Source organism: Microbacterium sp. 1.5R (assembly GCF_007667425.1).
In the GTDB taxonomy this organism is placed as follows: Bacteria; Actinomycetota; Actinomycetes; order Actinomycetales; family Microbacteriaceae; genus Microbacterium.
Genome location: NZ_VDRC01000001.1, coordinates 1 through 113,185 on the forward strand (window position 1 = coordinate 1; position 113,185 = coordinate 113,185).

Sequence of the window (113,185 nt, forward strand, 5' to 3'; positions counted from 1 at the left end):
CCACCGTGTCACCCACCACACCGATACCACCCGCACCCAACACCCCCGACTTCACCGCAGACAGCGCGGCTCCGGGAGCGATCGGAACGGTGGCGTTCGCCGTCGCAGGGGCAAGGGTTCCGCGCACAGGCGTACCGGTGACGGTGACGGCGTTCGACACAGCGCCGGCGTCGACGTCGGACTGGAGAAGGGTGTAGGTCGCCGTAGCGGTCGCCGTGCTGCCCGGGGCGAGCACGCCGGGCAGCGCGGGATCCGGCCATGTCACGGTCAGCGGGCCGAGGCCGGTGAGAGTGTCATCGAAGCCGACCTCGCTGACGGTGACGTCTCCGCTGTTCACGACCGAGAGCCGGAAGTCCACCGTGTCTCCCGCACGACCGGTCGAGCCAGGGGCGAGTGCGCCGCTCTTCGTGGCGCTGAGCGCGGGCGAGGCAGCGGCGAGCGGGGTGGTCGCCGAGGCGTCCGCCGACGCGACCGGCTCATCGCCGGGAGCGGTCGCCGCAGCCCGCGCGACGTTGACGACCTCGCCGGCGTCGACGTCGCTCTGGCGCACCGTGTAGCGCGCCGAGGCGGCGACCTCGTCACCCGGGGCCAGCACACCGGTCTCCCCGCTCGGCCAGGTGCCGAAGGCGATCCCGGAGAGGCCGTCGAGGTCATCGGCGATGTCCGCGCCCGACAACGTCGTGTTGCCGGTGTTGCGCAGCGTGAACGTGTACGCGATCGAGTCGCCCAGCACACCGGTGCCGTCGAGCGCCTCCTCCTTGACGAGGACCAGCGCGGGGGCACGTGTTTCGGTGTCGAGGGTCAGCGAATCGGAGGCGGCAACCGCAACGCCCGAGGGCGTCACCCCCGAGACGCTCGCGGTGTTCGTGATACCGCCCGCATCCACGTCTGCCTGGGTGACGGTGTAGGTGGCCGTGGCCGTGACGGACTCGGCGGGGGCGAGAACGCCGGTCGCGCCGGGCCACGCCCCGAAAGTGATCTGCGACAGTCCGGGGAGGGCATCACTGAGGGCGATGGCATCGATCGTCGCCGTGCCGGCGTTGCCGACGGTGAAGGTGTAGGTGATGACCTGACCGACCGCGAGATCGCCGTCAGGCGACGCCGTCTTGACCAGCGTGAGTCCGGCCGTCGATGAGATCGGAACCGTCGCCGGGGCGGTCGCGGATACCACGGCGCCCGACGGCGCCGCTCCCCGGCCGGTGACGACACTGACGATGGATCCCGCGTCGACATCGGCCTGGGTCAGCACGGTGGTCGCGGTGGCGGTGACGAAGGCGCCGGGCGCGAGCTGTCCGACCGGGCCGATCCACTCGTAGGAGGGCGCGGTCGTCCCCGCCAGCGCATCGCTGAGCGCAGCACCGGTGAGCGTGACGTTGCCCGTGTTGCGCAGCGTATAGGTCCAGGTCACGGTCGAGCCCGCCGCGGAGCCGGGCGGCAGTGATCCGCTGTTGGTGACCGCGACCGATGGCGACGCGCTCTCGACCGGAACGACGCTCTGCGGAGACTCCGTCGACACCGGTCCCGCGGGGGCGGAGCCCGATGCCGTGGCGGTGTTGAGCACCCGCCCTGCATCGATGTGCTGCTGCGTGATGGTGAGCGTCGCGCTGGCGGTCGCAGTCTCTCCCGGATCCAGCACGCCGGCGGTTCCCGGCCAGGCCACGTCGACGGCAGACAACCCCGCCAACGGATCGGTGATGGCTATGCCGCTGACCGTCACGTTGCCGGTGTTGCTCACGGTGAAGGAGTAGGTGATCTGATCGCCGAGACCCGCCTCGCCGGGGAGCGTGCTGCCGCTCTTGGTGAGCCGCAGCTCGGCCCTCTGGGCGCCTGTGGCGATCTCGACGGAGTCGGCAGCCTCGGTCTCCTCGCCGGCGAGGGACACGCCGGATGCCGTGACCGTGTTGACCACCGACCCGTCGTTCACGTCCTCCTGCGTGATCTCATAAGTCGCGACAGCGGTGGCCTGTGCGCCCGGTGCGAGCACTCCCGGAGCCGCCGCATCGGGCCAGGTGATGGTCGGAGTCAGTCCGGGGATGCTCTCGGCCAGCTCGACGTCGGTGAGGGTCACGTTCCCTGTGTTCACCACGACGAAGTCGAAGCGGATGTCGTCGCCGGCCTCACCGTCGTCGACGCTGTCGCCGAGCACGGTTCCCGTCTTCGACACCGAGATCGAGGGAGCTGCGGAGAGCGGGATCGTCACGTCGTCGGTCTCCGTGACGGTCGCGCCGCCCGGGGCCGTCGCGGTGCCGCTCACAACGTTGGCCACGCTCCCTGCATCCACGTCAGCCTGCGTCAGCGGATAGCTGGCTGTCGCGGTGACCACCTGGTTCGGCGCGAGCACACCGGGATCGCCAGGCCAGGAGTACACGAGCGGCGACACGGCCGGCTCGAGGTCGGCGAGGACGACTCCTGTGAGCGTGACGTTGCCTGTGTTGCGCACCGAGAACGAGTACGCCACGGAGTCGCCGGCCCGCGGCGTCGCTGCGCCACGGAGCGTTCCGGTCTTCACGACCTCGATGTCGGGGTTCTGCGGGGCGGTCGACGTGACGACCGTGTCCGAGGGGTCGCTCACCGCCGGCCCGCTCGGCGGGGTGCCTGTGGAGCTCGCCGTGTTCGTGACCGATCCGGTGTCGAGGTCGGTCTGGGTGATGCGGTGGGTGGTGGTCGCCGTCACCGATTCCCCGGGCTGCAACGTGCCGTTAGCGCCCGGCCACGGGCCGTAGGCGAGCGGACTGAGACCGGGCGCCGGGTCGGAGACGAGCACACCCGTCAGCGTGACGTTTCCGGTGTTCGTGGCTCGGATCGTGTAGGTGATGAGGTCGCCCAGCTGCCCGGTGCCGCTCACGGTTGCGCTCTTCGTCGTGAGGACGGCGGGAGCCGATGCCGTGGTGGGAAGCACCACGGTCTGCGACGTCGCCGTCACGGCGGCCCCCGTCGGCGGTCGACCCGACACCGTCGCCGTGTCGGAGATCGACCCCGTGTTCACGTCGCTCTGACGCACCTGGTAGGTCGCCGTCGCGGTCACGGTCTGGTTCGGCGCCAGCGTGCCAGGTGTCCCGGAGGGCCAGCCGCCGTAGGAGATGGCGGAGAGACCGCTGTGAGGGTCGGCGACCGTGACGCCCGTCAGAGTGACGTTCCCGGCATTGCGAACCGTGTACGTGTACGTGATGGTGTCGCCGACTGCTCCGGAGCCGGAGGTGTACGCGCCGGTCTTCTGCAGTGTGAGCGCCGGTGCCGAGGAGAGGGGCACGGTTGCCGAGCCGGTCGCCGTCGTCGACTGCCCGCGAGGCGGAGTGCCGGTCGCGGTCGCCGCGTTGGACACCGCACCCGCGTCGACGTCGGTCTGCCGCACGGTCGACGTTGCCGTCGCGACGACGGCCTCACCCGGGGCGAGCACTCCGGCGGTGCCGGACGGCCACGGGCCGTAGGCGAGATCGCTGATGCCCGGGAGCGAGTCGGTCGCGCTGACCCCGGTGAGGGTCACGTTGCCGGCGTTGCGCAGGGTGACCGTCCAGGTGATCGTCTCTCCGGCCACACCGGTCGCGCCGGCGGGGAGTGCTCCGGATTTGACGACCTGCAGACGCGGATCGATCGCGGCGGTCGGGGTCGTGACCGAGCCCGATGCGGCGGACACGCCCGCACCGCTCGGCGCGATGCCGCTGCCCATGGCGACGTTGACGATCGAGCCGGCATCGACGTCTGCCTGGGTGATCGTGTGGCTCGCCCTCGCGACGACCTCTGCGCCCGGGGCGAGGGTGCCTGGCGAACCCGGCCACGTGTAGGCGAACGGCGTCAGTCCGGTGAGAGGATCGCTCACGACGACACTGCTCAGCGTCACGTTGCCGGAGTTGACAACCCGGACTGTGTAGTCGACGGTGTCGCCCACGGCGCCCGTGCCGGAGACCACCGCCGTCTTCGTCGTGGTGAGCGCCGGACCCGCGGGCACCGTCGCCAGCGCGACTGTCGGCGAGTCCGCGCCGATCGTCGGGCCGCTCGGCGGGGTCCCGACGACGCGAGCGGTGTTGCGCACCGTTCCTGCATCGACATCGGCCTGGGTGACGGTGTACGTCGCCGTCCCGACCACCTGCGCGCCCGGCGCAAGGGTGCCCGGAGCGCCGGGCCAGGTGAGGTCGATCGGCCCGAGTCCGGCGTGCGGGTCCGTGAGGGCGACACCGGTCAGCGTGACGTTGCCGGCATTGCGCGCGGTGAACGTGTAGGTGATGACGCTGCCGACGGCACCGCTGCCCTGCGAGTAGACACCCGTCTTACCGAGGGTCAGCTGCGCACCCGGGGTGATCGGCAGAGTCGCTGCGGCAGAGGCCTGCACGTCCGCGCCGTTCGGAGGGGTTCCCGTGGCCGTCGCGGTGTTCGCAACCGATCCCGCGTCGACGTCCGACTGCGTGAGGGCTCGCGTCGCGCTCGCGGTCACGCTCTGACCCGGCTGCAGGGTGCCGACGGCACCTGGCCACGTCCCATAGGAGATCGCCGAGAGGCCCGGCAGCGGATCCGAGACGCCGACACCCGTCAGGGTCACGTTCCCGGCATTGCGCACGGTGAAGCTGTAGGTGACGACGTCCCCCGCTCTGCCGGTGGCTCCGGGAGCCAGGCTCGCGGTCTTGTCGAGAGTCAGGCGGGGTGCAGCCGTCGCCGTCGGGGTCACGAGCTCGTTCGAGGAGCCGTCGACTGCCGCTCCGCCAGGGGCCGTCGCCGTCGCCACGGCGCGGTTGCGCACCGAGCCGGCATTCACATCGCTCTGGGTGATGACGTAGGTCGCTCTGGCCGTCGCCGCCTGGCCAGGGGCGAGCACACCGACCGCGCCGGGCCAGGTGATCGCGAGGGCGGAGAGTCCGGGCAGCGGGTCCGACAGGGTGACGCCCGAGAGTGTCTGATTGCCGGTGTTCTCGGCGCGGATCGTATACGTGATGACGTCGCCGACGCGGTTGCCGGCGGCGGTGGTCGCGCTCTTCGTGACCGCGAGGCGCGGAGCGGCGGCAGACGTCGGGACGACGGCCTCGGCCGAGGTCGAGCTCACCACCGCCCCGGTCGGCGGCCGTCCGCTCACGGTGGCGGTGTTGCGCACCGACCCCGCGTCGACATCGGCCTGGCGGACGGTGTAGCCAGCGGTTCCGGTGGCGGTCTGACCGGGCGCGAGAGTTCCAGCGGCACCCGGCCAGGTGATCACCGGAGCACTGAGACCGGGGAGGGTGTCAGTCAGGGTGATGCCGTTGAGGGTGACGTTGCCGGAGTTGCGGATCGTGAACGAGAACGTGGCGGTGCTGCCGACGCCGCCGTCGCCCGCCGTGATCGCGCCCGTCTTCGCGACGCTGATCGACGGCACTGCGGCGATGCGCACGGTCGAGGGAGCGCTGCCCGTCACCGCGGCTCCTCGCGGAGGCGTCCCGGACGCCGTGGCGGTGTTGGCGACGGCGCCCGCGTCGACGTCCGTCTGCCTCACCGTGTACGTCGCCGTGCCCGACACGCTCTGTCCTGGTTGCAGTGTTCCCGCCGCCCCTGCCCATCCGGTGAGCGTGACCGGCGCAGTGCCGATCAGCGGGTCCGCGAGTGACACGCCCGTGAGCGTCACGTTTCCGGCGTTGCGCACGGTGAACGCGTAGCTGATGGTGTCTCCGGCGACTCCCGTTCCGTTCAGCGTGCCGACCTTGGTCACGGCGATGGCGGGGGCGATCGCGGCGGTCGGCGTCGTCACCGTGCCCGAGGCGGCCGTGGCGGTCGTTCCCCCACCCGTGCCGCGCGCACTCGCGGTGTTCGTGACGGACCCGGCGTTCACGTCCGCCTGCGTCACCGTGTAACTTGCGGTCGCGACGGCGGTCTGGCCTGGCGCGAGGGTGCCCGAAGAGCCAGGCCACTGGTACTGCAGCGCTCCGAGGCCCGGAAGCGGATCATCGATGGCGACGCCTGTGAGCGTGACGTTGCCCGTGTTGCTCGCGCGGAAGGTGTACGTGACGATGCTGCCGACGCCACCGCCACCACCCGCCGCGGTCTTGGTCACGGCGATCGACGGTGCGGCCGCGATCGTGGCAACGGTCACCTCGCCCGAAGAGGCGGTGATCGCTGGACCGGTGGGCGGCGTGCCCGCCACCGAGGCAGTGTTCCTCGCCGATCCGGCGTCCACGTCCGACTGGCGCACGGTGTAGGTGGCCGTCGCCGTGACGGTCTGGTTCGGCTGCAGCGTTCCCGCAGTGCGCGGCCACGTGTAGGTGATGCTCGAGAGTCCCGGATGCGGGTCCGTGATGGCGACACCGGTGAGGGTGACGTTGCCGGTGTTGCGCGCCGAGAACGAGTAGGTGATGGTGCTCCCGACGGATCCGTTGCCCGAGGTCACCGCACCCGTCTTCGAGAGCACGATCCCAGGAGCGGATGCCAGCGAGACGGTGGCTGGTGCAGTGCTCGTCACCGCCGTCCCGCTCGGCGGCGTGCCCGAGCCGGTCGCGGTGTTGCTCACCGCACCCGAATTCACGTCGGTCTGGGAGATGGTCGAGGTCGCTGTCGCCGTGACCGTCTGACCCGGCTGCAGCACGCCTGCCGTGCCACTCGGCCAGCTCCCGTACGTCGGCGCGGAGATACCGGGCAGCGAGTCGGCGACCGAGACCCCCGACAGCGTCACGTTGCCGGAGTTGCGCAGCGTGATCGACCAGATGATGGTGTCTCCGGCCCGCCCCGACGATCCGCTCTGCAGAGCGCCGGACTTCGTCGTCACGATGCTGGACGACGCCGTCACCGTGTTCGTCGTCACCGTCCCGGACGTGCTCGTCACAGGAGTCGCGCCGTACGACGCGGTGGACGACGCGACGTTGCGCACCGACCCGGAGTTCACGTCGGTCTGTCTGATCGTGTAGGTCGCGACGGCGCTCACCGTCTGGCCGGGGGCCAGGGTCCCTGCCGTGCCTGGCCAGGTGTAGGTGAACGCCGAGAGGCCCGGGAGCGTGTCCGACACGTCGACGCCGGTGAGCGTGACGTTGCCGGTGTTCGTCGTGCGGACCGTGTAGGTGATCACGTCGCCGACCGAGGCGGTGCCGGAGACGGTCGCGCTCTTCGACGTCGTGGTGGCGGGCGCGGCCGCGGCCGTCGCGACCCGCGTGGTAGGCGACGATCCCGAGACGGCTGCCCCGCCGGGGGTGCGCGCCGAGGCCGTCGCCGTGTTCGTGACGGCACCGGCATCCACGTCCGCCTGACGGACCGTGTAGGTCGCGCGTCCCTGCACGGTCTGGCCGGGCGCGAGGGTTCCCGCCGTACCCGGCCACGTGTAGCTGACGGCCGACAACCCGGGCAACGGATCCGCGATCGCGACCTGGGTCAGGGTCACGTTGCCGTTGTTGGTCGCGGAGAACGTGTAGGTGACCGTGCTTCCCACGCCGCCGGCGCCCGAGGTGATCGCCCCGGATTTGAGCACGGCGAGTGCGCCGGACGGCGTCACGGGCAGCGTGAACGCCCTGGTCTGAGAGAGCCGCGCGCCGGAGGGAGGCAATGCGGTCGCCGTCGCGGTGTTCGCGACCGACCCCGCGTCCACATCGGACTGCTTCAATGTGTAGGTCGCGGTGGCTGTCACGGCCTGTCCAGGCGCGAGCGTACCCGCCGTGCCGGGCCACGTGTACGTGAGAGCGGACAGCCCGGCCAGCGGATCGCTGATGGCCGCCTCGGTCAGGGTCACGTTGCCGCTGTTCACCAGACGGAACGAGTACGTGACGACGTCGCCGGCTCGTCCGGTGCTGCCAGGCGCGAGCGCGCCGGACTTCGTGAAGGTCACGGCAGGGGCGGATGCCGCCGTGGACACGACCGACTGGCTGCTCGGTGCCGTGAGCGTGGCACCGGCGGGCGTTCGTGCGGATCCCGTGGCCGTGTTCCGCACGGCGCCCGCATCGACGTCGGCCTGGGTCACGGTGTACGTGGCGGTGGCGGTGACCGTCTGCCCCGGGGCGAGGGTTCCGGCCGTGCCCGGCCAGCTGTACACGAGAGTCGAGAGCCCCGCGAGGGGGTCGGCGATGGCGACCGACGTCAGTGTCGTGTTGCCGGTGTTGCGGGCGGTGAAGCTGTAGGTGATCGTGCTGCCGACTCCGCCGCTCCCCTGGGTGACGGACCCCGACTTCGTCGTCGTGAGTCCCGGCGCGGAGGCGACGGTGGCGACCGAGACCTGAGGGGACGAACCCGAGATCGTCGTGCCGCTCGGAGTGCGGGCGCTTGCGGTGGCGGTGTTGCGGACGCTTCCGGCATCCACGTCCGCCTGGGTGATGGTGTAGAAGGCGGTGGCCGTGGCGGCCTGACCGACAGGAAGGCTTCCGGCGGTCGACGTGGGCCAGGTGATCACCGGAGGGGAGAGCCCGGGCAGCGGATCCACCAGAGACGCATTGGCGAGGGTGACGTTGCCGGTGTTCCGGATCGTGAACGAGTAGTTGATCCGGTCGCCGACGCGACCCGTCGCTCCGCTCGCGAGCGCTCCCGTCTTGGTCACCGTGACCGCCCCCGCCGACGCGATGGGGGTGACCCGATTGGCGGATCCGGACGGACGTACGCCGCCGTCGTCGTCCGCGGCACTCACCGTCGCCGTGTTGGCCACGGATCCGGCATCCACGTCGCTCTGCTTGAGCGTGTAGGTGGCGGTCGCCGTGACCGATTGCCCGGCCGTCAGGACACCGGTCGCGCCCGGCCACGTCCCGAACGTGATCGTCGAGAGCCCGACGAGCGGATCCGCGATGACGATGTCGCGCAGGGTCGACTGCCCGGTGTTCGTCACGGTGAAGGTGTAGATGACGACGTCGCCGACGCGACCGGTGCCGCCGGGGGCGAGGGCGCTGGTCTTGGCCAGGCTGATCGCACTGAGCAGCACTGTCGTGCTGTCGCTGTCCTGGGCCAGGAAGTCGCCGACGACCGTTCGGGCAGTCGCCTCCGCGGTCGACACGTATCCGGTCGCCGAGGCCGCCGTAGCCGTACAGGTGTACGTGGTGGTCTGCAGCGGGGCCAGCGTGAGCGTGCCGAGGTTCCGCGCACAGTTCGCCTGATCATCGGTCACGACGATGTTGCGCAGAGTGCCCGCGCCCGTGTTGGTGATGCGGATCGTGAACGTCGCGAGCTCGCCCGCGGTGCGGGACTGCGTGTCCAGGGTGCCGTCGTAGGTCTTCACCAGCTGAAGGCCGGCGGTGGGAACGGAGAGCATCGCATTGCGGAGCAGATACGAGTCGCCCGACGTCCCGAGACGGAGATTCACGGTCGAGTCGCCGGCGACCACGTTCGTCAACGGCGCGGTCGCTACGTCCACGCTCTGATTGGTGAAGGTCGTCCCCGCCGTGCCCGTGTATCTGACCGAGCCGATGGCCCGCGAGATGCCGATGTTGCCCGTGGCGCCCGCAGCGTTGGGGATCTCGGTGTACGCCGATGACCCGCCGCGCGAGTAGGAGGCCGTGTCGCCGGTGATGTTCCGGTCTCCCTCGAAGAGCGTGAATCCGACCCTGGTCCCCGCGGCGACAGCGGTGAAGCCGTTGAAGGCGACGGTCAGGTCGGCATCGTTCGCTCCCTGACGCACGTGACCCTCGTAGTAGATGATGTTGTGCGGCACGGAGGCGGCGTTGTCCGGGATGAACGTGCCGTAATCGTAGACGACGTTGATCGACCAGCCGGCGTAGCAGCCGGCGCCCGTCGGCGTCCAGATGTTGCCGGCGGAGATGGTGATCTCGGAGCCGGTGGTGACGGATGCGAACGCGGACGTCACGTCGGCGCTGGCCGAGTAGTACAGCGCCGTGGCCTGCGAGGCGGGGTCCTGCAGCATGCTCTGCGGCGCGACCTCGATGATCCCCGCCCCTCCGACCTTCAGCTGCACGGCTCTCGTGGTGTACCCGGTGGCGCTGCCCGACGGCATGGTGGCGACACCGCGAGCAGCGGAGTACTGGGAGCAGAGCCGACGCGTGTCGCCGGTGTAGACGCCCGTGTTCGCACTCCAGGTGAGGAAGGCCTTGACCACGGTCGCGCCGGCGGGAACGGTGATCGTGGCGCTGCTCGAATTCGAGGTGAAGCCCGTGACCGAGTTGTTCTGGGTCATCACGAAGTTGTCGTTGACGTTCTGCGCGTTCGTGCTCGAGGCGGCGTGCAGATCGGCGCACGTGCCGTTCGTGGTGGCGGTCGTCGCAGAGCAGGCCAGCACGCCGTTACCGGCCATGATGAAGTCGCCGTTGACGTTGGCCTGGTAGTTCGGCGAGGTGCCGGAGTTCGTGCCCCACTGGACGACGGCTGCCTCGGCCGTCTGCGCGGTGCCGAGAGTGAGTCCGGCTGCGATGACTGCGATCGCGGTCGTCATCGCGACGATCGATCGTCGCAGGCGACGCCGAACACCTCCCCCCTCCATGACCGCGGACCCCCTGCGCATCCCGTCCTCGACCCGTGCAGTCGAGCGACGCGGTAAATACGTTAGGCGAACTCACAGGTGTTGACAATGGGGCGGGTGGGACTGATGAGTCCTGTGAACGCTCCCATGCCGCCCGCTCCCGCACAGGACCAGGCATTTTGGAATATCGACCCGTCCTCTCTCGACGAATGTCCACCTCGCCAGACGAATGTCCATTTCGCTCGACCTCCGTCGAGATGCCTGCCAACGAGACGCGCCTTATCGGACAGATGTCCGATAACATTGGAGCATGGATGCGCGAACACGGCGGACGAGCGTCCGCCTCCGCGCCGCGGCTCTCGAGCTGGCCGAGCACACCCCGATCGACGATGTCACCGTCGCGTCGATCTGCGCGAGAGCCGGCGTGACGCGCGACACGTTCTACCGCCATGCCGCGAATGCGGTCGGCCTTCTGGCCGACGCCCTGGCCTCCGAGATCGCCGAGGCGACGGAAGGGCTCCCTCACGCCGAGCTGATAGGCGATGCCGAGCGCGCGCTGCTCGAGCATGTGCATCGGAGAGCGCGCGTGTACCGCGGCGCCATGCATCCGCTGCTGTCGGCTCCCCTGCGCGACAACCTCGACCGCTCGATCCGCGCCGGTCTGCTCCTTTGGGTCGAACTGCACCCCGAGATCGTGCCGCGCGTCTTCTCGCACGACGACGCCGCCCTGGCCATCGCGATCGCATACGCCGCCTCCGGCACGGTCGGAGCGATCGAGGAATGGCTGCGCCACGGAGACGACGACATCGACCGCGCCGTGAAGCTCGTTCTCGCGGCGTCACCGGAGTGGTGGCTGCGCTGACAGCCACCGGAATGGAGAGAAGGATGAAGGCCGCACTGTTCCACGCGAAGGAAGACCTCCGCGTGGAGGACGTCTCAGAACCGACCCCAGAGCCCGGCCAGGTGAAGCTGCGCAACGCGTTCGCCGGCATCTGCGGGTCCGACCTGCACGTGTATTACAGCCCCGAAGCCGCGGGTCTCGACTTCGATCACCCGCATCCGGTCACCGGGTCGACGCTCCCCCAGATCCTCGGACACGAGTTCTCCGGCACCGTGGTCGAGCTCGGTGCGGGCGTGACCGGTGTGCAGGTCGGCGATCGCGTCGCTGTCTGGCCGATCTACTACTGCGGGGAATGTGCGGCCTGTCGCCGTGGCATGTTCAATGCCTGCCAGAAGATCGGATTCCACGGTCTCAGCTCGCACGGCGGCGGTATGGCCGAGTTCACGACCGTCGACGCCTCGAAGCTGCACTCCCTGCCCGACAACGTCGATCTTCGGATGGGCGCTCTCGTCGAGCCGATGGCGGTCGCCTGGCACGCCGTCTCACGCAGCGGTGTCGAAGCCGGTGGGAGCGCGCTCATCGCCGGCGCCGGCCCGATCGGCATCGGCGTCTGGTTCGCGCTCAAAGCGCGAGGCGTGCGGAACGTGCTCGTGTCGGAGCCGAGCGCCGACCGGCGTGCGATCATCTCCGCCCTCGGCGCGTCCGTCATCGACCCGGTGAACGAAGACCTGGGCCAGGCGGTGGCCGACCTCACCGATGGCGAGGGGGTCGACGTGGCGTTCGACGCGGCAGGCGCGGGCCCCGCCATCACGTCGTCGCTCGCGAACCTCGTTCCCGGTGGCCGCGTCGTGGTGGTGGCGATCCACGAGCGCCCGATGGAGTTCATGCCGACGCAGTTGGTGATGGGCGAGACCGAGATCGCGGGAGCGCTGGCCTACCTGCCGGAGGACTTCGACGCCGTCATCGAGGCGATGTCGCGCGGTGTGTACGACACGACCGGCTGGGTGCAGGAGGTAGCGCTCGAAGAGGTGGTCGACGCGATACACGCACTTCGCGGCGGCGCGGGCGCGAAAATCCTGGTCGAGGCGAGCTGACCGCTCGACGAGGGGTCGGCCGGAGCCTCCGATCGACCCCTCGCCCGCCTGCCCGACGCCGATCACCCGGCGGGTGCGGCGGATGCGGTCAGACCTCGACGGAACGGGCGCTTCGCACCCGGAACCAGAGCGTGAGCTCGGCCAGAGCGCGGCGCGCGGTGTCGTCGTCGGCGTCGGCATCGAGGTCGGAGAACGAATCGCGGTATCCCGTCGGCACGCTCTCGTCGTCACGTCGAAGAGCGCGGTACCCCATGGTCCAGTCGGGGAAACGACGGCGTGCCAGACGCTCTTCGAGCAGCACCCGCATGTCGCGATGACGAGGATCCCGTCTGATGCGCTCCGCGAGGCCCCGCACCACGTCGCCCTCCCCTTCGAGGACCTGAATGAAGCGACCGTCGCGATAGAGCAGCATGCCGGTCACCGCCGCGTCAGCATTGTTCTGACGACACTCGTCGAGGAGCTGCCCGAGCGCGCCCTCGGAGAATGGCTGAGACGCGTTGCTGGTGTAGACGAGCGCCCGCAGTCCCGTGTCCTCCCCCGTCACGAAGCGGTGCCCTGCAGGCCGTCGTCGGCGAGAACGCCGTCGAGGTCGAGCCGCTCCGACCTGGCAGCGACCGCCGCAGTCGCTTCGCCGAGTGTCGAGAAATCGCCCAGCCCCTCGGAGCGAGCGTCGAATGCTCGGAACCGCCCGCTGGGCTGACGGTCGACGTAGCCGAGGAAGTCGCCGGCACGGCTGCCCACATGGAAGCCCTCTTCGACGCACGCCCAGAGGACGTCCGAAGATGACGTGGTCATCCGCTCACCAATCCCAATCGTTGCTCGGGTACGACAGCGGCTCGAACTGAGCCGATGATGCCTGCTGGTCCGTCTCCACCGAGACGACCACCCGTGAAGTCGAGTGGATGAGCACACTCACGAGGTCGTCTCCATCGGAGAGGTCGACGAAAGCAGGCGGCGAGGCCGCCGCCGCTTCGATCTGCGACATGACATGGACGAGATCTCGCTCGCCGCTCAGCACGAAGTCTCGGCCGTCGATCTCGATGTGCGTCAGTTTCATATGCCGTCTCCCCGTCGCTGCGCTGCCACAGTACGTCGTGTTCGGACGATGAGGAGAGGGGCTTGCAGGATGGCGGAGCGCGAGGTAGCGCTACGAGGCGTCGGCAGTCTCCAGCCCGCCCTGGAGCGGAGTCTCCGTGGGCTCGGGGACGAGGCGGAGCCCGCCGGGACTGTTGGCGGTGAATGCGAGCGCTTCGATCCAGGCACGGTTGATCGACGGCTGCCGACTTCCGAAGTACTTGAAGGCGAGGGCGCTGCCGGAGTGCACCCACACCGTCACTCGGCCGCCACCCAGACTGGACTCGTTGGCCCAGCTGAAGGAGAAGGGCTCACCGCGACGGAGCTTCGCCGTGATGACCAGTTGCAGGTGGGTGAGAGCCCGGTCTTCGATGTCGACCTTCTCGTCACCCTCGTAAATGAGACGTCCCACGGAATCGCGATCCTCATAGGCCACGGGAACCTGTTCGACGAGGCGCGACCGAGGTGATCGCAGGGGTGGCGATGACAAGCATTACACATCTTCGACCGAGTTCAGCTATCGCCGAGATGTTCACAGTGAAGGGCGAGACACCATCGCTGCAGCCCCGTGATTCGGCCTCTCGCCCCATTGCGAGAGGCCGAATCGACGACGGACGGATCGCGGATGCGCACTCTCCCCCGGAGTCCCTTCGTGGTCGCACCCGGCGCCGCCCTGCAACGTCACGGCGGCGCGCCGTCATGACGTTTCGAGAACAGTACGCGAGGAGGGCAGCTGCCTCAGAACTCGAAGCCGCTCAGATGACGAATCGTCACCTGACCGATATATCCCGAGCGCGGAGACGGCCCCTCAGCTCTCTGGCTCCGCGAGCCCCTCCGCCGGATCGAGCACAGCGGAGGGCAACAAAAAACCCCCGGAAAACCGGGGGTTCATCTGTGCGCGATACTGGGATCGAACCAGTATCCGGACTACTGGGAACTTCCGCGTGATACCGCCATCTTGCCGCATCCTGGTGCAGATTTCGCCGGATCGTGTTAAGGTCACTGGGAACCGCAAGAAGACACTAGCGGACACGAGATATTGCCCGTTATTGCCCAGGAGGCTCCCAGATGGTGACTAAGAAGAGGAAGCGACGCGAGTCCTTCGGCGCGATCCGCCAGCGCTCCTCAGGCCGCTACCAGGCTTCCTACGTCGGCCCCGATGGCGAGCGGCACAACGCACCGCAGACGTTCGACGGCATCACCGACGCCCGCGGTTGGCTCGCAGTGCAGCAGGCCCGCATCCTCGACGGCACATGGTCGGAGTTCGACACGGCTCGAGCGGAACAGGCGAGCAAGGGCCGCGGGCTGACGTTTGCCGACTATGCCGACGACTGGGTATCCACTCGCACGAATCGTCAAGGCGACCACCTGCGACCCCGGACCATTGCGGAGTACCGGCGCCTGATCGCTGGGCCGCTTCTGCCGTTTGCCGATGCGCGCGTGACCGCGATTACACCAGATCAAGTGCGCGCCTGGTATTCATCAATGATCGAGGCCGGCACGAAGACACAGGCCGCGCGTGCATACGAGCTCCTGAAGTCCATCCTGTCGACAGCAACCCTTGACGGGCGGATCAAGGTCAACCCCTGCCAGATCCGCGGCGGCGCGTCGGCAAGCACGGGTAAGAAGGTCGAGCCTCCTACCGCTGCCGAGTTGCAGGCGATGATCGACTCGATCGCTCCGCGCTTCCAGGCGGCGGTCACACTCGCAGCTTGGGCGGGCCTCCGGTACGGCGAGCTCACGGAGCTGCGCAGGCGAGATCTCGAGTTGGTCGACGCCGGGGATGGCACGCGCTCAATCGTGGTGAATGTTTCTCGCGCTGTGGTCCATGTTCCCAGAACCGGATTCATCGTCGGTCCCACGAAGTCGGAGGCTGGAGTTCGATCCGTCGTCCTCCCGCCTCATGTGAACGGGCTTGTTGAGAAGCACCTCAACGAGAACGTTGGCCGCTCCGCTGACAGCCTCCTCTTCCCCTCCGCGGGCGGAAGCGGCCACCTGGCCCAGTCGGCGTTTTACAAGCACTGGAACCCCGCGCGGCACGCCGCGGGCCGGGGAGATATGCCCTGGCACGCTCTGCGCCACTATGGCGCCACTAGAGCCGCTCTCGCCGGAGCGACCCTCAAGGAGCTGCAGACGCGGCTTGGGCACTCCACGGTCGCAGCAGCGATGCGCTATCAGCACACCGCTGGGCGCGACGAAGAACTCGCGAGGCGCATGAGCGAACTCGCTTAGGAACGTGCCTCTGCGAACGCGGAGGCCAAAAAAGCCCCCATCGAGCGGCAACTCGATGAGGGCGAGGTCACACAACTTGGGAGTCGAAATGACCAGTTCAACTGTATCCGTAATTGCTGACGCACCGCGGTCCTGCACCGTTTACGCATGGTGCCAGCTCGATCACACCGACCCGGAGATCGTGCAGTTCGCGCCCCACTCGCATGAGAAGCGCATCACTCTGAAGGCCGGCGACGTGAGCCAGGGCTTTCTGCTTGAGGTGGTGAAGGGAGTCCCCCGCATCGAGTGCTCTCTAGATGTCGACGAGATCTGGCGCGAGCCGGACGAGGGCACGGATTCTTTCAGGAACCTCAGCGACATCTTCGCCACAGCCTCGAGCCTCTACGAGGCATTCGTCCGGGAGTTGACCCCAACCCTCAAGCGGGCGCACGCCGTCACTCACGAACTCGCAAGTCGAGACATCTGATGGCTGTGCACGAGCGTTTCGCCGCCTTTGAGCGGTCGGGGTTATCGGCCCGCGAGATCGCTCAGCTTTGCGGGGTCTCGAGCCGCACGGTGGTCCGCTGGCGGCATGCGACCGGGCAGAGCCACCGCCCGCCGACAATTCCGATCCCACGCGCACAGTTGGAGCGCGCGCAGCGGTTGCTCGAAGACGGGGCGTCGATAAGCGAGGCCGCTCGGAGCATCGGCTGCTCGAACAAGACTCTCTCGAAGCGTTGGCCACGGTACGCCTGGAGCCAGTCCCAGGCAGGTCGCTTCGCCGCCATGGTCGCCCGTACGCAGCGGGGATGGGCAGAGGAAGGAAGGAGGGATGACTAAGCGCATTTCTGCACCAAGCGCAGTGGAGATGTCCCGCACAGACGACAGTCGATACGATCCGTGGCGCCACGCAGCAACTCTGGGCATCCCGGTTGCGGTGCGGCGCCTGCGCAGTGCGAACGGATACTGGTTCCCCGAATACAGAGAGATCCTGCTCGGCGATCATCTGAGGCCCTGGGCTCAGATGATCGTGCTAGCTCACGAGATCGGTCATGCGTCGTTGGGGCACGTCGAGGATTCAGACCGCAACGAGTGGGAGGCCGATCGATTCGCATGCTCGCACCTTGTACCCCCAGCAGTACTTGATGTGGCGGTTCGCCGTAACGGCTCAAACCTTCGCGCCATACGAAGCGAGCTAGGCGTGACTTCCCGGATTCTGAGGGCGGGCTACACCCCTTTCGCCGACAGCTCCGGCCTGTGATCCAGCGCGGTGAACCTATCATTTCGAGCCGGTCCGACGCGCGGTACTGTTCCACTCGATGCCGACAGAAGGCCTATCGCGTTCGCGCTTGACCACTGAACCTCGGATGCCCCCACCCCTGCCGGTCGGGGGCATCCGTTCGACCTGGGGAGGAGAGCTTGAGAAATCTGAGACGAAGACTGATAGGCTGTCACTTGCCTAGGTGACGTCTGCCCCAAATCGGGAGCGTCACCTTTCCTGTATCACCAGAGAATACTTGCAAAACCTGCAACGTGTTCTGGTAGCATCCAAATGCGGGGTAGCTATCCCCCGCCTACGAAGCCCTAGGTAGATCCTGGGGCTTTTTTACGTTAGCCGTCAGCCCTGACCGTACCAGGTCGGGGCTCTTCTATTTGCCCCTGGTTGTCCTCTCCTGGACCCACCAGGCTCCCATAACTAAACACATCACCCACGCCCCAAGACGGGGCGCTTCCAAAAGAGGAGCTTCCCCGTCTTGGGGAGGACTCTGCCATCTAGGCGTGACTTCAGTCACGCCTTTCGTCGTTAAGGAGCGACTCCGATGAACGAATCCGACTGGGGCACGATGGAGGACGCCGCACGATACCTCGGTGTCAGTTCGAAAACCATTCGACGTCGCATCACTGACGGGAGCATCCGAGCCAAGAAGTTCGGACCTCGCCTCGTGCGCGTCGACATGAAGCAACTCGAGAGCTTCGGCCGCTCTATGAACTGGAACGCGGCATGAAGCACGAAAGCGCCCCTCAGAAGGACGCTCCCGAAGATCTGGCTGGCGGGCTGATCTCTCCTCATCTTAGCGTCGACCGCTTTACGCCGCGACGTATCAGCTCCGCTGCTTCCGCGGTTATCGATGGTTGGATCACGCTCCTCACAGCTGATCAACTCTCCCTCGCTGCACTCCCTCCCTCCCTGTTCTCGCTCTACAACCTGGGGGTCTCCCACGGTCGTCTCGAGATGAGCGAGGAAGTGCGCGCAGCCAAACTCGACGCCGATCGACTGTGGCTGCGCGCGTTCGGTGAAGAGGACAGGAAGGCCTATCTGCTGTCTCGTCTCAACGATGCTGCAGACCTCGCGAACCAACCAGACGTTGATGACGTCCTCGACGAAGCGTGGCGGGTCTACCTCGCGAGCCTCGAGAACGTCCGACACCCGATTCGCCCGACCACAACTGAAGAGAGCTCGCATGAACACGCTGCATGACACCTCATTCACGGCCGCATGGCTGATGGAGCAATACTTCCCACCCGTCCGGTATGTCGTCGACGGCGTGATCCCCGAGGGATTCTGTCTTCTCGTCGCACCACCCAAGTTCGGCAAATCCTGGCTGGTGCTCGGACTGGGTCTTGCTGTTTCCGCCGGCACACCTGCTCTCGGCGTCATCCCCACGGGTAAGCCCCGTCCCGTCCTGTACGCGGCACTAGAGGACGGCCCCCGTCGTCTGCAGTCACGCATGAAAGCGCTCGCGCCTGAACGCATCGAAGACACGCTCACCTTTGTGACCAATCTCGGTCGGAGCGACATCTTCGACACGCTGCAGTCATTCGTCGATCAGTGGAGCGAGCACGAACCTGTGGTCATCCTCGACACGCTCGGGAAGGCCATGCCCCCCGCCGTGAGTGGGGAGTCGTCGTACGAACGTGATTATCGGGTCGGCGGGATGCTCAAGGCGATCGCTGACAGCGCCCCGGGTGCTGCGATCGTCGTTGTCCACCACACGCGCAAAGCAGAGAGCGTCGACTTCCTCGACGCTGTCTCGGGAACGCAGGGTCTGGCAGGCTCTGCGGACACGATCGTCGTCCTCTCTAGAGAGCGCCTCTCGAAGGATGCAACGCTCCGCGTGACATCTCGGGATGCCGCGGAGGGTGAGTACCGGATCTCTCTTGAGCGCGTTGGGTCGTGGGTGCTCGCTGGCGGGAGTCTGAAGGAGGCAGCCGAGGCTGCGCAGACAGCACGCGCAAGTGCAGGCGTGGGTGACCGGATGGGAGAGATCATCGCGATCGTCTCTCGCTATGAAGAAGGCGTCAAGGCGAAAGATGTCAGGACGCTGGCCCCAGACGTCTCGAACGTGGACGAGTACCTACGGCGAGCAGTCGAGGCCGGCCGGATCGAGAAGCGAGCACGAGGTATCTACGGCCCTGTGAGAACTGTGACAACTGTGAGTTTCGGAGATGCCGATTCTCACACAACTCACGATTCTCACACCTCAATCACGGAGAGGTCGGGGCGATGAATGCGGATCCGCACTCCTACAGCTGGATTCGCTCACCAGCATGCGCCGACTGCCACGCAATCCGACGAATCGTAGCGATCAGCCCGGGCATATCGATTCTTCAGATCGTCCATGACGACACATGCCCCTGGCTCAAGCAAAAGGAACACACACCATGAATGACACCGATACCACTCGACTCGTCTTCGACCTGTCGATCGAGCTGATCTCGACCGCACGCGCCAAGGAGTACGGACAACTCCGCGACGACATGACCGAGAGCATCATCATGAAGAAGGTCTATGGCGCCGGGATGACCGACTCAAAGCGCGCCGAAGTGCTCGCCCGCACTCTTCACATGGTGCTCAGCTCATTGTCTCTCGCAGCCGACGAAACGAGCAGCTAATGAAACCCGCTCCCCCGCCGCTGAATCTCGCCTCGATGGCCGACGCGTGGGACAACCCCGACGCCTTCTGCGCGGCCTTGAACTCCTACTACGTGCAGTTGCGAGAGCAGGGGTACGACGTCCCTCCACCCGACATCACGAACGAGAGGACTCCACAGGATGACTGACCCGATCACGCAGAGGGCGCTCGCCGGCATCCGCAACTGCCCCGATCACTCCCATTGGCAGGGGGAACGACTCGACAGCCTGCTCGAGCGTGTCGTCCGCGACATGAAAGAGACCGCTCACCGACCACGACGAAATCTTCCACCGGAAGTCGCAGCTCTCTACGGCCGCGATCCCAACTAAGAAAGGCAAACCAATGACACTCGACAACCTCAACACCAAGATCAACACCCTGCGCGACGAAGCAGCAGCGATCCGACGCGACTTCAGCACCGAGATCGCCGCCCTCAACGCGAACCCCTCCTTGACCATCGCCGGCAAACGAGAACTCCTCGACAAGATCGAACCCGAGCTGCGGACCAAGCTCGCCAACCTCGACGCCGAGGAAAGCAAAGCGCTCGAACAGACCAGGCAGGGCCTGCAGCGGCAGATCACGGGCAACGCGTCGGAAGGGGATGTGGTCGCCTTCCGGGACGCACACGACCGAGCTGGCCGCCTCGAGTCTGAAGTTGGCGCCCGCAACGCGATTACACAGGCGCTCGACGTCGACGACGTCGAACTCGCCAAGGCGATCCTGCACAAGTCGATGGCCAACGGCTGGACCGCGGCGATTGACACCTACACGGCGGCGCGTCCCGACATGTCCGGCACGATTCGCGACCTCACCGCGGTGCACCGATGGAGCAATAGCGACGAAGTCAGCATCGAACGTGCCATGGCTTACCAACTGCCCGAAGCGCGACTGCAGCCCACCGCAAACGCAGCCGTGAACCCGAACGTCCGATACCGCTGACGACTGGCCACGAGCAAGCTGACGGGCCTGCGGCCACCTCCCCCTCCCTCCCCTTTCTGAGGCCCTCCCGCAGGTATAGGGCCGATCTCTCCCCCGCATTTTTTTCCACACGAACCATGGGTGCTGCGAGGGGGCGATCAGAAAAAGTTCCGTGTGTGAAAAGGCCCTATGCCACGGGGAAGGCCGCAGGGCGGGGAGGGAGGGGGTGCCCCCAGGGGGTCTGGGATGACCGAGAGCGCACGACGAAAGGAGTTCAGATGAACGACAAGACATGGATGACTGGCTACTTCGACCAAGTCGAAGCGGTGGCAGAGGAGCTGTTCACCCTCGAGGGTGAGCGACGGATAGCCGACGCCGGCAGCGACGAGGCGACGGCACGGGATCGCGGTCGAGAGATCTTCGCTGTGCTCGATGAGACGAATCCGGAGTACCTGCGAATGCTGATTCGGATGATGCTGATGACCGTCGATCTTGAGGCTGACGAGGTTGAGGGGGTCGAGGAATGAGAGACCCGCTCCGGGGGGTGAAGTCCAAGGTGCGTAGCGTGACGAAACCGCCGCGACTGCCAAAGCCGCCGTCGACCTCGAAGCTGCTTGCGGACGCACGTAGGGCGGTTGTGAAGGGGTTCAAGCCGAGCCCAGGTAGCACGCGAGCGCGGGTGCGGATTAAGTGGCGCCTGGCAGGGTTTCGTGAGCTGCGCCTTGAGCCGGGGGTGCAGAACTACATCGACCAACTCGCGTCGGAGATCGCTGCCCGAGCCGGCGAGGGGTACGAGGCGTCGACCTGGCAAGGAAAGAACAGGGCGCGCGCGTCTGTCTACACAGACACGTACGCGGCCCGCTATGACACTGCCCGCAATCAAACCTTGCTGAGAGCGCTGTATTCGAATTAGGTCAGCCGACCTTAGCGTTACCCGTTCTCGATCCAGATCAGCAACCTGGAGTGATCGGTCAGCAGGACGTGCTGGACGCCAGTCGGGTAGTTGATCCGAACCAGCTGACGGCCGGTTCGAACGAAGTTGTCGATCTGTGACGAGACGCTGTCCCACTCATCTTCGGAGTGAATCTCGTATGTGGTGCCATCCACGGTGATGTGTGCTGCGAAGGACATACCCATATTTTAAACAACAATCGAGGAGAGAGAATGGCAAGAGATCTGTCTGATCCGTTCGCGGAGATTCGCGCACTGAAGGATCGCATTCGGATCCTGGAGACTGCGACACCGCTGCAGAACTCATCGATCACACGCGGCCGTCTACGGGTCGCTGGAGGGCTGCTGTTGATTGATGACGGCGGGACGCTGCAGGTGATCGGCACCGTCGACGGCGAGGGCAACTTCCAGTGGTCTGGGCCGTGGAAGTTTGACTCCGGTGATGGTGAGATCGCGGGGGACGTAGAGCTGACTGGGAACTTCAGCCTGACTGGGGTGTTTGCCGCGGGGAACGTTCGTATCGAGGACGGCAAGATCTACGTCGGCGCTGGCACAACAACGATCGTCATCGACGGCGCGACGGGCAGGATCATCGCTGGGTCGATGACGATCGATCCGTCCCTCAATGGTGGGTCTGTCAAGTTCGCTGGCGGTCCCGAGGTGTACGCGTCGGGCGCTCAGTTGTCGCTGTACAGCGGAACGGGCGCGTTCATCGAGCTCGACGGTGACAAGGCCAAGATCAACGGGCCTGGTGCACGGTGGGTTGAGGTGAACAGTGCGGGCGTCCGCTTCGTGGGGCTTCCCACGGGAGCACCTTCGACGGCAAAGGCTGTTCTCGTCGACCCCGCCACCGGACAGGCCTACCGCGGCGCCTGAGCTAGCGGGCGTGGAAAAGCCGCGGGGAGAGGTCCCCGCAATCGACAACGGACTGAGGAACACATGAGAGATCTAAGTGATCCGTATGAGGCGGATCGTAGACAGGCGGCGGATGTGCGTCGCCAGAAGGCTTCAACGATGTTGCAAAACTCGTCGATTACGCAAGGTGGCCTTCGCGTCGCGTCGCCAAACGGCATCCTTGCGCAATCAGTGGCGGGAGGCGGGCCTGCGGTTCGGGTGACCGGTTTGCGGATCGTCGATGGCGTGCTTCGGATTACGGGCACTATCGACGGAGATGGGGTGTTCGAGTGGTCAGGGTCAATCGACCAGGAGGGAGCAACCAACCTCCGTGGCCCCGTCGCTATCACTGGTCAATCGGGGACACTCACCGTCGATGCGGAGACCCTTCTGCGTGGTGTCACCAAGATGCTCGCTGATCTTCGGGTCGAGAGCGGCGGCAGAATCACTGCGGGGAACGTGATCGTGGAGCCGGACAAGATCACCGTGGGCACAGCACCAACGGCGGCGACGCTGCAGAACGGCGAGCTCGCGCTATCGAACGGGGCAAGGGTCGCCGTGGGGCTAACGGGCGGTACGTCGAGCATCGGCTTGCTGCCCGGCGGCTCGGCCGATATCTCCGCGAACACGTTGACGGCGTGGCTGAGGGCCACCGGAGCCACGGTCTCGGTGACGACGGCCCAAGCACGTATCGCAGCGCCGACGATTATCCTCGACTCACTGCCGACTGGTGCACCATCGGGGGCGAAAGCGGTACTCGTCGACCCCGCCAGTGGCAAGCTCTATCGCACGGCATAGCTCGGGCGGGAGACCCGTGATTTCATGAAGCCACGACGAGGAGGACGCCGGTGTTCAACGAGAAGTATGACGAGATCCGCAAGATCATTTCCAATAGCCAGAGCCAGGTACTTGAGGTGATGCCTCTCATCAACGCCGTGAGCCCATCGGCTGGAGGGTCTGGGTTCTCGCCTGAGCAACTGCATTACATGGTCGGCACGCTGGCCGGCGAGGTTCACAACATCGCTTTCGCGATGGGCAACCTCGTCGACCTGCTTGAGCACGATGGGGTGGGCGCCGACTCAGCAGAAGAGTGATACTTGAGCAGGGATCGGAGCTACTTCGTCTAGTTCCGATCCCTGCTCCGAACTCGCTTGTTCTTTGTTCGGCGCTTGAGCCCCGCCTCGGTGTGGATACACCGGGCGGGGCTTTTCGTCATCTCTGGGCTAGCGCTGGCCGTGGCAGTGAGTCGTGGGAGTGACCTACTGCGGTGTATGCACGCGAGGCCGAGAGCTAAAGAAAGTCCCAGGTTCCAGAGTCGATAGGTATCACTGCGGAAACAGGGCTGTCCGCATCGACAGTCTGCGTCATGACCGTGACCCGACTGCGAGGGCCGATGAGGACGCTCGCGTGCCGCCCGCCCTCCAGCGGGAGGTCCACGAACGATCCTGCGGTCGCTGCGGCCAAAGCGATCAGATCCTTGACATCCTGCGGGGCCGCGCCAGACGCGAGGACGTAAGCGATCCCATCGACGGTCACCTCAGTTTGATCTTCTGTGTGCCCGTTCATCCTGTGGACGGTACGCAGTCAGTTTCGCCCAACAATGGGCATTGCCAAGATCACTCGGCAGCGCTAACGAGGTCGCTTGCCAAAGTGGACCCCTCCACTGGCTCGGGCGTCAGGTAGAGGCCGGACGGGGCATTCGCGGCAAATGCGAGAGCGTCCGCCCAAGCTCTATTCAGGGACGGATGTCGACTCCCGTAGAACTTGAACATCATGGATGCACCCGGGTGGATCCATACGGTGACCCTGCCCCCACCCGTGCTCACATTCTCGGACCACGAGAACACAAACGGCTCGCCGCGACGCAGCTTGGCAGTCACGACGAGCTGCAGGTGTAGGAGCGCTCGGTCCTCGATCTCAACCCTCTGCGAGCCTTCATAAACGAACCTGCCCATAGCAGACGTCCTCTATCCGGTTGCTCCACCGAGAACCTGTGCCAAAAGGCGCAACCCGAAGGATCGCTGTGTGGGGACATCTCCACAATCACAGGGTTACTCGCCGCCCGCTACCCCATGCGCGACGTAGACCCTCTAGCCGGCGCCTGATCCTTCGCGGGACAACACTGCGACACGGCATCTCTCCCGGTCAGCAATGAAGGCTACGCCTCACACTCGCATCACGCCATGGGGTGTGCCAGCGGGTTCGATGAACGTACCGTCGGACGCAGAGTTGATCCCGGGATGCGGACTGGGGTCCCGACCGGGTAGCTCCGACAGAGGGGTTCTCACATTCCAATGGCGGCGTCGTCCGCTTCGTGAGATCCCCTCTCTTGTCGAGGCGCGGGCGATGCGCCGGGCGACGGCCGGGCTGTGAGCGCACACATCTTGGGGGCGTACCGTCAGGAAATGAGTACACAACTGAAGAACGATTCCCCGCTCGGTCTCGGCTCCGTCCTCATCGGTTCGCTACCAGCGACCTTGATGACAGACGACGCTCCCGACCGATACACCATCGAGGCGGTGTTCACCCGCCAAGCAGACCGCGACGAAGTTACCGCAATCCACGATGGCGCCACCCGCGATTATCTGTCGACGAAAGGGTACCCGACCGTCGAGCTGCACGTCTCGGATCGACGTCTCGAAATCCACAACACAAATCTGGAAGAGCTCCGCGACGGCCTCGCACAGATCATCGCCGAACACCTCTCGGAAATGACTGCAACGATTCGCGCCGAGCGCGAGGTCGCGGCCGCGAGGTTCAACGATGCATCCGAGCGGGAGCAGGCACGCGCTGCGTCTGTTGCCGCGTTGGCGGAGTCGGTGAGCTTCTCCTCCATCAATCCGAACGTCGAAGGAGATGCCTCGGCGCCTGCAGATGAATGGATCAGCGAGGGCGGCGGCGCCCGCAGCTAGCGGACACATCCGCCCGGAGGTCATCATGACTGCCATCCGCATTACATCCCCCCGCGACCCATCCACAGCCGGGCCGCGGGGCACGAGCCCGTTCACCGATCTGGCGCAGCAGGTCAGAGATCGAGGCCTCCTACGGCGTCGGTACGGGTATTACTGGACGAAGCTGATCGCAGCGCCGGTGGTCGTCGCAGCGTGCCTCGCAGTTTTCGTCTGGATCGGTGAATCGTGGTGGCAATTGTTCACCGCTGCGGTACTGGCGATTGTGTTCACGCAGATCGCGTTCCTGGGGCATGACGCAGCTCATCGGCAGATCTTCTCTTCGGGAAAGTGGAACGACTGGGTGAGCATCATCCTCGGTGATCTGCTCGTCGGGATGAGCTATGGGTGGTGGCAGCATAAACACACCCGACACCATGCCAACCCGAACAAACTTGACGCGGACCCGGATATCGACCTGCCCGTGATCGCCGTCACACCGGGAACAGTGGCGAAGCACCGCAATCCCGTACTGCGATGGTTACGTGGGCATCAGGGCCTATTCTTCTTCCCGATCCTGCTACTCGAGGGGTTGTCGTTGCATGCGTCGAGCGTGCGGCGCGTTCTCTCGCCCGGCAAGCTTCCGCGACGATGGGCGGAGATCCTCTTCCTGACCGTCCGGATCGGAGGGTACTTACTGCTGGTGTTTCTGGTGCTCTCCCCAGGGATTGCGTTCGTGTTCCTTGCTGTCCAGCTGGGGTTCTTCGGGTTCTACATGGGCATCTCCTTCGCGCCGAATCACAAGGGCATGCCCCTTGTGCCGCGCGACCTGAAACTGGACTTCCTCCGCCGTCAAGTGATGATGAGCCGCAACGTTCACGGGAGCCGTGCCCTCGACGTCGTCATGGGCGGGCTGAACTACCAGATCGAACACCACCTCTTCCCCTCGATGCCCCGCCCGCACCTGCGCCGCGCGGCACCCATCGTCGCTGCGTACTGTCGCGACAACGGAGTGCCATACACACAGGTCGGGCTGCTCACGTCCTACCAAATTGTGGTCCGGTACATCAATCGAGTCGGGCTCGGAGAACGCGACGTGTTCACCTGCCCACTCGTTGAGGCGCGCACCGCCATCGGAGGGTGACAGTACGTACTCCGCAGTGCCGGATCAGGGGCGTCACCAAAGTCGCATTTCAACGGTGACGACTTCGCTCGCCAACCTCGCGCCTCTGTGTGCCTCAGATCGAAATGTTTCTCGGAGCAAGCCGCCTGAACGAACCTGCCCGCAGTGTCACGAAGGTGCACTGCACGCCACGTAGGCCTTGTCAACGGGCAGCGGCCAAGCCTGGCTGCGTGTACGGTCAACCGTATGTGGACCGTACTAATCATTCTGCTCGTAGTATGGGCCGTTCTCTCCGTCGTCGGATTCGCCATCAAGGGACTTCTTTGGCTCGCAGTGATCGGCATCATCCTGTTCGTCGGCACGATCATCTTCGGGATGATTCGCAATCGCGCCCGACGACGCAGCGGCTCTAGTCCCCAGTGACCGCATTACCCCACACCCAGCAACGGAACGTCTGCCCCTCAGTGCGGAACTCGATACCGGCCGCGAGAGCGGTGGAGCGCACGATCTTCGCGTCCACCCTCACCGCCTCGGCGCCGAACCGAACCCACGCTCGTACGCGCCTCTGTGAACCGTGAGGGTAGATTGTGACCGGCTGGTCACGTAGGGCGAGCTCGCGATCCGTGAGTGACTGCAGCGCACCCTTCCGAGCTGCGGCCATGATCTCGCGGTGTTGTGCCTGCATGTCGTAGTACGGCGCCAACCGCTTGCTCGTTCCCATGCCGGCATCCCTTCCTCCGGCCTGATTAGAGGATAGTAAGCTTCGAATCTATGTTCTATGTATCGCGATGCGTTCACCCGGGCGACTGTCACCGCTAGGGTGTGATCATGATCGACGCGATGGCACTGGGGTGAGCGTTTGCGACGGGTCCGAGGTGGTCGTGCGCTTCACGCCGATCTCTCCCGCGGGACTTCTGAAGAACGCCGAAGCCACATACGAAGACGACCTTGAGTTCGGCCACGAGCCAGCCCGCTACGGCGTCTCGGTCATCGCTGGATGGTGCGAGGAGGGAGAATCGTTCGACGACGCCGTCGAACGGATCGTGAACACCTCGAGCCTCAATGGCAAGACGATCGCCGCCACCACAGGGAACAAACTCCGTGAGATCGGCCTTGAAGTTGTAGAGGACGCTAACGAGAGAGAGCCACTCCACCACCTCGTCGGCGAGGATCCGTTCTCAGAACCCCCTAGGGTAGACCTACTAGCCTCGTTGCTAGACAATTGCCGAAGGAAGAACCCGGCGTGGACGAAGGGTGTGGCAGCATGAAGCGAGTCAGGGTAGAGATTGATCTCAACTCGATCCGCCGCGATGGGACGACCCGAGTCCGGCTCTCCGATTTTGACGGCGCGGTGGAGGCCGGACAGATGGTCACCGCGTTCGAAAGCGAAGACGAGGTAGCTGCCTCGGCGATGGTTGATCGAATTGATCCGCGATCCGGGTTTGCCTTCCTCCTGGTCAACCGCGCTTCGATGCGTGATGACGACGGGGTTCTCGATCGGGTCAGCTTCGAGCATGGAAAGAACCGAGCTTTCGCGAAGACTGCCAACGCTCGTGCGGCCGCGATCGCCGAGACCACGACTCACGCTTACCGTGCCGCAGCGGTGACACCCAGGTGATCACGCTCGCGGCCGCCCTTCTCTGCGACTCGGCTAATGTCCGAGAGAACCTCATCAATATTCTGAGCGGCGGAGTCACGATTCTCGGGCGCCCGAACTTCCCTGCGCCGCTTGGGGCTGATCTCGCCCTTTCGCTGTATGTGCGTCCAGATCACGCGAACGATCTCACCCACCCTGTCGTGATTGAAGCAGTCTCGGAGGCGACTGACGAGCAGCTTTTTGCTCTTGAGTCTGGGTTCCTGATTGGCGATCTGAGTGACGAGCAACCGCCGTACGAAGCTCAGTCCGTCTCTGTGGTGTTTCCGCTCTCAGGCATGGGAATCCCCGAGCCTGGGCGTTATCGAATTGAGATCAAGGTCGATGGAGAGCTGATTTCGGCAGTGCCTTTCTCGGCAGTCAATTCATCACCGAAACCGGAGTAGCTCCAGCTTCGACGGCCAACGAAGTATTGCTGCTCTGTAGTCGATGCTCAGCGTACTCACGCGCTGCCAACCCTGGACCCCGGTCATTTCGGCACCGGAATCGGCGTGAATCCTGCCTGAGTAGAGCCGATCTGCAGCTTCACGAGCGCTTCGTGCTCGCGGAAGGCGTTCCACGTGCGGAAGAGGTAGAAGAGCGCCTGCCCGGGCAGAATGCGACGTGCGGCACCCGACTGCAGGTCGCTGGTCACGCGCCGCGACAGAGTCAGGAACGGATCGCCAGGGCCGTTCTGGATGCCGTCTCGGATCCGGTTGAAGAACTCCGCAGTGTCATCGGCGCTGAGCTTCGAGAACTCGAGGAAGGCGACGCCGAGGGCGCTCACGGGAAGACGGAGGTATCGGTACATGCCGCGAGCATGGCGTGCTGCGAACTCGATGTAGGGGATGGTGAGGACCGCTTCTGCGAGCTCAGATTTCGTGAGACCGTAACTTCCCCCAATGTGCGATGCGGCGTGCTTGACGTCGCCCGCTTGGTAGGCGGTTTGCAGGCGGGCGATCGCGCCGACATCCTTCGCATCAGCTCGCTCAGACAGCCCGGTGATGATGAGCATGTCCCCCGTGCTGCGTGCGGCTCCTGAGTCGAGAACGACCAACGCCTCTTCGCTCACCCCTCGAACGACCAGCACCCAAGCGCCCTTGCCCGCTGCAACGATCGCTTGGCAACGGTTCTGTCCGTCGATCAGCCGACCCTCGGTGTCGAACTTGATCGCCTCACCTGTGATTACCCATCGGTCTGACTGGATGTCTCGGACGTAGCCGTTGATGCGGCTCTTGCGAACGTTGCGGTTGTTATCGATGTTCAGCGCGAGCCAAGACACTGCGAGCTCCGGCGTTACGAACACGAACTCAGCCGTCTCCGATGCCGGCCCGTGCGCCACGGTTGGCGCCTGATCCTTCTTCATGGTTACCCCTCAGATGAGCGGGCTTCCCTGTCGATCCCGCTGTCGAGATCCAGTTGTAACCAAGATTTTTTCGGGCCGCACTATTGCCAGATCGTATTGCCCAGATGTTGCCCAACGGTCTGGAGGCACGAAAAAACCCCCGGAAAACCGGGGGTTTCAGTGTGCGCGATACTGGGATCGAACCAGTGACCTCTTCCGTGTCAGGGAAGCGCGCTACCGCTGCGCCAATCGCGCCCGTGTGGGCTATTCAGTTCTGAGAGGTGGCGACGGGATTCGAACCCGTGTAAACGGCTTTGCAGGCCGGTGCCTAGCCGCTCGGCCACGCCACCGTGTGGATTGACCCCACGTGCGTAAGGCCCTCCGAAGAAGGCCCCTGCACTCGAGCGGATGACGAGACTCGAACTCGCGACCCCAACCTTGGCAAGGTTGTGCGCTACCAACTGCGCTACATCCGCGTTGTCCCCGGTTTTCGTCCCGGGCACTTATGAAACATTAGCCGATGATGGGCCCGTGTCAAAACCGGTGCCGATTCTCGCGCGTGTCCCCCGGGGCGGTCATCGCGCACGGTGAGCGTCGGGTAGTATCGGTTGACGTACCCCACGGGTATGGGCGATTGGCGCAGTTGGTAGCGCGCTTCCTTCACACGGAAGAGGTCATCGGTTCGAGTCCGGTATCGCCCACAGATCGAAGCCCCGCAGCCGTCCGGCTGTCGGGGCTTCTTCGCTGTCCTCCGGCCGTCGACGCGATCACTACGATGCCTCGCCCGCGTGCGGCGGCCTCCCTGGGGCGGCCTCTCCTCGGCGCCCTGCGCCGGCTCGTCGCGCGCGCTCGCATTGTCCTCCCGCATTCCCGATCTGTGAAGGCCCTCAGTCGATCGCCGGGCCGGATTTCACGATTGCCGGGTCCGACCGAGGGTGGATCCTGACGGTTCCACCCGTGACCTCAGGGAGCAGAAATGGGTGTGAAGACAGCGGTCTCCGTGGCCGCAGCAGGCGTCGCCGCAGGGCTCGTCGCGCGAAAGCTCGTGCGCGAGCGGAAGGAGTCGGATGGCGACGGTCGCCATCCGGAGGGATGGAAAGCCGTGACCGTCATGGGCGACGCCGACGCCCTGCGCCGCGGGGACTACCCCGAGCCTCTGCGACGGATCGCGCACGTCCTCGACGTACGAGTGGACCCCGCGCCGGCGGACAAGGGGGTCGAGTTGCACGCCAGGGTGCGGCCGGATCTGCAGACGGCGGACGTCTTCGGCGACGAGAGTCCGGACCAGGCGCTCCGAGCGGCCCTGCGCGACGCGAAGCAGCTGATCGAGACGGGCGAGATCCTGCGCGCGACTCCTCGACCGCACGGCCACCGGTCCGTCTCGCTCTTCGGCGCCGCGGTCGACCGGGCAGAAGCCGATGCCAAGGGCCGAGGTGTGCTGTGAAAGCTCTCTGTTGGACCGGCGTGAATAAACTCGAAGTCGAGAGCGTCGACGACCCGAGCATCCTCAACGACCAGGACGTCATCGTCCGGGTGATCCTCACGACCTCGTGCGGCTCTGACCTGCACCTCCTGGGCGGATACGTGCCGACGATGCGCGCCGGCGATGTGCTCGGCCATGAGTTCATCGGCGAGGTGGTCGAGACCGGCTCCGCGGTGAAGAAGCACAAGGTCGGCGACAGGGTCGTGGTCTGCTCCTTCATCAGCTGTGGGAAGTGCTGGTACTGCCGTCACGAGCTGTACTCCCTGTGCGACAACGGCAACCCGAACGCCGGGATCCCCGAGATGCTGTGGGGCCAGGCGCCCGGAGGCTGCTACGGGTACTCCCACGCCCTCGGCGGTTGGGCGGGCAGCCACGCGGAGTTCATCCGGGTGCCCTACGCCGATCAGGGCGCTTTCCCTGTACCGGACGGCGTCAGCGACGAACGAGCCCTGTTCGCGTCCGACGCGGCTCCGACGGGCTGGATGGGGGCCGATCTCGGAGGGGTGAGCCCTGGGGACACCGTCGCGGTCTGGGGAGCGGGAGGGGTCGGCCAGATGGCCGCCCGCGCATCTCTGCTGCTCGGGGCCGAGCGGGTGATCGTGATCGACCGTTACCAGGAGCGCCTCACGCAGGTCGAACAGATCATCGGCGCCGAGACGATGAACTACGAGACCAGCGAGGTGGCGGCCGAGCTGCGTGAGCTCACGGGTGGTCGCGGACCGGACGTGTGCATCGAGGCCGTCGGGATGGAGGCTCACAGCGACCGCGTCGACTTCGCGTACGACCAGATCAAGCAACAGCTGCGACTGCAGACCGATCGACCGACCGCCGTGCGCGAGGCGATCTTCGCGGCACGCAAAGGCGGGAGCGTGTTCGTGCTCGGCGTCTTCGGAGGTGTCGTGGACAAGTTCCCCCTCGGCCCCTTCATGAACAAGGGGCTCACGCTCCGATCGGCTCAGCAGCACGGCCACCGCTACATCCCGATGCTGCTGGAGCGCATGGCCAAGGACGAGCTCACCACCGAGCACCTCGCCACGCACGTCATGCCCTTGACGGAGGCCCCGAACGGCTACGACATGTTCAAGAACAAGACGGACGGGTGCGTCCGCGCAGTCCTCCGCCCTGGTGCCTCCGAGACCGCACCCGCTGCGGAAGCGGGTGATGCCGCACTGCACGACCGCCCTTGAACTCGTCGAGCTCCTCCCCCACTGAAAGGAAAAGAAAATGAGAGCAGTCGTCTACGACGGCCCGCGCACCGTCAGCGTCACCGACGTGCCGGACGCCAGAATCGAACGACCAACGGATGTCCTCGTCCGCATCACCACGACGAACATCTGCGGATCCGATCTGCACATGTATGAAGGCAGAACGAGCTTCGAGACCGGCCGGTGGTTCGGACATGAAAATCTCGGCGAGGTCATCGAGGTCGGCAACGCCGTCGACAAGGTGAAGGTGGGCGATTGGGTCGCGCTCCCCTTCAACGTCGCGTGCGGACACTGCAAGAACTGCGAGAGGGGGCTGACGAACTACTGCCTGACCGCACAACCGGTACCGGAGTGGGCGGGGGCCGCCTACGGATTCGCCGACATGGGACCGTGGGCGGGTGGTCAAGCGGAGCTGCTGCGCGTCCCGTGGGGAGACTTCAACTGTCTGCGGCTCGGAGAGGATGCGCAGGAGAAGCAGAACGACTACGTCATGCTCGCCGACATCTTCCCTACCGGCTACCACGCGACCGAGCTCGCGAACGTCAAGCCGGGCGACCAGACCGTGATCTACGGAGCCGGACCGGTGGGCTTCATGGCCGCGTACTCCGCCATCCTGAAGGGCGCGGGCAAGGTCATGGTCGTCGACAGGCATCCCGATCGCCTGCGCATGATCGAGGAGATCGGCGCGATCCCGATCGACGATTCGGCGGTCGATCCCGTCGAAGCGGTGCTGGAGATGACGATGGGTCTCGGCGCCGACAACGGCTGCGAGGCCGTCGGTTACCAGGCGCACGATCCCTCCGGCGGCGAGGACCCGACGCTGACGCTGAACCGTCTCGTCAAATCGGTGCGGTTCACCGGCGAGATCGGCGTGGTCGGGGTCTTCGTCCCGCAGGACCCCGGCGCGCAGGACGAGCTGGCGAAGCAGGGCAAGATCGCCTTCGACTTCGGCGAGTTCTGGTTCCGTGGGCAGAAGCTGGGCAGCGGACAGTGCCCGGTCAAGCGGTACAACCGCCGGCTGCGCGACCTCATCGCCGGAGGCACTGCGACTCCGTCGCGCATCGTCAGCCATGAGCTCTCCCTCGAGGACGCGCCCGCTGCCTACGAGCACTTCGACAACCGGGACGACGGCTGGACGAAGGTCGTGCTGCACCCCGAGCTCGCGGCGAAGGAGTCCTGACATGGCCGGTGCACTGGACGGCCGACGTGTCGCGATCCTGGCGGCGGAAGGCGTCGAACGCGTCGAGCTCGAGCAGCCGAGGCGAGCTCTCGATGGTGCCGGCGCGACCACCGTCCTCCTGTCTCTCGGGACGGGGACGATCGCCGCTCGCGACCACGACCTGCAGGATGCCGGGGAGTTCACGGTCGACCGCAGCGTTCACGGTGCCACGCCCGAGGAGTTCGACGCCCTGCTGCTCCCCGGCGGAACCGTGAATCCGGACAAGCTGCGGATGGATGCCGAGGCGGTGGCCTTCGTGCGGGACTTCGTCGACTCCGGGAAGCCGGTGGCCTCGATCTGTCACGGACCATGGACGCTGCTGGAAGCTGATCGCGTCCGTGGGCGAAGGCTCACGTCCTGGCCGAGTGTGCGGACAGATCTGCGGAACGCCGGCGCAGAGGTCGTGGACGAGGAGGTCGTCACCGACGGCACCCTCACCACGAGCCGCTCCCCCGACGATCTCCCCGCCTTCTGCGACCGCATCGTGCAGGAGTTCGCGGGAGACCGGCGTCAGGACTGACCGTGAGCGGGGACGAAGAGGGTGGGACGACCGGTGAGAGCGGCGCACGCCGTGCGGCGCAGCGCGCCGGACGCACCGACCCGAGCAGGGCGGTCGGCTTCAGCGACGCGATCATCGCGATCGTCATCACCCTCCTCGTCCTCGACCTGCGTCCGCCGGATGCGGAACCGGGCGAGCTGCTGCCCGCACTCCTCGACGAGTGGCCGACCTATCTCGCGTATGCCGGTTCGTACGTCTACCTCGCCGTGATCTGGCTGAACCACAAGGCCGCCTTCCTGCGGATCCGCGAGATGGACAGGGGTCTGCAGTGGGCGAACCTCGGGCTTCTCGCGACACTCGCCCTGGTGCCGTGGCCGACCGCGGTCATCGCCGAGACGGCGCGAACGGGCAATTTGTCCGACGAACGGGTCGCCGTGGCGCTGTACGCGCTCGTGGGCGCTCTGCTGTGTGCGTCGTGGCTGGTGTTCTTCCATTACCTGGCGCAGCATCCGGAGCTCACGCGTGCAGACGTGGACGATACCTACTTCGCTCGCGAACGACCGCGCGCGCTCGTGGGTGTCGTCCTGTATCTCGTCGCCGGCGGTGTCGGCGTTCTCGTGCATCCGCTGATCGCGTCGGCGATCTTCCTGATACTCCCCGCCTTCTACGGCCTCACCAGTCACGGGCACGACCTCGTCGGACGGGCGCGTGATCGCCGCTGATCCCGCGCAGACCGCGGACGGATGAAGTCATCCTTCGGCCCTGGACGGCCGACAGCGTCATCGAGACAAGGCGGTCCCGCCGAACGGGGGCCGCCTCGCTGCCGACCGCAATGTCAGCGGTCGCGGTTACGGTCGGTCCATGCCGAGACTTTCTCTTCCCACCGCGTGCACGCTCTGCGGCCGCGGAGACGCCGAACGCGTCGACGGCGGACTCGTCTGCGGCTGGTGCGGATGGCGTTACGGCGATGCGCCGGACAGCGACCTCCCGCGGCCGGTGGTCGAGGTCGTGTACTACCTGCGCTACGACCGGCGGGTGAAGATCGGCACGAGCGGGCGTCCACGTCAGCGCCTGGCCGCTATCCGCCACGACGAGCTGCTCGCGTTCGAACCAGGCGGTCGCGCCGTCGAGCAGGCCAGGCACCGAGAATTCGCGGCGATCCGCGAAGGTGGCGAATGGTTCACGTTCACTGCAGAGCTCGAGCATCACGTCTTCGCGCTCCGCACGACCCGCGACCCCTGGCAGCTGTACGCGCGGTGGGTCTCGGCCGCCACGCACAGATGAGGGCCCGCAGGGAACGGACCGATCGTCCCTGCGAGCCCTCGGTCTCTGGGGTCAGGCGCGAGCGGCCTTGACCTTCGCGGGCTGCGGCTGCGAGAACAGCACCACGATGATGACGGCGACGCCGACGACGACGTGCGGGAGCCACACGTTCGGGGCCTCGTTCGCGAATCCGAAGATCCAGGGCGAGAGGGCCAGGAAGAGGCTGGCGACGATGTCGAACACGAGGTGCACCGGCATCGGGATGAAGCCGAAGGGGCCCCACTCGTACTTCGTGAAGAGGCTGTAGACGATCAGGCCGACGCCGAGCACGATCGGGATGATGACCGCGGGGCCGCCGACGCCGGCGAATCCGAACAGCCACGGAGCCGCGATGAGTGCGACGCCGACGACGTAGTCGAGGATCCCGTGGACTTTGGTGGGAATGAAACGCATGATTCCTCCTTGGTGGCGCCGCGTCCTGCGGCTCACTGATGGTTCGCCGCACGCCGAGAAACGGATTGGGAGAGATTTCTCGTACCCTCGTCGGATGACGTCCACCCGTCGTTCCGCGTGCACGGTCGCCGCACTGCGCCTCTCCGTCGGCGCGGGTGCGGTGGCGATCCTCAGCTGGACGTACGTGATCGGCATCCCCCGCAGCGGAGCGAGTCCCTTCGACTACTTCGGATACTTCACGAACCTCACGACGCTCATCACATCGACGCTCCTCATCGCCGTCGGCCTGATCGTCCTGCGCGGTCGGAGCGCCCCCGTGTGGCTCTCGACAGCCCGCGGTGTCGCCGTCGCCTGCATGGTCGTGGTCGGTCTCGTCTACAACCTGCTCGTGCCCGGCACGGGGTCCGCCCCCGCGTGGGTGAGCACGATTCTGCACACGATCCTCCCGGTGCTGCTGGTGCTGGACTGGACGATGGTCGACGATCGTCCGACTCTTCCATGGCAGCGGTTGTGGCTCGTGCTCCCCTACCCGCTGCTGTGGCTCGCCGTCGTGCTGGTGCGAGGTGTCACGGACGGCTGGGTCCCCTACGGCTTCCTGCTCCCTGAGCGCGGGGTGCCCTCGCTCGTCGCGCACGTCGCAGGACTTGTCGTCGCGCTGCTCTGCGCCGGCGCAGCGGTGTGGCTGCTCAGCCGCGTGCGATCGTCAGGTCGTCGAAGCGCGCGAGGCGGACGAGGAACCGCGCGGGTTCACCCGGCCGACCACCCGTAGCGCCGGGACAGGGCGACCGCGACGCGGCTGTATCGCGCCCTGTCGAGCACCGCCGCTTCGCGACGCAGTCCCGTCTCGTGCACGCTGTAGAGCTGCTCGATATCGACCCACGACTCGCGCCCCTGGGAGTCCCAGGACCCCGAGCCGATCGACAGATAGTCGCGATCCCCGTCGTGCGGACGACTCGTCATCCGCACCGCGAAGACCCGCTCAGCGGACTGCCGCCCGATCACGAGGACGGGCCGGTCCTTCCCTCGTCCGTCGTTCTCCTCGTAGGGGACCCAGGTCCAGATGATCTCCCCGGCGTCCGGCGCGCCGTCCCGATCGGGCGCGAAGCCGATGCGCAGGTCGTCGACGCGCGCGGGGTCGACCCGCAGGGTCGCGGCGCCGGCGACCTGCCCCTCTCGTCCGACGCGGCTCGCCGCCTCCGTCTCCGCGGAACTCCGGACACGCGCGACAGGGCCTCTCGGACTCGTCGTCCGAGAGGCCCTGTCCGATCCGAATGCGCGGATGAGGATCTGCGAGAGTGCCTTCAGGATGCCGTTGCCGTTGCCCACACGGTCACCCTATGGCAGGTCACGCGTCAGCGAGCGCGTAGCCCTCCTCGCCGTGGACGACCTGGTCGACACCGGCGATCTCGTCTTCGTTCGTGACCCGGAAGCCGATCGTCTTCTGGATGGCGAAGCCGATGATGAACGCGACGACGAAGGAGTAGATCAGCACACCGGCTGCAGCGATGACCTGGACGGCGAGCTGGCGGGCGTCGCCGCCGACGAAGAGACCGGTGTCGGTGGCGAAGAAGCCGAGGTAGATGGTGCCGATGAGACCGCCGACGAGGTGGATGCCGACCACGTCGAGCGAGTCGTCGAAGCCGAGGCGGAACTTGAGTTCGATGGCCAGGGCGCAGACGATACCGGCGACGGCTCCGAGAAGCAGTGCCCACCCGGGGGTCAGGTTGGCGCAGGCGGGGGTGATCGCGACCAGACCGGCGACCGCTCCGGAGGCCGCGCCGACGGAGGTCGGCTTGCCGTCCTTGATCTTCTCGATGAGGATCCAGCCGAGGATCGCGGCCGCCGTGGCGCCGAGGGTGTTGAGGCCGATGAGTCCGACACCGCCCATGTCCTCGGCGAGCCACTCCGCTCCGGCGTTGAAGCCGAACCAGCCGAACCACAGCAGCGCGGCGCCGAGAAGCGTCAGCGGCACGTTGTGCGGCTTCAGGATGCCCTTCTGGAAGCCGATGCGCTTGCCGAGCACGAGCGCGAGAGCGAGCGCCGCAGCACCCGCGTTGATGTGCACCGCGGTTCCACCGGCGTAGTCGATGACGCCGATCCCGCTGTCCTCGCCGAAGAGCGTGGTGCCGAGGTTCATGATCCAGCCGCCGCCCCAGACCCAGGCAGCCACCGGGAAGTAGCCGACGGTGGCGAACACACCGGCGAAGATCAGCCAGCTGCCGAACTTCGCGCGGTCGGCGATGGCACCGGAGATGAGGGCGACCGTGATGATCGCGAACGTCGCACCGTAGGCGACCCCGAGCAGAGCGACGTTCGAGCCCTCGCCCGACGCGAGGCTCGAGAGGCCGAAGTCGGCGAACGGATTGCCCGCGAATGCCATGGGGTTGTCGACGGCGCTCATCGAGAAGCCGAAGAGGATCCAGAGCACTGCGACGAGACCGATGGAGCCGAAGCTCATCATCATCATGCTGACGACGCTCTTGGCTTTGACGAGGCCGCCGTAGAAGAAGGCGACGCCGGGCGTCATGAGCAGGACGAGGGCGGTCGCGGTGATCGCCCAGGAGATGTTGCCTGGAGCATCCATGAAGAACCTCACATTCGGGTGACTGAGAGCTTCAGTGTGACGACGCCCGATTTCGGGAAGGCGCGAGGCATGTTGCGGGGACGTTACAGCAGCACCCGTTATGTGAACATCGCGTTACGCGCGGCTGCGATCCGCGTGCGTGAGCGCATTCAGCCGCGACACGGCGCGAAGGTACTTCTTGCGATAGCCGCCACCGAGCATCTCGTCGGAGAAGACGCCGTCGAGGCTCGCTCCCGTCGCGACGATCGGGATCTGCGCGTCGTACACGCGGTCGACGAACGCGACGAAGCGCAGCGCCTCCGACTGATCCGTGAGCACCCGCACATCGCGGAGACCGACGAGGTCGAGTCCGGTGATGAGGCGGATGTACCGCGAGGGATGCACGCGCGCGAGATGACGGATCACGTCGTCGAAGGAGTCGTCGGATGCCGTGCCGCCTGCGGCCACCGCCTCGACGGCGGCCGAGTACTCATCCGCTGCACTGACGACGGCGTGGCCGTCGAGCGCCCGCTGTCGGAAGTCGACACCGTCGATGCGGAGCGTCTGGAAGCTGTCGGACATCGCGTGGATCTCGCGCAGGAAGTCCTGCGCGGCGAACCGGCCCTCGCCGAGCGCGTTCGGCGGGGTGTTGGAGGTGGCCGCGAGCCGCGTGCCCGTCGGCACGAGTTCGCCGAGCAGGCGGGTCATGACCATGGTGTCGCCCGGGTCGTCGAGCTCGAACTCGTCGATGCACAACAGGTCGGCGCCCTTGAGCAGATCGACGGTGTTCTTGTAGCCGAGGGCGCCGACGAGCGCGGTGTACTCGATGAAGGATCCGAAGTACTTCCGGCGGGCGGGCATCGCGTGATAGATCGAGGCGAGCAGGTGGGTCTTCCCGACACCGAACCCACCGTCGAGGTAGACGCCCGGCTTCATCGCCGGCTCCTTCTTGGCACGGCTGAACAGACCGCCCCGCTTGACCGCACCGCCTCCGCGACCGGCGAAGCGGATGAGGATGTCCTTGGTCTCCTCCTGCGACGGGTACTCGGGATCCGCCCGATAGCTGTCGAAGGTCGCACCGTCGAACTGCGGCGGCGGCACGAGGCTCGCGAGCATCTCAGGGCCGGTGACTGTCGGCTCGCGGTCGCTGAGGTGCACGATGCCCGTGCGGGTGGGCGTGTCGGTCATCACGGTCCTGGATCGGGTGCGCGCCTGTGTCGAAGTCTTACGAATCGGGTCCGGAGTGCACGGCGTGGATCTATCGTCGAAGTGTCGGCTCCACATTACGCCGTCAGCACCCGCCCCCACGCCGCTCATCGACTGAGGAGATCCCTGTGGCCATCGAGTTCGACACATCATCGTCCAAGTTCGCCGAGTACGCCGAGCCCGGCCGCCTCGTCACCACCGAATGGCTGGCGGAGCGCCTCGGCTCGCCCGGCCTGGTCGTGGTCGAGTCCGATGAGGACGTTCTGCTCTACGAGACCGGACACATCCCCGGTGCGGTCAAGGTCGATTGGCACACCGAACTCAACGACCCCGTCGTGCGCGACTACGTCGACGGCGAGGGCTTCGCCGCGCTGCTCAGCCGCAAGGGCATCTCTCGCGATGACACGGTCGTGATCTACGGCGACAAGAACAACTGGTGGGCCGCCTACGCCCTCTGGGTGTTCTCGCTGTTCGGGCACGAGGACGTCCGGCTGCTCGACGGCGGACGCGATCGCTGGATCGCCGAGGGCCGGGAGATCACCCGGGATGCTCCGTCGATCACCCCCACCGAGTACCCGGTCGTCGAGCGCGACGACTCCGGCATCCGCGCGTACAAGGAGGACGTGCTCGCGCACATCGGCAAGCCGCTGATCGACGTCCGCTCCCCCGAGGAGTACAGCGGAGAGCGCACGACCGCGCCCGCGTACCCCGAGGAGGGCACGCTGCGGGCGGGGCACATCCCCACCGCGCAGAGCGTTCCGTGGGCGAAGGCGGTCGCCGAGGACGGCGGCTTCAAGTCCCGCGCCGAGCTCGACGCGATCTACCGCGAAGGCGCCGGTCTGACGGACGGCGACGAGGTCGTCGCGTACTGCCGCATCGGGGAGCGCTCGAGCCACACGTGGTTCGTGCTGAAGCACCTGCTCGGCTTCGAGGACGTCCGCAACTATGACGGATCCTGGACGGAGTGGGGCAGCGCGGTGCGGGTTCCGATCGTGACGGGTTCGGAGCCGGGCGACGCCTGACGTGTGAGAATCTCAGGGATGAGTACGAACGAAGTCCCTGACGTCCTCGCCGAGATCCGCGACGGCTTCCTCGAGACCCCCGAGGCCGATCGACTGCTGCTCCTGCTGGAGTACGCCGACGAGCTGCCCGAGGTCTCGGAGGAGGTCGCCGATCACCCCGAGATGTGCGAGCGCGTGGCGGAATGCCAGTCACCGGTCTACATCTACGTCGAGGTGGAGGACGATGTCGTCACGATGCACGCCACTGCACCACCCGAAGCTCCGACCACACGGGGTTTCGCCAGCATCCTCGTCCAGGGCATCACCGGCCTGAGCGCCGACGAGGTGCTGGCGATCCCGGACGACTATCCGCAGTCGATCGGGCTGACGAAGGCGGTGTCACCCCTGCGGATCGGGGGCATGACCGGCATGCTCATGCGCGCGAAGAAGCAGGTCAGGCAGAAGCGCTGAATCCCTGCGCCCGCGTCCACTCGGTGATCGCATCGCTCCACCCGACCTGGTCGTAGTTCCAGAGCTTGGTGTGCCTGGCCACGGAGAAGGGCGGCATCGTCACCAGATCGGGCCGCGCCTCGTGCAGCGCGTGCGACGCATCGGCTGGGACGAACCCGTCATCGTCGCTGTGCAGGATCAGGATGGGAACGGCGAGCTCCTCCGCGCGAGCGACCATGTCGAGTCGGTCGAACGGGATCGCATCCTCCGCTCCGCTGAGGCGGGCGGTCAGCGGCACCGACAGCGCCCCCATCGCGAGATCGGGCAGAGGCGCGCGGATGCCGAGCTCCCGCGCCTGGTAGCGCAGGACGGTGCGCCAGTCGATGACGGGGGACTCCAGGATGAGCCCCGCTATACGGTCGCGGTTCCCGGAGCTCACCGCCGTCTGCAGCGCGACGGCTCCACCCATGGACCACCCCATGAGGATGACGCGCTCGGCACCGTGGCGCAGCGCGTAGGACACCGCCGCGTCCACATCGCGCCACTCCGCCGCCCCGAGGGCGTACGCCCCACTGCGGCTGCGCGGAGCCTCGCCGTCGTTCCGATACGAGACCACCAGGTTCGGGAAGCCGGCGGCGTGCAGCACGGGGACGGCTCGGAGGCATTCTGCGCGCGTCACTCCGCGGCCGTGCACCTGGATGACCCAGGTCGACGACGACGCCGGGAACAGCCAGGCCGGACAGGGGCCGGCCGGCGAGCCGATGAGGACGTTCTCCCACGGGAGGTGCAACTCGCTGGGCGCGGAGTAGTACCAGCCGCTGAATCCCGCCTGTCGATCGAGGCGGGCACCCGGTTCGATCTTCGTGAGCAGTTTGCGCCGCACGGTCTTCGCATCGGCGCTGAGCACCGCGCCGAGCTTGACGTACCCCGCCGTACCCGAGGTGAACAGGCCGTAGCGGCCCGGCAGCTCCGTATCGGGGGTGCGCACGAGTTCGATCGTCTGCGCGCCGGTGTCGACGGCGATGATCTCGGTGTCCGACGGACGTCTGCCAGGCATCACCACCCGACGCGCCACGCCCAGGACGAGCAGCGCCGCGGCCGCTCCGAGGGCGGCCACCGCGGGGACAAGGAGCGCAACGGCGTGCCTGAGACTCTTCATCGCTTCCTGACTCTAGCCTGACACCGTGACCGCTCACCCCGATGCCGGGACGATCTTCGACGCCGCCGTAGCCGAACTGCGCGAGACGTCGTTCCGCGGCGACATCACCGTCCGCGAGATCGCCGCGCCTCAGGGCCTGGCTCCATTCGCCATCGCGCTCGCCGCAGACGTGCGCCCGGGCGACGATGGCGACTCGATCTACGGCACCGGTCGGTTCGTGCTGCTGCACGACCCGGAGGCCCCGAGTGCGTGGGGAGGCAGCTGGCGGATCGTGATCTTCGCCCAAGCTCCGCTCGAGACCGAGATCGGCACCGATCCCCTCCTCGCGGACGTGACGTGGTCGTGGCTGGTCGATGCTCTCGACTCCCGGGGCGCGGTCTCGCATTCCGCGTCCGGCACATCGACCAAGACGCTCTCGAAGGGGTTCGGCGGCCTGGCCGCGGAGGGTGACGGCGCACAGATAGAATTGAGGGCGTCCTGGACCCCCGACGGCCCGTTCCGACCGCACGTCGAAGCATGGGCCGAACTGGTCGGGATGCTGGCGGGCCTTCCGCCGGGCTCAGAGGGCATCGCCGTGATCGGCGCTCGAAAGGCAGCACGTGACTGAATACCCCGTGATCTCCGATGTCTCGAAGTTCCAGGCGGCATGCGCCGCGCTCGCGGCGGGCGAAGGTCCCGTCGCCGTCGACGTCGAGCGAGCGTCCGGCTTCCGCTACTCGCAGCGCGCATACCTCGTGCAGGTCTTCCGTCGAGGCGCCGGAGTCTTCCTCTTCGATCCCCCGGCGCTCGGCGACTTCGCGCCGCTGCAGTCGGCGATCGGCGATGTCGAGTGGGTTTTCCACGCGGCGAGTCAGGACCTGCCCTCTCTGCGCGAGCTCCGGCTCGAGCCGCCGTCGATCTTCGACACCGAGTTGGCTGCTCGCCTGCTCGGGCACGAGCGCGTCGGCCTCGGAGCCGTGGTGGAGAGCACGCTGGGGATCACGCTCAAGAAGGAGCATTCCGCCGCCGACTGGTCGACGCGCCCATTGCCTGCCTCGTGGCTCGAATACGCCGCCCTCGACGTGCTGCACCTCATCGATGTCCGCGAGGAGCTGCAGCGGCAGCTCGACGAGCAGGACAAGTCGACTTTCGCCGATGAGGAGTTCGCGGCCACCCTCTCACGCCGTCCCAAGCCGCCGCGCGAGGACCCGTGGCGGCGCCTGAGCGGTCTGCACCAGGTGCGCGGAGCACGCAACCTCGCTGTCGCGAAGTCGCTGTGGCAGGCCCGCGAGGCATACGCGCAGGAGCAGGACGTGTCGCCTGGACGCCTCGTGCCCGATCGCTCTCTGATCGCCGCGGTGCTCGCGAATCCTCAGAGCAAGCAGGCGCTCGCCGGCATCAAGGAATTCCAGGGCCGGGCCAGCCGGACGCAGCTGGATCGCTGGTGGCAGGCCATGGTCGACGGACGGACGACGGAGGAGCTGCCGCGGGAGCGGGTGCCGAGCGATGCCCTTCCTCCGCCCCGGGCCTGGGCAGATCGTAATCCCGAGGCGGATGCCCGCCTGAAGGCGGCTCGCCCCGTGGTCGAGGCGGTTGCCGAGGAGCTCGCGATGCCGACCGAGAACCTGCTCACGCCGGACTATCTGCGCCGCATCTCTTGGGATGTGCCGGGGACGACACCGGATGCCGTCGCTGCGGCTCTGGAGACCCTCGGGGCACGCCCGTGGCAGATTGCACAGACCGCACAGAAGATCGCCGCCGCCTTTGTAGATGCTGGGCAATCGCCCGACGAGGCGTCCGCGCCCGCTTCGTAGGTTCGACCCAACCGATTCCTCCCGGTTTCCGGCCGTTCATAGACTGAGGCCACCGCACAAACTTGGAGGCAGAGTGGCCGAGATCTCGGACGTCTTCTTCGTCGATGGAGTGCGCACCCCCTTCGGGCGCGCCGGCGAAAAGGGCATGTACTGGAACACCCGCGCAGATGACCTCGCCGTGAAGGCGACGATCGGCTTGATGGAGCGCAACGCCGCCGTCCCCGCCGACCGGATCGACGATGTCGCGATCGCGGCGACGAGTCAGACCGGCGATCAGGGCCTCACCCTGGGCCGTTCGGTCGCGATCCTCGCCGGCCTCCCCCAGACGGTGCCCGGTCTTGCCGTCGAGCGCATGTGCGCCGGCGCCATGACGAGCGTCACGACGATGGGCGCCTCCATCGGCGTCGGCATGTACGACCTCGCTCTCGCCGGCGGCGTGGAGCACATGGGACATCACCCCATCGGCGGCAATGCCGACCCGAACCCGCGCTTCGTGGCGGAGAAGATGGTCGACCCCGGCGCGCTCAACATGGGCGTCACCGCGGAGCGCATCTTCGACCGCTTCCCCCACCTGACCAAGGAGCGCTCCGACCGCTTCGGCATGCTCAGCCAGCACAAGGTGCAGGCTGCCTACGACGCCGGAAAGATCCAGCCGGACCTCGTGCCCGTCGCGATCAAGGATGCCGACGGGGCCTGGGGCCTCGCGACGGAGGACGAGGGCCGTCGCCCGCAGACCACCATGGAAGACCTCGCGAGCCTGAAGACGCCGTTCCGTCCGCACGGCCGCGTCACCGCAGGCACCTCGTCTCCGCTCACGGACGGCGCCACGATGTCGCTGCTCGCCGGAGGCGGCGCCGTCAAGGAGCTCGGTCTCGCACCGAAGATGCGCATGGTGTCGTTCGCCTTCGCGGGTGTGCAGCCTGAGATCATGGGCATCGGTCCGATCCCGTCGACCGAGAAGGCCCTGAAGAAGGCCGGTCTCACCATCGCTGATATCGGTCTCTTCGAACTCAACGAGGCGTTCGCCATCCAGGTCATCTCGCTGCTCGACCACTTCGACATCGCCGACGACGACCCTCGGGTGAATCAGTGGGGCGGCGCGATCGCGGTCGGACACCCGCTCGCGGCCTCCGGGGTCCGCCTGATGATTCAGCTCGCGGCGCAGTTCGCGGAGCGCCCGGACGTACGGTACGGCCTGACCGCCATGTGCGTCGGCCTCGGCCAGGGCGGCTCGGTCATCTGGGAGAACCCGCACTACGACGGCAAGAAGAGGAAGTAATCCGCGATGGCCACTACGGTTTCCGACCAGTATGCGAAGATCGACTTCTCCCCCATCCAGGCCCTCACCGAGGGCGAGGTGATCACGCAGTCGCCCGTGCGCGACATCCGCCTCCCCTCCGGCAAGGTGCTGGCGCTCATCACGCTCGACAACGGCCGCGACCACACGCGGCCGAACACCCTCGGCCCGGCGACGCTGACGCAACTCGGCGAGACTCTCGACGGTCTTGCGGCTCGCGCTGCAGCCGGGGAGATTCAGGCGGTGGGCATCACGGGCAAGCAGTACATCCTCGCCGCCGGTGCCGACCTCTCGGACATCAGCAAGGTCGGCTCTCGCGACAACGCGCGGATGATCGCCCAGCTCGGTCACAAGGTCCTGGGCAAGTTCGGTGAGCTCGGCGTGCCCTCGTTCGCTTTCGTGAACGGCCTCGCTCTCGGCGGCGGGCTCGAGATCGCACTGAACTCGACGTATCGCACGGTCGACGCGTCGGCCGCGGCCATCGCGCTGCCCGAGGTGTTCCTCGGCATCATCCCCGGCTGGGGCGGTGCCTACCTGCTGCCGAACCTCATCGGCATCGAGAACGCGCTCGAGGTCGTCATCTCGAACCCGCTCAAGCAGAACCGCATGCTCAAGCCGCAGCAGGCGTTCGACCTCGGGATCATGGACGCGATCTTCCCGGCGGCGAACTACCTCGAGAACTCGCTCCTCTGGGCCGACGCCGTCCTCGGCGGCAAGAAGGTCGAGCGCAAGAACGAGCCGGGCAAGATCGAGCGTCTCACCAAGTGGCCCATCGCGATCAAGATGGCCCGCGGCATGCTCGAGTCGAAGATCGGCACCGTTCCGAAGTCGCCGTACGCCGCACTCGACCTCCTCGACAAGGCGAAGAGCGGCACGAAGGCAGAGGGTTTCGCCCGCGAGGACGAAGCCCTCGCCGAGCTCGTCACCGGCGACCAGTTCGCCGCATCCATGTACGCGTTCGACCTGGTCCAGAAGCGCGCGAAGCGTCCCGTCGGCGCGCCGGACAAGGCGCTCGCGAAGAAGGTCGCGAAGGTCGGCATCATCGGCGCCGGCCTGATGGCCAGCCAGTTCGCCCTGCTCTTCGTGCGCAAGCTGCAGGTGCCCGTCCTCATCACCGACCTCGACCAGGCACGCGTCGACAAGGGCGTCGCCTACATCCATGAGGAGATCGGCAAGCTCGAGGCGAAGGGGCGTCTCGACGGCGACACGGCCAACAAGCTGCGTGCGCTCGTCACGGGCACCACCGACAAGAGCCTGTACGCCGACTGCGACTTCGTGATCGAGGCCGTGTTCGAGGAGGTCGGGGTCAAGCAGCAGGTGTTCGGCGAGATCGAGAAGATCATCGCCGAGGACGCGATCCTCGCCACCAACACCTCGTCGCTGTCGGTGGAGGAGATCGGCGCGAAGCTCGCCCACCCCGAGCGATTGGTCGGCTTCCACTTCTTCAACCCCGTCGCTGTCATGCCACTGGTCGAGATCGTGAAGACGCCGACGACGGCGGAGGCGGCCCTCTCGACGGCCTTCGTCGTGGCAAGGAATCTGGGCAAGAACGCGGTCCTGACCGCCGACGCCCCGGGGTTCGTCGTCAACCGGATCCTGGCGAAGGTCATGGGCGAGGCCGCACGCGCGGTCTACGAGGGCACTCCGGTCACCGACGTCGAGAAGGCGTTCGCGCCGCTCGGGCTCCCCATGGGACCGTTCCAGCTCATCGACCTCGTCGGCTGGAAGGTCGCCGCGCACGTGCAGGACACCATGGCGCACGCGTTCCCCGATCGCTTCTACGCGAACGAGAACTTCCACGCTCTCGCCGAGCTGGACGCGGTGGTGGAGAAGGACAAGGGCGGTCGCGTCACGGGGTGGACCAAGCAGGCGGAGAAGATCCTCAAGCCTGCCGTGGGAAAGACGCCCGCGTCCGCGGCCGAGATCCTGCAGCGAGTGCAGGACGGACTCGCCGATGAGATCAAGCGCATGCTGGACGAGGGCGTCGTGCCCGAGGTCGAGGACATCGACCTGTGCCTCATCCTCGGCGCCGGGTGGCCGTTCATCGACGGAGGCGCCTCGCCGTACCTCGACCGCGAGGGTGCATCGGAGCGCGCCTTCGGCGGATCGTTCCACACGCCGCAGATCCGCGGCATCGAGAACCGCTGAGAGACGCAGCGAGACGCCCCATCCGACGCACGACGTCGGGTGGGGCGTTTCGTCTCGGTCGCTGAGCGAGCGCAGTCCCCCGGTCGCTGAACGAGCGCAGCGAGACGAAACGCGTCTCACCGTTCGGAACGCTGCGCCGGCCGTGCATCCGACTCGCCGTTCCGCGGCCAGTACGACAGCGCACGCTCGGCGAGCGCCGTGATCGTGAGCGAGGGGTTCACGCCGGGATTCGCGGGCACAGCTGCTCCGTCCACGACGTGCAGATCCGGATGGCCCCACACGCGGTGGTACCGGTCCACGACGCCGTCCGCGGGCGAGCCGGAGATCACCGCGCCACCGAGGAAGTGCGCGGTGAGCGGGATGCCGAACACCTCGGGCCACGAGCCGCGCGCTTCGGTGGAGACTCCGCCGTCGCGCTGCATCCGTCGTGCGATCGCCTCCGCCGCGCGGTGCGCCTGCGGCAGGTGGCTGGGATTGGGCTCGCCGTGGCCCTGGGCGCTCGTGAGAACCGACCGGCCGAGACACCGACGCAGCGACAGGGTGAGCGAGTTGTCGGCCGTCTGCATGACGAGCGCGATGATGCCGCGCTCGCTCCAGCGTCGGAGCGAGCCGAGCCGCAGCTGCCGGACGGGCGCACGAACCGCGCGGGCGAGGAGCGTGCCGACCCGCCGCACGAGGGTCACGTCGCCGGGGATCATGATCGACGCGAGCGCGCCCATGAGGTTCGACCCGGGTCCGTAGCGGACGTTCTCGACGTGCGTGCGCTCGTCGACATGGAACGAGGTCGTGATGGCAACGCCACGGGCGAGCTCCAGGCTTTCGGGCACGCGGGTCGCGACGGCTCCGTCGAGCGCCTCCGAGTTCGTGCGGGTCAGCCGTCCGACCGCATCCGAGACGTGCGGCAGCGCGCCGCCCTGCTTCATGCGGTGCAGGAGCTGCTGGGTCCCCCACGTCCCCGCCGCGAGGACGACCTGACGCGCGCGCACGGTGCGTCGTCCGCGACGGATCCAGGCGCCGCTGCGCTGCGTCGTGACGGTGAAGCCGCCCCCGTCGAGCGCGCGCACCTCCACGACCGTGCGGAGCGGCTCGATCACGGCACCGCGCCGCTCGGCCAGCGCGAGGTAGTTCTTCATGAGCGTGTTCTTGGCTCCCACGCGGCATCCGACCATGCAGTTGCCGCACAGCGTGCAGCCTGTGCGCTCGGGCCCCTCGCCCCCGAAGAACGGGTCGGCGATGCGCTCCCCCGGCTTCCCGAACCAGACGCCGACCGGCGCCCTGCGGAACGTGTCGGCCACCCCGAGGTCCTCTGCGGCGCCCGCCATGATCCGCTCCACCGGGCCCGTGTGCGGATACTGCTCGACGACGCCGAGCATCCGCTTCGCTGTGGCGTAGTGCGGCGCCAGCTCCGTCTCCCACTCGGCGAGATCCCGCCACTGCCGATCCGTGAAGAACGGCGTTCCGGGCTGGTACAGCGTGTTGGCGTAGTTGAGCGATCCCCCGCCCACGCCTGCGCCGGCGAGGATCATGACGTGCGGCAGACGGTGGATGCGCTGCACCCCGAAGCATCCAAGCATCGGCGCCCACAGGTATCGGCGCACATCCCAGCTGGTCTTCGCGAAGTCCTCGTCCGCGAAGCGCCGTCCGGCCTCGTACACACGGACGCGGTAGCCCTTCTCGACCAGTCGCAGCGCGGCGACGGAGCCGCCGAACCCCGAGCCGACGATCACGACGTCCTCGTCGAAGCCCCTGTCGTCCGCCCCGGCCCGATCAGTCATCGGCGCGCTCCTTCGACGCGGGAGAATCCGGAGGCGTGAAGATCGTGAGGGCGCGCGGACGCAGCGTGATCGTGCACTCGTGCTCGCCCACACGCTCGCCGTCGGCGTAGACGACGAGGCCCGGCGCTCTGACGGACACGGAGCGCGCGCGGCGGTGACTGACCTCGGGTCGAGCGAGGTGCGTGCCCCGCAGCAGCAGCGGGAAGAGCCGCAGCAGCCGAAGGCGTCCGAGCGGCTCGACCTCGACGAGATCCAGCATGCCGTCCGTCGCGTCCGCGCCGACGCACACCGGCATCCCTCCCCCGTAGCTCGCGGTGTTGCCGACTGCGATGAGCGTGCCGGGTCGCCGTTCGTCCGCGCCCCCGTCGACGGCGACGACGAAACGCAGCGGTCGCAGCCGCACGAGCTCGATCACGAGCGCGAGGTAGTACCGCAGTGCGCCGTGCGGCCAGCGGAGGATGTTGGTGCGCTCGCTGACCCTCGCGTCGAAACCCAATGCGGCGATCGTGAGGAACGGGGCGGTGCCGTTCCCGGAGCGCACCTCGCCGACGTCGATCGTGCGCGGAGTCCCGTCGAACACCAGATCGACGGCCGCGGACGGGTCGTGCCGTGGGAGGTGGAGCGCCCTCGCGAGGTCATTCCCGGTCCCCGCTGGCACCAGCGCCACCGGCAGCGCCGCGGCGACCAGATCGTCGATGATGCCGGAGAGCGTGCCGTCGCCGCCGACCACGACGATCGCGGCCGGTCTCGCAGCGATCGCCCGCGCGACGAGCTCTTTCGTCTCGACCGCAGTGGCGCCCGAGTACACGCGCACCTCGGCCCCGCGCTCCGTAAGGCGATCGAGGGCGGCATCGGCGGCGGCCCGCCCTCGCCCCTTGCCCGCGAAGGGATTCGTCAGCACGGCGATGTGGGCATCCATCAGGGCGTCCGCTCGGCGGGGATCAGGGCTCCGGGGTTCAGGATGCCGGCGGGGTCGAGCTCGCGCTTGATCGCCCGCAGGATGCGGACTCCGGTGGAGCCGATCTCGCTCTCGAGCCACGGCGCGTGGTCGCGACCGACGGCATGATGATGGCTGATCGTCCCGCCGGTCGCGATGATCACGTCGTTCGTCCGGGCCTTGACCGCCGACCATACCGACAGGGGCTCGGCGCGGATGCCGGCGAGCACCGTGAAGTACAGCGAGGCGCCGGTCGGGTAGACGTGCGACACGTGGCACATGACGTAGCTCCGCGCGCCGGACGCGGCGAAGCCGTCGCGCAGGGCGCTGTCGACCGCCGACTTGAGTGCCTCGAGGTTCGACCAGGTCGTCGCGGTCTCGAGGGTCTCGCAGAACACCCCCGCGTCCAGAAGCGCATCGCGCAGGTAGGGGCCGTCGAATCGTCCAGCGATCCAGTCCTCCGCGGCGCTCTCCCCCGCCGATGCGCCGCCGGACGCCCGCAGCAGCTCGCTCACACGCGCGCGTCTCTCAGCGATCCCGTCGCCTTCGTAGACCGTGACCGCGCTCGCACCCTTCGCGAGAGCTCTGCCGATGCGACCGACCTGCGCCAGGCTCACGGCGGTCTCGGACTCATCCGAGAGACGGATCACCGTGGGCCCGCCCCCGCCCTGCGCGACGCGGCGCAGCCCCTCGGCGCCGCGGGCGAAGTCCGGGAACGTCCAGGATTCGACCACCCGCTCGCGAGGGATCGGATGCACGCGCACACGCACCTCCGTGATCACCCCGAACGCGCCCTCGGACCCCAGGAGCACCCGGATGAGATCGGGTCCGGCGGCGGAGCCCGGCGACCGGCCGAGGTCGAGGTCTCCGGTCGGCGTCGCGACGCGGATCCCGGTGACCATGGTGTCGAACCGCCCGTTGCCCGCGGAGTTCTGGCCCGACGACCGCGCTGCTGCGAACCCTCCGATCGTCGCGTACCGGAAGCTCTGCGGGTAGTGGCCGAGTTCGTAGCCGTGAGCGGCGAGCTGCGCCTCGGCATGCGGCCCGGTCGTGCCGGCCGCTATGACGGCCTCCCCGCTGACGTCGTCGACGCGCAGGACGCCGGTGAGGCGACGCATGTCGAGGCTGACGACCGCGTGGTGCTCGCTCCGCTGGGGATCGAGGGCGCCGACGACGCTCGTTCCGCCGCCGAACGGGATCACGGCGATGCCGCGTTCACCGGCCACGCGCAGACACGCGGTGACCTCGTCATGGGATGCCGGATGCACGACGCCGTCGGGTCCGGTCTGCTCCCGCGCGCGCAGGCGCAGGAGGTCCGGCGTGGAACGCCCACCGGAGTGACGCACGCGCGCATCGTGGGACGTCGACACGTGCTCCGCGCCGACGATCGTCGCGAAGGCCTCGATGTCGTCGGCGTCGAGCGCTGACGGGCTGAGGACGACCGCCTCGAGCGGGACAGCGGGCTCAGGCTTGCGGGTCCGACCAAGGAGCAGCGGCAGCAGGGTGCGGACGGCGAGCGGGAGGTCCTTCGCCTTCGCGGGATCTCCCCAGCCGTTCCAGCGCATCGCCGAGTTCTCGGCCGCACTGCCGTTCCCTTGAGTCATGCGTTACAGTGTGACACATCATGGAAGAACGTCAAACGGTCATCGCATCTCCCGACGGCAGCACGCCCTCGGATGAGCTGCCGGTGTGGGACGCGACGCAGACGCGCATCCTCGACGCGGCCGACGAGCTCATCCTGCGACGGGGCGTGCACGGCGTGACGATCGCCGAGCTGGCGCGCCGCGCCGGTCACAGTCGCCCGACGATTTACCGCAGCTGGAGCGACGCCGACGATGTCGTGCGCGGTGCGCTGCTGCGCCGGGTCGCGGGGATCGTCGCGGAGTTCCCGGAGGCCTCGCCCTCCCGCGTCTCCCTCGTCGACGATGTCCTGCGATTCTCGACGCTGTTCCGCAGCGACCCCGTCTTCGGGCGCCTGCTCGACGAGGAGCCGGAGGCGTTCACGCGGTACACGCTGCAGCGAGTGGGCTTGAGCCAGCGCCTCATCCTCGCCTGGCTCGCCCGCGCGATCGGCGCGGCTCAGGACCACGGCGACGTGCGTCGTGACGACCCTGCGGAGATGGCCGTGATGCTGCTCCTCCTCGCCCAGTCTGCCGTGCTCTCGCACGGCACGGTCTCGGACCTCGTCTCGGAGAGCGCCTGGGAGCGGGAGCTGCGCGCCGCGCTGGACGGACTCCTGCGACCATGACCAGCGGCTCTCCCGACCTCAATGCCGCGCGTCGGGCCGTGGATCTCGACCGAGCCGCGGACGAGACCACCGATGTGCTCGTGGTCGGCGGTGGTATCACCGGAGCCGGCGTCGCGCTGGACGCAGCCTCTCGCGGACTCGCCGTCACTCTGATCGAGGCACACGACCTCGCGTTCGGCACGAGCCGCTTCAGCTCCAAACTCGTGCACGGCGGGTTGCGGTACCTGGCGACGGGCGACGTCGCGACCGCGCGGGAGAGCGCGGTCGAGCGACACCTTCTCATGACGAACATCGCCCCGCATCTGATCCGCCCGCTCGGCCAGCTGCTGCCCTTCACACCCGGCGTGACTGCGCGGCAGCGGGGAACCGGGACGGTCGGCATGGCGCTCGGCGATCTGCTGCGGATGCGGGCCGGCACGTCTCGTCGCACCCTGCCCGCGCCGCGTCCCGTCAGCGCGCGCACGGCCAGGGCCCTCGTCCCCGCGCTCGCGACACGGGGTCTGCGCGGGGGCATGCTCTCGTTCGACGGACAGCTCGTCGACGACGCGAGACTCGTCGCGACCGTCGCCCGCACGGCGGCCGCGCACGGGGCCCGTGTGCTCACCCGAGTTCGGGCGCTCGCCCTACGCGCCGACGGAGCCTCGGTCGAGGACGCGCTGACCGGATCCCGCGTCGAGCTGCGGGCCCGTGCGGTGATCAACGCGACCGGCGCCTGGTCGGGCACGCTCGACGACGGCATCACCATCCGACCGAGCCGCGGCACGCACATCGTGCTGGATGCGCGCGACCTCGGCGATCCGTCGACGGCGCTGACGATCCCGCACGAGCGTTCGATCAGCCGGTTCGTGTTCGCGCTGCCGCAGCACGACGGACGCATGATCGTCGGACTCACGGACGAGGACGCCCCCGGCCCCGTCCCGGAGGTCGCCGCACCCACCGAGCCGGAGATCGGCTTCCTTCTCGACACCCTCAATCGCGTGCTCGGGGAGCCGGTCACCCGCGACCGCGTACTCGGGGCGTTCGCCGGACTGCGTCCCCTCGTCGACACCGGAGCCGACTCCACCGCCGACATCTCTCGTCGTCACCTCGTCACGGCATCCGCCGGCGGGTTCGTCGACGTGCTCGGGGGCAAGCTCACGACATACCGACGCATGGCGGAGGACGCCGTCGACCTCGCTCTGGCTCTCCGCGGCCTGCCTGCGAGAGCGAGCCGCACGGCGACGCTGCGCCTCGTCGATCGCACGGTGCCGCGGAGCGACGCCGATCCGGCGGCATCCGCTCCCCTCGTCGACGGTGTCGCGCTCACGCGCGCCGGCGTCGAGTACGCGGTGCGCGTCGAGGGCGCGATGTCGGCGGCGGACGTACTCGACCGCCGGACCCGAGTGGGACTGGTGGATGCTGAGAGGGCTCGCGTTCTCTCCTTCGTCGACCTGGTCGTGGCAGAGACGCTGGCTGCCCTCGACTGACGTCGATGCTCGGCGGCGAGGGGATGTCGGGTCTGTTCATGACCGACACGTCGAGCCTCGCCGACCGCTGATCAGCCCCGTTCGTGCAGTGGGAACTCGATCGCGCCGGTGTCGCCGGACTGACGCGCCATCGGGATGCGGGTGCCGAGCACCTGCGCCACGACGTCCTGCGCGATCTTCGATGCCGTCAGCCCCGCGTCGCCGAGGATCTGGTCGCGCGACGCGTGGTCGATGAATTCATCGGGCAGCCCGAGCTCGTCGACCGCGGTGTCGATGCCGGCCTCGCGCAGCACCTGTCGGACGCGGGTGCCGACGCCGCCGACGCGGATGCCGTCTTCCAGCGTGATCACGAGGCGGTGACGCGCCGCCAGTTCGACGATCGACGGTTGCACGGGGATCGCCCATCGCGGGTCGATGACCGTCGCACCGATGCCCTGCGCGCGAAGCCGCTCTGCGACGTCCACCGCCAGAGCGGCGAAAGGACCGATTCCGACGACCAGGACGTCTTCGGACTCCCCTCGGGCCAGGACGTCGACGCCGTCCTGCAGGCGTTCGATCGCGGGCAGATCCGGTGCGACGTCGCCCTTCGGGAAACGGATCACGGTCGGCGCGTCGTCGACCAGGACGGCCTCGTCGAGCGCCTCCTGCAGACGAGCCGCATCACGAGGCGCCGCGATGCGGATGTGCGGCACGATCTGCAGCATGGCGAGGTCCCACATGCCATGGTGGCTGGGGCCGTCCGGACCGGTGACGCCGGCACGGTCGAGCACGAAGGTGACGCCGGCGCGGTGCAGAGCGACGTCCATCAGCACCTGGTCGAACGCGCGGTTCATGAAGGTCGCGTAGAGCGCGACGACCGGGTGCAGGCCGCCGAAGGCGAGCCCCGCGGCTGACGCGACCGCGTGCTGCTCCGCGATGCCGACGTCGTAGACCCGATCGGGGAACCGCTCCGCGAAGGGCGCGAGCCCCGTCGGGCGCAGCATGGCCGCCGTCATCGCGATGACGTCGGAGCGACGCTCGCCCACCGAGACGAGCGCGTCGGAGAACACGTCGGTCCACCCGCGACCGCCGGAGCCGAGCGTCTCGCCCGTGGCCGGGTCGATGCGCCCGACGGCGTGGAACTGGTCGGCCTCGTCGTCGCGAGCAGGCTGATAGCCGCGGCCCTTCTCAGTGATCGCGTGCACGATGACCGGGGCGCCGTACGACTTCGCGAGTTCGAGGGTCTCGATGAGAACGGGCAGATCGTGCCCGTCGACCGGGCCGAGGTACTTGATGTCGAGATTCGAGTACAGCGCCTCATTGTTGGTGAAGCGTGACAGGAACCCATGGGTTCCGCCCCGCACTCCGCGGAACACCGCGCGCCCCACGGGACCGAAGGCACGGAAGAGCCGGTCTGAGCGCTGATGCAGGTCTTTGTACGCCGCAGCCGTTCGCACGCGGTTGAGGTACCGGGACATCCCGCCGATGGTCGGGGCGTACGACCGGCCGTTGTCGTTGACGACGATGACCAGGTTGCGGTCGTTGTCGTCGGAGATGTTGTTGAGCGCCTCCCAGGTCATACCGCCGGTGAGGGCACCGTCTCCCACCACGGCGACGACGTGGCGGTCCGCGCGTCCGGTGGCGGTGAGCGCACGCGAGATCCCGTCGGCCCAGCTCAGCGAGCTGGAGGCGTGCGACGACTCGACCACATCGTGCGGGCTCTCGCCGCGCTGCGGGTAGCCGGCGAGTCCGCCGCGCAGACGCAGCGATGAGAAGTCCTGGCGGCCTGTGAGCACCTTGTGCACGTACGACTGGTGGCCCGTGTCGAAGATGAACGGATCGTCCGGTGAGGAGAAGACGCGGTGGAGAGCGATCGTGAGCTCGACCACACCGAGGTTGGGGCCGAGATGCCCGCCGGTCTGCGAGACGTTCTCCACGAGGAACTCGCGGATCTCCCCGGCGAGCTCGACGAGCTGGTCCTCGGACAGGGAGTCGAGGTCACGGGGTCCTGAGATGCTCCGGAGAATGGGCATCTGCACCTCCTCACAGGCACCGTCTGGCACCCGATTCCGGTTCGGATACAGGTTCGATCCTACCCCGGGCAGCCGCGGGAGGCCGGGAACGAGAGCACCCTTGACACGCGGAGAGGGGCCCGGTCGCGAACGACCGGGCCCCTCTCCGTGGCGATCAGACCAGCGAACGCAGCACGTACTGCAGGATTCCGCCGTTGCGGTAGTAGTCCGCCTCACCGGGGGTGTCGATGCGGACGACCGCGTCGAACTCGACGGCCTGCTTGCCCTCGGGCGAGTCCTCGCTCGGAGTGGCGGTGACCTTGACGGTCTTCGGCGTGACGCCGTTGTTCAGCTCGTCGAGCCCCGTGATCGAGACGACCTCGGTGCCGTCGAGGCCGAGCGACTCCCAGCTCTCCCCCGCGGGGAACTGCAGCGGCACGACGCCCATGCCGATGAGGTTCGAGCGGTGGATGCGCTCGAAGCTCTCGGTGATGACCGCCTTGACGCCGAGGAGGCTCGTGCCCTTCGCCGCCCAGTCGCGCGACGAACCGGAGCCGTACTCCTTGCCGCCGAAGATGACGAGGGGCGTGCCCTGCTCCTGGTAGTTCATGCTCGCGTCGTAGATGTACGACTGCGGTCCGCCCGGCTGGGTGAAGTCGCGGGTGAAGCCGCCCTCGACGACCTGACCGTCGTTCACGGCCGAGACCATCATGTTCTTGAGGCGGATGTTCGCGAACGTGCCGCGGATCATCACCTCGTGGTTGCCTCGACGCGAGCCGAAGGAGTTGAAGTCCTTACGGTCGACGCCGTGCTCGGTGAGGTACTGCGCGGCGGGCGTGCCCGGCTTGATGTTTCCGGCCGGGGAGATGTGGTCGGTGGTGACCGAGTCGCCGAGCGTCGCCATGACGCGTGCACCCTCGATGTTCGTCACCGGGGTGAGCTCCATCTTCATGCCGTCGAAGTACGGAGCCTTGCGGACGTACGTCGAGTCCTCGTCCCACTGGAAGGTGTCGTCCTCCGGAGTGGGGAGGCTGCGCCAGCGCTCGTCTCCGTCGAAGACCGTCGCGTACTGCTTGATGAACTGCTCGCGCGAGATCGACGCGTCGACGATCTGCTGCACCTCGTCGGGCGACGGCCAGATGTCCTTGAGGAACACGTCCTGACCGTCGGACCCCTTGCCGAGTGCGTCGTTCTCGAAGTCGAAGTGCATCGATCCGGCGAGAGCGTACGCGATGACCAGCGGCGGGCTCGCGAGGTAGTTCATCTTCACGTCGGGGCTGATGCGGCCCTCGAAGTTGCGGTTGCCCGAGAGCACAGCGGTCACGGCGAGGTCGTGCGAGTTGATCGCCTCCGACACCTCTTCGATCAGCGGTCCGGAGTTTCCGATGCAGATCGTGCAGCCGTAGCCGACGGTGTAGAAGCCGAGGCCCTCGAGGTCCTTGTCGAGGCCGGACTTCTCGTAGTAGTCGGTGACGACCTTGGAGCCGGGGCCGAGCGTCGTCTTGACCCACGGCTTCTGCTTCAGGCCCTTCTCGAGCGCCTTGCGGGCGACGAGACCGGCGGCGATCATGACCGACGGGTTCGACGTGTTGGTGCACGAGGTGATCGCGGCGAGGGTCACGGCGCCGTTGTCGAGGATGTACTTCTCCCCCGAGGGCGTGGTGACGGGAACGGGGTTCGATGCGTTGACCGGTGCACCGCTGTTGATGTGGACGGGGCGCGTGGTGCGCGGCTCCTCCTCGCCGGGGACGTTGCCCGGATCGGACGCCGGGAACGAGTGCTTCGACTCGAGGTCGACGACATCGTCCGAAGTCGAGGCCGTGGCGTAGTTCAGGATGTCCTGCTCGAACTGCGACTTGGCCTCCGAGAGGAGGATGCGGTCCTGCGGACGCTTCGGGCCGGCGATCGACGGCACCACGGTGCCGAGGTCGAGCTCGAGGTACTCGCTGAAGACGGGCTCCTTCGAGGCGTCGTGCCAGAGCGTCTGCTCCTTGGCGTACGCCTCGACGAGCGCGACGGCCTCCTCGGAGCGACCGGTGAGGCGCAGGTAGTCGAGCGTGACGTCGTCGATCGGGAACATCGCGGCGGTCGAGCCGAACTCGGGGCTCATGTTGCCGATGGTGGCGCGGTTCGCGAGCGGCACCGAGGCGACGCCCTCGCCGTAGAACTCGACGAACTTGCCGACCACGCCGTGCTTGCGCAGCATGTCGGTGATCGTGAGCACGACGTCGGTCGCCGTCACTCCGGCGGGGATGTCGCCGGAGAGCTTGAAGCCGACGACGCGCGGGATGAGCATCGACACGGGCTGGCCGAGCATGGCCGCCTCTGCTTCGATGCCGCCGACTCCCCAGCCGAGCACGCCGAGGCCGTTGACCATCGTCGTGTGCGAGTCGGTGCCGACGCACGTGTCGGGGTAGGCGCGGAGCACACCGTCGACGGTGCGGTCGTAGATGACCTTGGCCAGGTGCTCGATGTTCACCTGGTGCACGATGCCGGTCCCGGGCGGGACGACCTTGAAGTCGCTGAAGGCCGTCTGACCCCAGCGCAGGAACTGGTAGCGCTCACCGTTGCGCTCGTACTCGATCTCGACGTTGCGCTCGAGAGCGTTCTCCGAGCCGAAGAGGTCGGCGATCACGGAGTGGTCGATCACCATCTCTGCGGGCGAGAGCGGGTTGATCTTGTTCGCGTCGCCGCCGAGCGCAGTGACAGCCTCGCGCATGGTGGCGAGGTCGACGATGCAGGGCACACCGGTGAAGTCCTGCATGACCACGCGCGCCGGCGTGAACTGGATCTCGGTGTTGGGCTCGGCCGCGGCATCCCACGAACCGAGAGCCTCGATCTGCGCCTTCGTGACGTTCGCGCCGTCCTCGGTGCGAAGCAGATTCTCGAGGAGGACCTTGAGGCTGAAGGGGAGCTTGTCGAAACCGGGCACCGTGTCGATGCGGAAGATCTCGTAGTCGGTGCTGCCGACCGTCAGGGTGCTCTGGGCACCGAAGCTGTTCACCGTGGACACGAATCCGTCTCCTTCTATTCGGATGGGAGCGACAGGCGCCTCCATCTTGCTCGCCAGCGAGCCCCTGCGGCTAGCAAGGCAGACCTAACCAGTCTGCTCCGCTCGACCCGTGGGCGAAAGCCCGCAATTTATCTTGATGTCAAGATAAATCTATCACGCCCGAGGGGATGCACCGGCTTCGGGCTCGCGGGGATACATCGCCCGGACCACCAACCAGGTGACCGCGATGAGAGGCGCGAACAACGGCAGACCCATGATGAGCTTGAGGGTTCCGAGGACGGCCACCTCGTTCGCGAGGTAGAGCGGCAGCTGCACGGCGAGGCGCGCGAAGAAGAGCGCGGCCCAGGCTATCCCGAGCCACAGGAACGCGCGGCGCTTGCGGCGGTCCTTCCGCCAGGCGGTGCCCTCTCCCATGAGGAACCCGACGGCGAGGCCGATCAGCGACCAGCCGATGAGCGCAGAGACCAGCATCGCCGTGCCGTACGCCGCGTTCGTGATGAGACCGGGCACGAAGTTGTCGGCTCCGCGACCGGTGAACAGGGCGAGGCCAGCCGCGGCAGCCGCCGCGACGAGCCCCCCGATCGCCGCCGACGGAGGAGACTTCTGCAGCAGACGCACGACCGTGAACACGGCAGCGAGACCGACCGACACCCCGAGCGACAGGATCAGCGGCTCCGAGCGGATGGTGAAGATGATGACGAAGGCCAGGCTCGGGAGGACCGACTCGAGGATGCCGCGCCAGCCGCCGATCGCCGACCACACGACCCGGTGCGTCTTGCCCGTCTCGGTCGGGTCGAGCCCGGCGCGGCGCGCCGCACCACCCAGGGCGGCACCGAGCATCTCAGACGCGCTCTGCTCGCGCTCCGGTTCGGGCGCAGGCGGCGTCAGCGGCGTGCTCACGCGGAACCGGGGGTCGCCGGCATCTTCAACGGGATCAGGTCGCGCGGGGGCATCGGAGCCCCGCCGCGCACGACCACGATCGAGCGGAACAGGTCCTCGACCTTGGCGGCGGCGTCGAGGTCGGATGCCGCCGCTCCCCCGATCACGCCGCGCAGGAACCATCGAGGACCGTCGATGCCGATGAAGCGGGCGAGCCGCAGCTCCGAGCCCTCGTTCGCCGGCGCGGGGACCTCGGCGAGCAGCTCCTTGCCCAGCGACCCCTCGCGCTCCTCGACCCGACCGCCCTGGGCGCGAACCTGGTCGCGCAGCTGCACGCGCGTCTCGTCCCACAGGCCGCCGGAGCGGGGCGCCGCGAAAGGCTGGACCTGCAGCGACGAATCGGCGTAGTCGAGGCCGACGGCCACGATGCGCTTGGACTGCTCCTCGACTTCGAGACGCAGGTTGAGTCCCTCGCGGGGAAGGATCTTGATGCCGCCGAGATCGATGTACGGGCGGACCGGGTTCGCCTCGGAGTCATCGAACGGCCCGTCGGTCGCCCGGTTCGCGGGTGCTGACTTCGAGGGGGTCGCGTTGTTGTCAGTCATTGGCCTGTCCTGCCGGGGTCGAATGGGTTCCTGCCTGATATCCGGTCGAGCCGAAGCCGCCTTCGCCGCGGACGCTCTCCGGCAGCTCCTCGACCGGGATGAACGTGGCTCGGGTCACGGGCATGACGATCAGCTGCGCGATGCGGTCGCCGACGGCCACATCGTACGCGCTGCGGGTGTCGGTGTTGATCAGACTCACCTTGATCTCGCCGCGGTAGCCCGCGTCGACGGTGCCCGGCGAGTTGACGATCGAGATGCCGTGCTTAGCGGCGAGGCCGCTGCGCGGGACCACGAACGCCGCGAAGCCCTCCGGCAGCGCGATGCGCACCCCCGTGGCGACGAGGGCACGCTCCCCCGGACCGAGGTGCACGGCCTCTGCGGCGACCAGATCCGCTCCCGCGTCGCCGGGGTGGGCGTAGCCGGGCACAACAGACGCGATAATGGGGACATCAACGGAATCAGTCACCCCAAGAGGCTAATGCAGAACACCGTCCCCGACGCACGAGACCGCTACCGCGAGCGACTGTCCCCGAGCCTGTGGCTGCTGGTGACGATCGCGCTCGCCGGCCCGATGGTCGCGCTCATCTTCGTACCAGCCGGATCGACGGTCGCGCTCGTCATCGGTGCCGCCGTATCGGCGCTCCTGGTGGTGGCCGCGATCGCGCTCACCCCGGTCGTGGCGGTGCGCGGCGACTCCCTCAGCGTCGGCCGGGCGCACATCGAGGTGCACCACCTCGGCCGCCCTGTCGCGCTGACCGGGGATGACGCGAGGCAGGCCAGGGGCCCGGGTCTCCCGGCGCGAGGCTGGCATCTGATCCGCGGCGGCATCGACGGCGTGGTCGTCGTGCCGAACATCGACCCCGACGATCCCGTCACGACGTGGACCGTCTCGACGCGCACGCCGGACCGGCTCGCCGCCGCCATCGAGGCTGCGCACGCCTGATCCGGGACTCGGCCCAGGCGTCAGGACCCGCTGTACCGACCTCCATAGGGTGGGGTCTCGGCACCGCCACGGGTCTCGGCACCGTCACGGGTCTCGGCATCCGAGCGGCAGGGAAAACGACAACGCGCCCCTGACCGAGGTCGGGGGCGCGCACGTCGTGCTCGGGTGCGCTCAGGCAGCGCACTCCTTGCAGATGGGACCGTCGGGTCCCTCGTGGTCGAGCTGGGAGCGGTGCTTCACCAGGAAGCAGCTCATGCAGGTGAATTCGTCCTGCTGCGCGGGCAGCACGACGACATCGAGCTCGAGGTCGGACAGATCGGCACCGGGGAGGTCGAAGCTGGACGGGTTGTCCGCATCGTCGTCTCCCGTGGAGCCCGAGTTCTTGTCCGGCACACGCTCCTTGAGGGCTTCGATCGACTCGGAGTCGTCTTCACTCTTGCGGGGAGCGTCGTAGTCGGTTGCCATATGGAGAATCTCCACTTTCATGCGAGTGGGTGGTGCGCCGTCGGGGTAAGCGGCGGCCATAGTTTGCACGACCGTGAGTGAATAAGCAAATGCCCCGGCGTGCGACAGACCAAACTCACGGCACGCCCGGAGTATTCCCCGATCAGGGGGGTGCCGCGTGACACCATGAATGCACAGCCACAAGAGGGGCATTCGCATGGAAAACGTCACCATCGTCGGCACCGAAGCAGGAGTCCTGGTACTCGCCACCGAGTCGGGCGAGCGCTTCGCGCTGCCCATCGACGACGTGCTGCACCGGGAGATCCGCCGGGCGACGAAGCAGAGCGAGCCGACGACCCAGAAGCTCGCCGCGAGCCCGCGTGACATCCAGGCGCAGATCCGCGCCGGCCTGACGGCCCCGGAGGTCGCCGAGCTCCTCGGCATCGACGTCGACGACGTCGAGCGCTTCGAGGGTCCTGTGCTCGCTGAGCGCGAGCACGTGATCGGGCAGGCTCTCGCCGTGCCCGTGCTCATCGGCAGCGACGTCGAGCCGGACGCGCAGCCCACGTTCGGCACCGCCATCCGCGCCAAGCTCTCCGACGTGCAGGCGTCGGCCGAACGATGGGCGAGCTGGAAGGAGGACCGCAGCTGGATCATCAAGCTCGAGTTCACAGCGAACGAGGTCGACCACGACGCTCGCTGGTCGTTCGATCCGCGCCGCAGCGCCCTCGCGCCTCTCAACGCCGACGCCACCCAGCTGTCGCGCCAGGGTTCGCTGCCGGAAGGACTCATCCCCCGGCTCCGCGCGGTCGAGTCCGAGCGCACCACCTCGCCGTATAAGGACGACAGCCGTTTCGACTCCGGCGCCTTCGGTCCGCGTCTCGTGCCTGCCACGGCGACGGATGCGGAGGGCGACGAGCTGTCGCAGCCTGAGCGCTCGTCGTCGGCGGTGCAGGATGCCGCGACGAAGCGGGCCCCGGAGTCCACGAACACGAGCCCCGAGACCGCCGATCTGCTGGAGGCGCTCCGTCGCCGCCGCGGCCAGCGCGAAGCCGCTCCGCTTCTGGACGAGCCCGAAGCCGACGAGCCGGACTCGAGCCCCATCGCGTTGTTCGACGCTTTCGAGACGAGCGAGCCCGAGTCCGACGAACCGGAACCTGAGCCCTCTCCTGAGCCGTCGAACGACGGCAGCGGTCGCCGCCGTCGCCGCAACGCCATGCCGTCGTGGGATGAGATCGTCTTCGGCGCCCGCACCGACGAGTGAGCCCCCGCGGGTTCTCCGCTCAGCGCCTCAGCGGGCGAAGGCGCCGAGCCGGATGAGGGGCACCTGGCGCTCCTCCGGAGTCAGTCCGCCATGCTGCCCGACCATGCCCCGGCTGCGCTGATCGGCGGCGGTCCCGTCGTAGACGGCGACGTTGCCTCGCGAGATCACGAGCACGTCGCCGATGCGGGAGACCGCGGCATCCGACACCACGGGGCCGAAGAGCCCTGCGGCCACGGCCTCTTCGCGGGTGCCGACGTCGGCGAACCCGTCGAGATCGCTGCGCCAGCGCGCCACGACCTCTGCGGCATCCGCGTCGGGTTCGAGGTAGGCGTGCAGCATGCGCGGCTCCCCGCCGAGATGACGCACGCCCGCGAGATGCTCTGCCTCGAGAACGACCTGACGGTGGGCCGGTACGTCGACCATCCCGTGGTCGGCGGTGACGAGCACGCCGACTCCCGGCGGCACCCGCACCGCGAGCGCGGCATCGATCTCCTCCAGCGCCGCGATCCAGTGAGCCGAGTCGACCCCGTATCGGTGGCCGGCCTTATCGACCTCCGGCAGATAGCAGTAGACGAGCGCGCCGGGGTGTCGTGCGGCGAGGTCGTATGCCGCGCGCACCCGATCCGCCGGCGTCTCGGCCGCGACGAACTCGGCTCCGCGCAGCGTCGCACGGGTGAAACCGCTCCGAGCGTAGGCGGCGACACCGACGGCGAACGCCGGGCGCCCCTGCGCTGAGGCGCGCTCGAACACCGTGGGAACCGCCTGCCAGGCAAGTGGATCGACACCCTCGCTCTCCCACCCGGACAGCTGGTTGACCAGCAGATCGCGCTCGCGATCGAGCACCCGGTATCCGACGAGACCATGCTGGCCCGGCCAGGCGCCGGTGAGCAGGCTGGTGAGCGCTGCGGCCGTGGTCGACGGGAAGACGGTGTGCGCCACGTCTTTCCTGGCCATGCCGGCGGTCAGCGATCTGGCGTGTCCGGCATGAGCGCGCAGCGTGATCGCACCCAGCCCGTCCACCAGGACGAGCACGACCGACTCGGCCCGCGGAAGCACGTCCGAGTCGCCGCGGAGTGCGGCGAACAGGTCGTCCGCCACCCCGACGACGCTCCGGGCTGTGGCCGACTCGGGCGGTAGCATGAGGGACATCCGAGCCAGTCTGACACAGGCTCCGGTACGCCCTCAGCCCGCATCACCCAGGATGGCCATGCCGAAGACCCCGCCGCCCGAGCTCGCCCCGGAGAGAATCCAGGACATCGATCTCGAGAGTGAGATGCAGGGGTCCTTCCTCGAGTACGCGTACTCCGTCATCTACTCCCGCGCCCTGCCCGATGCCCGCGACGGCCTCAAGCCCGTGCAGCGGCGCATCCTCTACCAGATGGCCGAGATGGGCCTCCGACCCGACCGCGGGCATGTCAAGAGCGCCCGCGTGGTCGGTGAGGTAATGGGAAAGCTGCACCCGCACGGCGATTCGGCGATCTACGACGCGCTCGTCCGGCTCGCGCAGGAGTGGGCCCTTCGCGTGCCGCTCGTCGACGGGCACGGCAACTTCGGGTCGCTCGACGACGGACCCGCAGCCGCGCGGTACACCGAGGCCAGACTGGCAGCGCCCGCGACCGCGCTCACACAGGATCTCGACGAGGACGTCGTCGACTTCATCCCGAACTACGACGGCCAGTTCCAGCAGCCCTCCGTGCTTCCGGCCGCCTTCCCGAACCTCCTCGTCAACGGCGCGAGCGGTATCGCCGTCGGCATGGCGACGAACATGGCGCCGCACAACCTCATCGAGGTCGTCGCGGCGGCCACCCATCTTCTCGAGCACCCCGATGCGACGACCGAGGAGCTCATGGAGTTCGTCCCCGGTCCCGACTTCCCCTCCGGCGGCATCCTCATGGGTCTCGACGGTGTGAAGGACGCGTACACCAACGGGCGCGGCGCGCTCAAGGTGCGCGGCAAGGTCTCGGTCGAGTCGCTCGGCCCGCGGCGCACCGGCATCGTCGTCTCGGAGCTGCCGTACATGGTCGGCCCCGAGCGTCTGATCGAGAAGATCCGCGACGCCGTGCAGTCGAAGAAGTTGCAGGGCATCAGCGACGTCACGGACCTCACCGACCGCAACCACGGACTCCGGGTCGCCATCGGCATCAAGACGGGCTTCGACCCCAACGCCGTGCTGGAGCAGCTCTATCGGCTCACACCGCTCGAGGACTCGTTCAGCATCAACAACGTCGCCCTCGTCGACGGGCAGCCGCGCACGCTCGGGCTCAAGGAGATGCTGCGCGTCTATGTGAGCCACCGCATCGAGGTGATCACACGACGCAGCCGCTACCGGCTCGCTCGACGCGAGGAACGCCTGCACCTCGTCGAGGGTCTGCTCATCGCGATCCTCGACATCGACGAGGTCATCCAGGTCATCCGCTCGTCCGACGACTCCGAGCAGGCTCGCACGCGTCTGCGTACGGTGTTCGACCTCAGCGAGCCGCAGGCCGAGTACATCCTCGAGCTGCGCCTCCGCCGCCTGACGAAGTTCTCGCGCATCGAGCTCGAGAGCGAGCGCGACGCGCTGCAGGCCGAGATCGCCACCTTGAAGGAGCTCCTCGGCAGCGATGCCCTGCTGCGCGCGGCGGTGGCGACGGAGCTGGATGCCGTGGCAGACGCCTACGGCACGCCCCGGCGCACCCTGCTCATGAACGCAGCTCCGCCGAAGCAGCGGGCGGCGAAGGGCACCGTCGATCTGCAGATCGCCGATGCGCCGACCGTGCTCGTCCTCTCCACGACGGGTCGAGCCGTGCGGGTCGACCTCGCCGAGGGCCAGGAGCTCTCCGTCCCGACGCGCCGCAGCAAGCACGACGCGATCCTCACCACCATCGACACGACGGTCCGCGGCGAGATCGGCGCCCTCACCTCCGAGGGCCGCGTGCTGCGCTTCTCCCCCGTCGACCTTCCGTCCGTGCCCTCCTCGTCGGTGCAGCTCGCGGCAGGAACTCCGCTGCGCGACTATCTCGGGATCACGACGCGCGGAGAGCGCGTTCTCGGCTTCGTCCGCTTCGACAGCGACACCCCCATCGCGATCGGCACGGCGCAGGGAACGGTCAAGCGCATCGTCCCCTCGGCGCTGCCCATGCGTCCCGACGTCGAGGTCATCGGCATGAAGCCCGGCGACACGATCGTGGGCGCGGCGGCGGCGTCCGACGACTCCGAGCTCGTCTTCATCACGACCGACGCGCAGCTGCTGCGGTTCTCCGCCTCGACCGTGCGCCCGCAGGGCGCTCCGGCCGGCGGCATGGCCGGTGTGAAGCTCGGCTCCGGCGCCTCCGCCCTCTTCTTCGGCGCGGTGATGCCCGGGGCGGAGACCGTGGTCGCCACGGTCTCGGGCTCCGACAGCGCTCTGCCAGGCACCGACCCGGGCCGCGTGAAGGTCTCCGCCTTCGCCGAGTACCCTGCGAAGGGTCGCGCGACCGGCGGCGTGCGGGCCCACGCCTTCCTCAAGGGCGAGGACCGCCTGACCGTCGCGTGGGTGGGCCCCGCGCCGGCACAGGCTGTCGACCCGACCGGCGCCGTGCGCAAGCTGCCGGACGCGGGGGCGCGCCGTGACGGGTCGGGGCAGCCGGTGGACGGCGTCATCGGCAGCATCGGACGCACCCTGGTCTGAGGGTGCGCCTCCACGGCGCCCGGTGATGCCGGGACCGCGTCGCTCAGAGACGGAGGGCGAGGATGTTCGCCGTGAGCCCCGCGGCCGTGCCGCACAGGATCACGGTGTCACCGCGACCGACCCGACCGGATTCGAGCGACTGCGCGAGCATGAACGGCACCGATGCCGACACCATGTTCCCGAAGTCGCGGACCTCGTCGACCCTGCGATCGGCGGGGATGCCGAGGCGGTCGAGCATGGGCGCGAGTGCCGCGGAAGCCTGGTGCGGCACCCACAGTGCCACGTCGTCGTACGACAACCCGGAGCGGGCGTGGAACGCCGCGAAGAAGTCGGGCAGCACGCGCATCATCGCCAGCAGCGCCCGTCGGCCGTCCATGTCGAACAGATAGTCGGCGGGGTCCGCGTCCGCATACGCCTGTGCAGGCGAGCGCGACAGACCGCCGCGGATCTCGGTGTCGTGGGCGTAAGACGGCCAGGTGCGTTGTGCGCTCGCGATCACACCGCGCTCCGGGTCGGATGATCGGCGGAGGACGACGGCCGCCCCGGCGTCGCTGAAGAGCTCGTAGCTCTCGCGCTGCGCCGGGTTGAGGAACCGCGACCCGACGTCACCCGAGACGATGAGGATGGTCTCCGCGTCGCCCGCCTCGAGATATCGCGAGGCGACGTCGAGCGCCGTGATGAAGCTGGTGCATGTCGAGTTCACGTCGAAAGCCGCCGCGTGACCGGTGAGGGTGAGGCGTTCGAGGATCAGCGCCGCCGTGCACGGGATCGGCTGGATGCCGGCGGCGACCGCCCCGAGCACCAGGTCGACCTCGTCGGCGACGATGCCCGCTCCCGCCAGCGCGCGCCCCGCCGCGTCGACGAGCATGTCGAGATGGGACACGTCGTCGGCGATCCGGTATCGCACCTCGTCGCCGAAGCGCACGGTGCGATCGGGGAGCGACGTCCCCCAGCCGACGATCTCGCAGTTCCTCATGGCGTTGCGCTCCCCCAGTCCCGCACCACGCGGCGCAGCTTCGCAGATCTCTCGTGCTCGTACGGCACGAACACGACCTCGGGCCGCTCGCAACCGACACGGTCGGCCAGTCGAGCGACCTCCTCGGCGACGCTGCGACGCGATCGATCATCCAACACGTCGAGGGCTATCTCGAGACGCGACGCGGCGGTCTGCACGACCCGGTACTCGTCGAACCCCTCGGCGAACAGCAGGGCCCGCGCCATCACGTCCGCGAAGACGGGCACCTCGCCGCCACTCGGGCGGCGGAAGAGGAGGGTGTCGCCCTCGCGTCCCTCGATGCGGTCGATCGCGGCGAGGGCACTTCCGCACGCGCACGGCTCGGTGCGCGCGCGCAGCACGTCGCCGAGTCGATAGCGCACGATCGGCTGGGCTCGGCGCCGCAGATCCGTGACGATCGGGACGAAGCGCTCGGCATCCAGCATCTCCCGCTCGAACAGCACCGTGTCCTCGTTGAGATGGATGACACCTCGTTCGCACGTATGAGCGAGGAAGCCCTCCGTGCACTGGTAGAGCTGGTGCAGGACGGGCTGTCGGAGGGCCCTTCCGATGAGGTCGGCGTCGGCGAGTTCGAGTACTTCCGCGACCGCGTAGACCTTCTTCGGCACGACGTCGAACCGCCCCGCCGCCGCGGCCTTCGCGATCACGCGCAGCACGGAGGGCGGCGCGACGAGGATGGTCGGCCGATAGGCCCGCAGACGCGCCAGGTTCTCGGCCATGTCGGCGTACACGTCGAAGTAACGGAACGAGACCGCGCGCGAGCGCACGGACTCGTAGAGGGTGTTGTCGGCACGGAGGAACAGTGCGATGCGATGCCCGAGCAGGTCACCGCGCGGCAGCGTCCGGGCGAGTACCGCTCCCACCCAGGCATCGCGCTCCGCGGGGCTGACCACGAAGAGCCCGCGATGACCGCTCGTGCCGCTGGAGAGACCGACGGAGTTCTCCCCCAGGTCGGCATCGAACTCGCGAGACCGCTCGTTCGCGATGGCGAGCTCGAGCGCCTCGTCCCTGCGCACGCCCACGGTGTTCATGCGATCGAATTCGGTCATCATGATGCGTTTGTCCATGACCGGCAGTCGCTCGAACGTCGCGTCGGCGAGGAGGTCGCGGAAGTGAGGCGAGCGCCGTCGAAGGAACCGCACGTGGCGGCGCAGCAGGCGACGCTGACGTCTGTCGACCGATCGGCGCGAGCGCAGGGGACGGAGCCACCGCACCACGGCGAACTCCCTCAGGATGCGAAGCGTCGACATCAGCCGGCCAGCTCCCTGCCGAGGAGCGGATCGTGGCTGCAGACGACCCGGACGCCCGCATCGGCGAGGCCCGCGATCGTGTGGGCCGTGCGCACATACGCGTCGGCGTCGAACTGGACGGCGCGGGGCAGCGTCCGCAGCCGCGGCGCGTCGGCGAGCAGGTCGCTCCCCCAGGCCGCGTCGCCGGCGAGGAGCACGCTCCCGCCGACGAGCGCCCCCAGGTGCCCGTCGGCATGACCGGGAAGATCGACCAGCAGATAGCTGCCGTCGCCGAAGAGATCGACTGCCGCGACCTCGACCCCACGGACGACTCGCGGCGCGAACTCGTCGGCGCGGAGAACACGCTTCGCGGCGGAGTCGAACCAGTCCGGCAGCAATCCTGTCAGGACGCCGCTGCGCAGCGTCGGAGCGGCGAGCGTGCGCTGCAGCCCCTCACTCACGACGAACGTCGCGTCAGGGAATCGGCGGACCCCTCCGACGTGGTCCGGGTGCAGGTGCGACAGCACGACGTGTGTGACGGATGCCGGGTCCACATCGTCGTCCTGCAGCCGCCTCGCCACGTCATCGGCGTCCTCGACCCGCGGCGGCAGCAGCCGGCGGTACACCGCGCCGCGCCATCCGGTCGCCCATTCCCCGGTGGCGTAGCCGGTGTCGAAGAGGACGCGCCGTCCGTCTGCGCCGTCGTAGAGGAACACCCCGGACGGGAACCGACGTCTCTCGGGAGGCGCGCCGCGGAACATCGAGGCGAGATCGTGCGATGTGCTCCCGCACGCGTAGTGCCGCAGACGCCCGGTCATGCGGACTCCGACAGATCGGCGGCGACGGCGCTGAGCGCATCGTCCAACGGGACCGTGGGGACGTAGCCCAGATCGCTGATCGCGCGGGAGATGTCGAGAGTCTGCGAGTAGGCGATCGTGCTGAGGGTGTACCGAGTCAACGGCGGCTCCGGCTGCCCCGGCAGCACGCGGCAGATCGCTTCGAGCGTTGCAGCCGCCGCCCACGCCGCCCGCCGGTTCATCACGCGGAACCGCGGCCGCTCGCCCAGGAGCGCCAGGAGTCGCTCGAGCAGGTCGCGGAACGATCGGGGCTCGCCGTTCGTGATGTTGTAGACGCCGCCGAGCGGATCGCCCGAGGTCAACGCGAGCCGCAGGGCCGACGCCACGTTCTGCACGGCGGTGACGTCGATGAGGTTCGCCCCTCCCCCGGAGAGCGGCACGCCGATCCGCGCGTGCACATCCAGCAGCCTGGGCACGAGGCTGGTGTCGCCGACGCCGATGATTCCGCGCGGGCGGATGATCACGAGTTCGTCGATCTCGCCTCGCCGCCGCGAGTCCTGCAGCAGCTTCTCGGCGGCGATCTTCGAGCGGATGTACCCGTTGAGTCGATTGCCGGGATCGACGTCGTCCTCGCGGATGCCCAGTCGGTCCCGCGAGGCGGCGTAGACGCTCGGCGACGACACGTGCACGATGCGACGCACCCCGTTTCGCCTGGCGAACTCCACGACGTGCGCGGTGCCGTCGACGTTCGCCTCTCGGAAGTCCGACCACCGCCCCCACGGGGTCGACAGCGCGGCGCAGTGGATGACGGCATCCACTGCCAGCTCCGCCGCGCGGAGCGACGCCAGGTCGCCGCGCACCCGGTGCGACGCGTCGGCCAGCTCGTCGAGCCGGTCGGCATCCCGCCCTGCCGCGAACACCTCACGGCCGTGCTCTCGCAGATCGCGCACCACGTGGCCGCCGAGGAACCCGGTCGCCCCCGTCACCAGCACACGGGCTCCGAACATGCCCCTCACCCTAGCGGCCCTATTGTGGTCGGGTGCGCATCGCCATGGTGACCGACTACTACCTGCCGACACTCGGCGGTGTGCAGACCGTCATCAAGGCGCACCGCGAGACGCTGGAGCAGTCGGGGCACGAGGTCTTCGTGCTCGCGCCTCTCGCTGCCGAGAGCGAGGACCCGCGGATCATCCGACTCCCCACAGCACGCGGATTCGCACCGGGCGGGTACCCGTTCACCTGGCCTCCCGCGGCCGCGGCGGCATCGGTGCACGACGCGTTGCGCGGGCTCCGCATCGACGTCGTACACGTGCACACCGAGATGTTCGCCGCGCTCGCCGGGTTCGAGGCGGCGCAGACGCTCGGCATCCCCGTCGTGCAGACGATGCACGGCCGCATCGACGTCTACACGCGCTCGGTCCTCCCCCTGCCCTCCGTGACGACGGCGCTGCTCGCACTCCTGCACCGTCGCCGGATGAGCCATGACCGTGCCGCCGTCGATCCGGCCGCGCCGTACGCCCGCACGCGACAGGCACGCCGGATGTGGCGACTCATGGTGAGCCAGGCCAACCACGCCGACCACGTCATCGTCCCGTCATCGCACTTCGCCGAGAAGCTCGTGGCCCAGGGCGTCCGCACCCCGCTGACCGTCCTCTCCAACGGCCTCGAGGACACGGTTCTGGATGCCGTCGGCGCACCGGTCGCGCGCGAGCCCTCCGCCGGAGAGCCGCTGCGGGTGATGTGGTGCGGTCGGTTGTCGCCGGAGAAGCGCCCCGAGGTGTTCGTCGACGCCGTCCGACGGACTCCCGGCGTCGTCGCCGACATGTACGGCGACGGCGTCGCCCGCGCATCCGTGGCGCGTGCGGCGGCTCGGATCGACGACCGACGGCTCACCGTCCACGGTGCGGTGCCGCAATCGCAGGTGCTCGACGCCATGCACGGAGCACACGTGCTCGTCTCGAGTTCACTCGACTTCGACAATCAGCCGATGGTGATCCTCGAGGCCATCGCCTCCGGGCTTCCCGTCATCGTCGCCGATCCCGATCTCGCCGAGACCTTCCCCGCAGGAGCCGGCATCGTCACGGAGACGCCGGATGCCGTCGGTCTGAGCGCCGTGCTCGGAGCGCTGCGCGACGACCCGACCCTGATCGCGCGACTCAGCACCGCCGCCGTCGCCCAGCGCCAGAAGGTGGCGCAGACGACGCACCGAGATGCGCTCGTCGACGTCTACCGGTCCGCGATCAGGCGTCGATCGACTCGCGCGACAGCCGATCCGACGAGTCGATGATGAACTCTCGCCGCGGCGCGACCTCGTTGCCCATGAGCAGCTCGAACACACGGCCGGCGGCCTCGGCGTCCTCCATGCGCACGCGGCGCAGCAGCCGGCCGCCTCGGTCCATCGTCGTCGAGGCCAGCTGCTCGGCATCCATCTCGCCGAGGCCCTTGTAGCGCTGGATCGGCTCGTGCCACCGCTTGCCGGCCTTGCGGAGCTTGGTGAGAAGAGCGTGCATCTCCTGCTCGCTGTAGGTGTAGATCGTCTCGTTCGGCTTGGAGCCGGGATTCATGACGATCACGCGATGCAGCGGCGGGACGGCGGCGAAGACGCGGCCGTCCTCGATGAGCGGTCGCATGTAGCGGTAGAACAACGTCAGCAACAGGGTGCGGATGTGCGCGCCGTCGACGTCGGCGTCGCTCATCAGGATGATCTTGCCGTAGCGGGCGGCGTCGATGTCGAAGCTGCGACCGGACCCGGCGCCGATCACCTGGATGATCGAGGCGCACTCGGTGTTCGACAGCATGTCGCCGACAGAAGCCTTCTGCACGTTGAGGATCTTGCCGCGGATGGGAAGCAGCGCCTGGAACTCGCTGTTGCGTGCGTTCTTGGCCGTACCGAGGGCCGAGTCGCCCTCGACGATGAACAGCTCGCTCCGCCCCACGTCGTTCGTGCGGCAGTCGACGAGCTTGGTCGGCAGCGTCGAGGACTCGAGGGCGTTCTTGCGCCGCTGGGTCTCCTTGTGCGCGCGCGCCGAGACACGGGCCTTCATCTCGGCGACGATCTTGTCGAGCAGCTGTGTGGCCTGGCTCTTGTCGTCGCGCTTCGTCGACGAAAAGCGGGCGGCGAGGTCCTTGCGGATCACCTGCGCCACGATCTGACGGACAGCCGGGGTGCCGAGCACCTCCTTGGTCTGCCCCTCGAACTGCGGCTCGGGGACGTTGACGGTGAGCACTGCGGTGAGCCCGGCCAGGACGTCGTCCTTCTCGAGCTTGTCGTTCGCACCGACCTTGAGTCGCCGTGCGTTCTGCTCGACCTGGGCGCGCAGCGCCTTCAGCAGCTCCTGCTCGAATCCCTGCTGGTGGGTTCCGCCCTTGGGCGTGGAGATGATGTTGACGAACGAGCGGGTGACCGTGTCGTAGCCGGTGCCCCAGCGCATCGCGATGTCGACGGCGCACACGCGCTCGACCTCGGTCGCGACCATGTGTCCGTCCGCCTGCAGCACGGGGACGGTCTCCGTGAAGGTGCCCTCTCCCTGGATGCGCCAGGTGTCGGTCACCGGGGCGTCCGTCGCGAGGTACTCGACGAATTCCGAGATGCCGCCCTCGTACAGATACGAGGTCTCGTCGGTCGTGGACCCGCCCTCTTCCGCGCCGCCCTTCGACCGCGCGTCGCGGACGACGATCTCGAGACCGGGGACGAGGAAAGCGGTCTGCCGCGCACGCGTCTCGAGCTCGCCGAGCTGGAACGCCGCATCCTTGGTGAAGATCTGCCGGTCCGCCCAATAGCGCACCCGGGTTCCCGTGACGCCGCGGGGGGCCTTGCCGATGACCCGCAGCTCGCTCTTCTTCTCGAAGGGCGTGAAGGGGGAATCGGGTCGCTTCTCCCCCTGGTCGGCGAAGATCCCCGGCTCGCCCCGATGGAACGACATCGCGTACGTCTTGCCGCCGCGGTCGACCTCGACGTCGAGGCGCTCAGAGAGCGCGTTCACGACCGAGGCACCCACACCGTGCAGACCACCGGACGCCGCGTACGAGCCGCCACCGAACTTCCCGCCGGCGTGCAGCTTGGTGTAGACGACCTCGACGCCGGTCAGGCCGGTGCGCGGCTCCACATCGACGGGGATGCCACGACCACGGTCGTGCACCTCGACGCTGCCGTCATCGTGCAGGATCACGTCGATCTTCGAGCCGTTGCCTGCGACGGCCTCGTCGACGGAGTTGTCGATGATCTCCCAGAGGCAGTGCATGAGGCCGGGCGAGCCGTTCGAGCCGATGTACATGCCGGGGCGCTTGCGGACAGCCTCGAGGCCTTCGAGCACCTGGAGATGATGGGCGGAATACTCGGCGGTCACAATCTCCGATTCTATTCTCGAGGGCGACAGCGCGCCGCTCGACACTCCCCATACACGACCACTCGGCGTCCAGTCCACGACCCGCGCGTACGCTCCGAGCGAAACACGCCGTCAACCGGGCATGCATGCAGTCATCGCGTGGTTGTATTGATCACGCCCACCAGCGAACCCGACACCTAGGAGGCACCGAAGATGAACGCAACGACCGAACGTGAGACCTCCGCCGTCGAGTTCCGCCTGACCGCCATGGATCGATGCGATTCCTGCGGCGCTCAGGCCTACATCGCGGCCGAGGTCAACGGCTCCGAACTCCTCTTCTGCGCGCACCACGGTCGCAAGTACGAAGAGAAGCTTCGCAGCATCGCCACCAGCTGGCACGACGAGACCGCGCGTCTCGTCGACGCCGTCTGATCCGCCGACCCTCACGAGTCGACACGGAGCCCGTCCTGTGACGGGCTCCTTCTGTATGCGCAGACGCCTCGGGCGTGTGCGCCGACGCCGCGTCAGTCGACGACCACGCGGCGCACGCGTGCGGTGAGCCGGGTGAGGATCTCTTCGCCGACCGTGTCGATGCTCTCCGCCAGGGTGGTCGCGCTCGATTCCCCGTGGTCGCCGGCGCCGAAGATCCATACGCTGTCACCGACAGCCGCACCCGGCCACGAGGCGACGCGCGAGGTCGTCTCGCCGACGCTGAGGAGGCTCCGCCCGCCGGCCGGCGTGCCGACGGTCGACGCGGCGAGCGACGACGGGATGCCGTCGAAGGAGCCGATTCCCACCGCCACCTCGTCGCCGTGCACCGCGGTCACCGTCGCGGACAGTTCCGCGACGGGGGCTATGCCCTCGAGGTCCGGGCCGTCGGCCGAGCGGATGCCGTAGCAGAACGCCCCGATGCGCGACACGGTGCCCCGCAGCTCCGGACGCCACCACGACGCGGCGGATGCCGTCAGATGGAGCGCATCGGGGATCGCCCCCGTCTCACCGCTGACCTCCACCGCGTGGAGGAACTCCCGTCGCGCCTGGTCGTCCTCCTCGTCGCTGGCCTCAGCCAGATGGCTCCAGATGCCGACGAGCGCCACCGCCCCGTCCTCCTCCGCGCGCCGGACGTCGTCGATGGTCTGCTCCCACTCCTCGGGCAGCATCCCGTTGCGGTGCAGCCCCGTGTCGATCTTGAGGTGGATGCGCGCGCGGATGCCGATCGCCGCGGCCCTGTCGATGATCGCCGAGAGGTACTCGGTCGAGCCGACGCCGAGGTCGATGTCATGGCGGAGCGCCTCGTCGATCTCGTGGTCGACGGAGGTCACCCACGAGAAGATCCGTCCGTGTGCGCCGAGGATCTCCCGCGCGCGCACTCCGCTGCGGACGTCGTACGCGCCGAACCACCCCACCCCCGCTGCAAGACCCGCCTCGACCGCCCAGGTCAGGCCGTGCCCGTACGCGTCATCCTTGAGCACCATCATCAGTTCCGATGGTGCGATGCGATCGCGCACCGCGGCGATGTTCAAGGACAGGCGCCTGGTCGACACGCGCAGCTCGGGGCGGGTCACGCCTCCCACCCCCGCACCGCGTGGGCACCCGCGACGGTGATCAGCTCGCCGACGGTCAAACCGGTCACTCGGCTCCATCGGGCGAGGTTGGGGCCCGCAGGTCCGGAGCCTCCGAAGTACGTGACCTCGTCGCCGACCTCAGCATCCGAGTCCTGTCCGACGTCCACGACGCAGACGTCCATGGCGACCCGTCCGATGATGGGCCGCAGGGCGCCGCGCACCTCGACCTGCGCGGCGTTGCCGAGTGCCCGAACGATGCCCTGGGCGTAGCCGCCGGTGACGAGCGCCGCCGTGGTGTCGGCGACCGCGCGATGGGTGTAGCCGTACGACACGGCGTCTCCCGCCTTGAGCGGCTTGGTCGACAGCACCCGCCCGGCGAGGCGCATCACGGGCCGGGTGCGCAGAGCGCCCTCGGCATCCGGCAGCCCGTAGAGCACGGTCGGGTCGACGTCGACAGTGCCGTCCGAGACGCCCTGGATGCCCTCGAGCGCGAGCTCCTCGACCTCAGCCTGCGAGTCGACGAGCACCGCGGCGGCTCCGGCGGCCGTGACCGCCAGGGCGACGCCGACCAGGCCGTGTCCCCATGCATCGCGCCGCAAGTCGGCGATCCGTCCACCAGCGGACACCCCCTCCGCGGCCGCGGCCGCGAGGGCCGACCGGGAGATCAGAGCCTGCGGGAGGGAGCTGGAGGTCGAATCACGCACTCGTCCAGCCTAACTCCGGCCTGCCAGGTTGCCCCGAGGGCCGCCCGTAGACTGGAGGCGACCGAAGAACTTGGAGATCCATGTCGCGCTTTTCCCTCGTGCCCCGTGTCCGCTACCTGGTGGACCGCGCCCGCCGCATCGACGTCGGCTCCGTCCTCGAGCGCGCCAAGGAGGCGTCGGCCCAGCACGGCAAGGCTCTGCCGCTGGTGGTGACCGACATGCTCTGGTCCGCCGGACGCCACAACGTCGGGTTCCAGGACTACATCGACTACGATTTCGCGATCCTCACCAAGGCCGAGCGCGATACCTACATGACGCACCCGGTCTCGAACCAGATCTCCCAGCAGTACGACCACCCCGACTACCGCCACCTGTTCCACGACAAGGCGGAGTTCAATGCGAAGTTCGACGCACTCCTGAAGCGCGAGTGGATGCTGATCACCGAGGGCAACGCCCAGGAGCTCCGTGCCTTCACCGAGCGTCAGGGCACGATCGTGGTCAAGGAGACCCACGGTCAGGCCGGAACCGGCGTCCACCGCTACCACGCCGCCGACGTCACCGACTGGGACGCCTTCCACACCGATCTGCTCGCGAAGAAGCAGGTGCTCGTCGAGGAGGTCATCCGCCAGCACGCCGACCTCGCGGCCGTCTGCCCTGGGACCGTCAACACGACGCGCGTCACCGCATTCTTCGACGGCGAGAAGACGCACATCCTCGCGATCGCGCAGAAGTTCGGGCGCGGGGCGGTCAGCGACCAGATGAGCTTCGGCGGCTTCTACACGATGCTCGACGATGACGGCCACGCCGTCGGCCCCGGCTACGACTCGCACGGCCACGTGCACATCGCGCACCCCGACTCGGGCTTCGTGATCGCCGACTTCCAGTTGCCGATGATGGACGAGGTTCGCGCTTTCGTCGACCAGGCGGCGCGGGTGGTCCCGCAGGTGCAGTACGTCGGATGGGACATCGTCGTCACGCCGGACGGCCCCGTGCTCGTCGAGGGCAACTGGGGCGCAGGCGTCTACGAGAACAAGCCCAGCGTCACCGGCATCCGCACCGGTCACAAGCCGCGCTACCGCGCGGCGATCGGATTCTGACCCCGTCCGAACCCGCGGATACGACGAAGGCCCGGATGCCGAGCATCCGGGCCTTCGTCGTATTCCGTCGCCGCGTCAGGCTGCGCGGACGATACCCATGGGTGTCGACTGTCGGGCCTGCCCGAGCGGGTTGTCGCCGAGGATCTGCACGAGCCGACGCTCTCCGGCCTTGTCGAGGGTGGATCCGAGGATGTTCCCGCCGATGTCGTTGATGTCGACCACTGCGACGTCGACCCCGGTGCCGACGAGCCTCTGCAGTCGATGCGCCACCTCGCGCGGGTTCTTCGGTCCGAGAACGACGGCCTCGTTGTACGGAGGGATCGTGTTCTTCGTCGGGCCGTCGATCGCGCGGGCCTTGTCGCCCGCGATCCGGTAGAAGTCGCCACGACGGCCGAGAGCCTTCGTGACCACCGAGACGCCAGCGGCGAAGAGGATGCGCAGCGTGCCGCATTCGCGCAGCGCCATCTCCATCGTCTCCGGCATGCCGAGGCCGATGCCGTAGGAGGTGCGCACCACGTACCGCGAGAGGAAGCGCGCCAGCGGCCGCGGCGTGATCTCGTCGAGGCGGTAAGAACGGCCCTGCGTGATCGCGACGATCTTCTCGGTCACGAACAGCAGGTCGCCCGGCTGCACCGCCTCCTTGGCGTACTCGGTCACGATGGCGTCGAGATCGTCGTCGGGCATCACCACGCGGGTCTTGAGCGGGATGCGGGCGTACTTCTTCCCGTCGACGCTCGCTTCGAGCGCCTTGCCGTCGTTCGCCTGCATCACTCGAGGTAGTCCCGCAGCGACTGCGAGCGGCTCGGGTGACGCAGCTTCGCCATCGTCTTCGACTCGATCTGACGGATCCGCTCGCGGGTCACGCCGAACGTGTCGCCGATCTGGTCGAGCGTCTTCGGCTGCCCGTCGCCGAGGCCGAAGCGCATGCGGATCACACCGGCCTCGCGCTCCGAGAGCGAATCGAGCAGCTGCTCGAGCTGACGCTGCAGCATCGTGAAGCCCACGGCGTCGGCCGGCACGACCGCCTCGGTGTCCTCGATCAGATCGCCGAACTCGCTGTCGCCGTCCTCACCGAGCGGGGTGTGCAGCGAGATCGGCTCGCGGCCGTACTTCTGCACCTCGATGACCTTCTCGGGGGTCATGTCGAGCTCACGGCTGAGCTCTTCCGGCGTGGGCTCGCGGCCGAGGTCCTGCAGCATCTGACGCTGGACGCGGGCGAGCTTGTTGATGACCTCGACCATGTGCACCGGGATGCGGATCGTGCGAGCCTGGTCGGCCATGGCGCGCGTGATCGCCTGACGGATCCACCACGTCGCGTAGGTCGAGAACTTGAAGCCCTTGGTGTAGTCGAACTTCTCGACGGCACGGATCAGGCCCAGGTTGCCCTCCTGGATCAGGTCGAGGAACTGCATGCCGCGACCCGTGTAGCGCTTGGCGAGCGAGACGACCAGACGCAGGTTGGCACCCAGCAGGTGGCTCTTGGCGCGCTGGCCGTCACGAGCGACCCACTGCAGGTCGAGTCCGAGCTGCCCGGCCTTCTCGGCGGCGGACATCGCGGAGAGCTTCTCTTCGGCGAACAGGCCCGCCTCGATGCGCATCGCGAGCTCGACCTCTTCGGCCGCGTTCAGGAGCGCGACCTTTCCGATCTGCTTCAGGTAGTCCTTGACCGGGTCGGCCGTGGCGCCGGTGATCTGCGTCGAGTAGACGGGGACGTCTTCATCGTCGTTCGACGAGATGACGATCGCGCCGGTCGGAAGCGGCTCGGTGAACTTCGGCTTCGAGTCCTCTTCGTCCTCATCCGCCTCGTCGGTCGCACCGGCGACGGGGGCCTCGTCATCTTCGACGATGTCATCGGACTTCTTCTTCTTGGCGGGGGCGCGCTTGGCAGCGGCGCGCTGCGCAGCGGTCTTCGGCGCCGGCTTTTCAGCCACCGCCTCCTCGACCTGGGCGTCGACCTCGGGGGCTTCGGCGCTCTTCTTCGTCCGGGTTTTCTTGGTCGTGGCAGGAGTCACGTTTCGCCTTTCACGGGGCCGCTGGCAGCCCCGGGCCATTTCGGACACTAGTAAGACCCTTGTCAAGTCCGATCTCCGAAAAGATCGATTGACAACGGGTCAGAGTCCTAGTATCGCACACGTGAGGGGATGCGGACGCATTCCGTCGAACACCAGGCACTCGGCCGTCAGCCACGGCCGTTCTTGTCGTCGTCACCGGTGGGGCGCGACGCGAGATAGCGCTCGAGCTCGGCTGCCAGCTCATCGGCGCTGGGCAGGTCGCGCTCGTTGAAACCGCCCTCGTCGTACGAGTCGTCTTCGGGGTCGCGTCCGGCCATGTAGGCGTCGTAGCGCCGCTCGAGACCGTGCACCATCTGCTGCAGCTCGTCGTTGCCGGCGACCTGCTCGTCCACGCGAGCGCGGTAGTCCTCGCGACGCTCCTGCACCTCGTCGAGCATGACCACCAGGCCCGTCGCGGCCATCAGTCGTTCAGCCGCGGCGATCACGGCCTCGGGGTTCTCGGTCTCCGCCAGGTAGTGCGGCACGAGGAGCACGAAACCGACGACGCGGTCTCCCCGCTCGGCGAAGCGGAACTCGAGGAGGTGACCGGCGGTCGCCGGCACCTGCGTGCGCGGGCGCCACACCGAGTGTGCGACCGTGAGCTCACGGCGGTTGCCGCTCACTGTCGTGCCGATCGGCCGGGTGTGCGGAACGGGCATGGCGATCGAGTGGACCCAGTTGAGCCCGGAGACCTCGAACTCGGCGGCGAGCTCGAGGACAGTGCGCGCGAAGTGGTTCCACGCGAAGTCCGGCTCGTAACCGGCGAGGAGGAGGAACTTCTGTCCGAGCGCATCGGTCGCGAGCGAGAGCTCGAGGCGCGCGGGGCGGAACTCGGTCAGGTGGTCCTGGTCGAAGGCGATGATGGGTCGGCGCGCGCGGTAATCGAGGAGGACGTCGTTGTCGAAGACGGCGATCGGCTGGGGCGCCGTGGTCTCCCGGAGGTGCTCGATGAGTCCGGAGACGGCGTTGCCCGCGTCGGTGAAGCCGGTCATCAGCAGCACCAGGGGAAGCCCGCGCGGCACCGCCGGCGCGTTCGCGACACGTTCGTGGATCTCTCCGGAGAAGGGCATGTCTCCATGCTACGAGCAGGCGCCGACGGAGGGGCTGAGCGCATCATGCTCAGAGCGAACACGCCGATCGCGACCGCCACCGAGCGCGATCCCTAGGATGGAGTCATGACGCTTCCCGCGCTCACGCGCACTTCAGAACAGTTCCCAGGAAGCGCTGCAGACGCCGCAGTGCTCGTCATCTCCGAGATCACCGAATCCGGCGACGACCTCGCCTCGTACCCGGGTCTCGTCGAGGCGCTGAGGGGCGTCGGGTTCACCGGGTCGGCATCAGCGTTCACCAGGGTGTACGCCCCGCAGGTCACAGCGCTCCCATTCGCCGTCGTCGGGACCGGGAAGGATCCGGATGCGGTGGCTGTGCGCAATGCGGTCGGCACCGCGCTCCGCAGCCTGACGGGCTTCGACACCGTGTCCGTCGCCCTCGCGCCCGGCCTCGACCAGCACGCACGGGCGGCCGCCGAAGGCGCAGTTCTGGGCGGCTACCGCTTCGACAGCTACAAATCGGACAAGGGCAAGAGTCGAGCGTCGACCGTGCTGCTGCACGCGGACCTCTCCGACGACGCGGTCGCCGAGGCCGTCGCGGTCGGCGATGCGGTCGCGCTGGTCAAGGACCTCGTGAACGTCCCCGCCGAATGGCAGAGCCCCGCACAACTCGCGCAGAGCGCGGCCGACAGCGTGGCCGACCTCGACGTGACCGTCGAGATCCTCGACGAGGACGCCCTGACCGAGCAGGGCTTCGGCGGCATCCTCGGAGTCGCGCAGGGGTCGGACCGGCCGCCGCGGCTCGTGCGGCTCGACTACGCCCCGGCGGGTGCCGGGCGGCACATCGCGCTCGTCGGTAAGGGCATCACCTTCGACACCGGCGGTCTCTCGCTCAAGCCCGCAGCCTCGATGGTCGGCATGAAGTTCGACATGGCCGGCGCCGCCACGAGCCTCGCGGCGCTGCGCGCGATCGCGACGCTCGGACTGCCGGTGCGTGTCACAGCGTGGCTCTGCATCACCGACAACATGCCGTCAGGACGCGCGCTGCGCCCCGGCGACGTCATCCGGATCCTCGACGGCACGACCGTCGAGGTCCCGAACACGGATGCCGAGGGCCGCCTCGTCATGGCCGACGGCCTCGTCGCGGCAAGCCGCGAGAACCCCGATGTGATCATCGACGTCGCGACCCTCACCGGCGCGATCGTGATGGCCCTGGGGCACCGCCACACCGGCGTCTTCGGCGACGACGACGCGGTCGCGGAGCTGCTGGCTGCGTCCGACTCGGTCGGCGAGCTCGCGTGGCACATGCCCCTGCCCGACTACATGGAGGACTCGCTCGACTCCCCTATCGCCGATATGCAGAACGCCAACATGGGCGACCGCATGGGCGGCGCTTCCTATGCCGGGCTCTTCCTCCGGCGCTTCATCGGCCGCGTGTCCGACGAGGACGACGCACCCCGCATCCCCTGGGTGCATCTGGACATCGCCGGTTCCGGCGAGCACGGCGGAGCCCCGTACGGCTTCACCGAGAAGGGCCCAACGGGGGCGATGGTCCGATCGATCGTCGCCTTCGCCGACGCATCCCACACGGAGGCATGACCGCATGACAACCCACACCTTCGACATCGTCGTCCTGGGCGGAGGCAGCGGCGGGTACGCCGCGGCGCTCCGAGCGAGCGAGCTCGGCAAGTCCGTCGCTCTCATCGAGAAAGACAAGGTGGGCGGCACCTGCCTGCACCGCGGGTGCATCCCGACAAAGGCGCTGCTGCACGCGGCGGAGGTCGCCGAGCACGTCCGCGACGCCGCCCACGTCGGCATCACCGCGACGCTGGAGAACATCGACCCGGCCGGTGTGCGCGCCTACCGGGAGGGTATCGTCGCGAAGAAGTTCAAGGGTCTCGAAGGGCTCGTGAAGGCACGCGGCATCACCACTGTGCCCGGTCTCGGGCGCCTGAACACCGACCGGTCGGTGAGTGTCGGCGACGACGTGTACGTGGGCACCGACGTCGTGCTGGCGACGGGCTCTTACAGCCGCACGCTGCCGGGGCTCGAGATCGGCGGCCGCATCCTCACCAGCGAGCAGGCCCTGTCGCTCGATGTCATACCGGAGCGCGTGCTCGTGCTGGGCGGCGGCGTCATCGGCGTCGAGTTCGCGAGCGTGTGGCGCTCGTTCGGCGTCGACGTCACGATCATCGAGGCGCTCCCGCACCTGGTGCCCAACGAAGACATCGCGATGAGCAAGGGACTCGAGCGGGCATTCCGCCGCCGCGGCATCGCCTATTCCCTCGGCGTGCGATTCCAGAGCGCGGCGCAGACCGATGAGTCGGTCACCGTCACGCTCGAGGACGGCACGGAGTTCACCGCCGACTATCTGCTCGTCGCCGTCGGACGCGGCCCCATGACCGCCGATCTCGGCTTCGAGGATGCCGGCATCACCCTCGACCGCGGCTTCGTCACGGTCGACGAGGACCTTCGCACCGGTGTCCCCGGCGTGTGGGCCGTCGGTGACATCGTGCCGGGGCTGCAGCTCGCTCACCGCGGGTTCCAGCAGGGCATCGCGGTCGCCGAGCGCATCGCCGGTCTCGCGCCGACGAACATCCCCGATTCCCAGATCCCCAAGGTCACCTATTCCAGCCCCGAGGTCGCCTCGGTGGGCATCACGGAAGAGGCTGCCGTGGCAGAGCATGGAGCGGATGCCGTCGCCGCCTACGAGTACAACCTCGCTGGCAACGGCAAGAGCGAGATCATCGGCACCGGTGGTCTCGTGAAGGTCGTGCGACTCAAGGAAGGCCCGGTGCTGGGTGTGCACCTGCTGGGCGACCGCGTGGGCGAACTCATCACCGAGGGTCAGCTGGCCGTCGCATGGGAGGCGCACCCCGAGGACATCGCTCCGCTCATCCACGCACACCCGACCCAGAGCGAGGCTCTCGGCGAGGCGTTCCTGGCCCTCGCCGGAAAGCCGTTGCACGCTCTCTGACCCGACACCGGCCGGCGCGGAACACCAACGGTCGCGCAGGTCACTAAGCTAGACAAGCGTCCACAACTTCTAAAGGAGACTCCGTCATGAGCACATCCGTGGTCCTCCCCGCTCTCGGTGAGAGCGTCACAGAGGGTACGGTCACCCGCTGGCTCAAGCAGGTGGGAGACACCGTGCAGGCGGATGAGGGCCTGCTCGAGATCTCGACCGACAAGGTCGACACCGAGATCCCCTCCCCCATCACCGGCGTGATCGAGGAGATCCTCGTCGCCGAAGACGAGACCGTCGAGGTGGGTGCGCTGCTCGCGCGCATCGGCGACGGCAGCGACTCCGCTCCCGCAGCGGACGCGCCCGAGGCCGCCGCACCGGCAGCCGAGGCGACCCCCGAGCCCGCCGAGTCGAGCAGCGCCCCGGCAGAGGCACCCGCCGCCGAGCCGGCCGCGGCTGCGGAAGCCCCCTCCGAGGCGGCCCCGGCAGCTGCCCCCGCGGGTGACGCGAAGGACATCGTGCTCCCCGAGCTCGGCGAGAGCGTCACCGAGGGCACCGTCACGCGCTGGCTCAAGCAGGTCGGCGACAGCGTGGAGGTCGACGAGGCACTCCTCGAGATCTCGACCGACAAGGTCGACACCGAGATCCCGTCTCCGGTGGCCGGCGTGCTGCAGGAGATCGTCGCCGCAGAAGACGAGACCGTCGCCGTGGGCGCCGTTCTGGCCCGCGTGGGATCGGGAGCAGCTCCTGCTCCCGCCGAGTCCGCTCCCGCCCCCGCCGAGTCCGCCCCGGCTCCCGCCGAGTCCGCTCAGCCGGTCGAGGCCCCCGCCGCCGCAGCATCCGTGTCCGAAACGCCGGTCGACAAGCCGGCCGAGCGACCGGCGTCCGAAGCTCCGGTCGCAGCCCCCGCCGAGGCAGCCAAGGAGGAAGCAGCTCCCGCGGCCGCGTCGGCCGCCCCCGCTGAGCAGAAGCTCTCGCTCCCGACCGAGAGCGACAACCTCTACGTCACGCCTCTCGTGCGTCGTCTCGCCTCGCAGCAGGGTGTCGACCTCGCGAGCGTCACGGGCACCGGCGTCGGTGGTCGCATCCGCAAGGAGGACGTCCTGAAGGCCGCCGAGTCCGCGTCGTCGGCACCCGCGGCAGCACCGGCTCCGGCAGCGCCCGCTCCGCTCGAGGTCTCGCCGCTGCGTGGCACCACGCAGCCGATGTCGCGTCTGCGCAAGGTCCTCGCTCAGCGCGCCGTCGAGTCGATGCAGTCGACCGCCCAGCTGACCACTGTGGTCGAGGTGGACGTGACCGCTCTCGCGGAGTACCGCGACAGCGTCAAGACGTCGTTCCTCGAGAAGACGGGCGACAAGCTGTCGTTCCTCCCGTTCTTCGCCCTCGCAGCGGCCGAGGCACTGCAGGCGTTCCCGATCGTGAACGCCACGGTCGACGGCGATCAGATCAAGTACCCGGCGACCGAGAACCTCTCGATCGCGGTCGACACCGAGCGCGGGCTGCTGACGCCCGTTCTGCGTGACGCCGCCTCGAAGAACATCGCCGAGATCGCCCACGAGATCGCCGACCTCGCCGCCCGCACGCGCGACAACAAGCTGAAGCCCGACGAGCTCGCCGGCGGCACGTTCACGCTGACCAACACCGGTTCGCGCGGCGCGCTGTTCGACACCCCCGTCGTGTTCCTGCCCCAGTCGGCGATCCTCGGCACCGGCACGGTCGTCAAGCGCCCCGGCCTGGTCAAGGTCGGCGGCAGCGACGCGATCGCCATCCGGTCGTACGTCTACCTGGCGCTGTCTTACGACCACCGCATCATCGACGGTGCTGACGCCGCCCGCTTCCTCGGTGCGATCAAGGCTCGTCTCGAGTCGGCGCAGTTCTCCGCGCAGCTCGGCGCCTGATCCGCGCACATCACTCCGGCTGGTCCGCGGCGTCGTAGACGTCGCGGACCAGCCATTTCTCTGCCACGCGAACGAGAACCAGCACGCGCGAGGCAGCCGACTCGCCGTCGCCGGCGGGAGATCCCGTCGTGCGCACGACGGCGATGTCGCCGTAGAGGTCGAGCAGAACGGATTCCCCTTTCGATCCCGACTCGCGTCCTGCCCCCAGCGCAGCGACGACGCCCACGGATCCGGGAGCAACCGCGTCGATGCATTCCTGATCCGCTGCTCGATGACACTCCTCGATCTCGCGGAGGAGCGTCGCGACCACGGCGGCGGGGTCGTCGTCCGACTGCATCCCCGGCACCTCGTCCGCCCGCGTATCGTCTGCCGATTCCATCGGCGCCGGCGACCTCCCCACGTCCGCGTCCATCCCTGCCGATCCCGCTTCCTCGTCGATGCCGGACACCTTGTCACGTCCGCTCGAGGGCGGCTCCGCCGCCTCGCCAGGCCAGAGCGCCCCCGTCAGCAGGACGAGACCGGCTGCTCCCGCGCCCACGAGGATCTTCGGTGTCCGTCGTCGAGAGCGGCCGCCCGGTGCCGTATCGGTGTGCGCGGCTCCTTGCCCCTCCCTCGACGGTGTGGCGCCTCGCCGACGCGTGATGCGCCCGCTGAGCCGCCGCGCACCCTCGCTCAGAGGCGCGAGCACCTCGACTGCGGCACCGAGACCCCAGCCCCAGGACAAAACTTTTCTCCGCCGCGATGAGGCACGCCTTCCTTCCGAGGCTCGCCTCCTCCCCGTCGAGGCATGTCTCCTCCCTGCCGGGGCACGCGCATCGCCTCGCGGCACACTCGGCGGCGACGCGGTCGTGAGCGACGCGCGCACGCGATGCAGCACGTCAGCCTCCTGCGTCTCAGGGGCGAGCTCGTCGATGCGCATGAGCGGACGGGGTGTCGCGATCTCCAACAACTCCGACTCCCATGCGAGGAGCTGACGTCGCGGAACGTCCGGTCGATCGAGAGCCTGTCTCAGTCCATCGCTGATCGCTGCGAGCAGCCGTCTCTGCACGCGATCCGAGCGCTCTCGTTCCAGGGCGCGGATGAGATCCGCCGCCGAGGAGCGCGCATCGCTCCCGGCACCGATCACGAATACAGGGCACCCCTCGTCGGTGAGCCACCACTCGCCGACCGCATCGGCACCGCTTGACGCTGCCAGCTCGTCGATGCCGCGGAGCAGGCTGACGACCAGCGTGCTCACCTCCCCGCCGGACAGCGCGGGCTCCCCAGACCCGCGCTGCCCGATGAAGGTCGAGAGGCGCTCGGTGCACCAGGGCAGAAGCACCTCGTGCCCGTCGATCCGCCGCACGAGGTCGACTGGACCGGCGACGTGGCCGGCTCCCGCGTGCCGCAGCCCCTCCCACTCTCGAAGCTCGTCGAGGTTGCGCAGCACTGCCACCGCGTCGCCGCGGGTCACCAGCACTCCGGGGTAGGGACCCTCGTCCGCTGTGAGGCGCCGCACCACCCGGTGCGCACCCGGAACGAGCGGCGCCTCACGACGCCTGATCTCCGCCTCGGCCTTCATGGCTCTATGACAGCGCGTCGCGCCCCGTCCGCGGGGCGAGAACAGCCGTTGTGAACGAATTCTCCGGTCTCCTCTGATGGTGCAGGAGGAGTGCGGGCCGATCCGCCTCCCGCGAACGGCGACATGACGGCATCCGGGAATCGGTATCCTTGTACGCATGGCAAACCGATCGTCCGCGCCCGAGAAGCGCCCCGGCTTCTTCTCCCAGATCAAGTCGCTCTTCCGGTTCACCCGCGAGGTCTACCCCTGGCTTCCGTGGGCGCAGATCGGCGTGCTGATCGCCGGTGTGCTGATCGGCCTCATCGTCGGCTACGTGATCCCCCCGTTCCAGGTGTGGACCCTCGTCCTCTGGGGCATCTCCGGCCTCATGCTCGGCGTTCTCGGAGCGATGTTCCTCATGACGCGCCTGTCGACCTCGGCCATGTACCAGAAGATCGACGGCATGCCCGGGGCGACCGGTCACGTGGTGAGCACGAGCCTCGGCCGCAGCTGGCAGGGCTCCGACACCCCCGTTGGCATCAACCCCAAGACGCAGGATGCCGTCTATCGCGCCGTCGGTCGCGGCGGCGTCGTCGTCATCGGCGAGGGTGCCCGTGGTCGCCTCACCCGTCTGGTCAACGACGAGCGCAGCAAGGCGGCCCGCGTCGCTCACGGCGTTCCCGTGACGGTCATCTACGTGGGCCACGGCGATGACGACGTCGCGATCGCCGATCTGGCGAAGACCATCAAGAAGCTTCCGAAGGCGATCGACAAGGCCACCATGGCCGCCGTCATCAAGCGCATCGACTCGGTGTCGCAGTCGATCTCCTCGCTGCCGATCCCGAAGGGCATCGACCCGACGAAGGTGCGCGCTCAGCGCCCGCGCTGATCAGGCATCGTTCACGCAGACGAAGCGCGGCCGTCCTCCGAGGAGGACGGCCGCGCTTCGTCGTTCACTCCGACAGGGGCTGACGCGGGAGCTTGCGCACCTTGGCCCGACGGCGACGCCGTTCGGGGATCATCGAGCGCATCTCGTCGAGCTTGCCGAAGCAGAACAGGCGATCGTCCGCCTCCAGCACCACGTGCTTGCGCGGATTGGGGATCACCGAGACGCCCCGGTGCAGAGTCAGCACGGTGATGTCACGCTCCCAGAGGCCGGCTTCGCCGAGCGTCTTGCCGACGAGACCGGCGGCGTTGTGCACCATGAGCTCAGCGACGCCGTAGCCCGTCGAGACCGTGAGACGCTGCCGCACGTCGATCTCGGGAAAGGCGACCTGCCCGGCGATGTAGTCGATGATGGCGCCGGCGACGTCGAGCTTCGTCGCCGTCTCGATGCCCTGCAGCCCGGGAGAGGAGTTGACCTCCATCACCAGCGGGCCCTCATCGCCCTCGAGCATGTCGACGCCGGCGACGCGGAGTCCCATGATCTGCGCCGACCGCACCGCAGCGCGCTCGTAGACCGGATCGAGTTCGATGGACTCCACGGACCCGCCGCGGTGCACATTGGAGCGGAACTCGTCGCCCGCCGCCGACCGCCGCATCGCCGCGACCACGCGGTCGCCGACGACCAGGGCCCGGATGTCGCGGCCCCGGCTCTCCGAGATGAACTTCTGGATGAGCACGTTCTGCTTGGTCGAGTGCAGCGTCTCGATGATCGCCTCGGCCACCTTGACCTGCGGCGCGAGGATCACGCCGATGCCCTGCGTGCCCTCGAGAAGCTTGATGACGACGGGAGCCCCGCCCACGCGCTCGATCGCCGGCCGCACGTCGGCGCGATTCCGAACGAAGGCCGTCGGAGGCATCGCGATGTTGTGCCGGGACAGGATCTGGTTCGCCCTGAGCTTGTCGCGCGCGCTCGAGATCCCGTTCGCGGTGTTCGGCGTGTACACGTCCATCTGCTCGAACTGTCGCACCACCGCGGTGCCGAAGTACGTGATCGAGTTGCCGATGCGAGGCAGGATCGCGTCGTAGTCGCTCAGCTGCCGACCCCGATAGTGCAGGTCGGGTTCGTCAGCGGTGAGGTCTATCGCGAATCGCAGGGTATTCAGCACCTTGACGTTGTGGCCTCGCTGGAGAGCGGCGGCACGCAGTCGTTGCGTGGAGTACGCCTGTGGCGCACGGGAGAGCACTGCGATCTTCACGGAATTTCCTGCCAGGATGGTCGGGTGAGCACGTCATCCCATTCAAACACTCTTATCGGGTGGCGAGAATGGGTGAGCCTGCCCGATCTCGGCGTCGACTGGATCAAAGCCAAGATCGACACCGGCGCGCGGACGTCATCACTGCATGCCTTCGACATCCGCGAGTTCGAACGGGACGGCGCCTCGTGGGTGCGCTTCCGCGTCAAGCCCTGGCAGGACAGCCAAGAGGATGCCGTCGTCGTCGAGTCCCCCGTGCACGACCGCCGCGCCGTACGCAGCTCGTCGGGCCACGCGCAGGACCGCTTCGTCGTCGAACTGCTGATCCGCCTCTACGACCGCGAGGTGCTTGCCGAGGTCACGTTGAGCAACCGCGACGAGATGGGCTTCCGGATGCTGATCGGTCGCGAGGCGCTCAAGCACGGCTACGTGGTCGACCCTGCGCGATCGTTCGTCGGAGGTCGCGCGCCGCGCGAAGCCCGCCGACGCAACCGCGGCAAGGAGTGATCCGGCTCAGGCGCGGATGAGGACGAGGCCGGAGGCCTTGTCGTGCAGACCGCGCTGGTCCGCATCCCAGATGACGGCGGGGATGACGACCACGAGCAGCAGCGTCCGCATGACAGGGCGCCAGAGTCCGACCCACCCGCCATACAGACGGATGACGCGCATGCCGACGATCCGGTGGCCAGGGCTGCCGCCGGCGGTCGGGATGAAGAGGATCTGCAGTGCGGCGAAGACCGCGAGCGGAGCGAACTGCGAGAGCCCCGCCTCGGACGGAAGGGCGAACTGGTCGTATCCGAGGAACGCCGTCGCGATGAGGGATGCGGCGACGTAGTCGATCACGAGCGCCCCGATCCGGCGCCCCGGACGGGCGATGCTGCCGGTCCCGGTGTTCGGCAATCCGAGTCGTTCTCCGGGGTAAGAGTTCACAGCATCCGTCACGTCTCCAGCCTACCGGCGCGTAACATGCCGGAAACAATACGGATACTCCCGGGAAACGCCCCGCCCGTACTGTGCAGAATGGCCGTAAGCCATCGATCCGCAATACAGGAGTCGTCCATGTTCAAAGATTCGTCCGAGGTGCTCGCCTACATCGAGGAGAACGACGTCAAGTTCCTTGACATCCGCTTCACCGATCTCCCGGGTGTGCAGCAGCACTTCAACATCCCCGCCTCCACCGTGGACGAGGACTTCTTCACCAACGGCCAGCTCTTCGACGGCTCGTCGATCCGTGGTTTCGCGAACATCCACGAATCCGACATGCAGCTGATCCCCGATGTGACGACGGCGTACATCGACCCCTTCCGCGAGGCGAGCACCCTCGTGATGATCTTCGACATCTACAACCCCCGCACGGGTGAGATCTACACGAAGGACCCGCGCCAGGTCGCCAAGAACGCCGAGAAGTACCTCGCGTCCACCGGCATCGCCGACACCGCGTTCTTCGCTCCCGAGGCCGAGTTCTACATCTTCGACGAGGTCCGCTACTCGGTCACCGCCGGCGAGAGCTTCTACAAGGTCGACTCCGAAGAGGCCGCGTGGAACACGGGTCGCGAGGAAGAGGGCGGCAACCTCGGAAACAAGACCCCGTACAAGGGCGGCTACTTCCCGGTCTCCCCCGTCGACAAGACGGCCGATCTGCGCGACGACATCACTCTGAAGCTCATCGACGCCGGCTTCATCCTCGAGCGCTCGCACCACGAGGTCGGCACCGCCGGTCAGCAGGAGATCAACTACCGCTTCGACACCATGGTGCATGCGGCCGACGACATCCTGAAGTTCAAGTACATCGTCAAGAACACCGCCGACCTCTGGGGCAAGTCCGCGACCTTCATGCCGAAGCCGCTGTTCGGCGACAACGGCTCGGGCATGCACACGCACCAGTCGCTGTGGAACGACGGCGAGCCGCTGTTCTACGACGAGGCGGGCTACGGCCAGCTCAGCGACATCGCACGCTGGTACATCGGCGGCATCCTCGCCCACGCGCCGGCGCTGCTCGCGTTCACGAACCCGACCCTCAACAGCTACCACCGTCTGGTGAAGGGCTTCGAGGCGCCGGTCAACCTCGTCTACTCGGCCGGCAACCGCTCGGCCGCGATCCGCATCCCGATCACGGGCTCCAACCCCAAGGCGAAGCGCATCGAGTTCCGTGCGCCGGATGCCTCTGGTAACCCGTACCTCGCCTTCGCCGCGCAGCTCATGGCCGGCCTCGACGGAATCAAGAACCGCATCGAGCCGCACGAGCCCGTCGACAAGGACCTCTACGAGCTTCCCCCCGAGGAGGCCAAGAACATCCCGCAGGTGCCGAACTCGCTGCTCGACTCTCTCGAGGCGCTGCGCGCCGACCACGCCTTCCTGCTCGAGGGCGGCGTGTTCACCGAGGAGCTCATCGAGACCTGGATCTCGTACAAGTACGAGAACGAGATCCTGCCGATGGCTCAGCGCCCGCACCCGTTCGAGTTCGAGCTGTACTACGGCGTCTGATCCGATCAGCACCAAGAGAGCCCGCCCCGGCGTCGCGCCGGGGCGGGCTCGTCTGTTCGCACGGAGGTTCGGCCAGCTCCCGCCTCTCAGTCAGAACGCGTCTGGAACGAATGCAGGCCGAGGTCGGCGCTGAGGATCTCACTCGCGATGTGGCCCCGGACGCTGGTGCCCTGCTCGTCGAGTGGCGGGCTGACGATCGCGGCGCCGAGACGGGCCGGCGCCGAGAGCACGATGACTCCGGAGACGCCGGATTTCGCGGGGATGCCGACCTGCCGCATCCACCGCCCCGATCCGTCGTAGACGCCGCAGGTCGCCATGACCGAGATCACGTCGCGGGCGACGGCCGCCGACACGACCTGGACCCCGGTGACGGGATTGCGTCCGCCTGAGGCGAGCGTCGCGCCCATGACCGCAAGATCACGCGCGTCCACGAGCGTCGCGCAGGCACGCGCGTACGCGGCGACCGCGTCGTCTGCACTGAGCGTGAGAGTTCCCTCGGAGCGCATGAGGTGTGCAAGGGCGTGGTTGCGATCCCCGAGCAGGTGCTCATTCTCGGCGACCTCCTCGTCCACCTCGAGCTGTCGACCGGCGAAGGCCGAGAGGCCGCTGAGGATGCGTTCGCTCCGCGCCGAGGCATCCGCTCCGTCGACGAGCGATGCCGTCAGGAGCGCCCCGGCGTTCACCATCGGATTCGGTGGCCTGCCGGTGCCGCTCTCGAGCTTGATCGCGTCGAAGGCCTCGCCCGTCGGCTCGATGCCCACCCGGTCGAGCGCCTCTCCCCCGGTGTCCTGCAGAGCGAGGGCGAAAAGGAACGGCTTGACCGCGGACTGAATGCTCACACGCGCGTCCGCTCCGGCGCTGGCGTTGAGCGCACCGTCGACGGTGACGAGGGCCAACCCCACGAGCTCCGGGTCGGCCTCGGCGAGCTGTGGGATGCTCTCGTCGACCGCGCCACCGTCCTCCACGAGGATGCGGTCGCGCAGGTCGTCGAGGTCGTAGGCGAGCGGATCGGGTCTCGACGTCATGACTCCAGCCTGGCACGGTGTGGGTGCAGGTCGAGCTCCCACACGTTCATGGTCAGCTCGGATCCGCGGAACTCCCCGGCCAGCGAACTCGCGCGCTCGAATCCCGCCCGGCGGCACACGCCGTTGGAGGCGGCGTTCTCGACTGCCGGGAATGCGACGAGATGACGCAGCCCAGCGGGGTGCGCCCTGGCATCGTCGATCAGCAGCGCGAGGGCGCGTGAGGCGACTCCCTTCCCCTGTGCGGCCGGCACCACGAACCATCCCGTCTCGAATGCGGGCTCGTCTCGCCACTCGACGGTCCAGTAACCGATCGCGCCGACCGGGCGGACGCGATCCGCGATCACGACGAACATCCTCGCCGTGCGGTCGTCGAGACCGAGGTAGCGCTGGTGCCGCCCGAGTACCTGCCTCTCGCTCTCCGGTCCGTTCAGATGAGCGGTCATCGCCGCGGTGTTCGCCGCCCGCAGGAGCGGCAGGTCGCCCTCCGACCACGGGCGGAGCGTCAAGGTCTCCATACACCGACCATGGCACGAGCATCGGACATCGCCTATACCACCGCGAGCGGCAGGCGCGCCATCCGGCGTGCCCTGCTTGACCCGCATCCCGGGCGGTGGTCAACTGAGAGGTCGGTGACAACAGAGGGGGCATCATGCGTCGGAAGACGAGCAGGGCGCAGGCCGCGGCCGCGGAAGAGCTGATGAATCAGCCGAAGACGGCGGCCGCAGCGATCGCGCGCATCAACCCGTTCATGTACGGCCTGCTCGGTGCGCTCGGCGTGCTGGTCGCGCTCGTGCTCGGCGGTATCGTCGATCAGCTCGCCACCGTGCTCGTCTACATCGGAGTCGCGCTCTTCCTCGCTCTGGGCCTCGACCCGATCGTCACGTGGATCGAGCGGAAACTCCCTCGCCCTGCAGCCGTCGCGATCGTGGTCGCGGTGGTGCTGCTCGCGTTCGCCGGCATCCTGCTCGCGATCGTCCCGATCCTCGTCGAGCAGGTCACGAACCTCGTGAAGAACGGACCGAAGATGGTCCAGGACTTCATGGCCAGCGACTGGTTCCAGAACATCAGCGACCAGTTCGGCTCGACGTTCGACGATGCCGCACAGGGCGTGCTGACGTTCATCCAGGACCCCAGCAACATCCTCAACATCTCCGGCGGCGTCTTCGCGGTGGGCGCGGGGATCGCCGGGGGCTTCACCGGCGTCACCATCGTGCTCATTCTCACGCTCTACTTCATGGCGTCGCTGCGCAGCATGAAGAAGGTCTCTGCCCGCTTCGTCCCCGCCTACCAGCGCGAGACGTACAGCGGACTGCTGGAGGACGTGTCCGGTGCCGTCGGGCGCTACGTCATGGGCCAGGCCAGCCTCGCGCTGATCAACGGCATCCTGAGCCTGATCATGCTGAGCATCATCGGCGCCCCCGTCCCGGCGCTGCTCGCACTGATCGCGTTCATCGGCTCACTCATCCCGCTCGTCGGAACCCTGTCGGCGTCGATCATCAACTCCCTGATCTGCCTGATCGTGAGTCCGGTAACGGCGCTGCTCGCCTTCGGCTACTACCTGGTGTACATGCAGATCGAGGCATACGTGCTGTCGCCCCGGATCATGAACAAGGCGGTGGCGGTGCCGGGCGCGCTCGTGGTCATCGCGGCCGTCGCCGGAGGCGCGCTCGGCGGAATCCTCGGCGCGCTGGTCGCGATCCCGGTCGCCGCGAGCGTCATCATCATCGTGCAGAAGGTCGTCTTCCCCACGCAGGACGCGAAGGTCGTGCCGCCGGGAACGCTCAGCGAACGGTGACGGCGGCGGGCTGGACCCGCACGGTGAAGCGCGAGATCTCCCCCACCTCTTCACCGTCGATCTCGAACATCCGCGGCGCCGAGAGCTCGACCACGATGCGCTCCGCCGAGACATGCGTGGTCGAGTTGGTGCTCACGGCCTCGTCGACAGCGCCGAAGATCCGTCGGATGCCGTTCTCCCACACCACCGAGCGCACCGTGTCGAGCCACTGCAGCGGGCCGTCGGCGCTCACGAGCAGCATGTCGAGCTGACCGTCGTCGAGCACCGCGTCGGGGAGCAGCCGGATGCCACCCTGGACCATTCCGCAGTTGCCGATCAGCATCGTGTGTCCGCGGAGCTCCTGCGGCTCGCCGTCGTCGAGGGCGAGCGAGATATCGGTCATCTCAGTGCCGGCCAGGGCGCGCCCCATGGCCTCGACGTACGCGAGCCACCCCGCACGGTCCTTGAGATCGTCATCGGTCTCGACCAGCATCTGCGCATCGATGCCGAAGCCGACCATCACGACGAAGGCGTGTTCGTCGCCATCGATCTCGACCCAGCCGAGGTCGATCTCCTTCTCCTCACCGTCGCGAACGCGGATGAGGGCCGCGACGGGATCGTTGAGGGGCACAGAGAGGTTGCGCGCGAGCAGGTTGCCCGTGCCGCGCGGCACGATGCCCAACGCGGCGTCGGTCCCCACCAGTCCCTCGGCGACGGCCCGCACCGTGCCGTCGCCACCGGCGGCGACGACCACATCACAGCCTGCGGCCGCGGCCTCAGCGGCCATACCGCGACCCGGGTCCTCGGGCGTGGTCTCCCACCACTCGACGTGCGTTCCGTCGGAATCCTCACCGAACACGGACTCCACGGCGGACCGCAGCTGGTCTCCACCCGGCTTCGAGGGGTTCCAGATCACACCGAGTTTCGAGATCGCCATGAGGTCAGCTTCTTGCAAACGGGGCTGCTTGGCAACTCGACGGGCGGTCACCCGTAGAACAGGTCCTCGAACGCGCGTCGCGCGCGACGGGTCACCCCGAGATAATCGTCCTCCAGCACGCTCGCCGAGCGGTCCGGGTACCCGAGAAGACGGCCGATGGCGTCGAGGTCGCGGGGGTCCGTGGGGAGCACATCACTCGTCCGCCCCGTGTAGAGCGTGATGGCCGAGCGCAGGCGGCTGGACAGCAGCCACGCCGCTCGCAACAGCTCGGCCGACTCCTCCGGCACGTACCCGGCCTCGACCGCGGCATCGAGGGCTGTGATCGTCGAGGTGGTCCGCAGCGCGGGGACGTCATGCGCGTGCTGCAGCTGGATGAGTTGCACGAGCCATTCGACGTCGCTCAGCGTGCCGGGACCGAGCTTGAGGTGACGTCGAGGGTCGATGCCCTGCGGCAGCCGCTCCCCCTCGACGCGTGCCTTGATGCGTTTGATCTCACGCGTACCCTGCAGATCGACGGATGCCGGATAGCGGATGCCGTCGGCCATCCTCGTGAACTTCTCGATCAGCTTCGCGCTGCCGGCGACACCACGGGCTCGAAGCAGCGCTTGAGCCTCCCAGGAGAGCGACCACCGGCGGTAGTACTCCGCGTAGGCCTGGAGCGTGCGCACGAGCGGCCCGTTCCGCCCCTCCGGCCGCAGATCCGCATCGAGGTCGAGCGGGACGCGATGGTCGGTGAGGTGCTCGCGGAGCCCGGCCACGATGCGCGTGGCGAGGGTCTGCGCACGCTGAGGGTCGAGGCCGTTCGCGTCGTACACGTAGAGGATGTCGGCATCCGATCCGAACCCGAGCTCGGCTCCTCCGAAACGACCCATTCCGATGACGGCGAAGTCGAGTGCGTCGTCTTCGGGCGGCACGATCTCGCGCCGGACGGCGCGCAGTGCGGCCTGGATGGACGCGTCGGTGATCTCGGTGAGCGACGTCGCGACCTGCTGGATCGTCAAGACATCGAGCACTCCGCCCATCGCCGTCCGCAGAAGCTCCCGGCGGCGGAGGGCGCGTACGGCCTGCAGGGCGTCGCCGATGCTGCGGTGCCGCGTCTGGATGGCACGGGCCTCCTCGTCGAGCGCCGCACCGCTGCGCGGCCGCAGCAGATCGCTGCTGTCGAGCCAGGCGACCGATTCGGGGATCCACTCCATGAGCTCACCGACGTAGCGCGACGACGACAGCAGCCTCGTCAGGCTCTCTGCCGCGCCGGACGAGTCGCGCAGCATCCGCAGGAACCACGGGGTGTCCCCCAGCCTCTCGCTGATCCGACGGAACGCCAGAAGCGCGTAATCGGGGTCGCTGCCGTCGGCGAACCAGCGCACCATGATCGGCATGAGGTGGCGTTGGATCGTCGCCTTGCGGCTGAGTCCCGTCGTCAGAGCGCCGATGTGCCGGAGCGCGCCCGCCGGATCTCGGAACCCGATCGCCATGAGGCGGTCGTGCGCCTGCTCGGTCGACAGGGTTCGCTCCGCCTCGGGCAGGGCGGCGACGGCGCTCAGCAGCGGCCGGTAGAAGAGGCGGGTGTGGATGTCGCGCACCTCGCGGCGCACGCCCTCCCACCGCGCCCAGATCGCGTCGCCGGAGTCGGCCAGACCGGAGCCGCGCGCCAGGACCCGGAGCCCGGCCGGGGTGCGAGGCATGAGGTGGGTGCGGCTCAGCTCACGCAGTTGCAGACGATGCTCCATGAGCCTGAGGATGCGGTAGTCGTCGGCGAAGGCCCCGGCGTCCGCCCTGCCGATGTACCCGCCGTCGACGAGCGCGTCGACGGTCTCGAGCGTTCCCCTCGTCCGCAGCCTCGGGTCGGTGAGTCCGTGCACGAGCTGCAGCAGCTGCACGGTGAATTCGATGTCGCGGAGGCCGCCGGCCCCGAGCTTGAGCTGATACGGCGCGTCGGCGGGGTCGATATGCTCCATGACCCGCTCGCGCATGCGCTGCACGCTGTCGACGAAGTTCTCACGGGCGGCGCTCGAGAACACCTTGGGCTGCATGGCCGCGATGTATGCGGCCCCGAGCTGCGGATCGCCCGCGAGCGGGCGCGCCTTCAGCAGCGCCTGGAACTCCCAGCTCTTCGCCCAGCGGTCGTAGTACGCCACGTGCGACGCGAGGGAGCGCACCAGCGCCCCCTGCTTGCCTTCGGGGCGGAGCGCGGCATCCACCTCCCACAACGGCGGCTCCACCTCGATGCCGCTGAGGCCACGCATGGTCTCGCGCGCGAGGCGGGTCGCGATGTCGATCGCGCGCGATTCGGAGAGCGTCTCCTCGTCGGCCGTGCCGCCGACGAAGATCACGTCGACGTCGCTGACGTAGTTGAGCTCGCGCGCTCCCGCCTTGCCCATGCCGATGATCGCCAGCTGCGTGGCCGCTACCTGCTCGTCGCCCACGGTGTCGGCGACCTTCCGTCGAGCGACCGCCAGGGACGCCTCGAGTGCGGCGCCGGCGATGTCGGCGAGAGCTGCCGACACGTCGCCGACGATCATGACCGGGTTATGGGCCGTCACGTCGAATGCGGCGATCGCGGCGAGGTCGCGACGATACGCGATCCGAAGAGCGACGATCGCGGCGTCGTCGGCGGCGGACGCGAAGCCGTCGCTGGCTCCGACCGCATCGAGCAGACGCTCCCGCAGGTCGTCGGCCGTCGGAAAGGTCGACAGCGGCTCGGCCAGGACGAAGAGCTGGTCCGGATGCCGGAAGAAGAAGTCGGCGAAGCCCTCAGACACGCCGAACAGACGCCACACGCGCTCGCGCGACGACGGATCGGAGAACAGCATGCGGAGCGGCGCCGGGTCACGGCGCGCGACCCGCAGCATCCCCTCGACCGCTGCGTCGGGATCCGCGGCCACTGCTCCGTCGAGCAGCGCGGCGCGATCGACTCCGACGAGGCCGGCGAGCTCCGCGAGATTCGCCGCAGCCTCGCTCAACTCCGCGAATCCCAGCCGCGCCAGCGCAGAGAGGGAGACGGAGTCGTGCGAGCGAGCCATGCGACGGTCAGAGGAGCTCGAGGTTGTTCTTCAGCTCCAGAGGAGTGACCTGACCGCGGTACGCCTCCCACTCCTTGCGCTTGTTGAGCAGCACGTAGTTGAACACCGACTCGCCGAGCGTCTCGGCGACGAGCTCCGAGCTCTCCATGTACTCGAGCGCGTGGTCGAGGCTCGCCGGCAGCGCCGCGTAGCCGAGCGCCCGGCGCTCGGCGTCGCTGAGCGACCACACGTTGTCCTCGGCCTCCGGCGGCAGCTCGTACTCCTCCTCGATGCCCTTGAGGCCGGCGGCGAGCATGAGCGCATAGGCGAGGTACGGGTTCGCCGCGGAGTCGAGAGCGCGGTACTCGACCCGCGAGGAGCCGCCCTTGTTGGGCTTGTACATCGGCACGCGCACCAGGGCGGAGCGATTGTTGTGGCCCCACGTGACGAAGCTCGGAGCCTCGTCGCCGCCCCACAGGCGCTTGTACGAGTTCACGAACTGGTTGGTGACGGCGGCGATCTCGTTGGCGTGGCGCAGGAGACCAGCGATGAAGTGACGTCCGGTCTTGGAGAGCTGGTACTTGGCGCCCTCCTCGTAGAAGGCGTTGCGCTCGCCCTCGAACAGCGACATGTGCGTGTGCATCCCGCTGCCGGGGTGGCCGCTGAGGGGCTTCGGCATGAAGGTCGCGTACACGCCCTGCTCGATGGCCACCTCCTTGATCACCGTGCGGAACGTCATGACGTTGTCGGCCATGGTGAGGGCATCGGCGTAGCGCAGGTCGATCTCGTTCTGGCCCGGTCCGCCCTCGTGGTGGCTGAACTCGACCGAGATGCCGAGATCCTCGAGCATCCGCACCGAGCGACGGCGGAAGTCATGAGCCGTGCCACCGGGGACGTTGTCGAAGTACCCGGCCGAATCGACCGGCACCGGCCCCTCCGGTCCGAAGTTCGAGGACTTCAGCAGGTAGAACTCGATCTCGGGGTGCGTGTAGAACGTGAACCCGGCGTCGGCGGCCTTCGCGAGAGTGCGCTTGAGCACATGACGAGGGTCCGACACGGCCGGACGCCCGTCGGGAGTGGTGATGTCGCAGAACATGCGCGCGGTCGGATCGATCTCGCCGCGCCAGGGCAGGGTCTGGAAGGTCGTGGGGTCGGGCTGCGCGAGGAGGTCGGACTCGTAGCTGCGCGTGAGGCCCTCGATCGCCGAGCCGTCGAACCCGATGCCTTCGGCGAACGCTCCCTCGACCTCGGCCGGCGCGATGGCGACCGACTTGAGGGTGCCGATCACATCGGTGAACCACAGCCGCACGAACTTGACGCCGCGCTCCTCGATCGTCCGGAGGACGAAGTCCCTCTGCTTGTCCATCTTCACTCGGCGGCGCTCTTGCCGGCGCCGGCGTCCCAGCCGTCTTCCGCCGATTCCTCGTCTGCCCAGGCGCGTGCGCGCTCCTGCAGCTTCTCGGGCGCGTGGGCGGCCTCGGCCTCGGTGTCGAACGGGCCGACGCGATCGACGGACGGCGAGATCATCCCGAACTCGACCTGTCGGGTCTCCATGTTGTACCAGTACTTCTCATCGCCGTTCGACATGGCCGATCCCCTTCTACACGTGGTGTCTCGATCCTACTGGCGCAGAGCCCGGTCGCTAAGCTATCGGGCATGGTGAAAGCGATCGGCGTCGACATCGGCGGCACGGGAATCAAAGCAGGCATCGTCGACCTCGAGCACGGCACGATGGCGTCCGAGCGCGTCCGGGTGCCGACGCCCGAGGGCGCAGCCCCGGAAGACGTGCTGCTCGCCGTCAAGACGGTGCTCAAGACCCTCAACGTGCACGAATCGAACCTCCCTCTCGGAGTGGCGTTCCCCGCCATCGTGAAGCGCGGCATGACCCTGTCTGCGGCCAACGTCTCGAAGAAGTGGATCGGCTTCGACGCCGAGCGCTTCTTCCGCGACGGCCTCGGGCGCAACATCGTGTTCGTCAACGATGCGGATGCCGCCGGCGTCGCCGAGGCCCGCCACGGCGCCGCTCGCGACGTGCGCGGCTTCACTCTGCTGACCACCCTCGGCACCGGCATCGGCTCCGCGTTCCTCTACGACGGCGTGCTGCTGCCCAACACCGAGCTCGGCCACCTGCACTACGGCGAGTACGAATCGGTCGAGACGTTCGCGGCCACGTCCGCCCGCGAGCGCGAGAACCTGTCGTGGGCCGACTGGGCCGAGCGCCTCCAGAAGTTCTACTCGCACATCGAATTCCTGTTCAGCCCCGACCTGTTCGTTGTCGGCGGGGGCGTGTCCAAGAACGCCGGCGACTTCCTGCCGCTGCTCGACCTGAAGACGCCGATCGTCCCGGCCATCCACCGCAACAACTCCGGCATCATCGGCGCCGCCTCGCTGGCGGGCGACTGACACCCGCGCGACGACGACCTCTTCGACGAGGACGACGAAGGCCCCGCTGGATCAGCGGGGCCTTCGTGATGTCTGAGGCGAATGGGCCGACCTGTACGCCGGGTTCTGTTCCGGGGTTCTTCGCCCCTTCGACGGTCATCTCTCTCGGCGACACGTTGCCGTGGCACTCTAGCGGTCTACCCGAGGACTCGGCGGGCCGCGTCATCATCCTCTGTCTGACCTTGCTCCGGACGAGGTTTACCTGGCGGGCCATGTCACCATGGCCCCCGGTGGTCTCTTACACCACCCTTTCACCCTTACCCCCGACCTGACGGTCAGGGGCGGTCTGCTCTCTGTGGCACTGTCTCGCGGATCACTCCGGGTGGGCGTTACCCACCGTCCTGCCCTGTGGAGCCCGGACGTTCCTCGGTGCGGTCTCCCGCCACGCGACCGTCCAGTCGACCCATTCGCGTCGTCCAGTCTACGCGGGCGCTACTTCTCCGCCGACTCCGCGATGCGCAGATCCAGCGGCACATCGATGGGGAAGTCTCCGAAGAGCCGACGAGTCGCGACGGCCGCCGCCTCGCGCACGGCATCCGCCGCCGCCTCCGCCTGTTCCTCCGGCACGTGCAGGATGACCTCGTCGTGCAGGAAGAACGCGAGATGCGGTCGGGTACGGAACACTCCGGATGCCGGCGCCGGGCGCGGCGCCTCCGGGAACTGCTGCAGGCGATGTCGGATCTCGGCGAGCCAGATGAGCGACCACTCCGCAGCGGTGCCCTGCACCACGAAGTTGCGGGTGAAGCGTCCCCAGTCTCGAGCGCGACGTCGGGCGACGGTCACGTCGCTCGGCTCGGCGTCGGCGTCCGTCGCCCGTGCCTGCATCCGCGCCCATTCGTCCGACGGCCGCGGTGACGACCGGCCCAACCAGGTCGACACGACCCCGCCGTCCTCACCGATGCGCGCCGCCTCGTCGACGAGCGCCATCGCCCGCGGATACACCTTGCGGAGTCTGGGCACGAGGCGGCCGCTGTCTCCGGTCGTCGCGCCGTACATCGCCCCGAGGACCGCATACTTGGCCTCCTCGCGCGTGCCGACCGCGCCGGTCGCCACGACCCCCGCGTACAGATCCGCCCCTTGCGCCGCGCGCGCCATAGCCCTGTCGCCCGCCATCGCCGCGAGCATCCGAGGCTCCAACTGCGCGACGTCGGCGACCACGAGTCGCCACCCCGCGTCGGCGCGCACCGCCCGGCGCAGGCTCCGCGGGATCTGCAGCGCCCCGCCCCCGGCCGACGCCCAGCGCCCGGTGACGACCCCGCCCGGGATGTAGACGGGACGGAAGCGTCCGTCATGCACCCACTCGGCGAGCCACGCCCACCCGTTGGCGCTGAGCAGCCGCGCGAGCTTCTTGTACGCCAGGAGCGGCCCGACGACCGCATGGTCGTGCCTCGCGAGCTCCCAGCGCCCGGTCGACTCGACCTGCACACCCACCCGGTGCAGCGCGCGCAGGAGCTTCGGCTGGCTGTCGAGGTTGAGCGCGGGGTCGCCGAGGATGCTGCGGACTCGATCTGCCTCGCCGACCATCACGCTGGGCAGCCCACCAGCGAGAGGACGACTGCCGAGCGTGTCGACGAGTATCCGGTCGTGGATCGTCTCGCTCCACGGCAGGCCGGCGGCGCGCATCTCCTCCGCGATCAGCCCGCCTGCCGACTCAGCGGAGGTGAGGAGCCCGAGCCGCCCGTCGCCCGAAGAGTCGATGACCCGCCGCTGCAGGCGGAACTGGTCGAGCAGGGCCGCGACGGAGTCGGCGCTCGTAGGCTGTTCCAGGGCGTCGAACAGCGACGGGGCATCCTCGACGACCGGGTCCTGCCGCACCCACTCAGGGGACGGGGCGAGCGGCCGCGCGACCTGATCGGTGTCGCGGAGGATCGCGTGGCACAGCAGGAGGTCGTGCGTCCGGGTGAGGCGCACCCCCATCGCGAGCAGCGGGGCGTAGACCTCTCGGGCGGTGCGGATGATCCAGCGGGGCGTGTCTTCGCGTTCCTCGGCCGCGACCCACGCCGCCACGGCGTCGTCCCCGAGAGTGTGCCGATGCCGCTCCTCCCCCGCGTCGTCGAGCTCGACCGCCGTCCATCCACGCGGGTTCTCGCGCGCCAGCACGATCCGGCGCTCGGGGGTGCGCCGCGAGGTCACGTCCGGCGCGCTCGCGGCGCAGGGGTCACAGGCCGGATTCCTCGGTGCGCACGAGGATGCAGCCGCACTCGGGGCATGAGACGACGGCGTCCTCCGCCGCTCGGCGGATCTCGTTCAGGTCGGTGCTGGGGAGCACGATGCGACAGCCCTCGCAGGTTCCGCGGGTCAGCAGAGCGGCGCCGGAGCTGTTCACGGCGCGACGCGTGTACTCGCCGAGCAGCGGAGCCGGCACGGTAGCGGCCACGGCCTCCCGGTCGCGCACGAGCTGGGCACCGAGCTCGGTCGCCGCGGCCACGTCGGCCTTGGCCTGCGTCGTGAGAGCAGTGCCCTCGGTGGTGGTCGTGTCGAGCAGCGCCTGCTGGGCCGCCACCGCGGCATCCGCGTCTTCGACCCTGCCCATCACGTCGAGCTGCGCGTCTTCCAGGTCGCTCTGCCGACGGGCGAGGCTGGCGATCTCGTGCTCGAGAGCCTGCGCCTCCTTGGGGTTCGTGGCCGCGGCGAGGCGATCAGCGTCGCGCTCCCTGCGCTTCTCGACCAGGGCGACGTCCGACTCGATCCTCGCCAGCTCGGTGCGCACGTCGTCGCGGGTGCCGGTGAGGGCGGTGAGTTCGCGGAGCTGCTCCTGCCGGATCGCGACGAGCTCGGAGATGCGGGCGGCCTGCGTCGGCTTGGTGCGCGCGCGCTCCGTCCGGTCGATGCGCCGGTCGAGGTCGGCGATGTCGAGAAGGGTGCGCTGGTGCTCGGGGCTGGCGTTCACGCTCTCAAATCTACTCGCTGGGTCGGACCCGCGGATGCCGGGGCCCGCTCGTCACGACACGTCGCCGTCGACGTACAGCCAGCGGCGGCCTTCTCGGACGAACCTGCTGCGCTCGCGCAGCGTCCCCCGCTCGGGTCCCTGCTGCCAGGCGGCGGCGAACTCGACGATCCCGTCCCTGTCGAACGGTCCTCCACCTGTCCGATCGACGATCACGAGCCGCCGCCAGACGAGATCCTCGTCGAGGTCGACCATCTTCGGGCGTGTCGAGGGATGCCAGGTCACGAGAAGATGACCCACATCGCCACGAGAGAACGCGGTGTAGCGCGACCTCATTAGTCGCTCGGCGGTCGGCGCGGGAGCCCCGCCGAGCACCGGCCCGCAGCACGCCGGGAACAGGTCGCCCGAACCGCACGGGCATCGGAGCGTATCCTGCCCGCTGCCGCCGTCCGGCGCCATGGCCTCCGCTCGCGTCACCGCTCCAGCGTACGCTGACGGCATGACCGCTCTCCCCCAGTTCACCGCTCACAACGGCTTCTCCCTGCCCGCACTCGGCCTCGGCACCTATGCGCTCAACGGCGACGCGGGAGCGGATGCCGTCACCACCGCCATCGGCGCGGGCTACCGGCTCCTCGACTCGGCCTTCAACTACGAGAACGAGGGGTCGGTCGGGCGCGGAGTCCGGCAGTCGGACGTCGACCGCTCGGACATCATCGTCACGACCAAGCTCCCCGGCCGCCACCACGCCCGCGCGAAAGCCGTCGCGAGCATCGAGGAGAGCCGGTCGCGACTGGGCCTCGATGCCACCGACCTGCACCTCATCCACTGGCCGAACCCGGGCCAGGACGAATACGTACAGGCCTGGGAGGCGCTCGTCGACGCGCAGCAGCGCGGGATCGTGCGACAGATCGGCGTCTCGAACTTCCTGCCGGAGCATCTGGAGCGCATCGAGCGCGAGACCGGCGTGCGTCCCGTCGTCAACCAGATCGAGATCCACCCCTACTTCCCGCAGACCGAGCAGCTCGCCTACCACCGCGAGCACGGCATCCTCACCGAGGCGTGGAGCCCGCTCGGGCGCGCGAAGGAGCTGCTCGACGAATCGGTGGTCGCCGAGGTCGCCTCCGCGCACGGCATCACGCCCGCGCAGACGGTGCTCGCCTGGCACGTGGCCCGCGAGACGGTGGCGATCCCCAAGGCGTCATCGCTCGAGCACCAGCAGTCGAACCTCTCGGCGGGCGCGATCGTGCTGGACGCCGCGGAGGTCGAGGCGATCACCGCGCTCGGCCGTGCCGACGGCCGTCTGTTCGACGCCGACCCCCGCACGCACGAGGAGTCCTGAGTCTCCCTCCGCGGAGTCGTCAGACCCGCTGCGTGCCGATCACGCGGAGCAGCTCGAGCTTGCTGGCCGAGTCCGTCCCGGGAGCCGCCGTCAGCACGACCAGCGTCTGCGATTCGTCCTCAGTGAAGAGCGCCTGGCAGTCGACCTCGATCTCGCCGATCTCGGGATGGATGAGCACCTTGTGGTCGTCGAACCGCCGGCGGACCTCGTGCACCTCCCACAGGGCGGCGAACTCGGGGCTCTGCACGGTCAGCGCCCGGACGATGTCGCCGGCGCGGGACTTCTCGCCCATGACCCCGTAGGCCGCCCTGAGCGACGCCACGAGCACGCGGCTGCGGTGGTCGTGATCGGCCTCGGGGTACCGGCGGCGCTCCCCCGCGACGTCGACGAACCACCGGTGGATTCCGCTGCGGTCGAGTCCCTCCAGTGCGCTGGCATCGCCGAGCAGAGCTTTCGCGGGGTCGTTCTGCACCAACACCTCGTCGAGCACCGAGACGATGAACGCAGGGGTGTCGTCCAGACGGTCGAGAACGCGCAGCATGCCCGGATGCACGTAATCGGTGAACAGGGCGCGGTCGGGCGCGCTGTGCCCGCTCACCCGATGCAGGTAATCCCGCTCGTCCGGGCTGAGTCGCAGCGCTCGCGCGAGCGAGGCGAGGATCTGGACGCTCGGCTGCGGGCCGCGGCGCTGCTCCAGACGGGTGTAGTAGTCGGTCGACATCGCCGCGAGCTGCGCCACCTCCTCGCGTCGCAGTCCTGGCGTGCGTCGTCGGGCTCCGGTGCTCAGGCCGACGTCACCTGGCTGCAACCGCTCGCGACGCGCGAGAAGGAAGTCGGCGAGTGCGTCTCTGTCCACCTCCTCAGTATCCCGCGCACCGGACTCGCCCATCCAGGGACCGCGGATCCCTGGATACCCCGTCCCTGGAGAGACCGCCGGGTCGGGGCGCAGAGTGGAGCCATGGACATCAGCGGAAACACCATCTTCATCCCCGGAGCAACGAGCGGCATCGGACTCGCGCTCGCGCAGCGGTTCGCCGAGCGCGGTAACACGGTCATCGTCGGCGGACGACGCACCGAACTGCTGGAGCGGATCGCCGCCGAGAACCCCGGCATCCACACGGTACGGATCGATACGACGGATGCCAACAGCATCCGTTCCGCGGCAGCCGAGGTGATCGCCTCGCATCCCGATCTGAACGTGCTGATCACGATGGCCGGGATCATGCGCACCGAGGACTGGACGACATCGACCGGGTTCCTCGAGACGGCTGAGGCGATCGTGACGACGAACCTGCTCGGCCCCATCCGGCTCATCGCCGCCTTCATCGACCACCTCGTCACGCGGCCGGACGCGACGATCATGACCGTCTCGTCAGGTCTCGCGTTCGCTCCCCTGCGCGTGACTCCCACCTACAACGCCACGAAGTCCGCCATCCACATGCTCAGCGAATCCGTGCGACTGCAGCTCGCCGGTACGAGCGTCGCCGTGCAGGAGCTCGAGCCGCCGGCGGTGCGCACCGCCCTGATGCGCGGCCAGGAGTCGAGCGACTTCGCCATGCCGCTCGACGACTTCGTCTCGGAGGTCATGGGGATCATCGAGTCCCAGCCCGACGCGCGCGAGATCCAGGTCGAGAACGTCAAGTTCCTCCGCTACGGCGAGGCACGAGGCGACTACGAGCAGGTGGTGGTGACTCTGAACCACCGCGACCCGCACGGGAACTGATCGGCGGGCGGCTGGTCGACGCCGGAGCGTTCAGAGCGCCGCGTCGACCGCCTCCTGCACGGTCCGGTGCGTGAACGAGAAGCCGCTCTGCTCCAGTGCCGCCGGGCGCACGTCGGCGTCCGTGAGGAGCAGCGACTCGGCCGCCGCTCCGAGTGCGAGCTTCAGCGCCCACGCCGGCGCCGGCAGCCAGAACGGACGGTGCATCGTCGCCGCGACCGCGCGCCCCAGGTCGTCGGCCGTGGCGGGGGTCGGACCCGAGAGGTTGACCGGCCCGGCCAGCTCCGCATCGATCACCTGACGGATGCCGCGCACCTCGTCGTCGAGCGAGATCCAGGGCCACACCTGGGTGCCACGGCCGAGCGGCCCGGCCAGACCGAACCGCGTGAGCTGGATGAGCGGCGCGAGCACGCCCTGCCGATGCACGATCGGCGCGGTGCGCAGGAGCGCGACGCGCGTATGGTCGCCGGCCCGCTGCGCTTCGTCCTCCCACCGCACGCAGAGCTTCGCGAGGAACGTGTCGCCAGGTCGCGCATCCTCGGAGAGGATCCGGCCCGGTGCCGATCCGTAGTACCCGACGGCGGACGCCGACACGAAGGCGGGTGCTCCGTCGCCCAGCGCGCGCAGTGCCGTGGCGATGGTTCGGGTGGAGGAGATCCGCGAGTCGACGAGTTCGCGGCGGTAGCGCGGGGTCCACGGCAGGCGCCCGACGCTCGCGCCGCCGAGGGCGACCACCGCACGGGCGCCGTCGAGCGCGTCCGGGGCCAGGGTCCCGGATGCCGGGTCCCACTGCACCTCATCCGGCGTGCGAGCAGGTCGACGCACGAGCGTCGTGACAGCGATGCCGTCGGCCCGGAGGGACGAGACGAGAGCCGCCCCGACGAGCCCGGAGGCCCCACTGATCACGATGCGCCCGTCCATGCCGGCTCCCTGCCCTCGACCCGCTCGGAGAAGTCTCCTGCCCCGAGTCTCGCACGGGACGAGGACGACGCGCCCGACTCGACACCGCGCCTTACACCCCGTGAGATCCGACCGATATTACAGTTCGGGGAGCGCAGGAAGAGGAGAAGTGACCACCACCTACATCGAGACCGGCGGGCATGTGCGCGTCTACGACGACGCCGTACGCACCCACCAGGTGTTCCCGCTCGGCACCTATCGTGTGCACTTCACCTCGAAGGAGGGGTTCAGCCTCATCAAGGTCGACGATCTCACCGTGGGTACGGAGCGCGTGTACGGCGGCCTCGAGAAGAAGGTCGCCAAGATCTTCCGCTCCTACTCGCTGTCTGAGCGCAGCCTCGGCGTGATGCTCTCGGGTGACAAGGGCATCGGCAAGACCCTCTTCCTGCGGATGGTCGCCGAGGAGGCACGCGATCAGGCGCTCCCCGTCGTCATCGTCTCGGAGGACAACGAGGGCATCGTGGAATTCCTCGACAGCCTCGACGAATGCCTCATCGTCTTCGACGAGTTCGAGAAGACCTTCCCGGTGTCGAGGCGGGGTGGCGTCGACGGGTCCAACCGCCAGAACCAGTTCCTCTCGCTCTTCGACGGCCTGTCGTCGGTCAAGCGGATCTACTGCCTCACGGTCAACGACATCAACGACGTCAGCGCCTACATCGTGAACCGTCCGGGCCGGTTCCACTACCACATGCGCTTCGAGTACCCCGGGCCCGACGAGGTCAGGCAGTACCTCCGCGATCAGGCGCCGTATGCAGACCCCGCCGAGATCGAGAACGTCGCCCTGTTCTCGCGCAGAGCGCGCCTCAACTACGACCACCTCCGCGCGATCGCGTTCGAGCTGGCGCAGCCGGACACGCTGTTCTCGGAGATCGTGGAGGACCTCAACATCAAGTCGATCGAGCCGAGCGTCTATCGGATCGAGGCGCGATTCCCCGATGGCAAGGTGTGGTCGGAGGAGACGGAGATGAACCTCTTCGAGCGCGGCGACGTGGGTCGCACCTACGAGCTGCGCCACTCCACGCGGTCGCTGTTCGTCTCGTTCGTGCCGCGCGACCTCGTGTTCGAGACCGACGGCACGATCATCGTCCCGATCGACAGGCTCGACCTCGTCGACGACGAGGACGACGAGCCCGAGGTCTACCCGACGAGCGTCAGCATCACTCTCGTGGGGCAGGCCGCGTACGGTTTCGGACTCTGAGACGGGGCCGCCGCCTCGACGACGTCGCGTGCGAGCCCCCGGTCCCGGGATCTGCGCGGTCGCGTGTCACACGCCGATCGTCTGCCCGAGGAACGCTCGGGCATAGCGGTGACCGCTCGCGATCGCCAGGCGGTCGAAGTAGGCATCGCGCACAGAGGCCGACGAGCGCGAGAGGCGCGACTCCGCGCGTCGGTCGTCCGCATAGTGACGGTCGAGCGCGTCGCGCAGCATCCGCACCGCCTCCGACCGCTGCTGCGAGACCGCGGCGTGCGAGACGCCGAGCTCCTCGGCGACCTCCGTGACCGTGCGGTCGTCGAAGTAGATCGCGCGGACGATGCGGCGTTTGCGCTCGGGCAGGGCATCGACGGCGAAGTGGAGCAGCTCCTCGCGCTCGGCAGCGATCGCCATCTCCTCCGGCAGATACCCGGTCCAGACGATCGCTTGGACGTCGAGGACGTCGAGGCTCGTCACCGTGCGGTCGGCATCGGCGAGGCGCTGCCTGACGGAACTCGCGTCGATGGCCAGTGCGTCGGCGATCTCCGCCACCGAGGGCGTGCGACCGAGCACGGCGCCCAGCATGTCGCGCACTCGGGCGGTCTCCTTCGCCTTCGTCCGCACGTCGCGCGGAGCCCAGTCCATGGACCTCAGCTCATCCTTCAGCGCCCAGTTCACGCGCTCTCGCGCATAGGCCCCGAAAGGCACGCCGAGGGCGGCGTCGTACTTCTCTGCCGCGCGGACGAGCGCGAACGCACCGGCCGCGGCGAGGTCCTCCCGAGAGACGTGGGTCACTCGCGCGGCGACAGCAGCGGTCGCCGCTCCGACGATGTGCAGGTGATCGACCACGAGCTTGTTCCGCGCGCGCATCAGCATTCGGTGCCGCCTCTTTCGCTGTCGGTGCGAGTTCCCCAGCGACTCGCAGCGTCACCACCCCACGGCAACGGAGAACATCCTTCGTGTCCATGCTAGGGCGGCGCGACGCGCGATGAGACGCCGAACGTCGAAACGTTCGTGAATTCTCGTTTACGTTTAGATCACGATCGTCAATCGCCCGTTTTGACGCGCTTGTTCACCTCGCGCGTCGCCGAGAACTTCAGCACGGTGTAGTCGTCGACCTCGCCGCTTCCCTCATTCTTCGAGAACTGCACCCGGTGCCCCTTGTGGGTCTGCGGGTAGAACTTCCCGAAGCTCGTCAGCGTCACCGTGTTGCCGCGGCTCACCAGGTCGACGAGTTCGTCGATCATCGCGTTGTACGCCGTCTGCGCCGCCCCGACCGAGATCCCACCCCGTCGCGCGAAGCGCTGCACGAACTCCCTCTTGCTCACTCGACTCGTGTCGAGCGTCCTCGATGTGCTCATCTTTCCGTCCCCTGGAAATGTCGCCCGTCACCGGGCTTCTCTGCGCTGACCCCACCAGCGACATCCGTCGACGCGCGCGGGTCCCACACCCACGTGATGTCGTCGAATCTGCCAGTACCCCAGCCTGTGCTCCTCAGAGGATAGCCGCACTTCCTTGGTATATGCGGTGAAAATAGAATTCCTCTGATCGCCGGCCCGCCGCTGCTGCGTGCCGCCGGGAGCAGCACCGCGTGCGATGGCGGAAGCCCGGCCTCAGTCGTCCAGGCGGACCCGGATCGGATAGTCCTCGTCGTCGAGGATGACCTGCGCCGCCCGCCCTGTCGCCGGGTCGATCACGATCGGCGCACGGAGGTTCACGAACACGCCGTCGTCGGACGGGTTGGCCACGATCAAGAGCCGCAGGTCGTCCGCATCGCCCACGCCGAGATCCGACCGGACACCGGACGAGATCCGCGGTGCGTACGGGAAGTCGTTGAACACCGGGTCGAGCAGGAAGAGCCGGACGTCGGCATCCGTCGCCCGGAGCGCGTACAGTCCCTCCGCACCCGCGATGGGTTCGAGCGCAAACGACGTGTGCGGACGCAGACCGGGCATGGGGACGACGAACTCCACGGCGAAGGCCGCGGTGTCAGCGGTGATGGCGGTCATCGCAGGAACTCCAGGAGATTGGTCTGCAGCGACTTGGCGGTCACCTGCAGGGCGGATTGGAACACGAGCTCGGCCGACTGCAGACGCACCAGCACCTCGAGACTGTCGACGTTCTCGACCTCGACCCGTCGGGCCTCGAGGTCGGTGGAGACGGACAGGTTCTGTGACATCGCTCTCTCTATCTGCACCTGGCGCGCCCCTGTTTCGCCGCGGGCGGCCGTCAAGGCTGTCAGGCGTGAATCGACATCGGCGAGCCTCGCTCCCACGTTCGCTCCGCCGCGCAGCTCCGAGGCGATGTCGCGCAGCATGGCGAAAGCGCTCGTCGGGCCGGACCCGAAGGCCTGCGCTCCGTCGACGTCGACGCGCACCGTCTCGTTGTCGCTGATGCGGCGACGCACGCCGTCGCCCGTGGTGCCGGCGAACGCGAAGGTCGCAGGGTCGAACGCGGCCGCCGCGTCACTGGTGCCGGCGAAGACGCTCCGACCGAGGACGGTCGTGTTGGCCTGCGACAGCAGCTCGGCGCTGAGGGTCTCCAGCTCCTGCGCGATCGATTCGCGCGCCGTCGCGCTCAGTGCGCCGGCGTTCGCTCCCTGGGCGACGAGGTCACGGGCTCGATTCAGCAGGTCGGTGCTGGCGGACAGTGCCGTGTCGACGGTGGTGACCCAGGCGAGACCGTCGCTCAGGTTGCGCGAGAACTGCGCGACGCGCGACTGCTCGCCGTGCAGACCGAGCGTCGTGGCCGCCGCGGCCGGATCCTCGCTCGGCGTGCGGAACGCCCGCTGCGACGCAGCCTGGTTCTGCAGGCGCTCCCGGTCGACGAGGGTGCTCTGCAGCGTGCGCAGCGACTGCTGGGTCATCGTGCTGCTCGTGATGCGGCCGATCATGATGCCTCCGGGATCAGCGGCCGACGAGGCCGGTGCGGTTGATGAGCAGGTCGAGTGCCTCGTCGACGGCGGTGAGCACGCGAGCGGCCGCCTGATACGCGGTCTGGTAGGAGAGCAGGTTGATCGTCTCCTCGTCGCCGTCGACCGAGGCGTTCGACTGCTGCGCGGTCACCGCGGCGACGGCGCCCATATCGGCGATGTCGGCGCGCTGCCGATCACCCGCGACCGTCACGGCGAAGCCGGTCACGAAGCTCGACCACACGGTGCTCGGCCCGGTCGTCGACGATCCGAGGGTGCTGATCCGGTCCGCGATGGTGGTGTCCTTGGCCCCGGCTCCCGGGGCGGCCAGCGCGAGATCGGCGAGATCGGAGGGGACGACCCGGAGCCCCAGAGCGGCGGGGACGCCGGCGTCGACCGCGAAGAAGTCGCCACCAGGAGTGCCTGCTGGTGTCACGCCGGTGCGGTGCACGTCATTCACGGCTGTGGCGAGGGCGGAGGCGGTGGCGTTGTACGCCGCGGCGACCCCGGCGAGCGTACCGCCGTCGGCCGCGGGGCCGAGCGCGCTGATCGCGCCGCCCACCGAACCCCCTGTCACCGCGACCTGGACCGTCGGCCGGTCCGCCCAGGCGACGGTGATCCGGCCGCCGTCGGCGATCTCCCGCGGGCCGTTCACGGTCAACGCGCGACTGGTGTCGCCGGAGACGAGCGCATTGCCGTCGACCCGAAGCGTCAGAGTGCTGTCGGACTCGATCACACCCGCCGCGCCGACCGCGGTCGACAGCTGCTGGGCGAGCACGTTGCGCTGATCGACGAGCTCGTTCGCCGACCTCCCTGACAGCAGCGCGTCGCGGATCTGTCCGTTCAGCCCGGCCACCTGTGCGGCGACCGCGTTGACGTCGGTGATCTGTCGGTCGACCTGACCGCGCAGGTCGGTCCACTGCCCGGCGACGGCCTGATAGCCGGCCGCGATCTGACCGACGAGCACCTCGGCGTTCGTCAGCACGACTTTGGCCGCTCCGGCATCCGGCGTGTTGGCGAGATCGGACCACCCCGACCAGAACCTGTTCAGGTTCGCGGCCAGCCCGTCGGCGGTCGGCTCGGCCATCATCGCCTCGGCCTGACCGGCCGCCGCTGCCCTCGTCGCCCAGAACCCCGATGTTCCGAGGGCGTCACGCACCCGCGCGTCGAGGAGATCGTTGCCGAGCCGCGCGACACCGGTGATGCCGACTCCCCCACCCACCGCGAACTTCGTCGGCCACAGCCCCGTCGATCCGGGCGCCGCCACCGAGGTCTGCTCCACGCGCTGACGCGTGTATCCGGCGGTGGTCTGGTTGGCGATGTTCTGGCCGGTCACCGTCATACCCGCCCTGGCTGCGGCGAGGGCCGACTCGGCGAGCCTGAGACCTGCGAACGACGACATCGCGCTCACACCCTCGTGTCGAGCAGTCGGGCGTCGCCGTCGCGGACGACATCTCCGGACGGGTCGTACTCGCCGGTCGGCGCGCCGAGCCCCGCGATGGTCTCCTGCGTCACACGGATCGCCGTGCGGAGACGGTGCTCGTTGACCTTCTTCATCTGAGCGATCTCGTCGGCGAGGGTGGTCATCGCCTCGAGGTGTCCCGACATCACCTCGCGCCACGCATCGGTCGGCGCGGCGTCGATGAGCTCGCGCAGCGTCGTGGCCTCGGGGACTCCCCATTCGTCGGCGACGGCGACGACGAGCGTGTCGCGGGACAGCGCGACCGTGGGCATCGCCGCGAGCACGCGGTCGATCTCGTTCGCCGCGTGGTGGATCCAGCGGTTGCGTCCGGTGGCGAGGAGCATCTGCTGCTCGTCGAGCTTGAAGAGCAGCACCTCGAGCAGATCGCGCTCTCGCATCAGCTGCATGCTCAGATCATGAGCGGCCACGGTTCGTCACCTCGTCAGTCGTGATTTCCCGACGGGATTGCCCGTCATACTCACGACTATCGCGACATCGATGTACGGGGT

The 113,185-nt window shown here is 68.2% G+C and carries 105 protein-coding genes, 4 tRNA genes, 1 other RNA gene and 1 pseudogene; 55 read left to right on the forward strand and 56 right to left on the reverse strand.

Translation table 11 applies throughout. The features are described 5' to 3' along the window. A pseudogene (locus FSY98_RS00005) lies at window positions 1-10,303 on the reverse strand (DUF11 domain-containing protein); the annotation flags it as partial. A 337-nt stretch (window positions 10,304-10,640) separates the two neighbouring features. Here FSY98_RS00005 and FSY98_RS00010 point away from each other — a divergent pair. Then, window positions 10,641-11,192 (forward strand): TetR/AcrR family transcriptional regulator, encoded by a 552-nt coding sequence (locus FSY98_RS00010; protein WP_144872394.1) that lies wholly within the window; start codon window positions 10,641-10,643, stop codon window positions 11,190-11,192. A gap of 23 nt (window positions 11,193-11,215) precedes the next feature. Beyond that, the gene (locus FSY98_RS00015) at window positions 11,216-12,265 is read left to right on the forward strand and encodes a 2,3-butanediol dehydrogenase (protein WP_144872397.1); all 1,050 of its coding nucleotides are present in this window, start codon (window positions 11,216-11,218) and stop codon (window positions 12,263-12,265) included. An 88-nt stretch (window positions 12,266-12,353) separates the two neighbouring features. Here FSY98_RS00015 and FSY98_RS00020 read toward each other — a convergent pair whose 3' ends face one another. The 4 genes from FSY98_RS00020 to FSY98_RS00035 all read right to left on the reverse strand — a co-directional run bounded on the left by FSY98_RS00020 (window position 12,354) and on the right by FSY98_RS00035 (window position 13,751). Continuing rightward, window positions 12,354-12,809 carry a BLUF domain-containing protein gene (locus FSY98_RS00020; protein ID WP_144872400.1) on the reverse strand — a complete coding sequence of 152 codons (456 nt, stop codon included), beginning with the start codon at window positions 12,807-12,809 and terminating at the stop codon, window positions 12,354-12,356. Then, window positions 12,806-13,060, reverse strand: a complete 255-nt coding sequence (locus FSY98_RS00025) for a hypothetical protein (protein ID WP_186307492.1) — start codon at window positions 13,058-13,060, stop codon at window positions 12,806-12,808. Before FSY98_RS00025 ends, FSY98_RS00020 begins: the two co-directional genes overlap by 4 nt. Window positions 13,061-13,064: 4 nt before the next feature. After that, on the reverse strand, window positions 13,065-13,322 hold the full coding sequence (locus FSY98_RS00030; RefSeq protein ID WP_144872403.1) for a hypothetical protein: 258 nt from the start codon (window positions 13,320-13,322) through the stop codon (window positions 13,065-13,067). Window positions 13,323-13,412: 90 nt separating this feature from the next. Beyond that, on the reverse strand, window positions 13,413-13,751 hold the full coding sequence (locus FSY98_RS00035; protein ID WP_144872406.1) for an ATP-dependent DNA ligase: 339 nt from the start codon (window positions 13,749-13,751) through the stop codon (window positions 13,413-13,415). Window positions 13,752-14,407: 656 nt separating this feature from the next. Here FSY98_RS00035 and FSY98_RS00040 point away from each other — a divergent pair. The 11 genes from FSY98_RS00040 (at window position 14,408) to FSY98_RS00085 (ending at window position 20,908) form a co-directional block, all read left to right on the forward strand. After that, window positions 14,408-15,571 (forward strand): site-specific integrase, encoded by a 1,164-nt coding sequence (locus tag FSY98_RS00040; protein ID WP_144872409.1) that lies wholly within the window; start codon window positions 14,408-14,410, stop codon window positions 15,569-15,571. 88 nt (window positions 15,572-15,659) lie between these two features. Beyond that, window positions 15,660-16,037 (forward strand): hypothetical protein, encoded by a 378-nt coding sequence (locus tag FSY98_RS00045; protein ID WP_144872413.1) that lies wholly within the window; start codon window positions 15,660-15,662, stop codon window positions 16,035-16,037. Next, complete coding sequence (locus FSY98_RS17015) at window positions 16,037-16,390, forward strand: helix-turn-helix domain-containing protein (protein WP_144872416.1); 354 nt, start codon at window positions 16,037-16,039, stop codon at window positions 16,388-16,390. The genes FSY98_RS00045 and FSY98_RS17015 overlap by 1 nt, the downstream gene beginning before the upstream one ends. Then, window positions 16,383-16,811: an ImmA/IrrE family metallo-endopeptidase gene (locus FSY98_RS00055; RefSeq protein WP_144872419.1), complete on the forward strand. Its 429-nt coding sequence runs from the start codon at window positions 16,383-16,385 to the stop codon at window positions 16,809-16,811. The genes FSY98_RS17015 and FSY98_RS00055 overlap by 8 nt, the downstream gene beginning before the upstream one ends. Before the next feature lie 559 nt (window positions 16,812-17,370). Next, window positions 17,371-17,556, forward strand: a complete 186-nt coding sequence (locus tag FSY98_RS00060; protein ID WP_144872421.1) for a helix-turn-helix domain-containing protein — start codon at window positions 17,371-17,373, stop codon at window positions 17,554-17,556. Then, complete coding sequence (locus tag FSY98_RS16560) at window positions 17,553-18,029, forward strand: hypothetical protein (RefSeq protein WP_186307493.1); 477 nt, start codon at window positions 17,553-17,555, stop codon at window positions 18,027-18,029. Before FSY98_RS00060 ends, FSY98_RS16560 begins: the two co-directional genes overlap by 4 nt. Beyond that, window positions 18,013-19,059, forward strand: a complete 1,047-nt coding sequence (locus FSY98_RS00065; RefSeq protein WP_186307494.1) for an AAA family ATPase — start codon at window positions 18,013-18,015, stop codon at window positions 19,057-19,059. Before FSY98_RS16560 ends, FSY98_RS00065 begins: the two co-directional genes overlap by 17 nt. Window positions 19,060-19,213: 154 nt before the next feature. Beyond that, entirely contained in the window at window positions 19,214-19,444 is a 231-nt protein-coding gene (locus FSY98_RS00070) for a hypothetical protein (protein WP_144872427.1), read from the forward strand. Further along, window positions 19,444-19,611: a hypothetical protein gene (locus FSY98_RS16565; RefSeq protein ID WP_186307495.1), complete on the forward strand. Its 168-nt coding sequence runs from the start codon at window positions 19,444-19,446 to the stop codon at window positions 19,609-19,611. Before FSY98_RS00070 ends, FSY98_RS16565 begins: the two co-directional genes overlap by 1 nt. Before the next feature lie 194 nt (window positions 19,612-19,805). Next, window positions 19,806-20,402 carry a hypothetical protein gene (locus FSY98_RS00080; protein ID WP_144872433.1) on the forward strand — a complete coding sequence of 199 codons (597 nt, stop codon included), beginning with the start codon at window positions 19,806-19,808 and terminating at the stop codon, window positions 20,400-20,402. Window positions 20,403-20,659: 257 nt separating this feature from the next. Next, window positions 20,660-20,908, forward strand: coding sequence for a hypothetical protein (locus FSY98_RS00085; RefSeq protein ID WP_144872436.1), 249 nt, complete (start codon window positions 20,660-20,662; stop codon window positions 20,906-20,908). 403 nt (window positions 20,909-21,311) lie between these two features. On the opposite strand, the gene FSY98_RS00090 is transcribed toward FSY98_RS00085, so the two are convergent. Next, on the reverse strand, window positions 21,312-21,512 hold the full coding sequence (locus FSY98_RS00090) for a hypothetical protein (RefSeq protein ID WP_144872438.1): 201 nt from the start codon (window positions 21,510-21,512) through the stop codon (window positions 21,312-21,314). Between the two features lie 33 nt (window positions 21,513-21,545). Here FSY98_RS00090 and FSY98_RS00095 point away from each other — a divergent pair, with 33 nt between their 5' ends. From FSY98_RS00095 to FSY98_RS00140, 9 genes are all read left to right on the forward strand, one after another. Continuing rightward, window positions 21,546-22,208, forward strand: coding sequence for a hypothetical protein (locus tag FSY98_RS00095; RefSeq protein WP_144872441.1), 663 nt, complete (start codon window positions 21,546-21,548; stop codon window positions 22,206-22,208). Window positions 22,209-22,346: 138 nt separating this feature from the next. Next, entirely contained in the window at window positions 22,347-23,024 is a 678-nt protein-coding gene (locus tag FSY98_RS00100; RefSeq protein WP_144872444.1) for a hypothetical protein, read from the forward strand. 50 nt (window positions 23,025-23,074) lie between these two features. Then, window positions 23,075-23,320, forward strand: coding sequence for a hypothetical protein (locus tag FSY98_RS00105; RefSeq protein ID WP_144872447.1), 246 nt, complete (start codon window positions 23,075-23,077; stop codon window positions 23,318-23,320). A gap of 1,311 nt (window positions 23,321-24,631) precedes the next feature. Then, on the forward strand, window positions 24,632-25,138 hold the full coding sequence (locus FSY98_RS00115) for a hypothetical protein (protein WP_186307497.1): 507 nt from the start codon (window positions 24,632-24,634) through the stop codon (window positions 25,136-25,138). A 25-nt stretch (window positions 25,139-25,163) separates the two neighbouring features. Next, entirely contained in the window at window positions 25,164-26,258 is a 1,095-nt protein-coding gene (locus FSY98_RS00120) for an acyl-CoA desaturase (protein ID WP_144872453.1), read from the forward strand. A gap of 225 nt (window positions 26,259-26,483) precedes the next feature. Then, window positions 26,484-26,660, forward strand: a complete 177-nt coding sequence (locus FSY98_RS16570; protein WP_186307498.1) for a hypothetical protein — start codon at window positions 26,484-26,486, stop codon at window positions 26,658-26,660. A gap of 452 nt (window positions 26,661-27,112) precedes the next feature. After that, window positions 27,113-27,505, forward strand: a complete 393-nt coding sequence (locus FSY98_RS00130; protein WP_186307499.1) for a hypothetical protein — start codon at window positions 27,113-27,115, stop codon at window positions 27,503-27,505. Further along, complete coding sequence (locus FSY98_RS00135; protein ID WP_144872459.1) at window positions 27,502-27,855, forward strand: hypothetical protein; 354 nt, start codon at window positions 27,502-27,504, stop codon at window positions 27,853-27,855. Before FSY98_RS00130 ends, FSY98_RS00135 begins: the two co-directional genes overlap by 4 nt. Next, a complete protein-coding gene (locus tag FSY98_RS00140; RefSeq protein WP_144872462.1) occupies window positions 27,852-28,277 on the forward strand; it encodes a DUF6941 family protein in 426 nt (141 codons plus the stop codon). Before FSY98_RS00135 ends, FSY98_RS00140 begins: the two co-directional genes overlap by 4 nt. Window positions 28,278-28,360: 83 nt before the next feature. On the opposite strand, the gene FSY98_RS00145 is transcribed toward FSY98_RS00140, so the two are convergent. The 4 genes from FSY98_RS00145 to FSY98_RS00160 form a co-directional block, all read right to left on the reverse strand. Further along, window positions 28,361-29,236 (reverse strand): hypothetical protein, encoded by an 876-nt coding sequence (locus FSY98_RS00145; RefSeq protein WP_144872464.1) that lies wholly within the window; start codon window positions 29,234-29,236, stop codon window positions 28,361-28,363. Window positions 29,237-29,398: 162 nt separating this feature from the next. Beyond that, a tRNA-Val gene (locus FSY98_RS00150) sits at window positions 29,399-29,470 on the reverse strand. A 24-nt stretch (window positions 29,471-29,494) separates the two neighbouring features. After that, window positions 29,495-29,565, reverse strand: a tRNA-Cys gene (locus FSY98_RS00155). Between the two features lie 53 nt (window positions 29,566-29,618). Then, window positions 29,619-29,691: transfer RNA gene (locus tag FSY98_RS00160), tRNA-Gly, on the reverse strand. Window positions 29,692-29,843: 152 nt separating this feature from the next. On the opposite strand from FSY98_RS00160, the gene FSY98_RS00165 reads away from it, so the two are divergent. From FSY98_RS00165 to FSY98_RS00195, 7 genes are all read left to right on the forward strand, one after another. Then, window positions 29,844-29,916 (forward strand) — tRNA-Val (locus FSY98_RS00165). Between the two features lie 275 nt (window positions 29,917-30,191). Further along, a complete protein-coding gene (locus FSY98_RS00170) occupies window positions 30,192-30,659 on the forward strand; it encodes a hypothetical protein (RefSeq protein ID WP_144872467.1) in 468 nt (155 codons plus the stop codon). A 20-nt stretch (window positions 30,660-30,679) separates the two neighbouring features. After that, on the forward strand, window positions 30,680-31,885 hold the full coding sequence (locus FSY98_RS00175) for a zinc-dependent alcohol dehydrogenase (RefSeq protein WP_396652307.1): 1,206 nt from the start codon (window positions 30,680-30,682) through the stop codon (window positions 31,883-31,885). Window positions 31,886-31,922: 37 nt separating this feature from the next. After that, window positions 31,923-33,083 carry a glutathione-independent formaldehyde dehydrogenase gene (locus FSY98_RS00180; RefSeq protein ID WP_144872474.1) on the forward strand — a complete coding sequence of 387 codons (1,161 nt, stop codon included), beginning with the start codon at window positions 31,923-31,925 and terminating at the stop codon, window positions 33,081-33,083. Between the two features lies 1 nt (window position 33,084). After that, the gene (locus tag FSY98_RS00185) at window positions 33,085-33,642 is read left to right on the forward strand and encodes a type 1 glutamine amidotransferase domain-containing protein (RefSeq protein WP_144872476.1); all 558 of its coding nucleotides are present in this window, start codon (window positions 33,085-33,087) and stop codon (window positions 33,640-33,642) included. Between the two features lie 2 nt (window positions 33,643-33,644). Then, window positions 33,645-34,343: a TMEM175 family protein gene (locus tag FSY98_RS00190; protein WP_144872479.1), complete on the forward strand. Its 699-nt coding sequence runs from the start codon at window positions 33,645-33,647 to the stop codon at window positions 34,341-34,343. 139 nt (window positions 34,344-34,482) lie between these two features. Beyond that, window positions 34,483-34,905, forward strand: coding sequence for a GIY-YIG nuclease family protein (locus FSY98_RS00195; protein ID WP_144872482.1), 423 nt, complete (start codon window positions 34,483-34,485; stop codon window positions 34,903-34,905). A gap of 51 nt (window positions 34,906-34,956) precedes the next feature. Here FSY98_RS00195 and FSY98_RS00200 read toward each other — a convergent pair whose 3' ends face one another. Continuing rightward, entirely contained in the window at window positions 34,957-35,337 is a 381-nt protein-coding gene (locus FSY98_RS00200) for an SPW repeat protein (RefSeq protein WP_144872485.1), read from the reverse strand. Window positions 35,338-35,431: 94 nt separating this feature from the next. On the opposite strand from FSY98_RS00200, the gene FSY98_RS00205 reads away from it, so the two are divergent. Then, window positions 35,432-36,106: a Pr6Pr family membrane protein gene (locus FSY98_RS00205; RefSeq protein ID WP_144872488.1), complete on the forward strand. Its 675-nt coding sequence runs from the start codon at window positions 35,432-35,434 to the stop codon at window positions 36,104-36,106. Here the strand turns inward: FSY98_RS00205 and FSY98_RS00210 are convergent. The 3 genes from FSY98_RS00210 to zapE form a co-directional block, all read right to left on the reverse strand. Continuing rightward, window positions 36,085-36,663, reverse strand: a complete 579-nt coding sequence (locus FSY98_RS00210; RefSeq protein WP_144872490.1) for a type II toxin-antitoxin system PemK/MazF family toxin — start codon at window positions 36,661-36,663, stop codon at window positions 36,085-36,087. The two genes, FSY98_RS00205 and FSY98_RS00210, sit on opposite strands and share 22 nt — an antisense overlap. 19 nt (window positions 36,664-36,682) lie before the next feature. Further along, complete coding sequence (locus FSY98_RS00215) at window positions 36,683-37,921, reverse strand: ammonium transporter (protein ID WP_144872493.1); 1,239 nt, start codon at window positions 37,919-37,921, stop codon at window positions 36,683-36,685. 114 nt (window positions 37,922-38,035) lie between these two features. Continuing rightward, on the reverse strand, window positions 38,036-39,088 hold the full coding sequence (zapE, locus tag FSY98_RS00220; protein ID WP_144872494.1) for a cell division protein ZapE: 1,053 nt from the start codon (window positions 39,086-39,088) through the stop codon (window positions 38,036-38,038). A gap of 146 nt (window positions 39,089-39,234) precedes the next feature. On the opposite strand from zapE, the gene FSY98_RS00225 reads away from it, so the two are divergent. After that, window positions 39,235-40,128 carry a sulfurtransferase gene (locus tag FSY98_RS00225; protein WP_144872496.1) on the forward strand — a complete coding sequence of 298 codons (894 nt, stop codon included), beginning with the start codon at window positions 39,235-39,237 and terminating at the stop codon, window positions 40,126-40,128. 18 nt (window positions 40,129-40,146) lie between these two features. Beyond that, window positions 40,147-40,578: a SufE family protein gene (locus FSY98_RS00230; protein WP_144872498.1), complete on the forward strand. Its 432-nt coding sequence runs from the start codon at window positions 40,147-40,149 to the stop codon at window positions 40,576-40,578. On the opposite strand, the gene FSY98_RS00235 is transcribed toward FSY98_RS00230, so the two are convergent. Beyond that, window positions 40,562-41,716, reverse strand: a complete 1,155-nt coding sequence (locus FSY98_RS00235) for an alpha/beta hydrolase (RefSeq protein WP_144872499.1) — start codon at window positions 41,714-41,716, stop codon at window positions 40,562-40,564. The genes FSY98_RS00230 and FSY98_RS00235 overlap by 17 nt on opposite strands. Before the next feature lie 25 nt (window positions 41,717-41,741). On the opposite strand from FSY98_RS00235, the gene FSY98_RS00240 reads away from it, so the two are divergent. The 4 genes from FSY98_RS00240 (at window position 41,742) to FSY98_RS00255 (ending at window position 46,954) form a co-directional block, all read left to right on the forward strand. After that, window positions 41,742-42,323: a DUF3000 domain-containing protein gene (locus FSY98_RS00240; RefSeq protein WP_144872501.1), complete on the forward strand. Its 582-nt coding sequence runs from the start codon at window positions 41,742-41,744 to the stop codon at window positions 42,321-42,323. Then, on the forward strand, window positions 42,316-43,509 hold the full coding sequence (locus FSY98_RS00245; protein WP_144872504.1) for an HRDC domain-containing protein: 1,194 nt from the start codon (window positions 42,316-42,318) through the stop codon (window positions 43,507-43,509). The genes FSY98_RS00240 and FSY98_RS00245 overlap by 8 nt, the downstream gene beginning before the upstream one ends. Before the next feature lie 73 nt (window positions 43,510-43,582). After that, window positions 43,583-44,788, forward strand: a complete 1,206-nt coding sequence (locus FSY98_RS00250) for a thiolase family protein (RefSeq protein ID WP_144872507.1) — start codon at window positions 43,583-43,585, stop codon at window positions 44,786-44,788. Window positions 44,789-44,794: 6 nt separating this feature from the next. Continuing rightward, entirely contained in the window at window positions 44,795-46,954 is a 2,160-nt protein-coding gene (locus tag FSY98_RS00255) for a 3-hydroxyacyl-CoA dehydrogenase NAD-binding domain-containing protein (RefSeq protein ID WP_144872510.1), read from the forward strand. Between the two features lie 116 nt (window positions 46,955-47,070). Here the strand turns inward: FSY98_RS00255 and FSY98_RS00260 are convergent, their stop codons facing one another. The 3 genes from FSY98_RS00260 to FSY98_RS16875 are packed head-to-tail and all read right to left on the reverse strand — an operon-like array spanning window position 47,071 to window position 51,270. Next, window positions 47,071-48,729, reverse strand: coding sequence for a GMC oxidoreductase (locus tag FSY98_RS00260; protein ID WP_144872513.1), 1,659 nt, complete (start codon window positions 48,727-48,729; stop codon window positions 47,071-47,073). Next, a complete protein-coding gene (locus tag FSY98_RS00265) occupies window positions 48,722-49,648 on the reverse strand; it encodes a YegS/Rv2252/BmrU family lipid kinase (protein ID WP_260857184.1) in 927 nt (308 codons plus the stop codon). Before FSY98_RS00265 ends, FSY98_RS00260 begins: the two co-directional genes overlap by 8 nt. Further along, on the reverse strand, window positions 49,648-51,270 hold the full coding sequence (locus tag FSY98_RS16875; protein WP_144872519.1) for an FAD-binding oxidoreductase: 1,623 nt from the start codon (window positions 51,268-51,270) through the stop codon (window positions 49,648-49,650). Before FSY98_RS16875 ends, FSY98_RS00265 begins: the two co-directional genes overlap by 1 nt. A 20-nt stretch (window positions 51,271-51,290) precedes the next feature. On the opposite strand from FSY98_RS16875, the gene FSY98_RS00275 reads away from it, so the two are divergent. Both FSY98_RS00275 and FSY98_RS00280 read left to right on the forward strand, forming a co-directional pair. After that, window positions 51,291-51,914: a TetR/AcrR family transcriptional regulator gene (locus tag FSY98_RS00275; RefSeq protein WP_144872523.1), complete on the forward strand. Its 624-nt coding sequence runs from the start codon at window positions 51,291-51,293 to the stop codon at window positions 51,912-51,914. Then, entirely contained in the window at window positions 51,911-53,380 is a 1,470-nt protein-coding gene (locus tag FSY98_RS00280; protein ID WP_144872526.1) for a glycerol-3-phosphate dehydrogenase/oxidase, read from the forward strand. Before FSY98_RS00275 ends, FSY98_RS00280 begins: the two co-directional genes overlap by 4 nt. A 71-nt stretch (window positions 53,381-53,451) precedes the next feature. Here the strand turns inward: FSY98_RS00280 and dxs are convergent, their stop codons facing one another. The 5 genes from dxs to dut form a co-directional block, all read right to left on the reverse strand. After that, complete coding sequence (dxs, locus tag FSY98_RS00285) at window positions 53,452-55,392, reverse strand: 1-deoxy-D-xylulose-5-phosphate synthase (protein ID WP_144872529.1); 1,941 nt, start codon at window positions 55,390-55,392, stop codon at window positions 53,452-53,454. Between the two features lie 154 nt (window positions 55,393-55,546). After that, on the reverse strand, window positions 55,547-58,429 hold the full coding sequence (locus FSY98_RS00290; protein WP_186307500.1) for an aconitate hydratase: 2,883 nt from the start codon (window positions 58,427-58,429) through the stop codon (window positions 55,547-55,549). Window positions 58,430-58,537: 108 nt separating this feature from the next. Next, a complete protein-coding gene (locus FSY98_RS00295; protein ID WP_144876529.1) occupies window positions 58,538-59,224 on the reverse strand; it encodes a DUF3159 domain-containing protein in 687 nt (228 codons plus the stop codon). 56 nt (window positions 59,225-59,280) lie between these two features. Beyond that, entirely contained in the window at window positions 59,281-59,868 is a 588-nt protein-coding gene (locus FSY98_RS00300) for a DUF3710 domain-containing protein (protein WP_144872535.1), read from the reverse strand. After that, window positions 59,861-60,334 carry a dUTP diphosphatase gene (gene dut, locus FSY98_RS00305; protein WP_144872538.1) on the reverse strand — a complete coding sequence of 158 codons (474 nt, stop codon included), beginning with the start codon at window positions 60,332-60,334 and terminating at the stop codon, window positions 59,861-59,863. Before dut ends, FSY98_RS00300 begins: the two co-directional genes overlap by 8 nt. 12 nt (window positions 60,335-60,346) lie before the next feature. Between dut and FSY98_RS00310 the strand changes: the two genes are divergently transcribed. Continuing rightward, window positions 60,347-60,811, forward strand: a complete 465-nt coding sequence (locus tag FSY98_RS00310; RefSeq protein ID WP_144872541.1) for a DUF3093 domain-containing protein — start codon at window positions 60,347-60,349, stop codon at window positions 60,809-60,811. Between the two features lie 171 nt (window positions 60,812-60,982). Here FSY98_RS00310 and FSY98_RS00315 read toward each other — a convergent pair whose 3' ends face one another. Next, on the reverse strand, window positions 60,983-61,276 hold the full coding sequence (locus FSY98_RS00315) for a DUF4193 domain-containing protein (protein ID WP_144872544.1): 294 nt from the start codon (window positions 61,274-61,276) through the stop codon (window positions 60,983-60,985). Between the two features lie 196 nt (window positions 61,277-61,472). Here FSY98_RS00315 and sepH point away from each other — a divergent pair, with 196 nt between their 5' ends. Then, window positions 61,473-62,519: a septation protein SepH gene (gene sepH, locus FSY98_RS00320; protein ID WP_144872547.1), complete on the forward strand. Its 1,047-nt coding sequence runs from the start codon at window positions 61,473-61,475 to the stop codon at window positions 62,517-62,519. 27 nt (window positions 62,520-62,546) lie between these two features. Here the strand turns inward: sepH and FSY98_RS00325 are convergent, their stop codons facing one another. Next, a complete protein-coding gene (locus FSY98_RS00325) occupies window positions 62,547-63,668 on the reverse strand; it encodes an alkaline phosphatase family protein (protein WP_260857185.1) in 1,122 nt (373 codons plus the stop codon). A 58-nt stretch (window positions 63,669-63,726) separates the two neighbouring features. On the opposite strand from FSY98_RS00325, the gene FSY98_RS00330 reads away from it, so the two are divergent. Continuing rightward, entirely contained in the window at window positions 63,727-66,168 is a 2,442-nt protein-coding gene (locus FSY98_RS00330; RefSeq protein WP_144872550.1) for a DNA topoisomerase (ATP-hydrolyzing) subunit A, read from the forward strand. 43 nt (window positions 66,169-66,211) lie between these two features. Here FSY98_RS00330 and FSY98_RS00335 read toward each other — a convergent pair whose 3' ends face one another. Genes FSY98_RS00335 through FSY98_RS00350 form a run of 4 tightly spaced genes read right to left on the reverse strand, consistent with a single transcriptional unit; the run spans window position 66,212 to window position 70,216 of the window. After that, window positions 66,212-67,144: a 3-oxoacyl-ACP synthase III family protein gene (locus tag FSY98_RS00335; protein ID WP_144872552.1), complete on the reverse strand. Its 933-nt coding sequence runs from the start codon at window positions 67,142-67,144 to the stop codon at window positions 66,212-66,214. After that, window positions 67,141-68,433 carry a F390 synthetase-related protein gene (locus tag FSY98_RS00340; RefSeq protein WP_144872555.1) on the reverse strand — a complete coding sequence of 431 codons (1,293 nt, stop codon included), beginning with the start codon at window positions 68,431-68,433 and terminating at the stop codon, window positions 67,141-67,143. The genes FSY98_RS00335 and FSY98_RS00340 overlap by 4 nt, the downstream gene beginning before the upstream one ends. Further along, complete coding sequence (locus tag FSY98_RS00345) at window positions 68,433-69,230, reverse strand: MBL fold metallo-hydrolase (protein WP_144872558.1); 798 nt, start codon at window positions 69,228-69,230, stop codon at window positions 68,433-68,435. Before FSY98_RS00345 ends, FSY98_RS00340 begins: the two co-directional genes overlap by 1 nt. Further along, window positions 69,227-70,216, reverse strand: a complete 990-nt coding sequence (locus tag FSY98_RS00350) for an NAD(P)-dependent oxidoreductase (protein WP_144872561.1) — start codon at window positions 70,214-70,216, stop codon at window positions 69,227-69,229. Before FSY98_RS00350 ends, FSY98_RS00345 begins: the two co-directional genes overlap by 4 nt. A 32-nt stretch (window positions 70,217-70,248) precedes the next feature. On the opposite strand from FSY98_RS00350, the gene FSY98_RS00355 reads away from it, so the two are divergent. Next, window positions 70,249-71,496, forward strand: a complete 1,248-nt coding sequence (locus FSY98_RS00355; protein WP_144872564.1) for a glycosyltransferase — start codon at window positions 70,249-70,251, stop codon at window positions 71,494-71,496. Here FSY98_RS00355 and FSY98_RS00360 read toward each other — a convergent pair. Beyond that, window positions 71,450-73,555, reverse strand: coding sequence for a type IIA DNA topoisomerase subunit B (locus FSY98_RS00360; protein ID WP_396652308.1), 2,106 nt, complete (start codon window positions 73,553-73,555; stop codon window positions 71,450-71,452). The genes FSY98_RS00355 and FSY98_RS00360 overlap by 47 nt on opposite strands. 192 nt (window positions 73,556-73,747) lie before the next feature. Here FSY98_RS00360 and FSY98_RS00365 point away from each other — a divergent pair, with 192 nt between their 5' ends. Next, on the forward strand, window positions 73,748-73,966 hold the full coding sequence (locus FSY98_RS00365; RefSeq protein ID WP_144872567.1) for a hypothetical protein: 219 nt from the start codon (window positions 73,748-73,750) through the stop codon (window positions 73,964-73,966). A gap of 92 nt (window positions 73,967-74,058) precedes the next feature. On the opposite strand, the gene FSY98_RS00370 is transcribed toward FSY98_RS00365, so the two are convergent. Further along, window positions 74,059-75,099: an alanine racemase gene (locus tag FSY98_RS00370; RefSeq protein ID WP_144872570.1), complete on the reverse strand. Its 1,041-nt coding sequence runs from the start codon at window positions 75,097-75,099 to the stop codon at window positions 74,059-74,061. Then, window positions 75,096-75,803 (reverse strand): alanine racemase, encoded by a 708-nt coding sequence (locus FSY98_RS00375; protein ID WP_260857186.1) that lies wholly within the window; start codon window positions 75,801-75,803, stop codon window positions 75,096-75,098. Before FSY98_RS00375 ends, FSY98_RS00370 begins: the two co-directional genes overlap by 4 nt. 80 nt (window positions 75,804-75,883) lie before the next feature. Here FSY98_RS00375 and FSY98_RS00380 point away from each other — a divergent pair, with 80 nt between their 5' ends. Continuing rightward, window positions 75,884-76,900 carry a sugar-transfer associated ATP-grasp domain-containing protein gene (locus tag FSY98_RS00380; protein WP_144872572.1) on the forward strand — a complete coding sequence of 339 codons (1,017 nt, stop codon included), beginning with the start codon at window positions 75,884-75,886 and terminating at the stop codon, window positions 76,898-76,900. Between the two features lie 75 nt (window positions 76,901-76,975). Here FSY98_RS00380 and FSY98_RS00385 read toward each other — a convergent pair whose 3' ends face one another. From FSY98_RS00385 to FSY98_RS00395, 3 genes are all read right to left on the reverse strand, one after another. Continuing rightward, a complete protein-coding gene (locus FSY98_RS00385) occupies window positions 76,976-77,668 on the reverse strand; it encodes a coenzyme F420-0:L-glutamate ligase (RefSeq protein WP_144872575.1) in 693 nt (230 codons plus the stop codon). After that, window positions 77,668-78,912, reverse strand: a complete 1,245-nt coding sequence (locus FSY98_RS00390; RefSeq protein WP_260857187.1) for an RNA polymerase sigma factor — start codon at window positions 78,910-78,912, stop codon at window positions 77,668-77,670. Before FSY98_RS00390 ends, FSY98_RS00385 begins: the two co-directional genes overlap by 1 nt. A 167-nt stretch (window positions 78,913-79,079) precedes the next feature. Then, a complete protein-coding gene (locus tag FSY98_RS00395) occupies window positions 79,080-80,021 on the reverse strand; it encodes a proteasome assembly chaperone family protein (protein WP_144872578.1) in 942 nt (313 codons plus the stop codon). Window positions 80,022-80,126: 105 nt separating this feature from the next. On the opposite strand from FSY98_RS00395, the gene FSY98_RS00400 reads away from it, so the two are divergent. From FSY98_RS00400 to sucB, 3 genes are all read left to right on the forward strand, one after another. Next, window positions 80,127-81,599 carry a leucyl aminopeptidase gene (locus FSY98_RS00400; RefSeq protein ID WP_144872581.1) on the forward strand — a complete coding sequence of 491 codons (1,473 nt, stop codon included), beginning with the start codon at window positions 80,127-80,129 and terminating at the stop codon, window positions 81,597-81,599. Between the two features lie 4 nt (window positions 81,600-81,603). Then, a complete protein-coding gene (gene lpdA, locus FSY98_RS00405) occupies window positions 81,604-82,977 on the forward strand; it encodes a dihydrolipoyl dehydrogenase (protein ID WP_144872584.1) in 1,374 nt (457 codons plus the stop codon). An 86-nt stretch (window positions 82,978-83,063) separates the two neighbouring features. Then, window positions 83,064-84,863, forward strand: coding sequence for a 2-oxoglutarate dehydrogenase, E2 component, dihydrolipoamide succinyltransferase (sucB, locus tag FSY98_RS00410; protein ID WP_144872587.1), 1,800 nt, complete (start codon window positions 83,064-83,066; stop codon window positions 84,861-84,863). Between the two features lie 10 nt (window positions 84,864-84,873). On the opposite strand, the gene FSY98_RS00415 is transcribed toward sucB, so the two are convergent. Next, window positions 84,874-86,424 (reverse strand): hypothetical protein, encoded by a 1,551-nt coding sequence (locus tag FSY98_RS00415; RefSeq protein ID WP_144872590.1) that lies wholly within the window; start codon window positions 86,422-86,424, stop codon window positions 84,874-84,876. Between the two features lie 157 nt (window positions 86,425-86,581). On the opposite strand from FSY98_RS00415, the gene FSY98_RS00420 reads away from it, so the two are divergent. After that, complete coding sequence (locus FSY98_RS00420; RefSeq protein WP_144872593.1) at window positions 86,582-87,292, forward strand: DUF4191 family protein; 711 nt, start codon at window positions 86,582-86,584, stop codon at window positions 87,290-87,292. Window positions 87,293-87,356: 64 nt separating this feature from the next. Here the strand turns inward: FSY98_RS00420 and FSY98_RS00425 are convergent, their stop codons facing one another. Continuing rightward, window positions 87,357-88,544, reverse strand: a complete 1,188-nt coding sequence (locus FSY98_RS00425) for a RimK family alpha-L-glutamate ligase (protein WP_144872596.1) — start codon at window positions 88,542-88,544, stop codon at window positions 87,357-87,359. 24 nt (window positions 88,545-88,568) lie between these two features. Here FSY98_RS00425 and FSY98_RS00430 point away from each other — a divergent pair, with 24 nt between their 5' ends. After that, window positions 88,569-89,048, forward strand: coding sequence for an ATP-dependent zinc protease (locus FSY98_RS00430; protein ID WP_144872599.1), 480 nt, complete (start codon window positions 88,569-88,571; stop codon window positions 89,046-89,048). Between the two features lie 6 nt (window positions 89,049-89,054). On the opposite strand, the gene FSY98_RS00435 is transcribed toward FSY98_RS00430, so the two are convergent. Beyond that, window positions 89,055-89,483, reverse strand: coding sequence for an RDD family protein (locus tag FSY98_RS00435; protein WP_260857188.1), 429 nt, complete (start codon window positions 89,481-89,483; stop codon window positions 89,055-89,057). 117 nt (window positions 89,484-89,600) lie between these two features. Here FSY98_RS00435 and glnA (FSY98_RS00440) point away from each other — a divergent pair, with 117 nt between their 5' ends. After that, window positions 89,601-91,025: a type I glutamate--ammonia ligase gene (glnA, locus tag FSY98_RS00440; RefSeq protein WP_144872602.1), complete on the forward strand. Its 1,425-nt coding sequence runs from the start codon at window positions 89,601-89,603 to the stop codon at window positions 91,023-91,025. An 86-nt stretch (window positions 91,026-91,111) separates the two neighbouring features. Here the strand turns inward: glnA (FSY98_RS00440) and glsA are convergent, their stop codons facing one another. Both glsA and FSY98_RS00450 read right to left on the reverse strand, forming a co-directional pair. Continuing rightward, window positions 91,112-92,050, reverse strand: a complete 939-nt coding sequence (gene glsA / locus FSY98_RS00445; RefSeq protein WP_144872605.1) for a glutaminase A — start codon at window positions 92,048-92,050, stop codon at window positions 91,112-91,114. Continuing rightward, the gene (locus tag FSY98_RS00450) at window positions 92,047-92,565 is read right to left on the reverse strand and encodes a GNAT family N-acetyltransferase (protein WP_222119101.1); all 519 of its coding nucleotides are present in this window, start codon (window positions 92,563-92,565) and stop codon (window positions 92,047-92,049) included. The genes glsA and FSY98_RS00450 overlap by 4 nt, the downstream gene beginning before the upstream one ends. Window positions 92,566-92,699: 134 nt before the next feature. Here FSY98_RS00450 and FSY98_RS00455 point away from each other — a divergent pair, with 134 nt between their 5' ends. Further along, complete coding sequence (locus FSY98_RS00455) at window positions 92,700-93,845, forward strand: AI-2E family transporter (protein WP_144872611.1); 1,146 nt, start codon at window positions 92,700-92,702, stop codon at window positions 93,843-93,845. Here the strand turns inward: FSY98_RS00455 and FSY98_RS00460 are convergent. The 4 genes from FSY98_RS00460 to FSY98_RS00475 are packed head-to-tail and all read right to left on the reverse strand — an operon-like array spanning window position 93,832 to window position 99,350. Beyond that, window positions 93,832-94,761: a diacylglycerol kinase family protein gene (locus FSY98_RS00460; RefSeq protein ID WP_144872614.1), complete on the reverse strand. Its 930-nt coding sequence runs from the start codon at window positions 94,759-94,761 to the stop codon at window positions 93,832-93,834. The two genes, FSY98_RS00455 and FSY98_RS00460, sit on opposite strands and share 14 nt — an antisense overlap. Window positions 94,762-94,808: 47 nt before the next feature. Further along, window positions 94,809-97,784, reverse strand: a complete 2,976-nt coding sequence (locus tag FSY98_RS00465) for a bifunctional [glutamine synthetase] adenylyltransferase/[glutamine synthetase]-adenylyl-L-tyrosine phosphorylase (protein ID WP_144872617.1) — start codon at window positions 97,782-97,784, stop codon at window positions 94,809-94,811. 7 nt (window positions 97,785-97,791) lie between these two features. Continuing rightward, window positions 97,792-99,129: a type I glutamate--ammonia ligase gene (gene glnA, locus FSY98_RS00470; RefSeq protein WP_144872620.1), complete on the reverse strand. Its 1,338-nt coding sequence runs from the start codon at window positions 99,127-99,129 to the stop codon at window positions 97,792-97,794. A 2-nt stretch (window positions 99,130-99,131) separates the two neighbouring features. Next, entirely contained in the window at window positions 99,132-99,350 is a 219-nt protein-coding gene (locus FSY98_RS00475; protein ID WP_144872623.1) for an SPOR domain-containing protein, read from the reverse strand. A 69-nt stretch (window positions 99,351-99,419) separates the two neighbouring features. Here FSY98_RS00475 and ppgK point away from each other — a divergent pair, with 69 nt between their 5' ends. Beyond that, the gene (gene ppgK, locus FSY98_RS00480; protein WP_144872627.1) at window positions 99,420-100,166 is read left to right on the forward strand and encodes a polyphosphate--glucose phosphotransferase; all 747 of its coding nucleotides are present in this window, start codon (window positions 99,420-99,422) and stop codon (window positions 100,164-100,166) included. Window positions 100,167-100,244: 78 nt separating this feature from the next. On the opposite strand, the gene rnpB is transcribed toward ppgK, so the two are convergent. The 4 genes from rnpB to FSY98_RS00500 all read right to left on the reverse strand — a co-directional run bounded on the left by rnpB (window position 100,245) and on the right by FSY98_RS00500 (window position 103,593). After that, window positions 100,245-100,611, reverse strand: an RNA gene (gene rnpB, locus FSY98_RS00485) — RNase P RNA component class A. 26 nt (window positions 100,612-100,637) lie between these two features. Further along, entirely contained in the window at window positions 100,638-102,338 is a 1,701-nt protein-coding gene (locus FSY98_RS00490) for a bifunctional 3'-5' exonuclease/DNA polymerase (protein ID WP_144872630.1), read from the reverse strand. A gap of 25 nt (window positions 102,339-102,363) precedes the next feature. After that, complete coding sequence (locus tag FSY98_RS00495) at window positions 102,364-103,095, reverse strand: zinc ribbon domain-containing protein (RefSeq protein WP_144872646.1); 732 nt, start codon at window positions 103,093-103,095, stop codon at window positions 102,364-102,366. A gap of 51 nt (window positions 103,096-103,146) precedes the next feature. Then, window positions 103,147-103,593 carry a YchJ family metal-binding protein gene (locus FSY98_RS00500; RefSeq protein ID WP_313955843.1) on the reverse strand — a complete coding sequence of 149 codons (447 nt, stop codon included), beginning with the start codon at window positions 103,591-103,593 and terminating at the stop codon, window positions 103,147-103,149. Here FSY98_RS00500 and FSY98_RS00505 point away from each other — a divergent pair. Beyond that, the gene (locus tag FSY98_RS00505; RefSeq protein ID WP_144872649.1) at window positions 103,592-104,431 is read left to right on the forward strand and encodes an aldo/keto reductase; all 840 of its coding nucleotides are present in this window, start codon (window positions 103,592-103,594) and stop codon (window positions 104,429-104,431) included. The two genes, FSY98_RS00500 and FSY98_RS00505, sit on opposite strands and share 2 nt — an antisense overlap. 19 nt (window positions 104,432-104,450) lie before the next feature. Here the strand turns inward: FSY98_RS00505 and FSY98_RS00510 are convergent, their stop codons facing one another. Further along, window positions 104,451-105,287 carry a helix-turn-helix transcriptional regulator gene (locus FSY98_RS00510; protein WP_144872652.1) on the reverse strand — a complete coding sequence of 279 codons (837 nt, stop codon included), beginning with the start codon at window positions 105,285-105,287 and terminating at the stop codon, window positions 104,451-104,453. Between the two features lie 102 nt (window positions 105,288-105,389). Between FSY98_RS00510 and FSY98_RS00515 the strand changes: the two genes are divergently transcribed. Then, on the forward strand, window positions 105,390-106,154 hold the full coding sequence (locus FSY98_RS00515) for an SDR family oxidoreductase (protein WP_144872655.1): 765 nt from the start codon (window positions 105,390-105,392) through the stop codon (window positions 106,152-106,154). Between the two features lie 30 nt (window positions 106,155-106,184). Here FSY98_RS00515 and FSY98_RS00520 read toward each other — a convergent pair whose 3' ends face one another. Beyond that, the gene (locus tag FSY98_RS00520) at window positions 106,185-107,072 is read right to left on the reverse strand and encodes a TIGR01777 family oxidoreductase (protein ID WP_144872658.1); all 888 of its coding nucleotides are present in this window, start codon (window positions 107,070-107,072) and stop codon (window positions 106,185-106,187) included. Window positions 107,073-107,220: 148 nt separating this feature from the next. Here FSY98_RS00520 and FSY98_RS00525 point away from each other — a divergent pair, with 148 nt between their 5' ends. Further along, entirely contained in the window at window positions 107,221-108,309 is a 1,089-nt protein-coding gene (locus tag FSY98_RS00525; protein ID WP_186307501.1) for an AAA family ATPase, read from the forward strand. 66 nt (window positions 108,310-108,375) lie between these two features. Here the strand turns inward: FSY98_RS00525 and FSY98_RS00530 are convergent, their stop codons facing one another. The 6 genes from FSY98_RS00530 to FSY98_RS00555 form a co-directional block, all read right to left on the reverse strand. Then, the gene (locus FSY98_RS00530; RefSeq protein ID WP_144872664.1) at window positions 108,376-109,179 is read right to left on the reverse strand and encodes a sigma-70 family RNA polymerase sigma factor; all 804 of its coding nucleotides are present in this window, start codon (window positions 109,177-109,179) and stop codon (window positions 108,376-108,378) included. A gap of 170 nt (window positions 109,180-109,349) precedes the next feature. After that, a complete protein-coding gene (locus FSY98_RS00535) occupies window positions 109,350-109,664 on the reverse strand; it encodes an HU family DNA-binding protein (protein ID WP_144872667.1) in 315 nt (104 codons plus the stop codon). A 252-nt stretch (window positions 109,665-109,916) separates the two neighbouring features. Next, entirely contained in the window at window positions 109,917-110,312 is a 396-nt protein-coding gene (locus tag FSY98_RS00540; protein ID WP_144872670.1) for a flagellar assembly protein FliW, read from the reverse strand. Then, window positions 110,309-111,196 (reverse strand): flagellar hook-associated protein FlgL, encoded by an 888-nt coding sequence (gene flgL / locus FSY98_RS00545; RefSeq protein WP_144872673.1) that lies wholly within the window; start codon window positions 111,194-111,196, stop codon window positions 110,309-110,311. Before flgL ends, FSY98_RS00540 begins: the two co-directional genes overlap by 4 nt. Before the next feature lie 13 nt (window positions 111,197-111,209). After that, a complete protein-coding gene (gene flgK, locus FSY98_RS00550) occupies window positions 111,210-112,616 on the reverse strand; it encodes a flagellar hook-associated protein FlgK (RefSeq protein ID WP_144872676.1) in 1,407 nt (468 codons plus the stop codon). A 5-nt stretch (window positions 112,617-112,621) separates the two neighbouring features. Next, window positions 112,622-113,083 (reverse strand): flagellar protein FlgN, encoded by a 462-nt coding sequence (locus FSY98_RS00555; RefSeq protein WP_260857190.1) that lies wholly within the window; start codon window positions 113,081-113,083, stop codon window positions 112,622-112,624. Window positions 113,084-113,185: the final 102 nt, after the last annotated feature.

Bases quoted from the DNA above. Each gene is read 5' to 3' on its own strand.
- FSY98_RS00040 (WP_144872409.1), top strand. From the start codon at position 14,408: ATGGTGACTAAGAAGAGGAAGCGACGCGAGTCCTTCGGCGCGATCCGC.
- dxs (WP_144872529.1), bottom strand. From the start codon at position 55,392: ATGCCCATTCTCCGGAGCATCTCAGGACCCCGTGACCTCGACTCCCTG.
- FSY98_RS00280 (WP_144872526.1), top strand. From the start codon at position 51,911: ATGACCAGCGGCTCTCCCGACCTCAATGCCGCGCGTCGGGCCGTGGAT.
- FSY98_RS00065 (WP_186307494.1), top strand. From the start codon at position 18,013: ATGAACACGCTGCATGACACCTCATTCACGGCCGCATGGCTGATGGAG.
- FSY98_RS00515 (WP_144872655.1), top strand. From the start codon at position 105,390: ATGGACATCAGCGGAAACACCATCTTCATCCCCGGAGCAACGAGCGGC.
- glsA (WP_144872605.1), bottom strand. From the start codon at position 92,050: ATGACGTCGAGACCCGATCCGCTCGCCTACGACCTCGACGACCTGCGC.
- FSY98_RS00475 (WP_144872623.1), bottom strand. From the start codon at position 99,350: ATGTCGAACGGCGATGAGAAGTACTGGTACAACATGGAGACCCGACAG.
- FSY98_RS00170 (WP_144872467.1), top strand. From the start codon at position 30,192: ATGGGTGTGAAGACAGCGGTCTCCGTGGCCGCAGCAGGCGTCGCCGCA.
- FSY98_RS00300 (WP_144872535.1), bottom strand. From the start codon at position 59,868: ATGACTGACAACAACGCGACCCCCTCGAAGTCAGCACCCGCGAACCGG.
- FSY98_RS00115 (WP_186307497.1), top strand. From the start codon at position 24,632: ATGAGTACACAACTGAAGAACGATTCCCCGCTCGGTCTCGGCTCCGTC.
- FSY98_RS00345 (WP_144872558.1), bottom strand. From the start codon at position 69,230: ATGACCGGGCGTCTGCGGCACTACGCGTGCGGGAGCACATCGCACGAT.
- FSY98_RS00465 (WP_144872617.1), bottom strand. From the start codon at position 97,784: ATGGCTCGCTCGCACGACTCCGTCTCCCTCTCTGCGCTGGCGCGGCTG.
- FSY98_RS00235 (WP_144872499.1), bottom strand. From the start codon at position 41,716: ATGAAGAGTCTCAGGCACGCCGTTGCGCTCCTTGTCCCCGCGGTGGCC.
- FSY98_RS00265 (WP_260857184.1), bottom strand. From the start codon at position 49,648: ATGGATGCCCACATCGCCGTGCTGACGAATCCCTTCGCGGGCAAGGGG.
- FSY98_RS00325 (WP_260857185.1), bottom strand. From the start codon at position 63,668: ATGTCCCTCATGCTACCGCCCGAGTCGGCCACAGCCCGGAGCGTCGTC.
- FSY98_RS00015 (WP_144872397.1), top strand. From the start codon at position 11,216: ATGAAGGCCGCACTGTTCCACGCGAAGGAAGACCTCCGCGTGGAGGAC.
- glnA (WP_144872620.1), bottom strand. From the start codon at position 99,129: ATGGACAAGCAGAGGGACTTCGTCCTCCGGACGATCGAGGAGCGCGGC.
- FSY98_RS00530 (WP_144872664.1), bottom strand. From the start codon at position 109,179: ATGCTGATGCGCGCGCGGAACAAGCTCGTGGTCGATCACCTGCACATC.
- sepH (WP_144872547.1), top strand. From the start codon at position 61,473: ATGGAAAACGTCACCATCGTCGGCACCGAAGCAGGAGTCCTGGTACTC.
- flgL (WP_144872673.1), bottom strand. From the start codon at position 111,196: ATGATCGGCCGCATCACGAGCAGCACGATGACCCAGCAGTCGCTGCGC.
- FSY98_RS16570 (WP_186307498.1), top strand. From the start codon at position 26,484: ATGTGGACCGTACTAATCATTCTGCTCGTAGTATGGGCCGTTCTCTCC.
- FSY98_RS00230 (WP_144872498.1), top strand. From the start codon at position 40,147: ATGAGTACGAACGAAGTCCCTGACGTCCTCGCCGAGATCCGCGACGGC.
- FSY98_RS00500 (WP_313955843.1), bottom strand. From the start codon at position 103,593: ATGCCGTCAGCGTACGCTGGAGCGGTGACGCGAGCGGAGGCCATGGCG.
- FSY98_RS00145 (WP_144872464.1), bottom strand. From the start codon at position 29,236: ATGAAGAAGGATCAGGCGCCAACCGTGGCGCACGGGCCGGCATCGGAG.
- FSY98_RS00135 (WP_144872459.1), top strand. From the start codon at position 27,502: ATGAAGCGAGTCAGGGTAGAGATTGATCTCAACTCGATCCGCCGCGAT.
- FSY98_RS00060 (WP_144872421.1), top strand. From the start codon at position 17,371: ATGAACGAATCCGACTGGGGCACGATGGAGGACGCCGCACGATACCTC.
- FSY98_RS00395 (WP_144872578.1), bottom strand. From the start codon at position 80,021: ATGCCCTTCTCCGGAGAGATCCACGAACGTGTCGCGAACGCGCCGGCG.
- ppgK (WP_144872627.1), top strand. From the start codon at position 99,420: ATGGTGAAAGCGATCGGCGTCGACATCGGCGGCACGGGAATCAAAGCA.
- FSY98_RS00120 (WP_144872453.1), top strand. From the start codon at position 25,164: ATGACTGCCATCCGCATTACATCCCCCCGCGACCCATCCACAGCCGGG.
- FSY98_RS00340 (WP_144872555.1), bottom strand. From the start codon at position 68,433: ATGTCGACGCTTCGCATCCTGAGGGAGTTCGCCGTGGTGCGGTGGCTC.
- FSY98_RS00100 (WP_144872444.1), top strand. From the start codon at position 22,347: ATGTTGCAAAACTCGTCGATTACGCAAGGTGGCCTTCGCGTCGCGTCG.
- FSY98_RS00010 (WP_144872394.1), top strand. From the start codon at position 10,641: ATGGATGCGCGAACACGGCGGACGAGCGTCCGCCTCCGCGCCGCGGCT.
- FSY98_RS00195 (WP_144872482.1), top strand. From the start codon at position 34,483: ATGCCGAGACTTTCTCTTCCCACCGCGTGCACGCTCTGCGGCCGCGGA.
- FSY98_RS00315 (WP_144872544.1), bottom strand. From the start codon at position 61,276: ATGGCAACCGACTACGACGCTCCCCGCAAGAGTGAAGACGACTCCGAG.
- FSY98_RS00215 (WP_144872493.1), bottom strand. From the start codon at position 37,921: ATGGATGCTCCAGGCAACATCTCCTGGGCGATCACCGCGACCGCCCTC.
- FSY98_RS00275 (WP_144872523.1), top strand. From the start codon at position 51,291: ATGGAAGAACGTCAAACGGTCATCGCATCTCCCGACGGCAGCACGCCC.
- glnA (WP_144872602.1), top strand. From the start codon at position 89,601: ATGTTCAAAGATTCGTCCGAGGTGCTCGCCTACATCGAGGAGAACGAC.
- FSY98_RS00380 (WP_144872572.1), top strand. From the start codon at position 75,884: ATGTCGCGCTTTTCCCTCGTGCCCCGTGTCCGCTACCTGGTGGACCGC.
- FSY98_RS00415 (WP_144872590.1), bottom strand. From the start codon at position 86,424: ATGAAGGCCGAGGCGGAGATCAGGCGTCGTGAGGCGCCGCTCGTTCCG.
- FSY98_RS00350 (WP_144872561.1), bottom strand. From the start codon at position 70,216: ATGTTCGGAGCCCGTGTGCTGGTGACGGGGGCGACCGGGTTCCTCGGC.
- FSY98_RS00205 (WP_144872488.1), top strand. From the start codon at position 35,432: ATGACGTCCACCCGTCGTTCCGCGTGCACGGTCGCCGCACTGCGCCTC.
- FSY98_RS00085 (WP_144872436.1), top strand. From the start codon at position 20,660: ATGAACGACAAGACATGGATGACTGGCTACTTCGACCAAGTCGAAGCG.
- FSY98_RS17015 (WP_144872416.1), top strand. From the start codon at position 16,037: ATGGCTGTGCACGAGCGTTTCGCCGCCTTTGAGCGGTCGGGGTTATCG.
- FSY98_RS00055 (WP_144872419.1), top strand. From the start codon at position 16,383: ATGACTAAGCGCATTTCTGCACCAAGCGCAGTGGAGATGTCCCGCACA.
- FSY98_RS00045 (WP_144872413.1), top strand. From the start codon at position 15,660: ATGACCAGTTCAACTGTATCCGTAATTGCTGACGCACCGCGGTCCTGC.
- FSY98_RS00310 (WP_144872541.1), top strand. From the start codon at position 60,347: ATGCAGAACACCGTCCCCGACGCACGAGACCGCTACCGCGAGCGACTG.
- FSY98_RS00080 (WP_144872433.1), top strand. From the start codon at position 19,806: ATGACACTCGACAACCTCAACACCAAGATCAACACCCTGCGCGACGAA.
- FSY98_RS00180 (WP_144872474.1), top strand. From the start codon at position 31,923: ATGAGAGCAGTCGTCTACGACGGCCCGCGCACCGTCAGCGTCACCGAC.
- FSY98_RS00540 (WP_144872670.1), bottom strand. From the start codon at position 110,312: ATGACCGCCATCACCGCTGACACCGCGGCCTTCGCCGTGGAGTTCGTC.
- FSY98_RS00070 (WP_144872427.1), top strand. From the start codon at position 19,214: ATGAATGACACCGATACCACTCGACTCGTCTTCGACCTGTCGATCGAG.
- FSY98_RS00520 (WP_144872658.1), bottom strand. From the start codon at position 107,072: ATGGACGGGCGCATCGTGATCAGTGGGGCCTCCGGGCTCGTCGGGGCG.
- FSY98_RS00185 (WP_144872476.1), top strand. From the start codon at position 33,085: ATGGCCGGTGCACTGGACGGCCGACGTGTCGCGATCCTGGCGGCGGAA.
- FSY98_RS00505 (WP_144872649.1), top strand. From the start codon at position 103,592: ATGACCGCTCTCCCCCAGTTCACCGCTCACAACGGCTTCTCCCTGCCC.
- FSY98_RS00535 (WP_144872667.1), bottom strand. From the start codon at position 109,664: ATGAGCACATCGAGGACGCTCGACACGAGTCGAGTGAGCAAGAGGGAG.
- lpdA (WP_144872584.1), top strand. From the start codon at position 81,604: ATGACAACCCACACCTTCGACATCGTCGTCCTGGGCGGAGGCAGCGGC.
- FSY98_RS00295 (WP_144876529.1), bottom strand. From the start codon at position 59,224: ATGCTCGGTGCCGCCCTGGGTGGTGCGGCGCGCCGCGCCGGGCTCGAC.
- FSY98_RS00555 (WP_260857190.1), bottom strand. From the start codon at position 113,083: ATGCAGCTGATGCGAGAGCGCGATCTGCTCGAGGTGCTGCTCTTCAAG.
- sucB (WP_144872587.1), top strand. From the start codon at position 83,064: ATGAGCACATCCGTGGTCCTCCCCGCTCTCGGTGAGAGCGTCACAGAG.
- FSY98_RS00385 (WP_144872575.1), bottom strand. From the start codon at position 77,668: ATGCAGGCGAACGACGGCAAGGCGCTCGAAGCGAGCGTCGACGGGAAG.
- FSY98_RS00290 (WP_186307500.1), bottom strand. From the start codon at position 58,429: ATGGAGGCGCCTGTCGCTCCCATCCGAATAGAAGGAGACGGATTCGTG.
- FSY98_RS00330 (WP_144872550.1), top strand. From the start codon at position 63,727: ATGCCGAAGACCCCGCCGCCCGAGCTCGCCCCGGAGAGAATCCAGGAC.
- FSY98_RS16875 (WP_144872519.1), bottom strand. From the start codon at position 51,270: ATGACTCAAGGGAACGGCAGTGCGGCCGAGAACTCGGCGATGCGCTGG.
- FSY98_RS00200 (WP_144872485.1), bottom strand. From the start codon at position 35,337: ATGCGTTTCATTCCCACCAAAGTCCACGGGATCCTCGACTACGTCGTC.
- FSY98_RS00400 (WP_144872581.1), top strand. From the start codon at position 80,127: ATGACGCTTCCCGCGCTCACGCGCACTTCAGAACAGTTCCCAGGAAGC.
- FSY98_RS00450 (WP_222119101.1), bottom strand. From the start codon at position 92,565: ATGGAGACCTTGACGCTCCGCCCGTGGTCGGAGGGCGACCTGCCGCTC.
- FSY98_RS00260 (WP_144872513.1), bottom strand. From the start codon at position 48,729: ATGACTGATCGGGCCGGGGCGGACGACAGGGGCTTCGACGAGGACGTC.
- FSY98_RS00455 (WP_144872611.1), top strand. From the start codon at position 92,700: ATGCGTCGGAAGACGAGCAGGGCGCAGGCCGCGGCCGCGGAAGAGCTG.
- FSY98_RS00365 (WP_144872567.1), top strand. From the start codon at position 73,748: ATGAACGCAACGACCGAACGTGAGACCTCCGCCGTCGAGTTCCGCCTG.
- FSY98_RS16560 (WP_186307493.1), top strand. From the start codon at position 17,553: ATGAAGCACGAAAGCGCCCCTCAGAAGGACGCTCCCGAAGATCTGGCT.
- FSY98_RS00090 (WP_144872438.1), bottom strand. From the start codon at position 21,512: ATGTCCTTCGCAGCACACATCACCGTGGATGGCACCACATACGAGATT.
- zapE (WP_144872494.1), bottom strand. From the start codon at position 39,088: ATGACCGACACGCCCACCCGCACGGGCATCGTGCACCTCAGCGACCGC.
- FSY98_RS00420 (WP_144872593.1), top strand. From the start codon at position 86,582: ATGGCAAACCGATCGTCCGCGCCCGAGAAGCGCCCCGGCTTCTTCTCC.
- FSY98_RS00095 (WP_144872441.1), top strand. From the start codon at position 21,546: ATGGCAAGAGATCTGTCTGATCCGTTCGCGGAGATTCGCGCACTGAAG.
- FSY98_RS00460 (WP_144872614.1), bottom strand. From the start codon at position 94,761: ATGGCGATCTCGAAACTCGGTGTGATCTGGAACCCCTCGAAGCCGGGT.
- FSY98_RS00335 (WP_144872552.1), bottom strand. From the start codon at position 67,144: ATGAGGAACTGCGAGATCGTCGGCTGGGGGACGTCGCTCCCCGATCGC.
- FSY98_RS00025 (WP_186307492.1), bottom strand. From the start codon at position 13,060: ATGACCACGTCATCTTCGGACGTCCTCTGGGCGTGCGTCGAAGAGGGC.
- flgK (WP_144872676.1), bottom strand. From the start codon at position 112,616: ATGTCGTCGTTCGCAGGTCTCAGGCTCGCCGAGTCGGCCCTCGCCGCA.
- FSY98_RS00255 (WP_144872510.1), top strand. From the start codon at position 44,795: ATGGCCACTACGGTTTCCGACCAGTATGCGAAGATCGACTTCTCCCCC.
- FSY98_RS00030 (WP_144872403.1), bottom strand. From the start codon at position 13,322: ATGAAACTGACGCACATCGAGATCGACGGCCGAGACTTCGTGCTGAGC.
- FSY98_RS16565 (WP_186307495.1), top strand. From the start codon at position 19,444: ATGAAACCCGCTCCCCCGCCGCTGAATCTCGCCTCGATGGCCGACGCG.